Annotated in this window: 113 protein-coding genes (2 of these 113 only partly in view); 81 read left to right on the plus strand and 32 right to left on the minus strand. The window is 70.8% G+C overall.

Annotation, left to right across the window (positions count from 1 at the left end):
* On the minus strand, positions 1 to 640 hold the 5' portion of the coding sequence (locus ACIBG7_RS30775) for a histidine kinase (RefSeq protein ID WP_357919732.1). Its footprint begins 437 nt before the window's first position; the window shows 640 of its 1,077 coding nt (coding positions 1-640); it begins with the start codon at positions 638 to 640; the stop codon falls past the left edge of the window.
* Positions 641 to 775: 135 nt separating this feature from the next.
* On the opposite strand from ACIBG7_RS30775, the gene ACIBG7_RS30780 reads away from it, so the two are divergent.
* The 8 genes from ACIBG7_RS30780 to ACIBG7_RS30815 all read left to right on the plus strand — a co-directional run bounded on the left by ACIBG7_RS30780 (position 776) and on the right by ACIBG7_RS30815 (position 7,059).
* On the plus strand, positions 776 to 1,939 hold the full coding sequence (locus ACIBG7_RS30780) for an acetoin utilization protein AcuC (protein ID WP_357919735.1): 1,164 nt from the start codon (positions 776 to 778) through the stop codon (positions 1,937 to 1,939).
* A gap of 48 nt (positions 1,940 to 1,987) precedes the next feature.
* Entirely contained in the window at positions 1,988 to 2,770 is a 783-nt protein-coding gene (locus ACIBG7_RS30785) for a phosphatase (protein WP_357919738.1), read from the plus strand.
* A gap of 312 nt (positions 2,771 to 3,082) precedes the next feature.
* Entirely contained in the window at positions 3,083 to 3,286 is a 204-nt protein-coding gene (locus tag ACIBG7_RS30790; protein WP_026214222.1) for a helix-turn-helix domain-containing protein, read from the plus strand.
* Between the two features lie 199 nt (positions 3,287 to 3,485).
* On the plus strand, positions 3,486 to 3,584 hold the full coding sequence (locus ACIBG7_RS30795) for a 30S ribosomal protein bS22 (protein WP_018654693.1): 99 nt from the start codon (positions 3,486 to 3,488) through the stop codon (positions 3,582 to 3,584).
* A 22-nt stretch (positions 3,585 to 3,606) separates the two neighbouring features.
* Positions 3,607 to 4,575, plus strand: a complete 969-nt coding sequence (locus ACIBG7_RS30800) for an NAD-dependent epimerase/dehydratase family protein (RefSeq protein WP_357919741.1) — start codon at positions 3,607 to 3,609, stop codon at positions 4,573 to 4,575.
* Positions 4,572 to 5,486, plus strand: coding sequence for a lysophospholipid acyltransferase family protein (locus tag ACIBG7_RS30805; protein WP_357919744.1), 915 nt, complete (start codon positions 4,572 to 4,574; stop codon positions 5,484 to 5,486). Before ACIBG7_RS30800 ends, ACIBG7_RS30805 begins: the two co-directional genes overlap by 4 nt.
* Before the next feature lie 62 nt (positions 5,487 to 5,548).
* On the plus strand, positions 5,549 to 6,127 hold the full coding sequence (locus ACIBG7_RS30810; RefSeq protein WP_357919747.1) for an RNA polymerase sigma factor: 579 nt from the start codon (positions 5,549 to 5,551) through the stop codon (positions 6,125 to 6,127).
* Positions 6,127 to 7,059 (plus strand): LCP family protein, encoded by a 933-nt coding sequence (locus tag ACIBG7_RS30815; RefSeq protein WP_397338471.1) that lies wholly within the window; start codon positions 6,127 to 6,129, stop codon positions 7,057 to 7,059. Before ACIBG7_RS30810 ends, ACIBG7_RS30815 begins: the two co-directional genes overlap by 1 nt.
* A gap of 3 nt (positions 7,060 to 7,062) precedes the next feature.
* Here ACIBG7_RS30815 and ACIBG7_RS30820 read toward each other — a convergent pair whose 3' ends face one another.
* The 3 genes from ACIBG7_RS30820 to ACIBG7_RS30830 all read right to left on the minus strand — a co-directional run bounded on the left by ACIBG7_RS30820 (position 7,063) and on the right by ACIBG7_RS30830 (position 9,288).
* Positions 7,063 to 7,941: an HAD-IB family hydrolase gene (locus ACIBG7_RS30820; RefSeq protein WP_357920380.1), complete on the minus strand. Its 879-nt coding sequence runs from the start codon at positions 7,939 to 7,941 to the stop codon at positions 7,063 to 7,065.
* A gap of 22 nt (positions 7,942 to 7,963) precedes the next feature.
* Positions 7,964 to 8,581: a DUF5667 domain-containing protein gene (locus ACIBG7_RS30825; RefSeq protein WP_397338472.1), complete on the minus strand. Its 618-nt coding sequence runs from the start codon at positions 8,579 to 8,581 to the stop codon at positions 7,964 to 7,966.
* Positions 8,582 to 8,643: 62 nt separating this feature from the next.
* Entirely contained in the window at positions 8,644 to 9,288 is a 645-nt protein-coding gene (locus ACIBG7_RS30830; protein ID WP_357919756.1) for a sigma-70 family RNA polymerase sigma factor, read from the minus strand.
* A 202-nt stretch (positions 9,289 to 9,490) separates the two neighbouring features.
* Here ACIBG7_RS30830 and ACIBG7_RS30835 point away from each other — a divergent pair, with 202 nt between their 5' ends.
* Complete coding sequence (locus tag ACIBG7_RS30835) at positions 9,491 to 10,942, plus strand: antibiotic biosynthesis monooxygenase (protein WP_397338473.1); 1,452 nt, start codon at positions 9,491 to 9,493, stop codon at positions 10,940 to 10,942.
* 22 nt (positions 10,943 to 10,964) lie between these two features.
* Here ACIBG7_RS30835 and ACIBG7_RS30840 read toward each other — a convergent pair whose 3' ends face one another.
* Complete coding sequence (locus tag ACIBG7_RS30840; protein ID WP_357919762.1) at positions 10,965 to 11,198, minus strand: glutaredoxin family protein; 234 nt, start codon at positions 11,196 to 11,198, stop codon at positions 10,965 to 10,967.
* Between the two features lie 80 nt (positions 11,199 to 11,278).
* Between ACIBG7_RS30840 and ACIBG7_RS30845 the strand changes: the two genes are divergently transcribed.
* From ACIBG7_RS30845 to ACIBG7_RS30870, 6 genes are all read left to right on the plus strand, one after another.
* Positions 11,279 to 12,010: a redox-sensing transcriptional repressor Rex gene (locus ACIBG7_RS30845; RefSeq protein WP_397338474.1), complete on the plus strand. Its 732-nt coding sequence runs from the start codon at positions 11,279 to 11,281 to the stop codon at positions 12,008 to 12,010.
* Positions 12,007 to 13,251 (plus strand): glutamyl-tRNA reductase, encoded by a 1,245-nt coding sequence (locus ACIBG7_RS30850; RefSeq protein WP_357919765.1) that lies wholly within the window; start codon positions 12,007 to 12,009, stop codon positions 13,249 to 13,251. The genes ACIBG7_RS30845 and ACIBG7_RS30850 overlap by 4 nt, the downstream gene beginning before the upstream one ends.
* Positions 13,248 to 14,156 carry a hydroxymethylbilane synthase gene (gene hemC, locus ACIBG7_RS30855; RefSeq protein WP_357919768.1) on the plus strand — a complete coding sequence of 303 codons (909 nt, stop codon included), beginning with the start codon at positions 13,248 to 13,250 and terminating at the stop codon, positions 14,154 to 14,156. Before ACIBG7_RS30850 ends, hemC begins: the two co-directional genes overlap by 4 nt.
* Complete coding sequence (locus ACIBG7_RS30860) at positions 14,153 to 15,697, plus strand: bifunctional uroporphyrinogen-III C-methyltransferase/uroporphyrinogen-III synthase (protein WP_357919771.1); 1,545 nt, start codon at positions 14,153 to 14,155, stop codon at positions 15,695 to 15,697. The genes hemC and ACIBG7_RS30860 overlap by 4 nt, the downstream gene beginning before the upstream one ends.
* A gap of 49 nt (positions 15,698 to 15,746) precedes the next feature.
* Positions 15,747 to 16,730: a porphobilinogen synthase gene (gene hemB / locus ACIBG7_RS30865; RefSeq protein WP_397338475.1), complete on the plus strand. Its 984-nt coding sequence runs from the start codon at positions 15,747 to 15,749 to the stop codon at positions 16,728 to 16,730.
* 138 nt (positions 16,731 to 16,868) lie between these two features.
* Positions 16,869 to 17,498, plus strand: coding sequence for a bifunctional DNA primase/polymerase (locus ACIBG7_RS30870; RefSeq protein ID WP_357919777.1), 630 nt, complete (start codon positions 16,869 to 16,871; stop codon positions 17,496 to 17,498).
* Positions 17,499 to 17,519: 21 nt separating this feature from the next.
* On the opposite strand, the gene ACIBG7_RS30875 is transcribed toward ACIBG7_RS30870, so the two are convergent.
* Complete coding sequence (locus ACIBG7_RS30875) at positions 17,520 to 17,945, minus strand: nuclear transport factor 2 family protein (RefSeq protein ID WP_357919779.1); 426 nt, start codon at positions 17,943 to 17,945, stop codon at positions 17,520 to 17,522.
* Between the two features lie 69 nt (positions 17,946 to 18,014).
* Here ACIBG7_RS30875 and hemL point away from each other — a divergent pair, with 69 nt between their 5' ends.
* Complete coding sequence (gene hemL / locus ACIBG7_RS30880; protein ID WP_397338476.1) at positions 18,015 to 19,304, plus strand: glutamate-1-semialdehyde 2,1-aminomutase; 1,290 nt, start codon at positions 18,015 to 18,017, stop codon at positions 19,302 to 19,304.
* A 125-nt stretch (positions 19,305 to 19,429) separates the two neighbouring features.
* On the opposite strand, the gene ACIBG7_RS30885 is transcribed toward hemL, so the two are convergent.
* Positions 19,430 to 20,551 carry a UDP-N-acetyl glucosamine 2-epimerase gene (locus ACIBG7_RS30885; protein ID WP_397338477.1) on the minus strand — a complete coding sequence of 374 codons (1,122 nt, stop codon included), beginning with the start codon at positions 20,549 to 20,551 and terminating at the stop codon, positions 19,430 to 19,432.
* Between the two features lie 346 nt (positions 20,552 to 20,897).
* On the opposite strand from ACIBG7_RS30885, the gene ACIBG7_RS30890 reads away from it, so the two are divergent.
* Positions 20,898 to 23,174: a LuxR C-terminal-related transcriptional regulator gene (locus tag ACIBG7_RS30890; RefSeq protein WP_397338478.1), complete on the plus strand. Its 2,277-nt coding sequence runs from the start codon at positions 20,898 to 20,900 to the stop codon at positions 23,172 to 23,174.
* Between the two features lies 1 nt (position 23,175).
* Here ACIBG7_RS30890 and ACIBG7_RS30895 read toward each other — a convergent pair whose 3' ends face one another.
* Positions 23,176 to 23,661, minus strand: coding sequence for a hypothetical protein (locus ACIBG7_RS30895; RefSeq protein WP_397338479.1), 486 nt, complete (start codon positions 23,659 to 23,661; stop codon positions 23,176 to 23,178).
* Between the two features lie 73 nt (positions 23,662 to 23,734).
* Positions 23,735 to 24,601 carry an EamA family transporter gene (locus tag ACIBG7_RS30900; protein ID WP_397338480.1) on the minus strand — a complete coding sequence of 289 codons (867 nt, stop codon included), beginning with the start codon at positions 24,599 to 24,601 and terminating at the stop codon, positions 23,735 to 23,737.
* A 174-nt stretch (positions 24,602 to 24,775) separates the two neighbouring features.
* On the opposite strand from ACIBG7_RS30900, the gene ACIBG7_RS30905 reads away from it, so the two are divergent.
* Positions 24,776 to 25,678 carry a LysR family transcriptional regulator gene (locus ACIBG7_RS30905; protein WP_397338481.1) on the plus strand — a complete coding sequence of 301 codons (903 nt, stop codon included), beginning with the start codon at positions 24,776 to 24,778 and terminating at the stop codon, positions 25,676 to 25,678.
* 1 nt (position 25,679) lies between these two features.
* Here ACIBG7_RS30905 and ACIBG7_RS30910 read toward each other — a convergent pair whose 3' ends face one another.
* Complete coding sequence (locus ACIBG7_RS30910; protein ID WP_397338482.1) at positions 25,680 to 26,531, minus strand: EamA family transporter; 852 nt, start codon at positions 26,529 to 26,531, stop codon at positions 25,680 to 25,682.
* A gap of 212 nt (positions 26,532 to 26,743) precedes the next feature.
* Here ACIBG7_RS30910 and ACIBG7_RS30915 point away from each other — a divergent pair, with 212 nt between their 5' ends.
* The 5 genes from ACIBG7_RS30915 to ccsB all read left to right on the plus strand — a co-directional run bounded on the left by ACIBG7_RS30915 (position 26,744) and on the right by ccsB (position 31,202).
* Positions 26,744 to 27,373 (plus strand): histidine phosphatase family protein, encoded by a 630-nt coding sequence (locus ACIBG7_RS30915; RefSeq protein WP_397338483.1) that lies wholly within the window; start codon positions 26,744 to 26,746, stop codon positions 27,371 to 27,373.
* A gap of 87 nt (positions 27,374 to 27,460) precedes the next feature.
* On the plus strand, positions 27,461 to 28,027 hold the full coding sequence (locus tag ACIBG7_RS30920) for a TlpA disulfide reductase family protein (RefSeq protein ID WP_357919802.1): 567 nt from the start codon (positions 27,461 to 27,463) through the stop codon (positions 28,025 to 28,027).
* Positions 28,020 to 28,763, plus strand: a complete 744-nt coding sequence (locus ACIBG7_RS30925; protein WP_357919804.1) for a cytochrome c biogenesis protein CcdA — start codon at positions 28,020 to 28,022, stop codon at positions 28,761 to 28,763. The genes ACIBG7_RS30920 and ACIBG7_RS30925 overlap by 8 nt, the downstream gene beginning before the upstream one ends.
* Positions 28,733 to 30,283, plus strand: coding sequence for a cytochrome c biogenesis protein ResB (locus ACIBG7_RS30930; protein WP_357919807.1), 1,551 nt, complete (start codon positions 28,733 to 28,735; stop codon positions 30,281 to 30,283). Before ACIBG7_RS30925 ends, ACIBG7_RS30930 begins: the two co-directional genes overlap by 31 nt.
* Positions 30,273 to 31,202: a c-type cytochrome biogenesis protein CcsB gene (gene ccsB / locus ACIBG7_RS30935; RefSeq protein WP_357919810.1), complete on the plus strand. Its 930-nt coding sequence runs from the start codon at positions 30,273 to 30,275 to the stop codon at positions 31,200 to 31,202. Before ACIBG7_RS30930 ends, ccsB begins: the two co-directional genes overlap by 11 nt.
* Here ccsB and ACIBG7_RS30940 read toward each other — a convergent pair whose 3' ends face one another.
* The gene (locus ACIBG7_RS30940; RefSeq protein ID WP_357919813.1) at positions 31,203 to 31,520 is read right to left on the minus strand and encodes a PLDc N-terminal domain-containing protein; all 318 of its coding nucleotides are present in this window, start codon (positions 31,518 to 31,520) and stop codon (positions 31,203 to 31,205) included.
* 61 nt (positions 31,521 to 31,581) lie between these two features.
* Here ACIBG7_RS30940 and ACIBG7_RS30945 point away from each other — a divergent pair, with 61 nt between their 5' ends.
* Together ACIBG7_RS30945 and ACIBG7_RS30950 are read left to right on the plus strand one after the other, a co-directional pair.
* Positions 31,582 to 32,436, plus strand: a complete 855-nt coding sequence (locus tag ACIBG7_RS30945; protein ID WP_357919815.1) for a hypothetical protein — start codon at positions 31,582 to 31,584, stop codon at positions 32,434 to 32,436.
* Between the two features lie 10 nt (positions 32,437 to 32,446).
* Positions 32,447 to 32,689: a hypothetical protein gene (locus tag ACIBG7_RS30950; RefSeq protein WP_357919818.1), complete on the plus strand. Its 243-nt coding sequence runs from the start codon at positions 32,447 to 32,449 to the stop codon at positions 32,687 to 32,689.
* Between the two features lie 73 nt (positions 32,690 to 32,762).
* Here the strand turns inward: ACIBG7_RS30950 and ACIBG7_RS30955 are convergent, their stop codons facing one another.
* The gene (locus ACIBG7_RS30955) at positions 32,763 to 32,984 is read right to left on the minus strand and encodes a BldC family transcriptional regulator (protein WP_026214226.1); all 222 of its coding nucleotides are present in this window, start codon (positions 32,982 to 32,984) and stop codon (positions 32,763 to 32,765) included.
* Between the two features lie 256 nt (positions 32,985 to 33,240).
* Between ACIBG7_RS30955 and ACIBG7_RS30960 the strand changes: the two genes are divergently transcribed.
* Positions 33,241 to 33,459, plus strand: a complete 219-nt coding sequence (locus ACIBG7_RS30960) for a DUF4229 domain-containing protein (protein ID WP_357919821.1) — start codon at positions 33,241 to 33,243, stop codon at positions 33,457 to 33,459.
* Here the strand turns inward: ACIBG7_RS30960 and ACIBG7_RS30965 are convergent.
* Positions 33,456 to 34,649, minus strand: a complete 1,194-nt coding sequence (locus ACIBG7_RS30965; protein ID WP_397338484.1) for a hypothetical protein — start codon at positions 34,647 to 34,649, stop codon at positions 33,456 to 33,458. The genes ACIBG7_RS30960 and ACIBG7_RS30965 overlap by 4 nt on opposite strands.
* A 128-nt stretch (positions 34,650 to 34,777) precedes the next feature.
* Between ACIBG7_RS30965 and ACIBG7_RS30970 the strand changes: the two genes are divergently transcribed.
* The 17 genes from ACIBG7_RS30970 to ACIBG7_RS31050 all read left to right on the plus strand — a co-directional run bounded on the left by ACIBG7_RS30970 (position 34,778) and on the right by ACIBG7_RS31050 (position 53,042).
* The gene (locus ACIBG7_RS30970; RefSeq protein WP_397338485.1) at positions 34,778 to 35,497 is read left to right on the plus strand and encodes a demethylmenaquinone methyltransferase; all 720 of its coding nucleotides are present in this window, start codon (positions 34,778 to 34,780) and stop codon (positions 35,495 to 35,497) included.
* Between the two features lie 166 nt (positions 35,498 to 35,663).
* Complete coding sequence (locus tag ACIBG7_RS30975) at positions 35,664 to 36,917, plus strand: geranylgeranyl reductase family protein (protein ID WP_397338486.1); 1,254 nt, start codon at positions 35,664 to 35,666, stop codon at positions 36,915 to 36,917.
* Between the two features lie 46 nt (positions 36,918 to 36,963).
* Complete coding sequence (locus ACIBG7_RS30980; protein WP_357919833.1) at positions 36,964 to 37,323, plus strand: NADH-quinone oxidoreductase subunit A; 360 nt, start codon at positions 36,964 to 36,966, stop codon at positions 37,321 to 37,323.
* A 3-nt stretch (positions 37,324 to 37,326) separates the two neighbouring features.
* Positions 37,327 to 37,878, plus strand: coding sequence for an NADH-quinone oxidoreductase subunit B family protein (locus ACIBG7_RS30985; RefSeq protein ID WP_357919836.1), 552 nt, complete (start codon positions 37,327 to 37,329; stop codon positions 37,876 to 37,878).
* Positions 37,879 to 37,931: 53 nt separating this feature from the next.
* On the plus strand, positions 37,932 to 38,537 hold the full coding sequence (locus ACIBG7_RS30990) for an NADH-quinone oxidoreductase subunit C (protein WP_357920385.1): 606 nt from the start codon (positions 37,932 to 37,934) through the stop codon (positions 38,535 to 38,537).
* Entirely contained in the window at positions 38,534 to 39,850 is a 1,317-nt protein-coding gene (locus tag ACIBG7_RS30995) for an NADH-quinone oxidoreductase subunit D (RefSeq protein ID WP_357919839.1), read from the plus strand. The genes ACIBG7_RS30990 and ACIBG7_RS30995 overlap by 4 nt, the downstream gene beginning before the upstream one ends.
* Positions 39,847 to 40,503 (plus strand): NADH-quinone oxidoreductase subunit NuoE, encoded by a 657-nt coding sequence (gene nuoE / locus ACIBG7_RS31000; RefSeq protein ID WP_357919842.1) that lies wholly within the window; start codon positions 39,847 to 39,849, stop codon positions 40,501 to 40,503. The genes ACIBG7_RS30995 and nuoE overlap by 4 nt, the downstream gene beginning before the upstream one ends.
* Positions 40,500 to 41,786: an NADH-quinone oxidoreductase subunit NuoF gene (nuoF, locus tag ACIBG7_RS31005; RefSeq protein WP_357919845.1), complete on the plus strand. Its 1,287-nt coding sequence runs from the start codon at positions 40,500 to 40,502 to the stop codon at positions 41,784 to 41,786. The genes nuoE and nuoF overlap by 4 nt, the downstream gene beginning before the upstream one ends.
* A complete protein-coding gene (locus ACIBG7_RS31010) occupies positions 41,783 to 44,152 on the plus strand; it encodes an NADH-quinone oxidoreductase subunit G (protein ID WP_357919847.1) in 2,370 nt (789 codons plus the stop codon). Before nuoF ends, ACIBG7_RS31010 begins: the two co-directional genes overlap by 4 nt.
* Positions 44,149 to 45,444, plus strand: coding sequence for an NADH-quinone oxidoreductase subunit NuoH (gene nuoH, locus ACIBG7_RS31015; RefSeq protein WP_357919850.1), 1,296 nt, complete (start codon positions 44,149 to 44,151; stop codon positions 45,442 to 45,444). Before ACIBG7_RS31010 ends, nuoH (ACIBG7_RS31015) begins: the two co-directional genes overlap by 4 nt.
* Before the next feature lie 43 nt (positions 45,445 to 45,487).
* Complete coding sequence (gene nuoI / locus ACIBG7_RS31020) at positions 45,488 to 45,946, plus strand: NADH-quinone oxidoreductase subunit NuoI (protein WP_246380418.1); 459 nt, start codon at positions 45,488 to 45,490, stop codon at positions 45,944 to 45,946.
* Complete coding sequence (locus ACIBG7_RS31025) at positions 45,939 to 46,703, plus strand: NADH-quinone oxidoreductase subunit J (RefSeq protein WP_357919853.1); 765 nt, start codon at positions 45,939 to 45,941, stop codon at positions 46,701 to 46,703. The genes nuoI and ACIBG7_RS31025 overlap by 8 nt, the downstream gene beginning before the upstream one ends.
* The gene (gene nuoK / locus ACIBG7_RS31030) at positions 46,700 to 46,996 is read left to right on the plus strand and encodes an NADH-quinone oxidoreductase subunit NuoK (protein WP_357919855.1); all 297 of its coding nucleotides are present in this window, start codon (positions 46,700 to 46,702) and stop codon (positions 46,994 to 46,996) included. The genes ACIBG7_RS31025 and nuoK overlap by 4 nt, the downstream gene beginning before the upstream one ends.
* Positions 46,997 to 47,069: 73 nt before the next feature.
* Positions 47,070 to 48,917, plus strand: a complete 1,848-nt coding sequence (gene nuoL / locus ACIBG7_RS31035; protein WP_357920388.1) for an NADH-quinone oxidoreductase subunit L — start codon at positions 47,070 to 47,072, stop codon at positions 48,915 to 48,917.
* Entirely contained in the window at positions 48,917 to 50,458 is a 1,542-nt protein-coding gene (locus ACIBG7_RS31040) for an NADH-quinone oxidoreductase subunit M (RefSeq protein WP_357919858.1), read from the plus strand. The genes nuoL and ACIBG7_RS31040 overlap by 1 nt, the downstream gene beginning before the upstream one ends.
* A complete protein-coding gene (gene nuoN / locus ACIBG7_RS31045) occupies positions 50,455 to 52,038 on the plus strand; it encodes an NADH-quinone oxidoreductase subunit NuoN (protein WP_357919861.1) in 1,584 nt (527 codons plus the stop codon). The genes ACIBG7_RS31040 and nuoN overlap by 4 nt, the downstream gene beginning before the upstream one ends.
* A gap of 14 nt (positions 52,039 to 52,052) precedes the next feature.
* Positions 52,053 to 53,042, plus strand: a complete 990-nt coding sequence (locus ACIBG7_RS31050; RefSeq protein ID WP_357919864.1) for a polyprenyl synthetase family protein — start codon at positions 52,053 to 52,055, stop codon at positions 53,040 to 53,042.
* Here the strand turns inward: ACIBG7_RS31050 and rarD are convergent.
* The gene (rarD, locus tag ACIBG7_RS31055) at positions 53,018 to 53,968 is read right to left on the minus strand and encodes an EamA family transporter RarD (RefSeq protein ID WP_357919866.1); all 951 of its coding nucleotides are present in this window, start codon (positions 53,966 to 53,968) and stop codon (positions 53,018 to 53,020) included. The two genes, ACIBG7_RS31050 and rarD, sit on opposite strands and share 25 nt — an antisense overlap.
* Positions 53,969 to 54,068: 100 nt before the next feature.
* Between rarD and msrA the strand changes: the two genes are divergently transcribed.
* Together msrA and ACIBG7_RS31065 are read left to right on the plus strand one after the other, a co-directional pair.
* Positions 54,069 to 54,731 carry a peptide-methionine (S)-S-oxide reductase MsrA gene (gene msrA / locus ACIBG7_RS31060; RefSeq protein WP_397338487.1) on the plus strand — a complete coding sequence of 221 codons (663 nt, stop codon included), beginning with the start codon at positions 54,069 to 54,071 and terminating at the stop codon, positions 54,729 to 54,731.
* Positions 54,728 to 55,042: a hypothetical protein gene (locus ACIBG7_RS31065; RefSeq protein WP_397338488.1), complete on the plus strand. Its 315-nt coding sequence runs from the start codon at positions 54,728 to 54,730 to the stop codon at positions 55,040 to 55,042. The genes msrA and ACIBG7_RS31065 overlap by 4 nt, the downstream gene beginning before the upstream one ends.
* A 1,067-nt stretch (positions 55,043 to 56,109) precedes the next feature.
* Here ACIBG7_RS31065 and ACIBG7_RS31070 read toward each other — a convergent pair.
* A complete protein-coding gene (locus tag ACIBG7_RS31070; RefSeq protein WP_397338489.1) occupies positions 56,110 to 56,946 on the minus strand; it encodes a DUF2382 domain-containing protein in 837 nt (278 codons plus the stop codon).
* Between the two features lie 192 nt (positions 56,947 to 57,138).
* On the opposite strand from ACIBG7_RS31070, the gene ACIBG7_RS31075 reads away from it, so the two are divergent.
* The 7 genes from ACIBG7_RS31075 (at position 57,139) to ACIBG7_RS31105 (ending at position 67,345) form a co-directional block, all read left to right on the plus strand.
* On the plus strand, positions 57,139 to 58,548 hold the full coding sequence (locus ACIBG7_RS31075) for a serine hydrolase (protein WP_397338490.1): 1,410 nt from the start codon (positions 57,139 to 57,141) through the stop codon (positions 58,546 to 58,548).
* Positions 58,549 to 58,623: 75 nt separating this feature from the next.
* Entirely contained in the window at positions 58,624 to 60,603 is a 1,980-nt protein-coding gene (locus tag ACIBG7_RS31080; protein ID WP_397338491.1) for a dipeptide ABC transporter ATP-binding protein, read from the plus strand.
* Entirely contained in the window at positions 60,600 to 61,550 is a 951-nt protein-coding gene (locus tag ACIBG7_RS31085; protein ID WP_397338492.1) for an ABC transporter permease, read from the plus strand. Before ACIBG7_RS31080 ends, ACIBG7_RS31085 begins: the two co-directional genes overlap by 4 nt.
* The gene (locus ACIBG7_RS31090; RefSeq protein ID WP_397338493.1) at positions 61,547 to 62,395 is read left to right on the plus strand and encodes an ABC transporter permease; all 849 of its coding nucleotides are present in this window, start codon (positions 61,547 to 61,549) and stop codon (positions 62,393 to 62,395) included. The genes ACIBG7_RS31085 and ACIBG7_RS31090 overlap by 4 nt, the downstream gene beginning before the upstream one ends.
* Positions 62,392 to 64,245 (plus strand): ABC transporter substrate-binding protein, encoded by a 1,854-nt coding sequence (locus tag ACIBG7_RS31095; RefSeq protein ID WP_397338494.1) that lies wholly within the window; start codon positions 62,392 to 62,394, stop codon positions 64,243 to 64,245. The genes ACIBG7_RS31090 and ACIBG7_RS31095 overlap by 4 nt, the downstream gene beginning before the upstream one ends.
* Positions 64,227 to 65,336 (plus strand): erythromycin esterase family protein, encoded by a 1,110-nt coding sequence (locus tag ACIBG7_RS31100; protein ID WP_397338495.1) that lies wholly within the window; start codon positions 64,227 to 64,229, stop codon positions 65,334 to 65,336. The genes ACIBG7_RS31095 and ACIBG7_RS31100 overlap by 19 nt, the downstream gene beginning before the upstream one ends.
* On the plus strand, positions 65,333 to 67,345 hold the full coding sequence (locus ACIBG7_RS31105) for a prolyl oligopeptidase family serine peptidase (protein WP_397338497.1): 2,013 nt from the start codon (positions 65,333 to 65,335) through the stop codon (positions 67,343 to 67,345). The genes ACIBG7_RS31100 and ACIBG7_RS31105 overlap by 4 nt, the downstream gene beginning before the upstream one ends.
* On the opposite strand, the gene ACIBG7_RS31110 is transcribed toward ACIBG7_RS31105, so the two are convergent.
* From ACIBG7_RS31110 to ACIBG7_RS31140, 7 genes are all read right to left on the minus strand, one after another.
* Positions 67,323 to 68,984 carry a helix-turn-helix domain-containing protein gene (locus ACIBG7_RS31110; RefSeq protein ID WP_357919910.1) on the minus strand — a complete coding sequence of 554 codons (1,662 nt, stop codon included), beginning with the start codon at positions 68,982 to 68,984 and terminating at the stop codon, positions 67,323 to 67,325. The genes ACIBG7_RS31105 and ACIBG7_RS31110 overlap by 23 nt on opposite strands.
* A 139-nt stretch (positions 68,985 to 69,123) precedes the next feature.
* Positions 69,124 to 70,233 (minus strand): o-succinylbenzoate synthase, encoded by a 1,110-nt coding sequence (gene menC, locus ACIBG7_RS31115; protein ID WP_397338499.1) that lies wholly within the window; start codon positions 70,231 to 70,233, stop codon positions 69,124 to 69,126.
* Positions 70,230 to 71,138 (minus strand): GNAT family N-acetyltransferase, encoded by a 909-nt coding sequence (locus ACIBG7_RS31120; protein WP_357919916.1) that lies wholly within the window; start codon positions 71,136 to 71,138, stop codon positions 70,230 to 70,232. The genes menC and ACIBG7_RS31120 overlap by 4 nt, the downstream gene beginning before the upstream one ends.
* A 13-nt stretch (positions 71,139 to 71,151) precedes the next feature.
* A complete protein-coding gene (locus ACIBG7_RS31125) occupies positions 71,152 to 72,372 on the minus strand; it encodes a M20/M25/M40 family metallo-hydrolase (RefSeq protein ID WP_397338500.1) in 1,221 nt (406 codons plus the stop codon).
* A 91-nt stretch (positions 72,373 to 72,463) separates the two neighbouring features.
* Positions 72,464 to 72,943, minus strand: coding sequence for a GNAT family N-acetyltransferase (locus ACIBG7_RS31130; RefSeq protein WP_357919922.1), 480 nt, complete (start codon positions 72,941 to 72,943; stop codon positions 72,464 to 72,466).
* 53 nt (positions 72,944 to 72,996) lie between these two features.
* Positions 72,997 to 73,755, minus strand: coding sequence for a maleylpyruvate isomerase family mycothiol-dependent enzyme (locus tag ACIBG7_RS31135; RefSeq protein WP_397338501.1), 759 nt, complete (start codon positions 73,753 to 73,755; stop codon positions 72,997 to 72,999).
* A 142-nt stretch (positions 73,756 to 73,897) separates the two neighbouring features.
* Positions 73,898 to 74,260 (minus strand): signal peptidase I, encoded by a 363-nt coding sequence (locus tag ACIBG7_RS31140; protein WP_357919928.1) that lies wholly within the window; start codon positions 74,258 to 74,260, stop codon positions 73,898 to 73,900.
* A gap of 40 nt (positions 74,261 to 74,300) precedes the next feature.
* Here ACIBG7_RS31140 and ACIBG7_RS31145 point away from each other — a divergent pair, with 40 nt between their 5' ends.
* The 3 genes from ACIBG7_RS31145 to ACIBG7_RS31155 are packed head-to-tail and all read left to right on the plus strand — an operon-like array spanning position 74,301 to position 76,375.
* Complete coding sequence (locus ACIBG7_RS31145) at positions 74,301 to 74,657, plus strand: MmcQ/YjbR family DNA-binding protein (protein WP_357919931.1); 357 nt, start codon at positions 74,301 to 74,303, stop codon at positions 74,655 to 74,657.
* Positions 74,658 to 74,709: 52 nt separating this feature from the next.
* On the plus strand, positions 74,710 to 75,846 hold the full coding sequence (locus ACIBG7_RS31150; RefSeq protein WP_397338502.1) for a phosphotransferase: 1,137 nt from the start codon (positions 74,710 to 74,712) through the stop codon (positions 75,844 to 75,846).
* A 40-nt stretch (positions 75,847 to 75,886) separates the two neighbouring features.
* Positions 75,887 to 76,375 carry a GNAT family protein gene (locus ACIBG7_RS31155; RefSeq protein ID WP_357919936.1) on the plus strand — a complete coding sequence of 163 codons (489 nt, stop codon included), beginning with the start codon at positions 75,887 to 75,889 and terminating at the stop codon, positions 76,373 to 76,375.
* Between the two features lie 11 nt (positions 76,376 to 76,386).
* Here the strand turns inward: ACIBG7_RS31155 and ACIBG7_RS31160 are convergent, their stop codons facing one another.
* Complete coding sequence (locus ACIBG7_RS31160; RefSeq protein WP_357919939.1) at positions 76,387 to 76,677, minus strand: barstar family protein; 291 nt, start codon at positions 76,675 to 76,677, stop codon at positions 76,387 to 76,389.
* Complete coding sequence (locus ACIBG7_RS31165; protein ID WP_357919942.1) at positions 76,674 to 77,042, minus strand: ribonuclease domain-containing protein; 369 nt, start codon at positions 77,040 to 77,042, stop codon at positions 76,674 to 76,676. Before ACIBG7_RS31165 ends, ACIBG7_RS31160 begins: the two co-directional genes overlap by 4 nt.
* Positions 77,043 to 77,150: 108 nt before the next feature.
* Between ACIBG7_RS31165 and ACIBG7_RS31170 the strand changes: the two genes are divergently transcribed.
* The 7 genes from ACIBG7_RS31170 (at position 77,151) to rfbD (ending at position 83,540) form a co-directional block, all read left to right on the plus strand.
* The gene (locus ACIBG7_RS31170) at positions 77,151 to 78,056 is read left to right on the plus strand and encodes an EamA family transporter (protein WP_357919945.1); all 906 of its coding nucleotides are present in this window, start codon (positions 77,151 to 77,153) and stop codon (positions 78,054 to 78,056) included.
* On the plus strand, positions 78,040 to 78,621 hold the full coding sequence (locus ACIBG7_RS31175) for a GntR family transcriptional regulator (protein ID WP_397338503.1): 582 nt from the start codon (positions 78,040 to 78,042) through the stop codon (positions 78,619 to 78,621). Before ACIBG7_RS31170 ends, ACIBG7_RS31175 begins: the two co-directional genes overlap by 17 nt.
* 40 nt (positions 78,622 to 78,661) lie before the next feature.
* A complete protein-coding gene (locus ACIBG7_RS31180) occupies positions 78,662 to 79,006 on the plus strand; it encodes a hypothetical protein (protein WP_357919950.1) in 345 nt (114 codons plus the stop codon).
* A 238-nt stretch (positions 79,007 to 79,244) separates the two neighbouring features.
* Positions 79,245 to 80,699 (plus strand): sugar transferase, encoded by a 1,455-nt coding sequence (locus tag ACIBG7_RS31185; protein WP_357919953.1) that lies wholly within the window; start codon positions 79,245 to 79,247, stop codon positions 80,697 to 80,699.
* A gap of 2 nt (positions 80,700 to 80,701) precedes the next feature.
* Entirely contained in the window at positions 80,702 to 81,769 is a 1,068-nt protein-coding gene (locus ACIBG7_RS31190; RefSeq protein ID WP_357919956.1) for a glucose-1-phosphate thymidylyltransferase, read from the plus strand.
* On the plus strand, positions 81,766 to 82,701 hold the full coding sequence (rfbB, locus tag ACIBG7_RS31195) for a dTDP-glucose 4,6-dehydratase (RefSeq protein WP_397338504.1): 936 nt from the start codon (positions 81,766 to 81,768) through the stop codon (positions 82,699 to 82,701). Before ACIBG7_RS31190 ends, rfbB begins: the two co-directional genes overlap by 4 nt.
* Positions 82,689 to 83,540, plus strand: a complete 852-nt coding sequence (gene rfbD, locus ACIBG7_RS31200; RefSeq protein ID WP_397338505.1) for a dTDP-4-dehydrorhamnose reductase — start codon at positions 82,689 to 82,691, stop codon at positions 83,538 to 83,540. Before rfbB ends, rfbD begins: the two co-directional genes overlap by 13 nt.
* On the opposite strand, the gene ACIBG7_RS31205 is transcribed toward rfbD, so the two are convergent.
* A complete protein-coding gene (locus ACIBG7_RS31205) occupies positions 83,522 to 84,091 on the minus strand; it encodes a dTDP-4-dehydrorhamnose 3,5-epimerase family protein (RefSeq protein ID WP_397338506.1) in 570 nt (189 codons plus the stop codon). The genes rfbD and ACIBG7_RS31205 overlap by 19 nt on opposite strands.
* Before the next feature lie 67 nt (positions 84,092 to 84,158).
* Here ACIBG7_RS31205 and ACIBG7_RS31210 point away from each other — a divergent pair, with 67 nt between their 5' ends.
* Genes ACIBG7_RS31210 through ACIBG7_RS31220 form a run of 3 tightly spaced genes read left to right on the plus strand, consistent with a single transcriptional unit; the run spans position 84,159 to position 86,783 of the window.
* Positions 84,159 to 85,361, plus strand: a complete 1,203-nt coding sequence (locus ACIBG7_RS31210) for a methyltransferase domain-containing protein (RefSeq protein ID WP_397338507.1) — start codon at positions 84,159 to 84,161, stop codon at positions 85,359 to 85,361.
* Positions 85,358 to 86,152, plus strand: coding sequence for a sugar phosphate nucleotidyltransferase (locus ACIBG7_RS31215; RefSeq protein WP_357919971.1), 795 nt, complete (start codon positions 85,358 to 85,360; stop codon positions 86,150 to 86,152). The genes ACIBG7_RS31210 and ACIBG7_RS31215 overlap by 4 nt, the downstream gene beginning before the upstream one ends.
* Entirely contained in the window at positions 86,133 to 86,783 is a 651-nt protein-coding gene (locus ACIBG7_RS31220; RefSeq protein ID WP_397338508.1) for a PIG-L deacetylase family protein, read from the plus strand. The genes ACIBG7_RS31215 and ACIBG7_RS31220 overlap by 20 nt, the downstream gene beginning before the upstream one ends.
* A 2-nt stretch (positions 86,784 to 86,785) precedes the next feature.
* On the opposite strand, the gene ACIBG7_RS31225 is transcribed toward ACIBG7_RS31220, so the two are convergent.
* Positions 86,786 to 87,322: a dTDP-4-dehydrorhamnose 3,5-epimerase family protein gene (locus tag ACIBG7_RS31225; RefSeq protein ID WP_397338509.1), complete on the minus strand. Its 537-nt coding sequence runs from the start codon at positions 87,320 to 87,322 to the stop codon at positions 86,786 to 86,788.
* A 45-nt stretch (positions 87,323 to 87,367) separates the two neighbouring features.
* Here ACIBG7_RS31225 and ACIBG7_RS31230 point away from each other — a divergent pair, with 45 nt between their 5' ends.
* From ACIBG7_RS31230 to ACIBG7_RS31245, 4 genes are read left to right on the plus strand one after another with little or no spacing between them, the layout of a single operon-like run.
* Positions 87,368 to 88,387, plus strand: coding sequence for an NAD-dependent epimerase/dehydratase family protein (locus tag ACIBG7_RS31230; protein ID WP_397338510.1), 1,020 nt, complete (start codon positions 87,368 to 87,370; stop codon positions 88,385 to 88,387).
* Positions 88,384 to 89,649, plus strand: coding sequence for a DUF4910 domain-containing protein (locus ACIBG7_RS31235; protein WP_397338511.1), 1,266 nt, complete (start codon positions 88,384 to 88,386; stop codon positions 89,647 to 89,649). The genes ACIBG7_RS31230 and ACIBG7_RS31235 overlap by 4 nt, the downstream gene beginning before the upstream one ends.
* Positions 89,624 to 90,556 (plus strand): hypothetical protein, encoded by a 933-nt coding sequence (locus ACIBG7_RS31240; RefSeq protein ID WP_397338512.1) that lies wholly within the window; start codon positions 89,624 to 89,626, stop codon positions 90,554 to 90,556. The genes ACIBG7_RS31235 and ACIBG7_RS31240 overlap by 26 nt, the downstream gene beginning before the upstream one ends.
* An 8-nt stretch (positions 90,557 to 90,564) precedes the next feature.
* On the plus strand, positions 90,565 to 92,013 hold the full coding sequence (locus ACIBG7_RS31245) for an oligosaccharide flippase family protein (RefSeq protein WP_357919989.1): 1,449 nt from the start codon (positions 90,565 to 90,567) through the stop codon (positions 92,011 to 92,013).
* 1 nt (position 92,014) lies between these two features.
* On the opposite strand, the gene ACIBG7_RS31250 is transcribed toward ACIBG7_RS31245, so the two are convergent.
* Entirely contained in the window at positions 92,015 to 92,923 is a 909-nt protein-coding gene (locus ACIBG7_RS31250) for a glycosyltransferase (protein WP_357919992.1), read from the minus strand.
* 253 nt (positions 92,924 to 93,176) lie between these two features.
* Between ACIBG7_RS31250 and ACIBG7_RS31255 the strand changes: the two genes are divergently transcribed.
* Genes ACIBG7_RS31255 through ACIBG7_RS31285 form a run of 7 tightly spaced genes read left to right on the plus strand, consistent with a single transcriptional unit; the run spans position 93,177 to position 101,516 of the window.
* The gene (locus tag ACIBG7_RS31255; protein ID WP_357919994.1) at positions 93,177 to 94,046 is read left to right on the plus strand and encodes a hypothetical protein; all 870 of its coding nucleotides are present in this window, start codon (positions 93,177 to 93,179) and stop codon (positions 94,044 to 94,046) included.
* Positions 94,047 to 94,049: 3 nt separating this feature from the next.
* The gene (locus ACIBG7_RS31260; protein WP_357919997.1) at positions 94,050 to 94,760 is read left to right on the plus strand and encodes a hypothetical protein; all 711 of its coding nucleotides are present in this window, start codon (positions 94,050 to 94,052) and stop codon (positions 94,758 to 94,760) included.
* Positions 94,757 to 96,067 carry an O-antigen ligase family protein gene (locus ACIBG7_RS31265; protein ID WP_397338513.1) on the plus strand — a complete coding sequence of 437 codons (1,311 nt, stop codon included), beginning with the start codon at positions 94,757 to 94,759 and terminating at the stop codon, positions 96,065 to 96,067. The genes ACIBG7_RS31260 and ACIBG7_RS31265 overlap by 4 nt, the downstream gene beginning before the upstream one ends.
* Entirely contained in the window at positions 96,064 to 96,831 is a 768-nt protein-coding gene (locus ACIBG7_RS31270; RefSeq protein ID WP_357920003.1) for a WecB/TagA/CpsF family glycosyltransferase, read from the plus strand. Before ACIBG7_RS31265 ends, ACIBG7_RS31270 begins: the two co-directional genes overlap by 4 nt.
* Before the next feature lie 16 nt (positions 96,832 to 96,847).
* A complete protein-coding gene (locus ACIBG7_RS31275; RefSeq protein ID WP_397338514.1) occupies positions 96,848 to 98,890 on the plus strand; it encodes a glycosyltransferase in 2,043 nt (680 codons plus the stop codon).
* Entirely contained in the window at positions 98,887 to 100,191 is a 1,305-nt protein-coding gene (locus ACIBG7_RS31280) for a hypothetical protein (RefSeq protein ID WP_397338515.1), read from the plus strand. Before ACIBG7_RS31275 ends, ACIBG7_RS31280 begins: the two co-directional genes overlap by 4 nt.
* On the plus strand, positions 100,188 to 101,516 hold the full coding sequence (locus tag ACIBG7_RS31285; protein WP_357920011.1) for a hypothetical protein: 1,329 nt from the start codon (positions 100,188 to 100,190) through the stop codon (positions 101,514 to 101,516). Before ACIBG7_RS31280 ends, ACIBG7_RS31285 begins: the two co-directional genes overlap by 4 nt.
* Here ACIBG7_RS31285 and ACIBG7_RS31290 read toward each other — a convergent pair.
* The 5 genes from ACIBG7_RS31290 to ACIBG7_RS31310 form a co-directional block, all read right to left on the minus strand.
* Entirely contained in the window at positions 101,506 to 102,171 is a 666-nt protein-coding gene (locus ACIBG7_RS31290; protein WP_357920014.1) for a hypothetical protein, read from the minus strand. The two genes, ACIBG7_RS31285 and ACIBG7_RS31290, sit on opposite strands and share 11 nt — an antisense overlap.
* 94 nt (positions 102,172 to 102,265) lie before the next feature.
* Positions 102,266 to 103,312 carry a 2-oxoacid:ferredoxin oxidoreductase subunit beta gene (locus tag ACIBG7_RS31295; RefSeq protein WP_357920017.1) on the minus strand — a complete coding sequence of 349 codons (1,047 nt, stop codon included), beginning with the start codon at positions 103,310 to 103,312 and terminating at the stop codon, positions 102,266 to 102,268.
* Positions 103,305 to 105,152, minus strand: coding sequence for a 2-oxoacid:acceptor oxidoreductase subunit alpha (locus ACIBG7_RS31300; RefSeq protein ID WP_357920020.1), 1,848 nt, complete (start codon positions 105,150 to 105,152; stop codon positions 103,305 to 103,307). Before ACIBG7_RS31300 ends, ACIBG7_RS31295 begins: the two co-directional genes overlap by 8 nt.
* A gap of 158 nt (positions 105,153 to 105,310) precedes the next feature.
* Positions 105,311 to 105,406, minus strand: a complete 96-nt coding sequence (locus ACIBG7_RS31305) for a putative leader peptide (protein WP_357920024.1) — start codon at positions 105,404 to 105,406, stop codon at positions 105,311 to 105,313.
* A gap of 9 nt (positions 105,407 to 105,415) precedes the next feature.
* Positions 105,416 to 106,843 carry a polysaccharide deacetylase family protein gene (locus ACIBG7_RS31310; protein ID WP_397338516.1) on the minus strand — a complete coding sequence of 476 codons (1,428 nt, stop codon included), beginning with the start codon at positions 106,841 to 106,843 and terminating at the stop codon, positions 105,416 to 105,418.
* Positions 106,844 to 106,941: 98 nt separating this feature from the next.
* Here ACIBG7_RS31310 and ACIBG7_RS31315 point away from each other — a divergent pair, with 98 nt between their 5' ends.
* From ACIBG7_RS31315 to nuoH (ACIBG7_RS31335), 5 genes are all read left to right on the plus strand, one after another.
* The gene (locus tag ACIBG7_RS31315) at positions 106,942 to 108,279 is read left to right on the plus strand and encodes a glutamate-1-semialdehyde 2,1-aminomutase (RefSeq protein WP_397338517.1); all 1,338 of its coding nucleotides are present in this window, start codon (positions 106,942 to 106,944) and stop codon (positions 108,277 to 108,279) included.
* 16 nt (positions 108,280 to 108,295) lie between these two features.
* Entirely contained in the window at positions 108,296 to 108,667 is a 372-nt protein-coding gene (locus ACIBG7_RS31320; protein ID WP_357920033.1) for an NADH-quinone oxidoreductase subunit A, read from the plus strand.
* Between the two features lie 72 nt (positions 108,668 to 108,739).
* Positions 108,740 to 109,258, plus strand: coding sequence for an NADH-quinone oxidoreductase subunit B (locus tag ACIBG7_RS31325; RefSeq protein ID WP_397338594.1), 519 nt, complete (start codon positions 108,740 to 108,742; stop codon positions 109,256 to 109,258).
* Positions 109,255 to 109,848, plus strand: a complete 594-nt coding sequence (locus ACIBG7_RS31330) for an NADH-quinone oxidoreductase subunit C (protein WP_397338518.1) — start codon at positions 109,255 to 109,257, stop codon at positions 109,846 to 109,848. The genes ACIBG7_RS31325 and ACIBG7_RS31330 overlap by 4 nt, the downstream gene beginning before the upstream one ends.
* A protein-coding gene (gene nuoH / locus ACIBG7_RS31335) for an NADH-quinone oxidoreductase subunit NuoH (RefSeq protein ID WP_357920039.1) crosses the window boundary here: on the plus strand, positions 109,841 to 110,492 show its 5' portion. The gene runs 290 nt beyond the window's last position; only the first 652 of its 942 coding nucleotides appear in the window; its start codon is at positions 109,841 to 109,843; its stop codon lies beyond the right edge, outside the window. Before ACIBG7_RS31330 ends, nuoH (ACIBG7_RS31335) begins: the two co-directional genes overlap by 8 nt.

Raw genomic sequence — 110,492 nt, forward strand, 5'->3', positions numbered from 1 at the left:
GCGAGGTCTGCTCGGCGGCCCGCAGCGCGTCGAGCGCCTCGGGCTGCTCCGCCGGCCACACCGCGCGGGCGCCGCCGACCAGGACGAGCAGGACGCTCAGATGGTGGGCGACCACGTCGTGCAGCTCGCGGGCGATGCGCCGGCGCTCGGCGTGCACCGCCGCCTCGGCCTCCTCGCGCTCGCGGCGCTCGCGCAGCTCGGCCAGGTTGCGGACGAGGAAGCCCGCGCCGAGCGCGAGCAGGTAGATCAGCACGACGGACAGGCCGTTCAGGCCGTGCTCGGCGACCTGCGCGGCGCCGTACGCGGCGGCGAGGGCCGATCCGGTCAGCAGCGCGGTCCGGCCGGCGGCGTAGCGGGCCAGGCTGTACAGCGCGACGACCGCCACGACGATCACCGCGGGGGTGACGGTGAGCGTGCCCGCGACGTCGAGTGCCACGGCAGTCGTCGCCGTGTACACCGGGCGGCTCCGCCGTACCAGCAGGGGGAGGGCGGCCAGCAGGAACAACGCGGCGCCGGGGGCGGTGTCGAGGGGGCCCAGCAGGGCGGCGGACAGCAGGCCGAGCCCGGGGATCAGCACCAGGACCCCGGCCAGCGCGCCGTCCACCACGCGGGCGCGGCCGGCGAATCGCCATAAGCGCACGTTCCGAGCCTAGATCACGGCGTAAGAAACCCGGATGTTTCCCTCAGGTGAACCCCCGGCCACGATGCGCGGGCCCGTGTGAACACCAGGCGTCGCGCCTGCGGTAACGTCGCCAGCAACCGAGGAGGGAGACTCATGTCCGGACCGGCGCGGGTGATCTGGGACGACGCCCTGACGTCCTACGACTTCGGACCGGGGCACCCTCTCGCCCCCATCCGGGTCGAGCTGACCATGGCACTCTCCCGCGAGCTGGGCGTCCTCGACCACGTCGAGGTCGTCGGCTGCGCCCCCGCCACCGACGACGAGCTGGCCCTGGTGCACAAGCGCGGCTACATCGAGGCGGTCAAGCGGGTCTCGGCCACCGGCGCGGCCGACCTGTCGGCGGGCCTCGGCACCTCGGACAACCCCGCCTTCGCCGGCGTGCACGAGGCCTCCGCGCTGATCGCCGGCGCCTCGCTGGCCGCCGCCCGCACGGTCCTCGAGGGTACGGCGGAGCACGCCGTCAACGTCGCCGGCGGCCTCCACCACGCGATGGCCGGCCAGGCCAGCGGCTTCTGCGTCTACAACGACCCGGCCGTGGCGATCGCCTGGCTGCTGGCGCAGGGCGTGGAGAAGGTGGCCTACGTGGACGTCGACGTCCACCACGGCGACGGCGTGCAGGCGCTGTTCTACGACGACCCGCGGGTGCTGACGATCAGCCTGCACGAGTCGCCCCGCACGCTCTTCCCGGGCACCGGGTGGGCCGCCGAGACGGGCGCCGAGGGTTCGGCGGTCAACGTGGCGCTCCCGGCCGGCTGCGGCGACTCCGGCTGGCTGCGGGCCTTCCACGCCGTGGTGCCGCCGCTGCTGCGCGAGTTCCGGCCGGACGTCCTGGTGACCCAGCACGGCTGCGACAGCCACGCCCTCGACCCGCTGGCGCACCTGATGCTCAGCCTCGACGGCCAGCGCACGGCCTACGCGGAGCTGCACCGGCTGGCGCACGAGACGGCCGGCGGGCGCTGGGTGGTCACCGGCGGCGGCGGGTACGAGCTGGTCCAGGTCGTGCCGCGGGCGTGGACGCACCTCATCGCCGAGGCGTCCGGGCACCCGCTCGATCCGCGCACGCCGACCGGGGCCGGGTGGCAGGCGATGGTCCGTGAGCGCACCCGGGAGGCGCCCCCGTTGACCATGACCGACGGCCGTGTCCCGGAATTTCAGGACTTCGCCGATGGTTATGATCCAGCGGATCCCATCGACCGGGCGATCATGGCGACCCGGACCGCCGTCTTCCCCTTCCACGGGCTCGACCCGCAGCCCTAGGCCGCCCAGGTCGTCGAGAGTCGAGAGTCGAAGAAGGAGAGGACACCCGTGCTCAGCCGCGACGAACTCCGCGAGCACCTGATCCGCACCCGGATCGCCGGCGAGGTCGCGACTCCGCGGGAGAACAACCTCGACCACTACGCGTCGCTGGCCAACCGCGACCCGCACTACACCTTCGGCCTGAGCGTCGAGCAGGCGTGGTCCTTCCGCGACATCCTCGCGCTGATGGCCAAGTCGGCCGGCGTGAACGCCGATCCCAAGCACCGGCACGGCCAGGACACCATCGACCCCGACCGGACCATCGACGCGCTCGACGCGATGGCCGACCGCCTGGCCGCCGCGCTGGCCAAGCCGAACCCGAAGCTGCTGTTCGCCACCGGCCACCCGACCGGGCTGCTCGCCGTCCACCTGGAGCTGGCCCGGTTCGCCGCGGCCCGCGGTGCCACGCTGCTGACCCCGGCCGAGGGCTGGAGCTATTGGGGACAGGGTTTCGGTCGCCGGCGGGTCATCCGCTACCTCGGTGACGTGGCCATGCTCGACGACCGCGGCGGTTTCGTGCACACCCACGACCCGGCCCCCATGCAGGCCATGCTGGCCGAGCTCGGGGACGAGCGGCCGGATCTGGTCGTCGCCGACCACGGCTGGGCCGGAGCGGCCGGCGAGGCCGGGCTGGCGACCGTGGGCTTCGCCGACAGCAACGACCCCGCGCTGTTCCTCGGCGAGGCCGAAGGCAAGGTCGAGGTGGTCGTCCCGCTCGACGACAACGTGCTGCCGCGCTATTACGCGCCGTTGGCGGAGCGCCTCGTCACACGTGCCTCACGGGCCAGTTGAGTCGAATTCGGTCCTCCCTATACCGTCTTTTCGCGCCTGCATTTCGAGAGGCTCGTCGCCCCTTTGCCAACTCATGGGCGGGCTCGGGCGACTCTTATGTGTACGAAGTTGGACAGTTCCAACCTTTAGGCGAGGGGCACGGCCCGGCTGCTGGCCAGCATGTTTGCTGGTTCGGCTGACAGGTGGCTCCGATAACTGGGAAAATAGGGGGTTTGCGCACTCGGAGTCCCGACTTACGCTGACGGCAGTACACGTGCGTGAGCAATGGCACCAGTGGGGATAACCCGGAAACACGTGCGGAAGAGGCGTCCGATGGGTGCAGGCGAAAGACCTCTCAGCGAGGTGAAGTTCCTGACCGTGGCAGAAGTGGCCACTGTCATGAGGGTGTCCAAGATGACGGTGTACCGGCTGGTGCACTCGGGCGAACTGCCGGCCATCCGGGTCGGCCGCTCGTTCCGTGTGCCGGAGCAGGCGGTGCACGACTATCTGCGGGAGGCCTACATCGAGGCGGGTTGAGGCGAAAGCCCCGACCCTTCGGGTAGCGCTCGTCCGAGACCGGGCGTGAATACATGATCCAGGTGAGACGCCCGGCCGCTCCGGTGGCCGGGCTTCACCCCCCAGGGGGCGATCTACCACGGATCGCCGGTAGTCTGTGACCCGGTGTGCGCTCCGCGCACCGGTTTCACTTGTAGATAACCATCACCCTGGGGGTCCCATGGGCTCTGTCATCAAGAAGCGCCGCAAGCGGATGGCCAAGAAGAAGCACCGCAAGCTGCTCAAGAAGACGCGCATCCAGCGACGTAACAAGAAGTAGCGGACGTAGCTGTGAGGCGCCGATGACCCGCACCGTGCTCGTCACAGGGGTCTCGCGCCACATCGGCGCCCGGGTGGCGAGCGTGCTCGCCGCCGACCCCGGGATCACTCGTGTCATCGGAGTGGACACCGTGCCGCCCCCCTCGCTCACGCGAGACGGCGGCATGTCCCTGGGGAAGACCGAGTTCGTCCGCGTGGACCTGCGCAGTCCCGACATCGCGCAGGTGATCGCGGCCGCCGACATCGACACGGTCGTGCACATGAGCCTGGTCAGCGCTCCCTCGCGGGAGTCCGGCCGGGCGGCCATGAAAGAGCACAACGTGATCGGCACCATGCAGTTGCTGGGCGCCTGCCAGCGCTCCGAGACCGTGCGCCGCGTGGTGGTCCGCTCCACCACGGCGGTCTACGGCTCCTCGCCACGAGACCCCGCGGTCTTCACCGAGGACTACGAGCCGCATGACGGGCCCTCGCACGGCTACGCCAAGGACGCGGTCGAGGTGGAGGGCTATGTCCGCGGCTTCGCGCGGCGGCGGCCCGACATCTGCGTCTCCACGCTGCGCTTCGCCAACTTCATGGGCCCCGGCGTCGACTCGCCGCTGACCCGCTACTTCGCCCAGCCCGTCGTGCCGACCGTGTTCGGCTTCGACCCCCGGCTGCAGTTCGTCCACGAGGACGACGCGGTCGAGGTCCTTCGGGCCATGGCGAACGACGACCACCCCGGCACGTTCAACGTGGCCGGGGCAGGCGTGCTTCTGCTGTCGCAGTGCCTGCGGCGGGCCGGCCGGGTGCCGCTGCCGCTGCCCTCCCCGGCCTTCAGCCTGATCGGTGACGTCGCCCGGCGGGCGGGCCTGGTCGACTTCTCGCCCGAGCAGCTCCGCCTGATGAGCCACGGCCGCGCGGTGGACAGCCAGCGCGTGGCGGACGAACTGGGCCGGCCGCTGAAGTTCAGCACCGCCGCCGCCTTCGACGACTTCCTGAGGTCCCACCGGTGAGTTCCGACCCCGCCAACGGCCACGACCACGACCACGCCCGGGTGATCCCGATCACCGAGGCGCCCTCCTACGCGAAGGAGGGCGAGCCCGACCCGCTGGCCAAGGCGCTCGCCTTCGTGCGGCGCCGGCTGACGGGGGAGTACGAGGTCGACGAGTTCGGCTACGACCCCGACCTGACCGACAACCTGCTGATGGAGCTGGCCAGGCCGATCTACCGGCACTGGTTCCGGGTCGAGACGCTCGGCCTCGACCGGCTGCCGGACGACAGCGGCGCGCTGGTCGTGGCCAACCACTCCGGCACGCTCCCCATCGACGCGCTGATGATGCAGGTCGCCCTGCACGACGAGGCCGGTCGGCCCTGCCGCCTGCTCGGCGCCGACCTGGTCTACCGGCTCCCGCTGCTCGGCCACCTGTCCCGCAAGTCCGGCCACACCCTGGCCTGCCGCGAGGACGCCGACCGGCTGCTGCGCAAGGGCGAGCTCGTCGGCGTCTTCCCCGAGGGCTTCAAGGGCATCGGCAAGCCCTTCTCCGAGCGCTACAAGCTGCAGCGCTTCGGCCGGGGCGGCTTCGTCGCCTCGGCGATCCGGGCCGGCGTGCCGATCGTGCCCACCGCGATCGTGGGGGCGGAGGAGATCTATCCCAAGATCGGCGACCTCAAGACGCTCGCCCGGCTGCTGGGCCTGCCGTACCTGCCGATCACCCCGCTCTTCCCGTGGCTGGGGCCGCTCGGGCTGGTGCCGCTGCCGTCCAAGTGGATGATCGAGTTCGGCGAGCCGATCCGCACCGACGAGTTCGAGCCGGCGGCGGCCGACGACCCCATGGTGGTCTTCAACCTCACCGACCACGTCCGCGAGGCGATCCAGACGATGCTGAACGAGTTGCGGCTGAAGCGCGGTCACGCCTTCCTGTGAACCCGGCCGGGGCGAAGTGGAGAGAACCCTTCGACCGATTCCCCGACGGAAGACACGGCTCTATGACCGCACCCCCGCTCCCCGGGGTTCTGGACAGCGACGTGGTTCGCGAGTCCCTGGACCGGCCGGAGTCCTTCGCGGCGCTGTTCGACCGCTACTCCGGCATGATCTACCGCTACGTGTCGCGCCGGATCGGGCCGGAGGGCGCCGAGGACCTCGTCGGTGAGACCTTCGCCGTGGCCTTCGCCCGGCGGCACCGCTACGACCAGTCCTACCTCGACGCCCGGCCCTGGCTGTTCGGCATCGCCACCAAGCTCCTGGCCCGCCACCACCGCACCGAGCAGGCCCGCTACCGCGCCCTGCTGCGCAGCCCGGTGGACGGGCCCGCCGCGTTCCCCGCCGACGACGTCGCCGCCGGGGTGAGCGCCCGCGCCGCGCGGGGCGAGCTCGCCCGGGCGCTGGCCGTCCTGCAGAAGAGGGACCGTGACGTGCTGCTCCTGTTCGCCTGGGGCGACCTCGCCTACGAGGAGATCGCCCGGGCCCTCGACATCCCGATCGGCACCGTGCGCTCGCGGCTCAATCGGGCCCGGCGCAAGGTGCGCGCCGCGCTCGGCGACACCAACCCCCTGGAGGAGGCGTGATGGACGACCTGCGGATCCTGCGAGACCTCGGGCAGGAGCTGGAGAGCGAGCCGCCCGCCACGCTGGCCCGCCGGCGCGAGACCATGTACGGCAGGCCGCGACGCCGCCGGACGGGCTGGTTCACCTTCTCGCTGGCCGCGGCGGTTACGGCCCTGGCCATCGCGGTGCCTTCCGTGCTGGTGAACTCGCAGTCCAACACCATCGACGTCCTGACGAGCCCGCGTCCGGCGGCGGCGCCGGGGGCGCTGAACATCCTGGTCGTCGGCAGCGACGGCGAGCGCAGCGGCCTGCTGCTGGTCGTGCAGATCACCGCCGACCGCAAGCGGGCCCAGGTCGTCACCATCCCGGACGACACCACGGTCACGCTGCCCTCCTGCGGGGGCGGGAAGCAGGGCCTGATCACCGCCGCCTACGCCGCGGGCGGCCTGCGCTGCACCCGGGAGACCGTCGAGAAGGCGGTGGACGTGCGCGTCGACCACGCGGTCGAGCTCGGTTTCGCCGGCCTGGCGTCGATGGTCGACGCGGTCGGCGGCATCGAGGTGACCCTCGCGGAGCCGATCGACGACGCCCGAGCCAAACTGCACCTCAAGGCCGGGCGGCAGGTGCTCACCGGGGCTCAGGCGGTCGGTTACCTGCGCCTGCCTTCGGGTGGCGAGGTGACCCGCCAGTTGACCGTCCTGCGCGCGCTCGGTACCAGTGCCCGGCGGCACCTGACGGATGCCGGCAGGCTCGCCGAGTTCCTCCGGGCCGCCGGCTCCTGGGTCAGGACCGACGACGACTTCGACCCGGAGGCCATGCAGGCGCTGGCCCTGGGGCTGGCCGACACCCGGATCGACTACGGCTCCGTGCCGGTCAAGGCCGCACCCGGGGATCCGGACCGGGTGCTCCTGGTCACGGAGGAAGCGCGCGCGCTGTTCCGCCGGCTGGAGTGACGGTCAGCCTCGACGGTAGAGGCGGCGTAGCGCGATGGCCGCCGCGACGCCGCCCGCCACGGCCCCGAGGCCGGCGGCGATCGGCAGCGCGGTGAGCGTGGCCTTGCGGCCGGTGCGGAAGTCCTTGATCACCCAGTCGTGCGCGCGGGCGTGCTCGCGCAGCTCGGAGTCGGGGTTGATGGCCACCGCCCGGCCGACGAGCGACAGCAGCGGCAGGTCGTTGGCCGAGTCGCTGTAGGCGGTGCAGCGGGTGAGGTCGAGGCCCTCGCGCCGGGCGAGCGCCCGGACGGCCTCGGCCTTGGCCGGCCCGTGCAGCAGGTCGCCGACCAGGCGGCCGGTGTAGACGCCGTCCGCGGTCTCGGCGACCGTGCCCAGGGCGCCGGTCAGGCCGAGCCGCTGCGCGATCACCCGGGCCAGCTCGACCGGGGTCGCGGTGACCAGCCAGACCCGCTGGCCGGCGTCGAGGTGCGACTGGGCCAGCGCGCGGGTGCCGGCCCAGATGCGGTCGGCCATCGCCTCGTCGTAGATCTCCTCGCCGAGCCGTACCACGTCCTCGACCTTGCTCCCGGCCACGAAGGCCAGGGCGGTCTCGCGGGCGACCGCGATGTGCTCGGGGTTCTCGCTGCCGCGCAGCCGGAAGGCGGCCTGGCCGAGGGCGAAGCGCACCAGGTCGGAGGTGCTGAACATGCCGCGGGTGGCCAGGCCCCGGGCGAAGTGGTAGATCGACGCGCCGCGCATCATCGTGTTGTCGACGTCGAAGAAGGCGGCCGCCTCGGGGTCAGGTGGAGCGGCCTCGGGCTCGGCCGCGACGGCGGCCGCCGCCGCCACCTCGCCGGCGATCTCCGCTTCCCCCTGATGCCGTCGTCGTCGTAGAAGCCGCATCATGAAGTCAGCTTAAGGGGTCTCATTGCGGGGCAACGAGACCGTCGATGTACTGCAGGTAACCGTTGACCTTGTCCTGGTCGGCCCCGGCGACCCGCTCCAGCATGGGTTCGACCATGTCGCGCTGGTCCTCGGCGAACTCCTTGACCGTCGTCGAGCGGGGCAGCTTGCTGATGCCGGAGCGGGTGCTGGTCGCCATGTCGTCGAGGGTGGCCGCGACGTGCTGCCCGCCGTCGGGGGAGTCGAGCAGCGCGTTGAGCTCCTCGGCGCGGGTCTTGGCGGAGACGAGCTCGCGCTCGGCGCGGTCGACCGGGTCGGCGCTCAGCCGTACCAGCGTGTCCTCCGCGGCCCGCTTGAGCGGGTAGAGGGCGTCGCCGGGCAGCGAGTGGTAGGTCAGCGCGGCCCAGACCATCATCGAGGCGGTCAGCCCGACCGTGGCGAGCTGGGTGAACCACGACAGCCGGCGCACCGGGCGGACCGGCCGGGCGAGCGGCTCGGCGGGGGCGGGACCGGCGGTCATGAGCTGCTCGCGCAGCTTGGCACGGAACGTCGCGTCGGGCCCGCCGCCCAGCGGAGCGTGCTGCAACTCCGCGAGCTGAGCCATGAGGCGCTCTCCCGCTTCGCGCCGCGACTTACGCATGAGACCTTCTTAGAGCGTGATCCACCCGTGTACAGGGCCTAACGAGGGCCCGCGTGGCGAGGTTACGCCGAGTCGGGGGTGAGGTCGTGCTTGAGTGCCCGCGCCAGCGCGCGGACCGCCCGGAACTGCAGCGCTTTGATCGCTCCACTCTTCTTCCCCATGATCAGCGCGGTCTCCGCCAGGGACAGCCCGTGCAGGAACCGCAGCACCACACACTCCTGCTGCTCGGGGTTGAGATCCCGTACGGCACGCAGCAGGCGGTCGTTGACCAGCGCGGTGACCACGGCGTTCTCGGGGATGTGCGCCCCGTCCAGCGGGACGTCGAGCACCTCCCCGGTCGGGATCTCCAGCCGGTAGCGCCCGGACTTGTAATGGTCGGTGACCAGGTTCCGGGCGATGGTCACGAGCCAGGCGCCGAAGTCGCGGCCCTGCCAGGTGAAGTCGGCGATGCGGCGCAGAGCGCGGAGGAAGGTCTCGCTGGTCAGGTCCTCGGCCAGGGCGTGGGAGCCGACGCGGAAGTAGATGTAGCGGTAGACCAGGTCCAGGTAGCGGTCGTAGAGCGTTCCGAAGGCGTCGCTGTCGCCGGTCTTGGCGCGCAGCACCAGCGTGCGGAGGTCGTCCTCGCGCACGGCGAGCTCGCTCGGCCGGGGTGCGGTCGCGGTCATGATCCCGGCGAGCGACCATGACTGGGGGGCAGGCTCTGGCATCCGGTTTCCCTGGGGGTTCGGCGTGCTCGGAACACTCTAAGAGCTACTTCCCGACTTGGGATAGTGCGGATTGCGGCTGCTTTCGTCAATGCCTTACCCCGCGTGGCACAGGTAGTCATCCCTCCCGGATACCGTGTGGCCACACGTTTCCCCTCTTTCGGCTATCCGCCGAGCAGCATTGTCAGGCAGCATTGGAGTCATCATGGAGATCCTCGTTGCCGTCCTTGCGTTCGCCGGAGCGCTTCTCGCCGCGGTCGCCGCGGGAGCCCTGGCCAGTCGCCTCCGGGAGGAGCCGGAGGGGTGGCTGATCGCCTGGACCGTTGCAGCGGCCGGTCTCGCGCTGGCGCTGGGCGGCATCGGCTTCGGGCACCTGGTGGGCTTCGGCACCTGGACCTTCAAGATCTACCAGCTCGGCGGCTCGTTGCTGGCGCCGCTGTGGATGGGCATCGGGCTGGTGCAGCTGCTGGCCGACCGGGTGCCGCCGCGCTTCGCGGCGTGGCTGGGCGGCATCGCGGTGACGGTGGTCGTGGCCGTGGTGATCCTGTTCGACCCGGTCGCCAAGGCCGGCTCCATGGGCAAGTCGCTGCCTCTCGCCGCGACGCACTGGTCGCCGATCTTCGCCGGGTACGCCCTTTTCGGCGTGCACATAATTACCGCGCTGCTCATGGTCGGCGGCATCGTCCTGGCCGTGCTGCGCTGGCGCAGGGGCGACGAGTACGACCTGGACAACCTGCACGCCACCCTGGTGGTCGCGCCTTCCGGGCTGGCCCTGCTGGGCGCCCTGCGCTTCACCGTGCCGGGGGTCTTCACCACCGCGTTGCTGCTCGTCGCCGCGGCGGGCCTGTGGTACTGCGTGCTGCGCCCGCTGGCGCCGTACGAGGACGACGAGGAGGACGCCATCACCGCCGACCGCGACCGCGCGCACCAGAAGTCCTTCGCCGAGCCGCCGCCCCAGCAGCAGGCCCCCGCGCCCGTGCGGCCCCGGCACAGCTCCGGGCTGGGCGAGCTGGTGGCCGAGTACCGCGCCGGCGACTCGGCACCCGAGTTCCGCGGCGGCACCCTGGCGGCCGAGTACCGTCCCGAGCCGGCCTTCGACTCCGGCCCGGCCACCGGGCTGTTCCTGCCGAACGGGGCTGCGCCGCAGCAGCCCCCGGCCCCCGAGTACGGCAGGCACGGCGCCCCCCAGAACTACCCGCAGACCGGCCCGCAGCCGATCCCGCCGGGCTACGGCCGCCCGCAGGAGCCGAGCATGCCCGCGACCGGCATCATGTACCCCGGCGCGGACGTCTTCGGCGCCTCCGCCCCCGCGGCCGGCAACCGCCCCTCGCCCAAGATCTTCGGCCTGCTCACCGTCTTCACCCTGATGGACGGCTACGGCGAGGCCTTCGACCGGCTGGCCGAGGAGGCCGTCGAGGCGGTGCGCCGCAACGAGCCCGACACGCTGCTCTACGTCTGCCACGGGGTGAAGTCCGCGCCGCTCCAGCGCATCGTCTACGAGCTCTACCGCGACGACGTCGCCTACGCCGACCACCAGCGCCAGCCGCACGTCGAGCGGTTCATCGGCGAACGCCAGCCGATGGTGCTGGCCACCAACGTGATCGAGCTCACGGTCAACGCGGCGAAGGTGATGCCGCTCCCGACCGCGCTCTTCTAGGGCTCTTCCAGGGGAGCGGCTTCTAGGCGAGCGCCGCTCGCAGCCGCTCCTCCGAGACGCGCCAGAAGTCGTGCTGCACCCCGTCGACGAGCGTCACGGGGATCAGCTCCCAGTACTTCTCCTGCAGCTCGGGCGAGGAATTGATGTCGACTTCCGTCCACGACACACCGAGCTCGCCGCTCACGCGCGCGATCACTTCGCGCGCGTCGTCGCACAGGTGACAGCCGGGCTTGCCGAGCAAGGTGACGCGATGCATGGGGCCAACACTACCCAGTGACTTTGTGCATCGGTTCACAAAGGGATTAACCTGAAGGATGGTTCGATTTCATTGACGCGATGCCGGGAACCCGGATCGCCCGCACGACCTGGAGCTCCGTGTCCCGTCGCCCGTCCCCAACCCGTGACCGCGGCATTCCCGAGGCGACGGTGGCCAGGCTGCCGCTGTACCTCAGGGCGCTGAACGGCATGGCCGAGCGGGGGATAGCCACGGTCAGTTCCGAAGACCTGGCGACCGCCGCCGGGGTGAACGGCGCGAAGCTGCGCAAGGACCTGTCCCACCTCGGCTCGTACGGCACGCGCGGCGTCGGCTACGAGGTGGAGTACCTCGTCTACCAGATCTCCAGGGAGCTCGGCCTCACCCAGGACTGGGCCGTCGCCATCGTCGGAGTGGGTAACCTGGGCCGCGCGCTGGCCAATTACGGCGGTTTCGTCTCCAGGGGCTTCCGGGTGGCCGCGTTGCTCGACGCGGACCCCGAAGTGGTGGGCGACACCATCGCGGGGTTGAATGTCGTACACATCGACGAACTGGAAACCGTGATCAAACGGCGCGGGGTGTCGATCGTGGTCCTGGCGACACCGGCGGCCGCGGCCCAGGCGGTGTGCGACCGGGTGGTCAACGCGGGCGTCACCAGCATCCTGAACTTCGCCCCCGTCGTGCTTTCCGTGCCGGACACCGTCGAAGTCCGTAAGGTCGACCTATCGATCGAGCTGCAGATCCTTGCGTTCCACGAGCAGCGCAAAGCGGATCGCGAAAGTGGGGGGCCACTGATGGCCGTGGATAGTCAATGAGCGTTCTCGTCGTCGGGCTGAGCCACCGGACCGCTCCGGTGGCCCTGCTGGAGCGCGTCGCGGTCGCCGGGGAGCGGCTGGAGAAGCTGCTGTTCGACGTGCAGCAGGACGTGAGCGTGGCGGAGGCCATGGTCGTCTCCACCTGCAACCGGGTCGAGGTGTACGCGGCGGTCGACCGCTTCCACCCCGCGCTGACCGCGATCACCGATCTGCTCTCGGTGCACAGCGGCGTGGACGACCTGACCAAGAACCTCTACGTGCACTACGAGGACCGCGCGGTCGAGCACCTGTTCTCGGTCGCCTGCGGCCTCGACTCCATGGTCGTGGGCGAGGGCCAGATCCTCGGCCAGGTACGGCAGGCGCTCAAGCTGGCGCAGGAGCACGGCACCGCGGGCGCGGTCCTGAACGAGCTGGTGCAGCAGGCGCTGCGGGTGGGCAAGCGGGCGCACGCCGACACCGAGCTCGACCTGGCCGGAGCCTCCCTGGTCGGCGCGGGCCTGCAGCTCGCCGGGCCGGTGGCGGGCAAGCGGGCCCTGGTCGTGGGCGCCGGCTCGATGAGCGGCCTGGCGGTGGCCACGCTGGCGCGCGCCGGTCTGGGGGAGATCGTCGTCGCCAACCGCACCTTCGAGCGGGCCGCGCGGCTGGCCGAGTCGGTGGGCGGCCGGGCGATCGGCCTGGGCGAGATCGACCTGTCCGAGGTGGATCTGGTCGTCTCGTGCGTCGGCGCGGGCCACCACGTGATCACGCCCGACCTGGTCACCAAGCCGGTCTTCATCCTCGACCTGGCGATGCCGCACGACGTCGACCCGGCCGTGCGCGAGCTGCCCGGCGTCACCCTGGCCGACCTCGAGACGATCAGGGACTCCGGCATCGCCGTACGCGGTGAGGAGGCCGTCGCGGCCGTCCGCGCCCTGGTCGCCGAGGAGCTGGAGGCTTTCCTCCACGCCGAGCGCGCCGCCCGGGTCACCCCGACGGTGGTGGCGCTGCGCAGCAAGGCCGCCGGTGTCGTCGAGGCCGAACTGGGCCGGCTGCTGATGCGCCTGCCCGAGCTCGACGAGCACGCCCGCGAGGAGGTGACGCAGACCGTGCGGCGGGTCGTGGACAAACTCCTTCACGAGCCGACTGTGCGTGTCAAGCGGCTCGCCACCTCCCCGGGGGGCGATCATTATGCGGAGGCTCTGCGCGAGCTGTTCGATTTGGACCCGAAGATGCCCCAAGCCGTCAGGGAGGTGGAGCTGTGAGAGCACTACGACTGGGCACCCGGCGCAGCCTCATGGCGACCACGCAGTCCCAGATGGTCGCCGACGCCTACACCGCAGCCACCGGCCGCCCCGTGGAGCTGGTCGGCATCACCACCTTCGGTGACGTCACCAAGGCCCACCTGGCCCAGCTCGGCGGCACCGGCGTGTTCGTCAGCGCGCTGCGCGACAAGCTGGTCGAGGAGGAGGTCGACTTCGCGGTGCACTCGCTGAAGGACCTGCCGACCAAGCCGGACGAGCGCTTCGTGCTCGCCGCCCTCCCGGCCCGCCACGACCACCGCGACGCGCTGGTCGGCACCGCCAGGCTGGTCGAGCTGCCGGCCGGCGCCAGGGTGGGCACCGGCTCGCCGCGGCGCATCGCCATGTTGCGTGCGCTCCGCCCCGACCTGGAGTACGTGCCGATCCGCGGCAACGCCGACACCCGGATCGGGAAGGTCACCTCGGGTGAGCTCGACGCGGTCGTGCTGGCCAGCGCCGGACTCAACCGCATCGGCCGGGCCGCGGAGATCGCCCAGGTCTTCGAGGTCGAGGAGCTGCTGCCGGCCCCCGGGCAGGGCGCGCTCGCCGTGGAGTGCCTGGCCGAGAAGTCACCTCTCGTCGAGTTCCTCAGCGTGCTCGATGATGGAAGGACACGTTCCGCCGTCACGGCGGAGCGGGTCGTGCTCAACGCGCTCGAAGCGGGGTGCTCGGCGCCGGTCGGCGCCTACGCCCTCGACGACGGGCACACGCTGAACCTGACCGCCGCGGTCGTCTCCCTGGACGGCTCGCAGGCGGTACGCAAGTCCGCCGCCGGTTCCCCTTCGGACGCCGAGCGTCTCGGCCGCCTCCTGGCGGCGGAGATGCTGGCCGAAGGAGCCGACAGATTGATGGGGGAGCATTCCCATTGACCGCCGATAGTCCGACCTCAGCGTTCGTCGCCTTCGTGGGAGCGGGTCCGGGTAATCCCGACCTGCTGACCCTGCGGGGCGCCGAACTGCTGGCCAAGGCCGATGTGGTCGTCCTCGACGAGGACGCCTACGGTCCGCTGCTGCGGCACTGCCGCGAGGGCGTGGAGGTGCTCGAGGGCGATTACCTCGGGCGCGCCCAGGCCGGCCAGCTCGTGGTGCGCCTGTGCGAGGGCGACCCGATGTTGTTCTCCTCGATCGCCGAGGAGGCAGCGGCCTGTGCCGCCGCTGAGGTGGACTTCGAGGTCGTCCCGGGTGTCCCGCCGGCGACCGCCGTCCTCACCTACGCGGGCATCCCGGCGGCGACCGCCGTACCGGAGTTCCGGGTGGTGGACGCCGCGCAGGAGCAGGACTGGGCCTCGCACGCCGCCTGTCCCGGCACGCTGGTCATCTACAACGGCATCGAGCAGGCCGTGCCGATCGCCAAGGCGCTGGTCGCCAACGGCCGGTCCGACGCCACGCCGGTCGCCGTCTCCAGCGGCGGCACGACCACCGAGCAGTACACCGTGGTCACCACGCTCGGCCGGATGCAGCCCGACCTCAAGCACGCCGGCTTCGCCGAGCCCGCGCTGATCGTCGTCGGCGACGCGGTCGGCATGCGCGACCAGCTCTCCTGGTTCGAGACCCGGCCGCTGTTCGGCTGGCGGGTGCTGGTGCCCCGCACCAAGGAGCAGTCCGCGGGCCTGTCGGAGCAGCTCCGCTCCTACGGCGCGGTGCCCGAGGAGGTGCCGACCATCTCGGTCGAGCCGCCCCGCACCCCGCAGCAGATGGACCGCGCGATCAAGGGCCTGGTCACCGGCCGCTACGAGTGGGTGGCCTTCACCAGCTCGAATGCGGTCAAGGCGATCCGCGAGAAGTTCGAGGAGTACGGGCTCGACGCCCGCGCCTTCGCCGGCCTCAAGGTGGCCGCGGTGGGCGAGGCGACCGCGCGGGCGCTGATCGAGTTCGGGGTCAAGCCCGACCTCATGCCGGTCGGCGAGCAGTCGTCGGAGGGCCTGCTGGCCGAGTGGCCGCCCTACGACTCGATGCTCGACCCGATCAACCGGGTGCTGCTGCCGCGCGCCGACATCGCCACCGACACGCTCATCGCCGGGCTGACCGAGCTGGGCTGGGAGTGCGACGACGTCACCGCCTACCGCACCGTCCGGGCCGCCCCGCCGCCCGAGCCGACCCGGGTCGCCATCAAGACCGGCGGCTTCGACGCGGTGCTGTTCACCTCCTCCTCGACCGTGCGCAACCTGGTCGGCATCGCCGGCAAGCCGCACACCACGACGGTGATCGCGGTCATCGGGCCCCAGACGGCCAAGACGGCCGAGGAGTTCGGGCTGCGGGTGGACGTCATGGCGGACAAACCGTCGGCTTCGGCCCTGGCGGCCGCTCTGGCGGAGTACGGTCAGAAGCGGCGTGAGGCCGCCGTCGCCGCGGGTGACGTGCCCAAGCGTCCCTCGCAGATGCGGCGCGGAGCGCGGCGCCGCGCCAAGTAGTCCATCCACCCCCGCTCCCGGCGAGCCCGCCGGGTTCGTAGGAGTTCCCATGACAGCTCAGTTCCCCGCGGCGCGACCGCGGCGGCTCCGCCGTACTCCCGCCATGCGGCGGATGGTCACCGGGGTGCGGCTGCACCCGGCGGAGCTGATCCTCCCGCTGTTCGTCAAGGAGGGCATCAGCGAGCAGCAGCCGGTCGGCTCCATGCCCGGGGTGGTGCAGCACACCCGTGACTCGCTGCTCAAGGCGGTGCACGAGGCGGCCGAGGCGGGGGTCGGCAGCGTCATGCTGTTCGGCGTCCCGGAGGAGAAGGACGCCTACGGCTCGGCGGCCGACGACCCCGAGGGCATCACCCAGGTGGCCCTGCGCGAGGTGACGGCCGAGTTCGGCGACGCGCTGGTGGTGGGCGCCGACACCTGCCTCGACGAGGTGACCGACCACGGCCACTGCGGCGTGCTGGCGCCCGACGGAACCGTGGACAACGACCTGACGCTGGAGCGCTACGCCTCGATGGCGGTGGCGCAGGCGCGGGCCGGCTCCCAGCTCATCTCGCCCAGCGGCATGATGGACGGCCAGGTGCGCGCGATCCGCCGGGCGCTCGACGGCGCCGGATTCGCCGAGGTGCCGATCCTGGCCTACTCCGCCAAGTACGCCTCCGGCTTCTACGGCCCCTTCCGCGACGCGGTGGAGCTGCCGAAGAACTTCGGCGACCGCAAGGCCTACCAGCAGGACCCGGCCGGGCCGGTCGGCGAGTCGCTGCGCGAGGTGGCGCTCGACGTGGCCGAGGGCGCGGACATGGTGATGGTCAAGCCGGCCGGCGCCTACCTCGACGTGCTGCACCAGGTGAAGGCCATGGTCGACGTGCCCGTGGCCGCCTACCAGGTGAGCGGCGAGTACGCGATGATCGAGGCGGCCGCGGCCAACGGCTGGATCGACCGCGAGCGGGCCATCATGGAGTCGCTCATCGCGATCCGCCGCGCGGGGGCCGACCTGATCCTCACCTACTGGGCCACCGAGGTGGCGCGCCGGCTCTAAGTGGGGGTTTCCCGGTGACGCGTGCGCCCCGTGCGTTAGAGTGCGATGACAAGTGCGGGTGTGTCCTGTTGGAGAGCTTCCTGCGTGCGTCTTCGCCCGGAGCCGGACCATCCCAGGTTTTTCGACGGGAGTTGAGGCATGGTCGGCGTACCCATCGCACGGCGCACCAGGAAACGGGCCGCGCATCCCACGCGGATCGACGCTGTGCTCGGGTACGCCGCGCTCGGGTGGGCCAGTGCTCCCGGCGCGCACCCGATGCGTCAGGGCCACCGCGCCTGTTCCTGTGACCGGATCGGCTGTCCCAACCCCGGCCAGCACCCGCTCTCGCCCGCCTGGAACCTGCAGGCCACCACAGACACCGCGCTGCTCACCGCCTGGTGGCAGCGCGAGCCCGAGGCGAATGTGATTCTTCCCACGGGCCGCGTCTTCGACGTCTTCGACGTACCCGCCGCCCTCGGCCTGTCCGCGCTCACGCGCATGGACGCCGCAGCGGTCTTCACGGGCCCGGTCGCCGCCAACGGCGACCGGGTCCTGTTTTATGTGGCCACCCGGGGCAATCCCGAGGACGAGGACGAGTGGTGGTCGTGCAGCCTCGACTGCGTGCCCTCGGAGGTGGCCGAGACGCCGGGGCTGCGCTGGCACTGCCGGGACAGCTTCGTGCTCGCGCCGCCCTCGACGCTGCCGGGCGGCCAGGCCGTCTCGTGGCTGCGCCAGCCGGACGGGCGCCCGCTGCCCGACCCGCTGCGCGTCCTGGACTTCCTGGTCTGACCCCGCCGCTTCCTCTTCCGGCTAGCCCCGCTGTGCGGGCTGCCAGCCGTAGCCCCATCCGGCCTGGACCATCGTCTGGAAGGCCCAGCCCTGCTCGGTGCGGATGAGCAGGTCGGCGTAGTGCATGCGCTGCCGCTGCCCCTCGATCGTCATCTCCGCCTCGGTCTCGACGACCACGAGGTTCTCGCTCAGGAAGCGCGGCGTGCGCTTCGACGTGAGGTCGAGCCCGGCCGTGCCGCCGCCCATCGACTCCTTCATGGCCTCGACGTACTCCTCGCGGCTCCACTGCCTGACCGCCGCGTACCCGCCCGGCACGTCCGTCGCCAGGTTCATCGGGAAGACCGCCAGGTCGGCCAGGCGCTCGATCGCGCCCTCGTCGGCCAGCCGGTCGTAGTCGGCGAACCACGCCTCGATGCTCTTCAGTTCCTCAACACTCGGCTGGTACATAGTGCTCCTCTCGTTGCCGTACAACGTACCGTAGAGTGTACGGCAAAGCAACCGACTACCCTGGAGCGAGTGAGCGGAACCGATAACTCCGAGGCCCTGTTCGCCCGCGCGAAGGCCGTCGTCCCAGGTGGCGTCAACTCTCCGGTGCGCGCCTTCGGCGCCGTGGGCGGCACGCCGCGCTTCATGGCCGCCGGCCAGGGCCCCTACATCACCGACGTCGACGGCAACCGCTACGTCGACCTCGTCTGCTCCTGGGGCCCGATGATCCTGGGCCACCGCCACCCGTCGGTCGTCTCCGCCGTCTCCGGCGCGCTCGACCACGGCTTCTCGTACGGCACCGCCACCCCCGGCGAGGTCGAGCTGGCCGAGGAGATCGTCGTCCGGATGGCGCCGGTGGAGAAGGTCCGCCTGGTCAGCTCCGGCACCGAGGCCACGATGAGCGCCGTGCGCCTGGCCCGCGGCTTCACCGGCCGCTCCAAGGTGGTCAAGTTTGCCGGCTGCTACCACGGCCACGTCGACGCGCTGCTCGCCTCGGCGGGCTCGGGCGTGGTCACCTTCGGCCTGCCCGACACGCCCGGCGTCACCGGCGCCTCGGCGGCCGACACGATCGTCCTGCCGTACAACTCGGTCGAGGCGGTGCGGGAGGCCTTCGCCGCCTTCGAGATCGCCTGCGTGATCACCGAGGCGTGCCCGGCCAACATGGGCGTCGTCCCGCCCGCGCCCGGCTTCAACGCCTTCCTCAAGGAGATCTGCGCGAGCAACGGCGCGCTGCTCATCGTCGATGAGGTGCTGACCGGCTTCCGCGTCTCGCCGGCCGGCTGGTACGGCCTCGACCCGGTCGACGCCGACCTGATGACCTTCGGCAAGGTGATGGGCGGCGGGCTGCCCGCGGCGGCCTTCGGCGGCCGGGCCGACGTCATGGCGCACCTCGCGCCCGAAGGCCCGGTCTACCAGGCCGGCACCCTGTCCGGGAACCCGCTGGCCTGCGCCGCCGGCCTGGCGACGCTGCGTGCCCTCGATGCGGGCGCCTACGCGAAGGTGGACGCGGCGGCGGCCGCGGTCTCGGCGGCCGCTTCCGAGGCGCTGAGCGCCGCGGGGGTGCCGCACCGGCTGCAGAGCGCGGGCAACCTGTTCTCGATCTTCTTCACCGACGCTCCGGTGAGTAACTTCGCCGAGGCCCAGACGCAGAACACCGCGGCCTACCGGGCGTTCTTCCACTCGATGCTCGACTCCGGCGTGTACCTGCCGCCGTCGGCCTACGAGGCGTGGTTCCTGTCGGCCTCGCACGACCAGGAGGTGCTGGAGCGCATCGCGCAGGCGCTCCCGGCGGCGGCGAAGGCGGCTTCGACGCAGGTGTGACACCAGGCAGGCGGGTGGGCCACTGCGGACGTGCGGTCGAGGCCCGGCTGCCGGAAGAGCCGGGGCTCAGCCCGCCGGGGCTCAGCTTGCCGGGGCTCAGTCTGCCGGCTTCAGTCTGCCGGGGCTCAGCCTGGCGGGTGGAAGTCCGCCGGGCGCGGTGCGAGGCCCAGCAGCCAGCCGCAGGCCGCCACCGTGCGCTCGGCGGCCCGGCCGTCCCCGAACACGCACGGGCGCGGCACGCCACCGCCGGGCGGCCGGGCGGCCAGCACGGCGTCCGCGGTCTTGAGGATGAGGTCCTCCTCCGTGCCGACCAGGTGCGCCCACCGGCCGAGCAGTGCCTCGCGCCGCTCGGTCGTCTCCCGCATCACCAGCAGCGGCAGCCGCAGGGAGGCCGCCGCCTCCTCGACCTCGCCCGAATCGGTGATCACCAGCGTGGCCGTGGCCAGCAGGTTCACGAACTCCTGGTACGGCAGCGGCGGCAGGCGTCGCAGGTTGGCCGGTCCGCCGGCGGCCTCCTCGGGACCGAGCGGGGTGGTCGTCACCACGTCGAGGCCGGGCCGCTCGGTGGCCAGCCGGGCGGCGACCCTCGCGATGCGCCGCCTCGGCTCGCCTCGCTCCGGCCGGTGCGCGATGACCAGCGCCAGCGGCCGGTCCGGGCGGCGGCACGGCGTGACGACGTGCATGAGCGCGTCGATCGCGGTGCTGCCGGTCACGATCACGTTCGCGGGGGCGATGCGCTCGGCCAGCAGGCTGTCCCTGGCCGAGCGAGTGGGAGCCAGGTAGAGGGCGGCCGGGTGCAGGCCAGCCGGGTGCGGGCCGACCAGGCGCAGGTCGGCCGGGGGTGCGGCGAGTCGCCGGTCGATCTCCTCGGGGAAGGGCAGCGCGTCGCGGCTGCGCAGACCCGCCTCGACGTGCACGACCCTGATCTTCACCGGCTGCGCGGCCAGCCCACTGGCCAGGGCCGACGTGGTGTCGCCCTGGACCACGACCAGGTCGGGGCGCAAGGCGGCGAAGTGCTCGCCGAGCCCGGTCACCAGGTCCCCGGCCAGGCCGGGCCGGCCGCTGCGCCGTACGTCGGCCAGCCGCCGGTCCACCCGCGCGCCGAACAGGGCCAGGGTCTCCTCGACGGCCTCGCCGCGCCGGCCGGGGCCGATGACGGCGACCTCCGCCCACGGCTGGGCCTGCAGGGCGCGGACCACCACCCCAAGCTTGACCGCCTCGGACCGGGCGCCGACGACGACCGCCACGCGGTGTCCCCGCGCCGGGCCGGGCCTCAGCGGTGCCTCCGGCGAACGGGCGCGCCGGTGGCTGCCGCCTCCAGCCCGTGGTTTCGCGAGCGGCTGAGGACGAAGGCGAGCTTCGAGTGCACGACCAAGGAGGACTCCCGGCATTTCGCAAGAGCAACTGAGGAGTCAATGTAGTGAGGCGTTAATCGGGAGTTGCCGGAAACACTCACTCTCCGGAGTGATTAATCGTTAATGGGTCACTCCCCGAAGGGGCTGGCGGACATCCGCATACCGATAAAGGTGAACAACCTTCGCTAGGTATGCGGATCGTGCTGACAACCAGCGATGCTTTCCCTACGCTCAGTCTGTGGGACCGCTGACGATGAAGAACGTCCCCGCGGAGACGACGAGCTTCGTGGGCCGCGCCGCGGATCTCGACGCGGTGCGCGACCTGCTGGCCAACGCCCGTCTGGTGACGCTGGTCGGTCCCGGCGGGGTGGGCAAGACGCGGCTGGCGGTCCGCGTGGCACGGGCGGTCGAGGCGGCCTTCCCCGACGGCGTCTGCCTGGTCGAGCTCTCCTCCCTCGAAGACCCCGGCCTGCTCGCCACCACCGTGGCCGCCGCGCTCGACCTGCCCGAGCGGCCCTCGGTGCCGGCGATCGAGCTGCTCGCCGGCCACCTGCGCGAGCGGCGCTTCCTGCTCCTGCTGGACACCTGCGAGCACCTGGTCGACGCCTGCGCGGCCCTGGCCGAGGTGCTGCTCTCCAACGCTCCGGGCCTGCACGTGCTGGCCACCAGCCGCCGCCCGCTGGACATCCCCGCCGAGCACACCCGCGCCGTCGCCCCGTTACCGGTGCCCGAGCCGGGCGCGCCCTGGCCGCCCGACCCCGGCGGCGCGCTGAGCCTGTTCGCCGACCGTGCCGCCGCCGCGGCGCTCGGCTTCACGGTGACCGAGGACAACCGGGAGGAGGTCGGTGCGCTCTGCCGCCGCCTCGACGGCATCCCGCTGGCGATCGAGCTGGCGGTGGTCCGGCTGCGGGCCCTGCCGCTGGAGGCCATCCTCGCCCGCCTCGACGACCGCTTCCAGCTCCTGACCGGCGGTAGCAAGACCGTCATCCCCAGGCACCAGACGCTGGAGACGACGATCGGCTGGAGCCACGACCTCTGCTCGCCCGCCGAACGCCTGCTCTGGGCGCGGCTGTCGGTCTTCGCCGGGGAGTTCGACCTCGACGCGGCGGAGAAGATCTGCGCCTTCGGCGAGCTCTCCGCCGAGGCGGTGCTCACCACGCTGATCAGCCTGGTCGATCAGTCGGTGGTGCAGCGGGTGGAGGGCGCGCCCGGGGCCCGGTTCCGGCTGCTCGACACCATCAGGTCCTACGGCGCGGGCCGGCTGGCCGCCTCGGGGGAGAGCGAGATCCTGCGCGCCCGGCACCGCGATCACTACCTGGCCATGACGCGGGCCTTCGACGCCGGTTGGCTCGGTCCCGACCAGCTCTCCTGGCTGGAGTGGGCCCGGCACGAGCGGCCCAACATCCGGGTGGCGCTGGAGTTCTGCCTGAGCGCTCCCGAGCAGGCCCCGCTCGGCCTCGAACTGGCCGGCAAGCTGGCCGGCCTGTGGTTGTGCGGCCTGCTGGCCGAGGGGCGGCACTGGCTGCACCGGGCGCTGGAGCTGGCCGGGGAGCCCACCACCGACCGGGTGCGCGGCCTGTGGCTGATGGTCTGGCTGATGGACGTCGGCGGCGTGCGCGGCGACACCAACCGGCTGCTGCGCGAGGGTGAGGAGCTCGCCGACCGGATCGGCGACGAGAACGGCGCGCTGTGGTGCTCGGTCTTCCGGCTGCACACCCAGTTCTTCGAGGCCACCGTCGCGCCCGACCTGGCCGGCTTCCTCGCCGTACGGCACCGCCTGGCCGAGCTCGGCGACCGGCTGGCGGTCATCTTCACCAGCCTGGTGCTCGGCTGGATGCACACCGCGATGGGCGATCCCGCGCAGGCGGTCGAGGCGTGCGACGAGGCGCTGGCCGCCAACGCCGATCCCGAGGAGTGCTGGGCCCGGAGCTGGGCGCTGTGGGTGAAGTCGATGGCGTTGTGGGCGCAGGGCGAGCACGGACCGAGCGCGCGGTGCCTGCGTGAGGCGGTGCTGCTCAAGCACCGGCTGGGCGACGTCATGGGGTTCGCCCAGTGCCTGGAGGGTCTGGGCTGGGCGGCGGCCGAGCGGCGCGAGCACGACCGGGCGGCCCGGCTGCTGGGCGCGGCCGACACCCTGTGGCAGCGGGTGTCGAACGAGCCGCAGTTCGGGTTGCGGCTGCTGCAGGAGTTCCATGACAAGTCGGTGCAGGTGGTCCAGAACGGCCTGGGGCCGCACGGCTACGCCGCCGCCCGTCAGCGTGGCGGTGCGCTCGACGTCGAGCAGGCGCTGGCCCTGGCGCTGGACGAGCCGGTCGAGCCCGGCGAGGACCGGCGGCACCTGTCGCCGCGCGAGCGGCAGGTCGCCGAGCTGGTCGCCGACGGGCTGACCAACCGCGAGATCGGCGAGCGGCTGGACATCTCCAAGCGCACGGTGGACGCGCACCTCGAACACATCCTGGCCAAGCTCGGCCTGGTCTCGCGGACGCAGATCTCCAAGCTGACCACGCGGCCCTGACTCAGCCGCCGGCCGGCACGCGCTCGCGCTCGCGGGCGCGCACGCTGCGGGCGGCCCACAGCGCGAAGCCGATGTAGAGCACCTGCTCGGGAATCCGCTGCCAGAGCGGGCTGGCCATCGCCGAGTCCGTGAGGGCCGCGTAGACGTTGGCCGGGAGCATCAGCACGAACAGCAGGGCGAGGCAGAGCCCGGCCGGTCGCCGCCAGCGGGTCGTCACCAGCCCGGCCGCTCCCGCCAGTTCGAGCACGCCGGTGAGGTAGATCACCGCGCTCGGGAAGGGCACGACGGGCGGCACCATCGCCACCAGGTCGTCGTGCGTGGGCATCACGGTGACCTCGCCGGGGACGAAGTGCGCGCTGGCCGTCATCACCAGCATCACGGCCAGCGCATGGGCGGCGCTGACGTCCCAGCGGGCGAACCGGCGCACGCCGAGCGCGCCGAGGCCACGGAAGACGAGCAGAGCGACGAGCAGGACCACGGTCGTCATGGAGGGCTCCAATTGGATAGGCACGCTATCTAATGACTAGATAGCGGCACTATCCGACATCTGCTCGGATCTGTCAAGCCAGGACGCGCTCCCGGGGCACGGCACGCGGGCGGGAGCCGGCGTAGAGCACGCCGGAGACGATGAGCGCGGCGGCGACCAGCTCCACGGCGGACAGGTCCTCGCCGGTGAAGAGGGCGGCCGAGCTGAGCCCGAAGACCGGGACGAGCAACGCGTAGGGAGCGACCACCGACGCGTCGTAACGCTGCAACAGCCAGCCCCAGACCCCGAACCCGCCGAGGGTCGAGATGAAGGCGACATAGCCCAGCGACAGCCAGCCCTCGGCCGGGGCCGACAGCGACGGCAGCCCCTCGGCCAGCACCGACAGCAGCAGGAGTGGCGGCGCCGACAGCGCGCTCACCCACACCATGAACCGCAGCGGATCCGGCGGGGCGGCCTTGCGCTGGATGACGTTGCCCAGCCCCCACGCCACCGCGGCGCCGACGCAGAGCAGGAAGGGCCCGACCGGCGCGCCCAGGCCGAAGTCGTAGGCGACGAGCAGAAGGCCGGCGAAGGCCACGGCCAGCCCGGTCACGCGCCGCCTGGTGAGCCGCTCGCGCAGGAACAGCACGGCGAACAGCACGGTGAACAGGGCGGCGGACTGGAGGACGAGGGAGGAAAGGCCGGGCGGCATCCCGGCCTTCATGCCGATCAGCATGAGCCCGAACTGGGCCACGCCGATCGACGCGGCCACTCCCGCCACCCAGCGCCAGGCCACTCCCGGCCGGCCCACGAACAACAACGCGGGGAAGGCGGCCAGGGAGAACCGGAGGGCGGCGTACAACAGGGGCGGGAAGTGGCGGAGACCCACCTGCATGACGACGAAGTTGAAGCCCCACACGGCGGCGAGGCCGACGGCCATCGCCAGGTGGCGCGGCCTCACTTCTTCTTGTAACGGATGCGCTGCTCGCGGGCCTGCTCGGCGAGGGCGCGGAGGTAGGAGGGAGACTCGGTCTGCTGCTTGGTCCGCTTAATCATTCGCATGCATATATTCTCCATCGCTACACATTCGACCACAAGCGAGACTTTCTACGCTAAACCCTTTAGGCTTGCTTACATGTTGGATCTGAACCGGCTCAAGGCGCTGCACGCCGTCCACGTCTACGGTTCGGTGGGCGCGGCGGCCGACGCGCTCATGGTCACCCCCAGCGCGGTCTCCCAGCAGATCGCCAAGCTGGAGCGCGAGACCGGCGCCACGCTGGTCGAGCGCAACGGGCGCGGCGTGCGGCTGACCGACGCCGCCGGCCTGCTGGCCGAGCACGCCGAGCGCATCCTGGCCCTGGTCGAGACGGCCGAGGCCGACTTCGAGGCGCTGCGCGGGGCGGTGGTCGGGCGCATCAACGTCGGCGCCTTCCCGACCGCGGCGCGCGGGCTCCTGCCCAAGGCGCTGTCCCTGCTGAAGGAACGCCACCCCGAGCTCGACGTGCACATGTACGAGCGCGAGCCCGAGCAGACCCTGCGCGAGGTGGCGCGTGGCGAGCTCGACCTGGCGGTGGCCCAGGACTGGCTCAACCGGCCGCTGGCCGTACCGGAGGGGCTGGCCAGGAAGTCGCTGTTCGACGACTTCGCCGACGTGGCGCTGCCCGCCGGGCATCCGATGGCCGAGCGGCGCGAGATCGAGCTGCGCGAGCTGCACGCCGACCGCTGGATCAGCACCGCGCCCGGCACGGTCTGCCACGACTGGCTGGCCTTCACGCTGCGCAGCGCGGAGCTGGAGCCGGAGATCGCCTTCTGGGCCAACGAGTACGCCACCCAGCTCGCGCTGGTCGGCCAGGGGGTCGGCTGCGCGATCGTGCCGCGGCTGGGCCGCGACCACGTGCCGGCCAACGTGCGCATGGTGCCGATCCGGCCCCGGCAGACGCGCCGCATCTACGCGCTGTGGCGGGCCGACGCCGCGCGGCGGCCGGCCATCCGCGCGGCGGTGGAGGCCCTGATCGAGGCCTCCCCGACGATCGGCTGACCTAGCTCAGGGCGATGGCGACGACGCCGCCGAGGATCACCCCGGCGGCCAGCAGCCGGCACCGCAGGTCGCCCTCGGCGAGCAGCCGCCCGCCCAGCACCACCGCGATGAGCACGCTGACCTCGCGCGCCGGGGCGACCACGCTGACCGGCGCCATGGTGAAGGCGAAGAGCACCAGCAGGTAGGAGAGCGGCACCAGCACGGCCGAGCCGAGGATCTTGCCGCGGTGCTCGCGCCAGGCGGGCAGGAGCAGGGCGCGCCGCCCGATCATCGCCGGCGCCATCGCCAGCGTGCGGCCGAGCTCGCCGAAGAAGCTGAGCAGCACCGGCGCGACCGCGAAGGCGCCGACCACCTGGGCGTCCCAGATCGTGTACCCGGCGATGAACAGCCCGGTCAGCAGGCCGTAGAACAGCCCGGGCCGGTCGGCCCGGCCGCCGCCGCTCATCAGGAAGACGCCCACGCCCACCAGCGCGATGCCGAGGCCGCCGAGCAGCCCCGGCCGCTCGTGCAGGAAGAGCACCGCGACCGCGCTGGCCAGCATCGGGCCGGTGCCGCGCGCGACCGGATAGACCACCGACAGGTCGCCCCGGCTGTAGCCGCGCTGCAGGGTCACGAAGTAGGCCAGGTGCAGCAGGCACGAGACGCCGATGACGGCGAGGTCGGGCCAGCCCGGGTAGGTGCCGGTGACGACCATGAAGCCGATCGCGACCGGCGCCCACAGGACGGTGCCGGCCGCGCCGACCATCCAGACGAACACCAGCCCGTCGAGCTTGGCGGCCTGCTTGCTCAGCAGGTTCCAGGAGGCGTGCGCCACGGCGGCGACGAGGACGAGGCCCAGGGCCAGAGGACTCATTGCGGACTCCACACGAGGTAGAGCCTCCAGGTTTTTGTCCCGTAAGCTGTACGGCCCGCCAGGGGCCGCGGCGCCGCTCGGACCTGTCTCCCGGCCGCTCCGGATCGGAGGCCGGGCCCGGAACCCTAGGCGCAATCAACGAAGATTTTACCTTTTGCCGGGTTTTCCGCCGAGACCTGGGTGCCCGATGGGGCGTATAGGCTGGGCGCACCATGGCCCAGACCACCGTCGTGCACCTGCTCCGCCACGGTGAGGTGCACAATCCGCAAGGCGTCCTGTACGGCAGGCTGCCCGGCTACCACCTGTCCGAGCGCGGCCGGCAGATGGCCGAGACGGTCGCCAAGGCGGTCGCCGGCCGCGACATCGTCGCCCTGTACAGCTCCCCGCTCGAACGCGCCCAGGAGACCGCCGCCCCGCTGGCCGCCACCCTCGGCCTCGACGTCGAGCTCGACGAGCGCCTGCTGGAGGCGGCCAACTTCCTCGAGGGCAAGGTGGTCGCCGCCTTCCTGCGCACCCCCGGCAACTACCGCTACTTCTGGAACCTCAGGCGCCCGTCGTGGGGCGAGCCGTACATCGAGGTGGTGGCGCGCATGCGCCAGATGATCATCACGGCGCGCAAGGCGGCCGAGGGCCACGAGGCGGTGCTGGTCAGCCACCAGCTCCCGATCTGGATCAGCCGCCTGGCCGCCGAGGGCCGCCGCCTCTGGCACGACCCGCGGCGGCGGCAGTGCGAGCTGGCCAGCCTGACCAGCTTCACCTTCGAGGGCGACCGGCTGATCAGCGTCGGCTACAGCGAGCCGGCGCGCTCGCTGGTCAAGGGCCCGACCATCCCCGGGGCCTGAGATCGTGGCCCCGGTTGTCCCGGGCGGGCACCCCCGCCGGTAGAGTTGCAAGCTCTACCGCTTGTAGTACAAGGAGATCTTCCTCCCGTGCGCGCGACGTCCCTCACCCTCGCCCTGCTCGCCGTCGTCGCCACGGGCTGCGCCGGGAGCCAGGGCGGCCAGCCGCAGGCGGGCGACACCAGGTTCGTGGCCGGCGACGGCAAGATGCAGACCTTCGCCGCGGCCGACCGCAAGCCCGCCCCCGACATCAAGGGCGAGACGCTCGACGGCGGCCAGGTGGCGTTGTCGCAGTACAAGGGCAAGGTCGTCGTGCTCAACTTCTGGGCCTCCTGGTGCAACCCCTGCCGCGCCGAGGCGCCGATCCTCAAGGACGTGGCGGCCAAGACCAAGGCGAGCGGCGTGGAGTTCCTCGGCGTCGACTTCAAGGACACCAAGACCGAGGCGCTGGCCTTCGAGCGCTCCGAGCAGCCCGGCTACCCGAGCCTGTTCGACCAGCCCGGCAAGGTGGCGCTGGCCTTCCAGGGCACCGTCCCGCCCGCGGCCATCCCCTCGACGCTGATCATCGACAAGCAGGGCCGGGTCGCCGCCCGCGCGCTCGGCGCGATCAAGTACACCGACCTGATGACCACCGTGACCAAGGTGCGCGATGAATGACGTCGTCGCCACCTGGGGGCAGATCGTCGCGTCCGGCTCGCTGCTGCTCGCGATCCCGATCGCCGCGCTGGCCGGCCTCGTCTCCTTCCTGTCCCCGTGCGTGCTGCCACTCGTGCCGGGCTACCTGTCCTACGTGACCGGCATGAGCGCCGACCCGCGGCGCGGCCGGCTGGTCGCCGGCACGCTGCTGTTCGTCGCCGGCTTCGCGCTCGTCTTCGTCGCCCAGGGCCTGCTCTTCGGCGGCCTGGGCTCGATGCTGTACGGCAGCGCGGACGTCATCACCAAGGTGATCGGCGTCCTGACGATCATCATGGGCCTCGCCTTCCTCGGCGTCATCCCCGGGCTGATGCGCGACGTGCGCATCCATCGCGCCCCCGCCGCGGGGCTGGCCGGGGCGCCGCTGCTCGGCATCGTCTTCGGCCTCGGCTGGACCCCCTGCATCGGCCCGATGCTCGCCGTGGTGCTCTCGCTCAGCGTGACCGAGGGCAGCGCGGGCCGCGGCGCGCTGCTGGCCGTGTTCTACGCGCTCGGCCTGGGCGTGCCCTTCGTCGTCGCGGCCTTCGCCTACACCAAGGCGCTCACCACCTTCCAGGCGATCCGCCGGCACTCGCGGCTGATCACCCGGATCGGCGGGGGCATGCTGGTGGTGGTCGGGGTGCTGCTCGTGAGTGGTCTGTGGGGAGAGCTGGTGGCGACCATGCAGTCGTGGATCAGCGGCTTCAAGCCGGTGATCTGATGGCGATCGACGAGATGGCCAAGAGGGAGGCGTCCTCGCCCAAGGGGCTGGGCGTGGTGGGCTGGCTGCGCTGGGGCTGGCGCACGCTGACCTCGATGAAGACCGCGCTGATCCTGCTGTTCCTGTTCGCGCTGGCCTCCATCCCGGGCTCGCTGGTGCCGCAGCGCGGCGTCGAGCCGGAGAAGGTCGCGCAGATCTACCAGAACGACCCCGGCCTGGCCGAGTGGTACGAACGCTTCTCGCTCTTCGACGTCTTCAGCTCGCCCTGGTTCGCCGCGATCTACCTGCTGCTGTTCACCTCGCTGATCGGCTGCATCATCCCGCGCACCCTGACCTTCGCCCGCGAGCTGCGCCGCAAGCCGCCGGCCGCACCGCGCAACCTGGCGCGCCTGCCGTACCACGCGGAGCTGGACGGCGAGCTGACGACGGAGGAGGCCGCACGGCGGCTGCGCAAGCTGCGCTTCCGGGTGCAGACCGGCGACGGCTGGGTGGCGGCCGAGAAGGGCTACCTGCGCGAGGCCGGCAACCTGATGTTCCACGTCTCGCTGCTCGGCCTGCTGGTCGCCGTCGCGCTCGGCTCGCTGTACGGCTACCGCGGCAACGTCCTGGTGGTGGAGGGCGACGGGTTCGCCAACACGGTGGCCACCTACGACCGGTTCATCCCGGGCAGCCAGGTCAACGCCGAGTCGCTGGAGCCCTTCTGGTTCACCCTGAAGGACTTCCAGGCCGTGTACTCGCAGAACGGCCAGGAGCTCGACTACTCCGCCTTCCTGCGGGTCAACGACGCCTTCGACTACGAGCTGAAGGTGAACGAGCCGTTGGAGATCAACGGCACCCAGACCTACCTGCTCGGCCACGGCTACGCCCCGATCATCAAGATCACCGACGGCAAGGGCAACGTGGTCGTCGACCGGCCGGTGCCCTGCCTGATCACCGACAAGGGCACCCTGCTGTCGGAGTGCGTGGTGAAGGCGCCCGACGCGCAGCCCTCGCAGCTCGGCATCGCGCTGCTCTTCCTGCCCACCGACGACGGGCAGGGCGGCTCGCAGTTCCCGGCCGCGGTCGATCCCAAGCTGCGCGTGGTGGCCGCCTTCACCGGCGACCTGGGCGCACGGGCGGGCATCCCGCAGTCGGTGTACCAGATCGCCTCGCCCGAGGTCATGCGCAAGCTCAAGGGCATCGTCATGGGCGCGAAGGCGCCCGCCCCGCTGGCCGTGGGCGGCTCCTACGAGCTGCCGGAGGGCGCGGGGAAGATCGAGTTCACCGGTGTCAAGAAGTGGATGACGCTGCAGATCGCCTACGACCCCGGCCGCCTGCCCGCGTTCGTCGCCTCCGCCCTGGCCGTCCTGGGCATCGTGCTCTCGCTGATGATCCGCCGCCGCCGCGTCTTCGTGCGCGTCGCGGACGGCCGGGCCGTCGCCGGGGGCCTGACCCGCACCGAAGGCTCCGCCGCGGGCTTCGAGGCGGAGTTCGCAGACATCGTCAAGGTCCTATCCGATGGAGACAGGGATGTCCGTTGACCTGATGGCCGAGCTGAGCGACACGCTCATCCTCGCCGCCGTCCTGGCCTACCTAGCCGCGATGATCGGCTTCGCGCTGGAGCTCGCCTACGGCAAGGCCCGCGCCGAGAAGCCCGCCGCCGTCCCCGTGGCCGTCGGCGGCGGCCCGGCCGAGGAGGCGAAGGCGGCCGACGCGGAGCAGACGCCGGGCACGCCCGGCTGGGCCGTGACCGCCGGGCGGCTCGGCGTGCTGCTGGCGTGGCTCGGCTGCCTGGCCAACCTCGCCGCGCTGGTCCTGCGCGGCCTGGCGGTCGGCCGGTGGCCGTGGGGCAACCTCTACGAGTTCGTCGTGGCGATCACCTTCGCCGCGGTGGCCGCGTTCCTGGTGACGCAGCTGCGGTACAACGTGAAGGTCCTCGGCACCTTCGTGATGGTCACCGCCACGCTGGGCCTGGGCGCCTCGGTGAAGTTCTTCTACACCGCGGCCGGCCCGGTGATGCCGGCGCTCAACTCCTACTGGATCGCCATCCACGTCACCGCGGCGATCGTGGCCAGCGGGCTGTTCATCGTGGCGGCGGTGGCCGGCATTCTCTACCTGGTGCGCGGCGACGGCGTCTCCCGCCTGCCGGCCCGGGCCGACCTGGAGCGCATCGCGCACCGGGCGATCGTGCTGGCCTTCCCGATCTGGACCTTCGCCGTCATCGCCGGCGCGCTCTGGGCGGACAAGGCGTGGGGCCGGTACTGGGGCTGGGACCCCAAGGAGGTCTGGGCGTTCATCACCTGGGTCGCCTACGCGGCCTACCTGCACGCCCGGGTGACCGCCGGCTGGCGGGGCAAGTCCGCCACGATCGTGCAGCTGCTCGCCTTCGCCTGCCTGCTGTTCAACCTGATCGGGGTGAACCTCTTCCTCGGCGGCCTGCACTCCTACGCGGGCGTCTGATCAGTCGTCGCCGCGCATCCGGCGCTCGAGGTCCTTCAGGAAGTCGGGGTCGTCGTCCGGCCCCTTCGGGGGCGGGGGCGCCGGCTGCTGCCGTTGCTGAGGCTGCTGGGGGCGCAGCCTGGGCGTCGCCGACTGGGGGCCCAGCGGGCGGCCGAGCAGGAACCAGAAGAGGCTGCCGATGAGCGGCAACAGGACGATGACCAGGACCCAGAGCACCTTGGGCAGGTTCCTGATCTCCTCATCCGGGGTCGTGATCACGTCGAAGAGGGAGTAGATCCAGAGGGCCAGCACCGCGAGGCTGACAAGCACACCTGCCATGTCCGCACTGTAAGCCATTCCGGGCTCGCGTGAGACCCGGCGGGGGTCGTACCGTACTCGGGTGAGGACGCGTGCGGACGACGGTGGACGTCACCGTAGGGGCAGCTGGTGGCGGCGCGGCTCCTACTTCCTCTCCCGGCGCAAGGACGCCCCACGCGACTCCGACCGCTCCATCTGGCTCGACCGGCCGGAGAAGCCGCCGGAACGCCTGCCCGCCGCGGTCGCGGTGGACCGCCCGCAGTACACCTGGCAGGACTTCGAGCTCGTGCGCGAGAGCCCGCGGGCTCAGCCCAACCGGCCGGAGACGCCCGCGCTGGGCGACGGCTTACAACACTGCGGCAAGCTGGAGCGCATCCTGCACCGGCAGTGGGACGCCCGCAAGGGCCCGCCCTCGCCCGACACCGTGCGCGCGGTGGAGAGCCTCGCCCGGCTGCCCGACCGGCTGAAGGAACTGCTCGCCGACCGCATCGACGGCATCTACGTGGGCACGGGCGGCGTCCCCGAGCTCGACGACATGGGGTACCTGCGCGGCGCACCGTTGCCGTCCGGCCGGGCGACCTGGGACATCTGCGCCGGCGCGTACGGCGACCGCAAGATCGTGGTGGGGGACCGGCCGTCGCCGACACCGGACGTGATGATGCACGAAGTCGGGCACGCGATCGACGATGTGGACTCGCCCTATGGCGATTGGGTCTCCGATTCGGCAGAGTTCGTGGCACTCTACGAACGGGCGCGGCCTTTGCTGGCCTCCGCCTTCCACCGGCAGGACGGGGGGCTCGGCCGCAAGGAGTTCTTCGCGGACGCCTTCGCGGCCATCGCCTCCCGCCAGCGTCCGGCGCTCCTCGACATGCTGAGCGGCGACACGAGGCTGGCGCTCGACATCATGCTCTTCTTCAACAGGCGCTACGGGATTTAGGTGATGAGCGATGTACGTCATCCGCCTTGCTGACGGGACCCTGCGCGTGCCGCAGAGCGTCACCAGCGAGGACGGCCGGCTCATCGGCAACGCCTTCGTGGAGCTCAAGCCGGGCGATCCCGACTACGACACGTGGGAGGCGGAGGCGCTGACCGAGGCCGAGGTGGCCGAGCGGCGCGAACGGTGGCTGGCCGAGAACGACGAGCTGGAGCGGGAGTTCCTGGCGTTCAAGGCGCGGCAGGACGACGCCTGACGGCCCGCTTCCGTTCGGGCTTCCGGTCTGGTGACCCTGCGGTTTGTGGCGCAGGATCACCTATGACGGAACGTCATACGCGCGGGGACTCGCCTGCGGGCCTGTCGGCCGTCAGCACGTCCTCGCCACGGAGAAGGGCATGCACTTCCGATTCACGGAAGCGCCGGTGCCCTCCGGGGGTACGGATGCTACTGATGCGGCCTGCCGCGGCCCAGCGCGTCACCGTCTTTGGGTCAACCCGGAAGAGGGCGGCAACCTCACCCGGGGTCAGCAGACGCTCGCTGCTACTCTCCACCAATCTCTCCCCCTCGCATCCCGCTTCCTGCCAGCGGGCGGACAGGTAACCAGTGTGTCGAGCGAAGCCTGATTTATCCGTGGTTTTCGACAAAGATCACGGGTTGTTATCGGCTGACTGCCCGATTGTTATATGATAGAGCCTCTTTGGGGCTCTCGTGGGTGTTTCTTTACGAAAGCACCTGACTGGGAACAGTAGCAGTGCAAGCGCCGGATGCGAAGAGCGGTCACTGCCGGGGGCGAGTAACCTCGAACGCGTGCGTCCAGTTCTGACTTACACCCTCGCCCGGGTCGGCGTGTTCGCCGTGACCGCCGGAGTGCTCTACCTCGTCGGGGCCCGAGGGCTCCTGTGGCTCGCCCTGACCTTGGTGGTGAGCGCCATCGCCAGCTACGTCCTGCTGGCGAAGCAGCGTGACGCGCTGACCCAGAAGGTCAGCGAGCGGCTCAACCGGCCGAAGCCCTCTCAAGAGGTCTAAGGCCTGGGGAACATGCCAATTCGGGCATGGTACTCCCCTCCGAGCCGCGTTGTGTCGCTACCGACAAGTAGTCCTTCCCGATGCGCGAGAAATGCCTTGACGCCGATCCCGCGCTCGCGCCCGGGGTTCCAACTCAGGGCTTTACCGGTGATCGGATGAATGGCGCCGATGCCCTCCCTCGGCACTGCTCCGGGCCCGGCTGAATCGCGTCCGCGCGGATTGTCGAGCCAGCGCTGATGCCCGCCGACATACACCGCCTTCCCGGTGACCTGGACGGCGTAGAGCGAGTCTCCGCCGGTGTGGTTCACCCAGGTCGGCTTGATCCGCGTCCCCCTGGCGTAGGTCTCGAACCGGGCGGTGGTGTCGCAGAGCCGGTTGCGCCCGCTGAGCGCCCCGCCGGTGGTGACCACGGCGAAGTACTTGCCGTCGGGGGACAGGTCGAGTCCGCGGACATAGGAGGGGAACGCCTCCATGCAGGCCGGCTCGTAGGCGGCGCTGTGCCAGTCGGCCACCTTCGCCCTGGTCCGGCCGATGTCGATCACGCCGAGCTGCGGGCGCGGCAGGCCGTCCAGGGTGGTGAAGCTGCCGTCCACGACCAGCCGGTCCTTCGAGACGGCCAGCGCGTGCACCTTCACCCTGGGCGTGCGCGGGTGGCCGGGGGTGACGGTGAAGGCCGGATCGGCCGCCCCGGTCGTCGCGTCCAGCCTCGCCAGCGCGGTGCGCGGATGGGCGAAGTCGCCGCCGACGTACAGCTTCGAGCCGCGCCGGGCCAGCGCCGTCACGTTCCCGCCGGCGACACCCGGCCGGAACCTCGCCGACACCCGCCCGTCGGCCAGGCTCAGCCGGAGCAGCCGGCCGTCGAAGTCGCCGCCCACGTAGACCGTTCCACCGGCGCCCGGAGCCAGCGCCAGCACGGGACCGTCCGGGTCGGGCGCGAAGTCCTCCAGGATGCGGCCGGTGGTCAGGTCGAAGGCGAACAGGTTCGTGCGGGTCAGCGTCTCGGTGCGCCGGGCGTCGCTCACCTCGCTGAACGACCCGCCGACCACGACCGTCGAGCCGACCAGCGCGATCGCGTTGACGATGCCGTCCAGGACGTGCGGGGTGTGGTCCACCGGATCGGCCGAGACCACGCGCGCGTGCGCGACGGGGGAGAGGGCCAGGTAAGCCGCGAAGGCCGTACGGGCAAGCATTCGCCAAGTCCTAGCATACTCAGAGTAAGGGGAAAGCCGCTTTCCGTCACTTTGGCCGGTGTTCCGGCCACGGCGTGCGAGGGCGATCCTGTCGGGCACCGGCGGTCCGGCTCAGTAGGCTGGGCACCATGACGCGCGCCCAGCTCGACAAGAAGCCGCACGAGGTCGCTGCGATGTTCGATCGCACGGCCCGCCGTTACGACCTGGTCAACGACCTACTCTCGCTCGGCCAGGACCGCTTCTGGCGCAAGGCCACCGCGCGCGCGGTCGACGCCGGGCCCGGCGAGGTGGTCCTCGACCTCGGCGCCGGCACGGGCACCTCCACCGTCTCCTTCACCGAGCTCGGCGCCCGCGCCATCGCCTCCGACTTCTCCCTCGGCATGCTCGGCGAGGGCGTGCGGCGGCTCGGCGGCAACGCGCTCAGCGGCCCCGGCGTGCCGTTCGTCGCCGGCGACGCGCTGCGGCTGCCCTTCGCCGACGAGTCGGTGGACGCGGTGACCATCTCCTTCGCGCTGCGCAACGTGCACGACACCGAGCACGCGCTGCGCGAGATGCTCCGCGTCACCAAGCCGGGCGGGCGCCTGGTGATCTGCGAGTTCTCGCACCCGAGGGTCAGGTCGTTCGACGTCGTCTACTCCCAGTACCTCATGCGCCTGCTGCCCCTGGTGGCCAAGGCCGCCGGGTCCAACGACGACTCCTACGACTACCTGGCCGAGTCCATCCGCGACTGGCACGACCAGCCCGCGCTCGCCGCCATCGTGCAGCGGGCCGGGTGGGAGCGCGTCGCGTGGCGCAACCTCTCGCTCGGCATCGTCGCCCTGCACCGCGGCTTCAAACCGCGCGGCTGAGCCGTACGGCAGGCGTCCGGAACGAGGCGGCGCTGCGGACAGAGTGATCACCTACCGGCTACTCTGGGCCCGGCGACCCCCGGCTGACACCTTGTCCGGGAAAGGCGTTAGACTTCCCGCGACAAGTTTGTGAAGACCTTCACAAAGCGCCGAGCAAGGACAGCCAGTGACCGAGCCAGCCGCCTCTCAGGCTGACGCCGACGTCATCGTCGTCGGCGCCGGTCCCGCAGGTTCCGCGACCGCGTATTACCTCGCCCAGCACGGACTCGATGTCCTGTTGCTGGAGAAGACGACCTTCCCCAGGGAGAAGGTGTGCGGCGACGGGCTGACGCCGCGGGCGGTCAAACAGCTCATGAACATGGGTGTCGACATCGACGCTCCGGGCTGGACGCGGCACAAGGGGCTGCGCGTGGTCGGCGGCGGGCACCGGTTCGACCTCGACTGGCCGGAGCTGGACAGCTTCCCCAACTTCGGGCTGGTGCGCACCCGGCAGGACTTCGACGAGATCCTCGCCGCCAACGCGGTCAAGGGCGGCGTGCGCCTGATGGAGGGCGTCAACGTCTCCGGCCCGATCCTCGACGACCGCAGCGGGCACATCGTGGGCGTCACCACCAAGGACGGGCGGAGCTTCCGCAGCCGCGTGGTGGTGGCCGCGGACGGCAACTCGACGCGGCTGGCCCTGGCGATGGGGCTGCACAAGCGCGAGGACCGGCCGATGGGCGTCGCCGTACGGACCTACTACGACTCCCCGCGCCACGACGACGACTACCTCGAGATCTGGCTGGAGCTGTGGGACGGCGACACGCTGCTGCCCGGCTACGGCTGGGTGTTCGGCGTCGGGGACGGCCGGGCCAACGTCGGCCTGGGCCTGCTGAACACGAGCGACGCCTTCAAAGCCATCGACTACCGCGACCTGCTGAAGCGGTGGACGAGGAACATGCCCGCCGAGTGGCAGTTCGACGACGAGCACATGACGGCGCCGATCCGGGGCGCGGCGCTGCCGATGGCCTTCAACCGGCAGCCGCACTACACCCGCGGGCTCCTGCTCGTGGGCGACTCGGGCGGGTCGATCAATCCCTTCAACGGCGAGGGGATCGCGTACGCGATGGAGACGGGCGAGATCGCCGCGGAGGTCATCGCCAAGGCGCTCCGCCAGGACACGGCCGCCCAGCAGGAGCGGGTGCTGCGGACCTACTCGCAGGTGCTCAAGGACGCTTATGGCGGATATTTCACCTTGGGCAGGTTGTTTGTCGAGGCGATTGGGAAGCCGGGTCTGATGAGCTTCGGTGTACGGCACGGCCTGCCACACCCGAGGCTGATGCGCTTCGCGCTGAAACTCCTTGGTAATCTCACCGACCGGCGAGGCGATGCGTCGGACAAGATCATTAATGTACTCTCGAAGGTCGCTCCGCCAGCATGAATCCACACCACACACACAGCTCAGACTGCAATGAGGAGGCGTAGCGATGGACCTTTACGTGCCCATCCTGGTGCTCGCCGTACTCGCCGGGGGGTTCGCGATCTTCTCGGTCGCCATCGCCCCCTTCACCGGTCCCAAGCGCTGGAACCGCGCCAAGCTTGACGCATACGAATGCGGCATCGAGCCGACGCCCCAGCCTGTCGGTGGCGGACGGTTCCCGCTCAAATACATGATCACGGCGATGCTCTTCATCGTCTTCGACATCGAGATCATCTTCCTTTACCCCTGGGCCGTCTCCTTCAAGGCACTCGGGGTGTTCGCGCTGATCGAGATGATCCTCTTCATTGCGACCGTCCTGGTGGCCTACGCCTACGTGTGGCGCCGCAAGGGACTGGACTGGGACTGAGACATGGGACTTGAAGAGAAACTCCCCAGCGGATTCATCCTCACCACCGTCGAGCAGGTGGCGGGCTGGGCGCGCAAGAACTCGGTGTGGCCGGCCACCTTCGGCCTCGCCTGCTGCGCGATCGAGCTGATGGCCACCGGCGCCTCGCACTACGACCTGGCGCGCTTCGGCATGGAGCGGGCGTCGGCTTCGCCGCGCCAGGCCGACCTGATGATCGTCGCCGGTCGCGTGTCGCAGAAGATGGCCCCGGTGCTGCGCCAGATCTACGACCAGATGGCCGAGCCCAAGTGGGTCATCGCCATGGGCGTGTGCGCCTCCTCCGGCGGCATGTTCAACAACTACGCCATCGTGCAGGGCGTGGACCACATCGTCCCGGTCGACGTCTACCTGCCCGGCTGCCCGCCGCGGCCGGAGATGCTGATCGACGCGATCGTGAAGCTGCACGACAAGATCCAGAACATGAAGTTCGGCGCCCACCGGGCCGAGCAGATCGACGAGCTCGAACTGCGCGCGCTGCGCCAGCTTCCGCTGATCGACCAGGGGGCGGTCAAGTGAGCACGGAGGAGAACCTCCCGTCCGTGCCGGAGACTCCGATCGTGCGGCACGGCATGTTCGGCGCGCACGACTCCGGCGACACCTCCGGCTTCGGCGGCCTGGTCGTCCGGCGGGCGCCCGAGCTGTCGACGCCGCGCCCGTACGGCGAGTACTTCGACGAGGTGGTCGACACCCTCGGCTTCGACGAGGCGATCGAGCGCGTGGTCGTCGACCGCGGCGAGCTGACGCTGCACGTCCGGCGCGAGTCGCTGCTGGAGGTCGCGCGCAAGCTGCGCGACGACGCCGCGCTCCGCTTCGAGCTGTGCATGGGCGTCTCGGGTGTGCACTACCCGCACCTGGCCGGCCAGGAGCTGCACGCGGTCTACCACTTCGTGTCGATCACGCACAACCGCCGGGTCCGCCTCGAGGTGAGCTGCCCCGACGCCGACCCGCACATCCCCTCGATCGTCAGCGTCTACCCGACGAACAACTGGCACGAGCGGGAGACCTACGACTTCTTCGGCATCGTCTTCGACGGTCACCCCGCGCTGACCCGGATCATGATGCCGGACGACTGGGACGGTCACCCCCAGCGCAAGGACTACCCGCTGGGCGGCATTCCGGTCGAGTACCGCGGCGCCGAGATCCCCGCGCCGGACCAGAGGAGGTCCTACTCATGACGGCTGAGGCCACCGAGGGCAAGGTCTATTCGGTCAACGGCGGCGACTGGGACGACCTCGTCACCGGCGTCCGCGACTCCGAGGACGAGCGCCTCATCGTCAACATGGGCCCGCAGCACCCGTCCACGCACGGCGTGCTCCGCCTCATCCTGACGCTCGACGGCGAGACGGTGACCGAGGCGCGCAGCGTCATCGGCTACCTGCACACCGGCATCGAGAAGAACATGGAGTTCCGGACGTGGACGCAGGGCGTCACGTTCGTCACCCGCATGGACTACCTCTCGCCGATCTTCAACGAGACGGCGTACTGCCTGGCGGTCGAGAAGCTGCTCGGCATCACCGACCGCATCCCGGAGCGGGCGTCGGCCATCCGCGTGCTGACCATGGAGCTGACCCGCATCAGCTCGCACCTGGTCGCGATGGGCACCTTCGGCATGGAGCTCGGCGCCACCACGCCGTTCCTGTTCGGCTACCGCGACCGCGAGCTGATCATGGACCTGCTGGAGCACATCACCGGTCTGCGGATGAACATGGCCTACATCCGGCCGGGCGGCGTCAGCGTCGACCTGCCGGCGGGCACCGTGGACAAGGTCGGCGAGTTCCTCAAGGAGATGCCCAAGCGCATCCAGGGCGTGCGCAAGCTGCTCGACGAGAACCCGGTCTACACCCGCCGCACCAAGGACGTGGGCTACCTCGACCTGACCGGCTGCATGGCGCTCGGCATCACCGGCCCGATCCTGCGTTCGGCCGGCCTGCCGTGGGACCTGCGCAAGTCTCAGCCGTACTGCGGCTACGAGACCTACGACTTCGACGTCGCCACCCAGACCAGCGCCGACGTGTACGGCCGCTACCTGGTGCGCATGCAGGAGATGGAAGAGTCCCTCAAGATCATCGAGCAGGCGATCGACCGGATCGCCGGCCCGCTCAAGGGCCAGCCGGTGATGATCCAGGACAAGAAGATCGGCTGGCCGGCGCAGCTCGCGCTGGGCCCCGACGGCTACGGCAACTCGCCCGACCACATCGCGCACATCATGGGCCAGTCCATGGAAGCGCTGATCCACCACTTCAAGCTGGTGACCGAGGGCTTCCGCGTCCCGGCCGGGCAGGCTTACGCATCGGTCGAGTCGCCGCGTGGCGAGCTCGGCGCCCACGTGGTGAGCGACGGCGGCACCCGCCCCTACCGCGTGCACTTCCGCGACCCGTCCTTCACCAACCTGCAGTCCTTCCCGGCGATGTCCGAGGGCGGCCAGGTGGCGGACGTGATCTCGGCCGTGGCGTCGATCGACCCCGTTATGGGAGGTGTGGACCGGTGACTTACGCACCGGAAGTCCGTGAGCGTCTCGAGCGAGACGCCAAGGAGATCATCGGGCGTTACCCGAAGACCCGGTCGGCGCTGCTGCCGCTGCTCCACCTGGTGCAGTCGGAGGACGGCTACGTCTCCGACGACGGCCACGAGTTCTGCGCCGAGATGCTCGGCCTGAGCAAGGCCGAGGTGGTCGGCGTCGCGACCTTCTACACGATGTACAAGCGCCGTCCGATGGGCGACTACCACGTCGGCGTCTGCATCAACGCGCTGTGCGCCGTCATGGGCGGCGACCAGATCTGGGACGAGCTGTCGGAGCACGTGGGCGTCGGTCACGACGAGACCACCGCGGACGGCAAGATCTCGCTGGAGCGCCTGGAGTGCAACGCGGCCTGCGACTTCGCGCCGGTCATGATGGTCAACTGGGAGTTCTTCGACAACCAGACCCCCGCCTCGGCCAAGCAGCTCGTCGACGACCTGCGGGACGGCAAGGAGATCGCGCCGACCCGCGGGCCGAACAAGCTCTGCACCTTCAAGCAGACCTCGCGCGTGCTCGCCGGGCTGGAGGACGGCCTGGCCGGTGAGGGCCCCGCCGCCGCGGGCGCCTCGCTGGAGGGTCTGAAGGTCGCCAAGGCCAACGACTGGAAGGCACCGGAAGCGTGACTACCCTGACTCCGGTCCTCACCGCCAACTGGGACCAGGCCAACGCCTTCACCATCGAGGGCTACGGTCCTTACGACGCCGCGAAGAAGGCGCTGGGCATGGACCCCGACGCCGTCATCCAGGCGGTCAAGGACTCCGGCCTGCGCGGCCGCGGCGGTGCGGGCTTCCCCACCGGCATGAAGTGGGGCTTCATCCCGCAGGGCGACGGCAAGCCCCACTACCTCGTCGTCAACGCCGACGAGTCGGAGCCGGGCACCTGCAAGGACATCCCGCTGATGATGGCCAACCCGCACTCGCTGGTCGAGGGCGTCATCATCACCTCCTACGCGATCCGCGCCAACCACGCCTTCATCTACGTGCGCGGCGAGGTCGCGCACGTGATCAGGCGGCTGCACGCGGCCGTGCGCGAGGCGTACGCCAAGGGCTACCTCGGCAAAGACGTCTTCGGCTCCGGTTACGACCTGGAGCTGGTCGTCCACAGCGGTGCGGGGGCGTACATCTGCGGCGAGGAGACCGCGCTGCTCGACTCGCTGGAGGGCTTCCGTGGCCAGCCGCGACTCAAGCCCCCCTTCCCTGCGGTGGCGGGCCTGTACGCCTCGCCTACTGTGGTGAACAACGTCGAGTCGATCGCCAGTGTTCCCTCGATCATCGCCAACGGCGCCGACTGGTTCGCCGGGATGGGCACCGAGAAGTCCAAGGGCTTCGGCATCTTCTCGTTGAGCGGCCACGTCACCCGGCCGGGCCAGTACGAGGCGCCGCTGGGCATCACGCTGCGCGAGCTGCTCGACATGGCCGGCGGGATCCGCGAGGGGCACCAGATCAAGTTCTGGACCCCGGGCGGCTCCTCGACGCCGATCTTCACCGACGAGCACCTCGACGTGCCGCTCGACTTCGAGGCGGTCGGCGCCAAGGGTTCCATGCTCGGCACCCGCGCGCTGCAGATCTTCGACGAGACCACCTGCGTGGTCCGCACCGTGCTGCGCTGGACCGAGTTCTACGCGCATGAGTCCTGCGGCAAGTGCACCCCGTGCCGGGAGGGCACCTTCTGGCTCAAGCAGGTGCTCAAGCGGCTGGAGAAGGGTGAGGGCACCGAGGACGACCTCGTGCTGATCACCGACATCGCCGACAACATCCTGGGCCGCTCCTTCTGCGCTCTGGGCGACGGCGCGACCAGCCCGATCCACTCGTCGGTGAAGTACTTCCGCGACGAGTACCTCAAGCACTTCGAGATCGGCGGCTGCCCGTTCGACCCGAAGAAGTCCACTCTGTGGGGTGACCAGTGACTGACCTCGTGACGCTCACGATCGACGGTTTCGCGGTCAGCGTCCCCAAGGGCACGCTGATCATCCGGGCCGCCGAGCTCCTGGGCATCCAGATCCCGCGCTTCTGCGACCACCCGCTGCTCGACCCGGCGGCCAACTGCCGCCAGTGCCTCGTCGACATCCCCGACGCCGGCAACGGCCGCGGCTTCCCCAAGCCGCAGCCGTCCTGCGCGATCGAGGTCGCCGAGGGCATGGTCGTGCAGACCGCGCTGACCTCGCCGGTCGCCGAGAAGGCGCAGCGGGCGGCGATGGAGCTGCTGCTCATCAACCACCCGCTGGACTGCCCGGTCTGCGACAAGGGCGGCGAGTGCCCCCTGCAGAACCAGGCGATGTCCAACGGCCAGGGCGAGTCGCGCTTCCACGAGCACAAGCGCACCTTCCCCAAGCCGCTCCCGCTGTCGACGCAGGTCCTGCTCGACCGCGAGCGCTGCGTGCAGTGCGCCCGGTGCATCCGCTTCTCCGACGAGATCGCGGGCGACCCGCTCATCGAGTTCTTCGAGCGCGGGGCCAAGGAGCAGGTCCGCACGGCCGACGGCAAGCCGTTCGACTCCTACTTCTCCGGCAACACCATCCAGATCTGCCCGGTGGGCGCGCTGACCAGCGCCGCCTACCGCTTCCGCGCCCGCCCGTTCGACCTGGTCTCCTCGCCGAGCGCCTGCGAGCACTGCGCCTCCGGTTGCGCCCTGCGCACCGACCACCGGCGCGGCCGGGTCACCCGCCGCCTGGCCGGCGACGACCCGGTGGTGAACGAGGAGTGGAACTGCGACAAGGGCCGCTTCGCCTTCACCTACGCGACGCAGCCCGACCGCCTCCGCACCCCGCTCATCCGCGACGAGGAGGGCCAGCTCGTCCCGACCTCGTGGCAGGAGGCGCTCGCGGTGGCCGCCCAGGGCCTGTCCGCCGCGCGCGGCCGGACCGGCGTGCTGACCGGCGGCCGGCTGACCGTCGAGGACTCCTACGCCTACGCCAAGTTCGCCCGCCTGGCGCTCGGCACCAACGACGTGGACTTCCGCGCCCGCGCCCACTCCGCCGAGGAGGCCGCCTTCCTGGCCCACTCGGTGGCCGGCAAGGGCATCGAGCTCTCCTACGCCGACCTGGAGGCCGCCCCGGCGGTCGTGCTGGCCGGCTTCGAGCCCGAGGAGGAGTCGCCGATCGTCTTCCTGCGCCTGCGCAAGGCGTGGCGCAAGAAGGGCCTGCGCGTCACGGCCATCGCGCCGTTCGCCTCGCCCGGCCTGCTCAAGATGGACGGCACGCTGATCCGCACCGCGCCGGGTGGCGAGGCCGACGCCCTGGGCGAGCTGGCCGGCTCCCTGGCCGAGGGCACGATCGTGCTCGCCGGCGAGCGGCTGGCCACCGTCCCGGGCGCGCTCTCCGCGCTGGTACGGCTGGCCGACAGCCCGAACGTCCGCGTCGCCTGGATCCCGCGCCGGGCCGGTGAGCGCGGCGCGCTCGAGGCCGGGGCGCTGCCCGCCCTCCTGCCGATCGGCCGCCCGGTCGACGACGAGGCGGCCCGCGCCGAGGTGGCCCGGGTCTGGGGCGTGTCCGCGCTGCCCGCGCAGCCCGGCCGCGACACCACGGGCATCCTGACCGCCGCCCTGAACGAGGAGCTCGACGCGCTGGTCGTCGCGGGTGTCGACCCGTACGACCTGCCGGACCCGGCCGCCGCGCTCGCGGCGCTGGAGAACACCCCGTTCATCGTCAGCCTGGAGATCCGCGCCAGCGCCGTCACCGACCGCGCCGACGTGGTGCTGCCGGTGGCCGCCGTGCAGGAGAAGAGCGGCACCTTCGTCAACTGGGAGGGCCGCGGCCGCTCCTTCGAGACGGCCATCAAGGTGCCCGGCCTGATGAGCGACCTCCAGGTGATCTCGGCCATCGCCGACCACATGGACATCCACCTGGGCCTGCCCGACGCCGCGGCCGCCCGCCGCGAGCTCGGCTCGCTCGGCGCCTGGAAGGGCGCCCGCGCCGCCGCCCCGAGCCTGTCCGGGTCCGGCCAGGCCGCCCCGGGCGTCGGCCAGGCGGTCCTCGCCTCCTGGCACCAGCTCCTCGACCAGGGCCGGCTGCAGGACGGCGAGCCGTACCTCGCGGGCACCGCCCGCGCGGCCGAGGCGCTGCTGTCGCCGCAGACCGCGGCGGAGATCGGCGTGGCCGACGGTGACAAGGTGGTCGTCAGCGGAACTGTCGGTGGCCTCGGTCAGACTGTGACCCTGCCGGTGCGGATCGCCGATCTGCCCGAGCGCGTCGTCTGGGTGCCGGCCAACTCCGGCGGCTCCTCCGTTCTGGGAGCCGCCGCCGGTGACATCGTCACGATCGGGAGCGCTTCATGATCCGTCTGGCCACTGATCCAACCCTTGCCGACTTCGGCAAGGACCCGCTGTGGATCACCATCATCAAGGCGCTGCTCTTCTTCGTCATCGTGATGCTGGGCATCCTGTTCGGCGTCTGGTACGAGCGCAAGCTCATCTCCCGGATGCAGCACCGCTACGGCCCCAACCGGGCCGGCAAGTTCGGTCTGCTGCAGTCGGTGGCCGACGGCCTCAAGATGGGACTGAAGGAAGACCTCTTCCCGAACACCGTCGACAAGGTCCTCTACCTGCTGGCGCCGGTCATCATGGTGATCCCGGCCTTCCTGGCCTTCTCCATCACCCCGTTCGCCGGCATGGTCAACCTCTTCGGTGTCGAGACGCCGCTGCAGCTGCTCGACCTGCCGGTCGCGGTGCTGTTCATGCTGGCGATGGGCGCCATCTCGGTCTACGGCGTGGTGCTGGCGGGCTGGTCGTCCCGCTCGCCGTACGCGCTGCTGGGCGGTCTGCGGTCGGCGGCGCAGGTGGTCTCCTACGAGATCGCCATGGGCCTGTCGTTCGTGGGCGTGTTCCTCTTCGCGGGCACGCTGTCCACCTCCGAGATCGTGGGTTCGCAGACCGGCATGTGGTACGTCGTGCTGCTGCTGCCCTCGTTCCTGGTCTACGTGGTCTGCATGTTCGGCGAGGCCGCCCGCATCCCGTTCGACCTGCCCGAGGGTGAGGGCGAGCTGGTCGGCGGCTTCCAGACGGAGTACTCCTCCTCGCTGAAGTTCGCGCTGATCATGATGGGCGAGTACCTCCACACCTTCACCGCAGCCGGCATCGCCGTCACGCTCTTCCTGGGCGGCTGGCACTCGCCGTTCGGGTTCCTGCCCGACGACGGCTACTGGGGCTTCCTCTGGTTCTTCATCAAGTTCGTGCTGGCCTTCAGCTTCGTGGTGTGGGTCCGCGCCTCGCTGCCGCGAGTGCGGTACGACCAGCTCATGGCGCTGGGCTGGAAGGTCCTGATCCCGGTCAACCTGGCCTGGCTGCTGCTCGTGGCCGGCATCCAGACCGTCCGCGGCCAGGACATGGGCACCGGCGACTGGTACTGGGCCGTCGGCGTCACCGCGGTGGTCCTGCTCGCCGGCCTGGCCATCTGGGCCCGGTTCGACACGGTCAACCAGCGCCGTAAGGAAGCCAAGAAGGCACAGGTCGAAGCCGAGTACGAGGAGCTCAGGAACGAGCCCGAGGCCGGCGGCTTCCCGGTGCCTCCGCTCGACTTGCCCCACTATCACGGGGTTTCCCGCAAGGAGGTCTCCAGTGGGAGCAACTGATTGGCTGAACCCCGTGAAGGGCTTCGGCGTCACCTTCCACACGATGTTCAAGAAGCCCGTCACGACGAACTACCCGGAGGAGAAGAAGCCGACGGCTCCTCGCTTCCACGGTAGGCACCAGCTCAACCGCTGGCCGGACGGGCTCGAGAAGTGTGTGGGTTGTGAGCTCTGCGCGTGGGCGTGTCCTGCGGACGCGATTTACGTGGAGGGCGCCGACAACACCGAGGAGGAGCGGTTCTCGCCGGGTGAGCGCTACGGGCGCACCTACCAGATCAACTATCTGCGGTGCATCCTGTGCGGCCTGTGCATCGAGGCTTGCCCGACTCGGGCGCTGACCATGACCAACGAGTACGAGCTCGCCGACACCTCGCGTGAGAGCCTGATCTACACCAAGGAGATGCTCCTGGCGGACCTCACGCCGGGTATGGAGCAGCCTCCGCACCCCATGCGGCTCGGCGAGACCGAAGAGGACTACTACCGGCTGGGACGAACCAATGGGTGAGCAAGTCACATTCTGGGTGCTTGCCGTGGTCTCCGTCGGCGCGGCGCTCGGCATGGTGTTCAACCGCAAGGCGGTGTACTCCGCGCTCATGCTGGGCACGGTGATGCTCTGCCTCGCGGCGCTCTACGCCGTGCAGGACGCGCCCTTCCTGGCCGCGGTGCAGATCATCGTCTACACCGGCGCGATCATGATGCTGTTCCTGTTCACGCTGATGCTCGTGGGCGTCGACTCCTCCGACTCGCTGGTCGAGACGATCAAGGGGCAGCGCTTCTGGGCGGCCGTCGCCGGTCTCGGCTTCGGCGTCCTGCTCGTGCTGGCCTTCGGCAACGCCTTCTTCACCAGCCCGGCCGGGCTCGGCGCCATCCACCAGGAGGGCGGCGGCAACATCGGCGCGCTGGCGAGGCTGATCTTCACGCGGCACGTCTTCGCCTTCGAGGTCGTCTCGGCGCTGCTGATCACCGCCGCGCTCGGCGCGATGGTGCTCGCGCACCGCGAGAAGGACCGGCCGCGGCCCTCGCAGAAGGAGCTGGCTCGCGCCCGCTTCCGCCAGGGCGACCCGTCGCCGCTGCCGGGCCCGGGCACCTACGCCCGCAACAACGCCATCGACATGCCGGCCCGCCTGCCCGACGGCACCCTCTCGGAGCTGTCGGTCAACCGCACCATCGCGCGGCACGACGTCGAGGACGGGCACCTGCCCACCGACCCCGAGCTGGCCGAGGCCATCCGGCACGCCGCCGCTGAGGAGGAGGCCAAGTGACCACCGAGTTCCTTGTCCTGTCGGGCATCCTGTTCGTGATCGGCGCCGTCGGCGTGCTGATCCGCCGTAACGCGATCGTGGTGTTCATGTGCGTGGAGCTCATGCTCAACGCCTGCAACCTCGCGTTCGTCACCTTCGCCCGGCAGTGGGGCAACCTCGACGGCCAGATCATCGCCTTCTTCGTGATGGTGGTGGCCGCGGCCGAGGTCGTCATCGGCTTGGCGATCATCGTGACGATCTTCCGGACCCGCAGGTCCGCGTCTGTGGACGACGCGAACCTGCTGAAGTACTAAGAGGTGACTGGTGGAATCTCCTGCTGAGATCCTCAAGTACGCGGGCGGCGGTGTCATCGGCGTCTCGTGGCTGATGATCGCGCTGCCCCTGCTGGGCGCGGCGATCCTGCTGATCGCAGGCCGGCGGACCAACAAGTGGGGACACCTCCTGGGTGTCACCATGTCCCTGGGCGCCTTCGTCGTGGCGGTGCTCGCCTTCGTCGAACTGCTGGGGCTCGCCCCCGAGCAGCGCCGCCAGGCCGTGCACCTGTACGAGTTCATCCCCGGCATGGTGGACATGGGCCTGCTGGTCGACCAGTTGTCGATCAGCTTCGCCCTGCTGATCACGGGTGTCGGATCGCTGATCCACATCTACTCGATCGGCTACATGTCGCACGACCCCGAGCGGCGGCGCTTCTTCGCCTACCTCAACCTGTTCGTCGCGGCGATGCTCCTGCTGGTGCTGGCCGACAACTACGTCGGGCTGTTCATCGGCTGGGAGGGCGTGGGCCTGGCCTCGTACCTGCTGATCGGCTTCTGGTACTTCAAGCCCTCGGCGGCGGTGGCGGCCAAGAAGGCCTTCATCGTCAACCGCGTCGGTGACTTCGGCCTGCTGGTCGGCATGTTCGTCATGTGGACCACCTTCGGCACGCTGGCCTTCGCCGACCTCGGCGCCAAGGTCGGCACCGCCTCCAACGGCACGCTGACCGCGATCGGCCTCCTGCTCCTGCTCGGCGCGTGCGGCAAGTCCGCCCAGCTCCCGCTGCAGTCCTGGTTGCTCGACGCGATGGAGGGCCCGACCCCGGTCTCGGCCCTCATCCACGCGGCGACCATGGTCACCGCCGGCGTCTACCTCGTGGTCCGCTCGGGCGCGTTCTTCTTCCCGCTCGGCTCCACGGCGGCGATGGCCGCGGCGATCGTCGGCTGCGCCACGCTGATCGCCGGTGCGATCATCGGTTGCGCCAAGGACGACATCAAGAAGGGCCTGGCCGGCTCGACGATGTCGCAGATCGGCTACATGATGCTCGGCGCGGGCTTCGGCCCGGTCGGCTACGCCTTCGCGATCGGTCACCTGATCACGCACGGCTTCTTCAAGGCCGACATGTTCCTCGGCGCCGGCTCGGTCATGCACGCCATGAACGACGAAGTCGACATGCGCAAGTACGGCGGGCTCTTCTCCAAGATGAAGATCACCGCGATCACGTTCATCATCGGCTACCTGGCGATCATCGGGTTCCCGCTGCTGTCCGGCTACTTCACCAAGGACGGCATCATCGAGACCGCCATGCACCACAACCAGGTGCTCGGCTGGCTCGCGGTGCTGGGCGCCGGTCTGACCGGCTTCTACATGTCGCGCATGATCTTCATGACCTTCTTCGGCAAGCCCCGCTGGGACAAGGACGCGCACCCGCACGAGTCGCCCGCGGTCATGACCCTCCCGCTGGTCATCCTGTCGATCGGCGCGATCGGCCTCGGCGCCTTCCTGGTGCTGGGTGGCCGCCTCTACACGTGGCTGGCCCCGGCGGTCGGCGGCGCGCGTGACGGCGCGCCGGCCTTCCACCCGATCACCACGCCGGGTCTCGCGACCCTGGCGCTGGTCGCGGTGGGCGTCGTCATCGCCTGGCTCAAGTACGGCAAGGCCGAGGTCCCGGTCGTCGCCCCGCGCGGCAGCTTCCTCACCACCTTCGCCCGGCGTGACCTCTACGGGGACGCGCTCAACGAGTCGCTGTTCATGCGCCCCGGCCAGTGGCTGACCCGCCTGGCGGTGTTCTTCGACAACCGCGGCATCGACGGGCTCGTCAACGGCCTGGCCGCGACGATCGGCGGCACCTCGGGCCGGCTGCGCCGGATCCAGACCGGCTTCGCGCGCAGCTACGCGTTGTCCATCCTGATCGGTGCCGCGCTGCTCAGCGGCGCCCTGCTCCTCGTTGGGAACCTGTGATGTCACTCTGGCTTCCAATCCTCATCGCGGTGCCCGTACTGGGCGCCGTGCTGGTGGCACTGCTCCCCAAGGGCAGCGACACGCTGGCCAAGTGGCTCACGCTCGGCGTCTCCCTGGTCGTGATGGTCCTGACCCTGGTCATGGCCTTCCAGTTCGACACCGGCGCCAAGGCTGAGCGGTTCCAGTTCGTCTTCGAGAAGGACTGGATCCCGAGCTTCGGCGTGCACTTCGGCCTCGGGGTCGACGGCATCGCGCTGGTGCTGATCGCGCTGTCGGTCGTGCTCACGCCGATCGTCATCGCGGCCTCCTGGCACGACGCGGACGCCCCGCACGCCAAGTACTCGGTGAAGACCTACTTCGCCCTGCTGCTGGTGCTCGAGGCGATGATGATCGGGGTCTTCGCGGCCACCGACATCTTCCTGTTCTACGTCTTCTTCGAAGCCATGCTGATCCCGATGTACTTCATGATCGGGTCGTACGGCGGAGCCCAGCGGTCCTACGCGGCCATCAAGTTCCTGCTCTACTCGCTCTTCGGCGGCCTGCTCATGCTGGTCGCGGTCATCGGCCTCTACGTCGCGGCGGGCAAGAACACCTTCCTGTTCCCCGAGCTGATCGGCGCGATCCAGGACCCGACGACGCAGAAGTGGCTGTTCGCCGGCTTCTTCATCGCTTTCGCGATCAAGGCGCCGCTGGTGCCCTTCCACACCTGGCTGCCCGACGCGGCGGCCCAGGCCCCGGCGGGCGCCGCGGTGCTGCTGGTGGGCGTGCTCGACAAGGTGGGCACCTTCGGAATGCTCCGCTTCTGCCTGGAGCTGTTCCCGGAGGCCTCCAAGTGGGCCACCCCGCTGGTCATCGTGCTGTCGGTGGTCGGCATCATCTACGGCGCCATCGTGGCCATCGGCCAGACGGACATGAAACGCCTGATCGCCTACACCTCGATCTCGCACTTCGGCTTCATCGCCATGGGCGTGTTCGCGATGTCGCAGACCGCGCAGTCGGGCGCGACCCTCTACATGGTCAACCACGGCTTCGCGACCGGCATGCTCTTCCTCGCCGCGGGCTTCCTCATCGCCCGCCGCGGCTCGCCGTACATCGCCGACTACGGCGGCGTGCAGAAGGTGGCGCCGCTGCTGGCCGGGGCGTTCTTCATCGCCGGTCTGGCCGGGCTGTCCCTGCCGGGTCTGTCGTCGTTCGTCAGCGAGTTCATGGTCATGATCGGCACCTACTCCAGCTCCGCCTTCGGGAGCGGGGCGCTGGGTGTGGCCGCGGTGATCTCGGCCGTCGCGGTCATCCTCGCCGCCGTCTACATCCTGTGGATGGTGCAGCGGGTCCTGCACGGCCCGGCCACCGAGTCGGTCGCGGGCATGAAGGACCTCAACAAGCGCGAGCTCTGGGTGGTCGCCCCGCTGATGGCCCTGATCATCGGCTTCGGCTTCTTCCCCAAGCCGCTGCTGGACATCATCAACCCGGCGGTCAACCACACCTTGCAGAGCGTCAAGGTCGACAACCCCGCTGTCGCTGAGAAGGGTGCGGGTCAGTGAATACCATTCCGGCGCCAACGATCGAGTACGGCACGCTAGCGCCGCTGCTGCTGGTCTTCGGTGCGGCCGTCCTCGGCGTGCTGGTCGAGGCCTTCGCGCCCCGATACCTGCGCAGGTCGATCCACCTGCCGCTGACCCTGCTGGGGCTGGCGGGCGCGTTCGTCCTGGTCGTCGTGCAGACGGTGACCTCAGGAGTGCCGAAGTCCGCGGTCGCCATGGGCGCGGTCGCGGTGGACGGCCCGTCCCTGTTCATCTGGGGCGTCATCCTCGTCCTGTCCTTCGTGTCCGTGCTGCTGATCAACGACGAGGGTCACTTCGTCGCCTCGGCGGCGGCGGTCCCGGGCAGCCGGGACGAGGAGGAGGCCGAGGCCTCCGGCAACGCGCACACCGAGGTCTACCCGCTGGTGCTCTTCGCCGTCGGCGGCATGATGCTCTTCCCGGCCAGCAACGACCTGCTGGTCATGTTCGTCGCCCTCGAGGTCATGTCGCTGCCGCTGTACCTGCTGTGCGGCCTGGCTCGCCGGCGCCGCCTGCTCTCGCAGGAGGCCGCGCTGAAGTACTTCCTGCTCGGCGCGTTCTCCTCGGCGTTCTTCCTGTACGGCATCGCCATGACCTACGGCTACGCCGGTTCGGTGGAGCTGGCGGGCATCAGCAAGGCGCTGGCCACCGGTGGCGTGCTCGACCCGCTGCTGCTGGCCGGGCTGGCGCTGCTCGGCGTCGGCCTGCTGTTCAAGATCGGCGCCGCGCCCTTCCAGGCGTGGAAGCCCGACGTCTACCAGGGCGCGCCCACCCCGATCACCGCCCTCATGGCCTCCGGCGTGCTCGTCGCCGCCGTGGGCGCCGTGCTGCGGGTCTTCTGGGTGGCGCTGGGCAACATGGACTGGGACTGGCGCCCGGTCATGTGGGGCGTGGCCGCGCTCACCATGCTGGTCGGCGCGATCCTCGCGATCACGCAGACCGACATCAAGCGCATGCTGGCCTACTCCTCGGTCGCCCACGCGGGCTTCCTGCTGGTCGGCGTCCTGGCCACCTACGACGCGGCCGAGGGCAACGAGAAGTCGCTCGGGGCGATCCTGTTCTACCTGCTGGTGTACGGGTTCACCACGGTCGGCGCGTTCGCCGTCGTCACGATGGTGCGCGACGCCGGCGGCGAGGCGGGGCACCTGTCCCGCTGGGCCGGGCTCGGCAAGCGCTCGCCGCTGCTGGCCGGCATCTTCGCCTTCTTCCTGCTCGCCTTCGCGGGCATCCCGCTGACCAGCGGCTTCTTCGGGAAGTACGCGGTGTTCACCGCGGCGCTGGGCAGTGGCGCGGAAGCGGGCGACTCGCTCGGCGCGTGGATGACCGGGATCGTGGTCGTCGGTGTGATCGCCTCGGCGATCGCCGCCTTCTTCTACGTCCGCGTCATCGTGCTGATGTTCTTCAGCGAGCCGGCCGCGGACGGCCCGGCCGTCGTGGCGCCCTCGGTGTCGCTGAAGGTGGTAATTGGTATGGCTTTGGCGGTCACGCTCGTCGTGGGCGTTTTCCCGCAGCCTATTCTGGACATCGCTGGCCAGGCCGCTTCAGGCCTGTTCATTCGGTGAAATTGGGGGATTAGATGGCTGCGCCACCCGTTGTTGACCTTCCGATCGTCGACGAGAGGTTGGCGCAGGATCTGGCCACCGGGATGGCCTCGGTCGAGAAGCTGCTCCGTTCGTCCGTCGAGACGGAGGACGCCTTCGTCACCGAGGCCTCCAAGCACCTCATCGAGGCCGGCGGCAAGCGGTTCCGCACCATGATGGTGCTGCTCGCCGCCCAGTTCGGTGACCCGTCGGCGCCGGGGATCGTGCCCGGCGCCGTGGTCATCGAGCTGACCCACCTCGGTTCGCTCTACCACGACGACGTCATGGACGAGGCGCTCGTGCGCCGGGGCTCGGAGTCGGCGAACTCGCGTTACGGCAACACCGTCGCCATCCTCACCGGCGACTACCTCTTCGCCCAGGCCTCCGACATCCTGGCCGATCTGGGCCCCGAGCTCATCCGCATCCAGGCGCAGACCTTCTCCCGCCTGGTTCAGGGCCAGATCCGCGAGACCATCGGGCCGCGGCCCGGTGAAGACCGCATCGCGCACCACATCCGCGTTCTGGCCGACAAGACCGGCTCCCTGATCGCGGCCTCCGGCCGCTTCGGCGCCCTGCTGTCCGGGGCCTCCTCCGAGATCGAGGACCGCATCAGCCGGGCCTGCGAGGCCATCGGCGTCGCCTGGCAGCTCGGGGACGACCTGCTCGACGTGGCGTCCACGTCGACCGAGTCGGGCAAGACCCCGGGCACCGACCTGCGGGAGGGCATCCAGACCCTGCCGATGCTCTACGCGCTGCGCTCCGGGGAGTCCGCCCGGCTGTCCGAGCTGCTGGCCGGGCCGGTCGCCGAGGAGGACCTCGACGAGGCGCTCGACCTGCTGCGCTCGTCCGAGGGCATGCGGCAGGCCCGTGCCGACCTGCACGCCTGGGTCGACCGGGCTCGGGGCGACCTGGCCACCCTGCCGGACATCCCGGCTCGCGCCGCCTTCCTGGCCCTGTGCGACTACGTGGTGGAACGCTCGGGCTGACCGGCCTCCCGCGTCGCCGCCGCGGCGAGGACGGCCTGGCGGGCCTTCTCGTTGCGGTGGGCCTCCCGCAGGGAGTCGTAGGTGAAGACGGCCAGGGCTGCCCAGACGATGGCGAACCCGATCCAGCGGCTGGGCGGCATGGTCTCCTTGGCGATCAGCACGCCGCACAGGAACTGCAGGACCGGCGCGATGTACTGGAGCAGCCCGATCGTGCTGAGCGGGACCCGGATCGCGGCCGAGGTGAAGCACAGCAGCGGCACCGCGGTGATCAGTCCGGCCCCCGCCAGCAGCAGGGCGTGGCCGGGCGTGGTGTGGCCGAAGGTGGCCGTGCCGTTGGCCTCCAGGTAGACCAGGTAGGCGAGCGCGGGCGCGAGGAGCACGAGGGTCTCCACGGTGAGGCTCTCGGCCGCGCCCACGTTCGCCTTCTTCTTCACCAGGCCGTAGAGGCCGAAGCTGAAGGCCAGGGTGAGCGCGATCCAGGGCAGCCTGCCGTACCCGAGCGCGAGCACCACGACGGCCAGCGTCCCGAACCCGACCGCGACCCACTGCAGGGTGCGCAGGCGTTCCTTGAGTACGGCGACGCCGAACAGCACGCTGACCAGCGGGTTGATGAAGTAGCCGAGGGCGCTCTCGACCACCTGGCCGCTGTTGACGGCGAAGATGTAGGTGCCCCAGTTGAGCGACACGAGCACCGCGGCGAGGGCGAGCAGCCCCATCGTCCTGGGCTGCTTGACCAGGACGCGGAACCACGACCAGTGCCGGCGGATCGCCAGGATCGCTACGACGGCGACCAGGGACCACGCCATGCGGTGGGCCAGGATCTCGACCGGCTCGGACGGCTTCAGCAGGGGCCAGTACAGCGGGAAGAGGCCCCACATGGCGTAGGCGGCCACCCCATAGAGCACACCACGGCGAGAGTCAGGCATGTAGTCAATTTTTGCGCCTTACGTGCTTAAATACAAATAAGTCTTGGTATGCGGACACTTAAGCGCAGCTTCAGTGTGGGGTTGACGTAGGCTGGACGGTATGGGCTGGCTTTTCGGTACGCACAAGACCTCGATGGTCGCTCCTTCCGACGCGCTTCCCGGGCGGGACATCCCCATCCCCGTCCCCGCGCGCCACGCTGTCCTCGACGCTCCGCTGGCACCGCCGTACCCCGACGGGCTGGAGATCGCCGACTTCGGCCTGGGCTGTTTCTGGGGCGCCGAACGCAAGTTCTGGCAGACGCCGGGCGTCGTCACCACCGCGGTGGGCTATCAGGGCGGCTACACCGCCAACCCCACCTACGAAGAGGTCTGCAGCGGCCTCACCGGCCACACCGAGGCCGTCCGCGTCGTCTTCGACCCGGCCAAGGTGTCGTACGAGGAGCTCCTGCGCGTCTTCTGGGAGGCCCACGACCCCACCCAGGGCATGCGCCAGGGCAACGACGTCGGCACCCAGTACCGCTCGGCGATCTACTACCACTCACCCGAGCAGGAGAAGTCCGCTCTGGCCTCCCGTGACGCCTACCAGGCTGTGCTCAAGGGGGCGGGGTATGGGGAGATCACCACGGAGATCGCGCCGGCGGGGCCGTTCTTCTATGCCGAGGAGTATCACCAGCAGTACTTGTACAAGAACCCCGGCGGCTACTGCGGGATCGGGGGGACCGGGGTCGCTTGCCCCGTGGGCGTCGCGCCTGCTGGTGAGTGAACAAGACGGTCTTCGACGAGGTCTGTGTGCTCTGGGCGGAGCACATGGGCGTGCCGTTCCCCGACGACCTGCGCGGCGTGGACATCTACGAGCAGCCGGTCGCGTATCTGGACTTCTGCATGGCAGGCCCTCTGGCCGGCTATGTCGGAAGCCAGAGAGGCGTGTTGGACGCTGATCAGCTTCGAGTTGTGAAGGAGTCCGCTCGTGATTTGCGGGCGCTCCTTCCGCGCCTACGACGTCGCGAAGGCCGAACGTACGTCGCCCGGTTGGTCCGAATCGGCGAGCTGGTCATCAGCGATGCCCCAGGATAGTTCTGGCCGCAAGTAGTTGCGGCGACAATCTTCACTACAAGGTCAAGAGCGTGCCGCCTGCGGCGGCCCGCCGCTCCTCGGGCCGTCGCAGGCCGCGCTGAGGCCTGAGGGCCGGTCGCGGCCAGCACCGCCCACGCGGAGAGATGAGCGTGCATCTTGGCTGTGCGGGCAACATGCGAACGACTATGGGCGTTCATCCGTCGTGTCAATCTGATCACCCAGCATCTGTTCTCTCCAGCTCTCGATGACGGGGCGAGCTGGTGTTGTTCTCCGTCTGGGAGCCAGCCCGCCCGAGGGCGGCGGGACTGCTGACGTGGTGGCAGAGGCGCATGCCTGCGTGGGCGTTCTACAGGACGGCTTTCCTTGTGGACGACCGTCCATCTGTGCCGTTCCGCCGTCTCCCGGTTGAGGCGGTGCTGGTCCTGCACCCCGTGCTCATCCCGCCTGATATTGCGGAAATGCGAGCGTAAGAGACGGGCGGACAATGGACCTATAACCCTTCTCACGTGAGTTGGTGCGGAGAGTCGAGTTCCACGCGCTAGCAGTACTTGTACAAGAACCCCGGCCGGTCGGGCTGACGTCCAGCGACTGACCGGTTTAGGCGCACCTCAGCGAGCTGAGGGTTCGGGCTGGCATTCCTCGGACTCCAGGCTCTTGCGGAGGCCCTCCAGGGTGCGGCTGCAGACGACGTTGGAAAGGCCGTTCTGCTGAGGAAGGGGGATCCGGCGGAGCGCATACCAACCGCCTCCGGCCGCATCCATGATCTCCCAATCTGGGAAGGCGGCCATGATCTCTCGCTGGGTCGGCGGCATAGTGCTTCATTCGTAGTGAAGGCCGAGAGCGGATGCATGGCGTGGACAGAAAGCTGACCGTCATCCAGGGGGCGTGGGCGGATGGGGAGGCCGTCTCCGTGGTAGATCAGGGCGGGTGCGCGGCCCCATCGGTCGTCCTCAATCCGGGCGACGTGTAGGAAGACGGTGGGTTCCTCGGCGGGAGGATCCAACCTATCTCGGACGTGACTGCACGCCCGGGCGGGCCGGGCGTGCAGTTGGGGCCCTCCCGATCGATCAGGAGGAGCGCGGGTCGATGTCGTCGTCCGAGGTGTCGAGGGCGCCGTCGGTCTCCAGGCGCTCCTTGCGCACCTGGCCCGAGACGGTTTCCTGCTCGGTGACGTTCTCCTTCACCAGGCGGACCCGTTCGACGGGGACGGCCTCGGTGTCGACGACGGGGCGTTCGGCGTGCAGGGTCACCTCGCGCTCGGCTTCGGTGAAGTCGACGTCGCCGCGGGCGCCGTCGGCGATGGGCTCACGCTCGACGCGCACCTCTTCGTGGGTGACGGGAACGGTGACCTGCTGCTGCTCGGTGACGACGTACTTGCGCAGGCGGACCCGGCCGGTCTCGTAGCTCTCGGTGCCGACGCGCAGGCGCTCCTCGGACAGGGTCAGGTCGCCGGTGTCGTCGGTGGTGGAGCCCTGCGTCGGGATGGAGGCCGCGGCGGCGGCGGTGCCGCGGCGGGACATGTCCACGCCGTCGCGGCCGCCCTGGCCGGGGATGCCGGTCCGGCCGGTCGTGCTGGTGCCGGTGCCGGAGTTGACGCCGTAGTAGCGGTAGAGCTCGCGCTCCTCCTCTGCGGACAGGTGCTGGCCACCGGCGGCGTCCACGCGCGGCGCGTCCTTGATGCGCGACTTGTCGAAGTCGACCTGCACCCGGTCCTCGACCCGGGTGGCGGCGCTCAGTGGCACGAAGGACTCGTGCATGCCGAACCAGCCGGTCTTGACGGTCATCCACTCCGGGCGCCCGGATTCGTCGTCGAGGTAGAGATTCTGTACCTCGCCGACCCGGTCACCGTTGGCGTCGTAGACCGTCATACCGATCAGGTTGTCGATCTGCGTGTGGCTAATCACGGTTATCCCCCCTTGGTCACCTGCACAGATGCCCGCCGTGGCCGGGAGGTATCGCGAGATACCCAATGCATGACCAAACCTGAACTTCGAGCTACAGACCGGCGGAAAACATGGACCGGGGCTGGTCTACGTCACGAATACCTCGGGTGCGGCTGGTCGGAGCGGACGAACGGGCATGTTCCGCCCAGTTCTATGCTCGACCGGAAAATCCGGGGCTCAGGGGCGCCGGACGACCTGGGAGGGGTGCGGGTGGCGGCGCTGGGCGAGGTTGGCGAGTGGCTGAAGCGGCGGTTGCCGGAGTTGCTGGGCGAGCATGACGTGCCCGGGGCGGTGGTGGCGATCGGCATCGGGGACGAGGTGGTGGAGGCCGCGGCCGGGTTGCTGAGCCGTACCACCGGGGTGGGGGTGACGACGGACTCGATCTTCCAGATCGGGTCGGTCACCAAGGTGCTGACGGCGACGCTGGTGATGCAGTTCGTCGACGAGGGCAAGGTCGAGCTGGACGCCCCGGCGGGCCGGTACGTGCCGGAGTTCGGGCGGGAGGGCACCGTCCGGCAGTTGTTGTGCCACGTCGCGGGGTTCGAGGGGGACATCTTCACCGACACCGGCAAGGGGGACGACTGCCTGGCGAAGTTCGTGGCGTTGCTGGACGAGGTGCCGCAGGTGTTCGGGCCGGGGGAGATGTTCTCCTACAACAACGCGGGGTTCTGCGTGCTCGGGCGGCTGGTGGAGAGCGTGCGGGGCCGGCCGTTCGACGAGTGCCTGCGGGAGCACCTGTTCGGGCCGCTGGGGATGACGCACGCGGCGAACGATCCCTACGAGGCGGTGCTGCATCGGGTGGCGGTGGGGCACATCGCGGGGGAGCCGACGCCGGTGTGGGCGCTGGCGAGGTCGAACGCGCCGGCGGGGTCGATGCTGGCGATGCGGGCGCGGGATCTGCTGGCGTTCGGGCGGATGCATCTGGCGGGTGGCGTCGCGGCTGACGGCGCTCGGGTTCTGAGCCGGGCCGGGGTCGAGGCGATGCGGGAGGTTCAGGTCCGGCAGCCGGATCTCTGGCAGGGGGAGGCCTGGGGGCTGGGCTGGGAGCTGTTCGAGAGCAGCGCCGACAGGGCGGTGTTCGGGCATGACGGGAACACCATCGGGCAGTCGGCGTTCCTGCGGGTGGTGCCTGAGCTGGATCTGGTGCTGGTGGTGCTCACCAATGGCGGCTCACCTAAGCTGATATTTCGGGAAATATTCGGGCGGTTCCATGACCTTCCCGAAGCCCCGGTTCCAGACCCCCAGGCCCGGCCGACCAGACCCGAGCGCTACGCAGGGGTGTATGAGTCGAGCACCGGTCGCACCACCGTCAGCGTGGACGGGGAGGGACGGGTGTGGCTGGACCGCGTCCCGCTGGGCGTGACCGCCGAGCTGGACGAGGTGCCCTACCGCTCCGAGCTGGTCGCCTGGCGTGGTGACTCGCTGATCCCGCTGGAGCCGGAGGGCGGCGCCCACGCGCCGGTCGCCTTCCTGGGCGACGACGGCGAGGGCCGCGCGCTCTACCTGCACACCGGCCGAGCCGACCGGCGATCAGTTCGTCCGCACGGACAAGCGCGGGACTGAAGGTTCGATGGACGCGACGAACACCACCAGACCATCCCATCCCAATATCGTCGGGTGGATTTGGAACGTACTGCCGTGAGCACCGACCGTGTGCTGACGATCCGCGACCTGTCGGTCGAGATCCGCCGCGGGGACCGGGTCGTCCGTCCGGTCTCGGACGTCAACCTGGTCCTGAACCGCGGCGAGACGCTCGGCATCGTCGGTGAGACCGGGTCCGGCAAGTCCATGACCGGCCTGGCGATCATGGGCATGCTGCCTCCGGGCGGCCGGGTGACCGGCGGTTCGATCCACTTCCGCGACCGCGAGCTCGTCGGCCTGCCGGCCGCGCAGTACCGGGGCGTCCGCGGCAACGAGATCGCGATGATCTTCCAGGACTCGATGACCGCCCTGAACCCCACCCGGCGCATCGGCGACCAGGTCGCCGAGCCGGTCCGGCTGCACCGGGGCGAGTCGAGGCGGGCCGCCCGCGCCCGCGCGGAGGAGATGCTCGCCCTGGTCGGGCTGCCGCGCCCGGCCGAGCGCCTGGACGACTACCCGCACCAGCTCTCCGGCGGCATGCGGCAGCGCGTGATGATCGCCATGGCGCTGGTCTGCGAGCCGAGCGTGGTCATCGCCGACGAGCCGACCACGGCCCTGGATGTCACGATCCAAGCCGAGATCCTGGAGCTGCTCGACGACCTCCGGTCTCGGCTGGGCATGTCGATGATCCTGGTCACGCATGACATGGGGGTGATCGCCCGGCATGCGGATCGGGTCGGGGTGATGTACGGCGGGCGGCTGGCCGAGACGGGGCCGACGGCCGCGCTCTTCGACCGCACGCGGCACCGCTACACGCACGCGTTGCTCGCCTCGATCCCGTCGCTCACCCAGGACCGGGGCGAGGAGCTCTTCAGCATCCCCGGAGCGCCGCCGGACCTGACGGTGGCGCAGGCCGGGTGCCCGTTCGCGGCGCGTTGCGAGGCGGCGACCGAGCAGTGCCGGACCGAGCAGCCCCCGCTCACCGTGGCCGAGGACGGGCACGCGCACGCGTGCTGGCACCCCGCCTCGGGGCCCACCGTGCGGGCCCGCTCGTCCTTCCCCGTCCCCGCAGCGAAGACCGAGGACGCCGCGCCGCGGTTGCGGGTGGTCGACCTCGTCCGGGAGTACCCGGCCGGTGGGCGCCGCACGGTCAAGGCGGTGTCCGGGGTCAGCTTCGAGGTGGCGCCCGGCGAGACCTTCGGGCTGGTGGGGGAGTCGGGCTGCGGCAAGTCCTCGCTGGGCCGGATGCTCGTCGCCCTCGACCGGCCGACCTCCGGCCAGGTGGTCTTCGACGGCGAACCCGTCACGCCGGGCACGAAGCGGCTCCGCCGTACCGACCTGCAGATGATGTTCCAGGACTCCAACGCCTCGCTCGACCCGCGGATGCGGATCGGCACGATCCTGCGCGAGCCGCTCGCGATCCAGGGGATCGGCAACCGCGCGCAGCGCACCGAGCGCGCCCACGAGCTGCTGGCGGACGTGGGCCTGCCGGCCGCGGTCCTGGACCGCTACCCCTACGAGCTGTCCGGCGGCCAGCGCCAGCGCGTCGGCCTGGCCCGGGCGCTCGCCCTGAACCCGACGGTGCTGGTCGCCGACGAGCCGGTCAGCGCGCTGGACGTCTCCATCCGCTCGCAGGTCCTCAACCTGATGCGCCGGCTGCAGATCGAGCGCGGCCTGAGCAGCGTGGTGATCTCGCACGACCTCGCCGTCGTCAGGTACCTCGCCGACCGCGTCGGCGTCATGTACCTGGGCAAGCTGGTCGAGACCGGCAGCACCGACGAGGTGTACGGCGCCGCCGCCCACCCCTACACTGCCGGCCTCCTGGCCGCCATCCCCCAAGCCGGTACGGCAGGCGCCGCCAGGGTGCGAGGCGAGCTGCCCAGCCCCATCGACCCGCCCAGCGGCTGCCGCTTCCGCACCCGCTGCGCCCTGGCGACCGAGCTGTGCGCCCAGGTGGAACCCCCGATGAAGCCGCTCGCCGGCACTCACCAGGTCGCCTGCCACCACCCCCTGCGCCGAGAGGACTCGCTCGCATGACCTGGTACGTCCTCCGGCGGCTGGCGATCTCGCTGCTCGTCCTGCTCGGCATCACCGCGGTCGTCTTCCTGCTGCTGCACCTGGTGTCGGAGAGCCCGGGCCGCGTGGTGCTGGGCCAGCGCGCCTCGCCCGAGGCGATCGCCGCCTTCAACCACGAGCACGGCTTCGACCGGCCCGTGGTCGTGCAGTACGTCAGCTACCTGGGCCAGCTCTTCCAGGGCGACCTCGGCCGCTCCTACAAGCTGAACGAGAACGTCGCCACGCTGCTCCAGCAGAACGCCGGCCGCAGCGCGATGCTGTCGCTGGCCGGCCTGGTGGTCGCGCTGGTGATCGCGGTCCCGCTGGGCATCCTGCAGGCGGTCAAGCGCAACAGCGTCGTGGACCGGGTCGCGACCGCGGTGTCGTACGTGCTCTACGCGACGCCGTCGTTCCTGCTCGGGCTGATCCTCATCGCGGTCTTCAGCCAGACGGTGCCGATCTTCCCGGCGGAGGCGTCGCAGTCGCACTCGCCCTGGGTGGTCTTCACCGACCCGCAGGCGATGGCGCTGCCGGTCATCACGCTGGCCATCACCAGCGTCGCGATCTTCGCGCAGTACCAGCGCTCGGCCGCGCTGGACCAGCTCGGCCAGGACTACATCCGGGTCGCGCGCGCCAAGGGCCTGCCGGAACGGCTGATCCTCACCCGCCACCTGCTGCGCAACGCCTGCCTGCCGCTGATCATGCTGGTCGGCACGCTCATCCCGACGCTGCTGGCCGGCAACCTGATCGTCGAGTCCCTGTTCAACTATCCCGGCCTGGGCCTGCTCTTCCTCAACAGCCTGCAGCGCGAGGACTATCCGGTGCTCCTGGCCTACACCCTCATCGGCGGCGTCCTGACCGTGGCCGGCAACTTCCTCGCCGACGTCATGGTCGCGGCCGCCGACCGCCGAATCGAGCTGAACACATGAGGTCCTCCCTGCGGCAGCACCCGCTCGGCGTCGCCGGCGGCCTGCTCCTGGCGCTGATCGTCGCCTTCTGCTTCCTCGGCCCGCTGCTCTACCAGACCAACCAGACCGACGTGGACCTGGTCAACGCGGCCTTGCCGCCGGGCGAGGGCTTCCCGCTCGGCACCGACACCAACGGGTTCGACGTGCTGGGCCGGTTGATGGCCGGCGGCCAGGTCTCGTTGCAGATCGGCCTGATGGCCGCGCTGTTCGCGACCACGATCGGCACCCTCTACGGGGCGATCGCCGGGCTGGCCGGGGGCGTGGTGGACGGGTTCATGATGCGGCTGGTCGACATCATGCTGTCGATCCCGTTCCTGTTCTTCGTGCTCATCCTGTCGGCCCGCTTCCACGCCGACGCGGTGTCGCTGAGCCTGGTCATCGGCGGCTTCTCCTGGCTGGTCTCGGCCCGGCTGGTGCGCGGCGAGGTGCTCACCCTGCGGGTGCGGGAGTTCGTGCTGGCGGCGAAGGTGATGGGCGCCTCCCGGCGCCGGATCATCCTCACCCACCTGATCCCGAACGCGCTCGGCGTGATCATCGTCAACATCACCTTCCAGGTCGCCGACGCCATCCTCGTCGTCGCCGCCCTGGGCTTCCTGGGCTTCGGCCTGACCTTCCCGAGCGCCGACTGGGGCAGCCAGCTCGCCAGCGGCGTCACCTACATCTCCGCCGACTACTGGTGGCTGATCTATCCCGCGGGCGCCTGCATCATCCTCACCGTGCTGGCGCTCAACCTGCTCGCCGACGCCCTCCGGGACGCCATCGGGCGGCCGACCCACTCCACTTCATCCGCAGGGAGCCTGTCATGACCCGAATGCCGCGCCGATCGGTGGCGCTGGCCGCCGCGGTCGCCGTGCTCGCCACCGCGTGCAGCGCCGGCGGGGGTGCGCCCAAGCCGAAGCAGATCGCGACCGGCTACACCGCCACGCCGCAGCAGACCGGGGCGCCCAAGGACGGCGGCACGATCACCGTGGCGCTGACCCCCGGGCTGAGCCCGAACTACATCTACCCCTACCCGCCCGCCGCCGCCAACGGCACGGTGATCGGGCGCGGGCAGATGTGGCGCTCCCTCTACCGGCCGAGCGGCGAGGGCGACCAGGTGGCCGACGCGGAGCTCAGCCTGGCCGAGCCGCCGGCCTTCAGCCCGGACCGCAAGACCGTGACCATCAAGATGAAGGACTACAAGTGGTCCACCGGCACCCCGGTCACCGCCGATGACGTCGTCTTCTCCCTGGCGCTGCTGAAGGCCGCGCTCAAGGAGAGCCCGGCCAACTGGAGCTTCTACACCCCCGGCCAGTTCCCCGACGGCGTCAGCGCCGAGGCCACCGCCCCGGACACGCTCACCCTGAAGCTGGAGACGGCCTACAACCCGTCCTACCTGCTGTCGATGCTCACGCTGCTCTACGTCATGCCTTCGGCCGAGTGGAACATCGCCGAGACCGGCGGCGAGCACCTCGACTTCAAGGACCCGAAGAACGCCAAGGCGATCTACAAGTACCTCACCGAGCAGTCGGCCGAGCAGTCCACCTTCGCCACCAACCCGCTCTGGCAGGTGGTCAACGGCCCGTACAAGCTCAAGAGCTTCGACCCGACGACCGGCTCGTTCTCGCTGGTGCCCAACGAGAACTACAGCGGACCCGGCGACTCGCGCCTGGACCAGGTCGACTTCAAGGCCTTCACCTCCGCGGCGGCGGTGCTCAACCAGTTCAAGGCCGGGACGCTGACCGTCGGCACGCTCGACTCCAGCTACGTCACGCAGATCGACGAGCTCAAGGCCAAGGGCTACAGCGTGTACGGTGCCCCGGCCCCGGCCCGGTTCGACGCGCTGACCATCAACTTCGCCAACACCGTCGACAACTTCGACAAGGTCATCGCCCAGCCGTACGTCCGCCAGGCCCTGCAGCGGCTGATCGACCAGAACGGCTACATCGCCAGCCGCGGCATCTACAACGGCGCGGGCTCGCCCAACTACAGCACCGCCGGCAGCGGCTCGCCGTACCCGCCGGCTTTCGGCGACACCCCGCCCTACCCCTACGACCCCGCCGCCGCCGAGAAGCTGCTGACCGGCAACGGCTGGAAGGTCGTGCCGAACGGCGTCACCACCTGCGAGAACCCCGGGACCGGAGCCGGGCAGTGCGGCGCGGGCATCGAGAAGGGGCAGAAGATCAGCTTCACCCTGGCCTCGGCGAACACCCCCGCCTACGTCGGCGCCCGGGACGTCGCGTTCTCCTCGGCGGCCAAGAAGCTCGGCATCGAGGTCAAGATCGTGACCAAGGCGCTGAACTACATGTACGCCAACTACGGCAACACCTTCGCCCCCGCCACCAAGAACGAGTGGGCGATGCAGGACTTCGGCCCGCTCTACCTGGCCGCGGGCTACCCGAGCAGCAACACCGTATTCAACGCCGACGGCAGCTTCAACCTGGGCAGCTACCGCAACGCCGAGGTGGACAAGCTGATCAACGAGTCGACCTTCGGCGCGGACGAGAAGACGTTGTCGGCCGAGGTGACGCGGCTGGCCGAGGACCTGCCGGTGCTCTTCTTCCCCACCCCGCACACGCTGGTCGTGGTGAAGGACACCCTGTCGGGGCCGCAGTCGTCGTTCAACGCCCTGCTCAGCTACCTCTACAGCCCCGAGCAATGGTACTTCCACAGCTAGCCCGCGACCTGGCCGGCGGCGCCCGCGTGGTGGCCGTCGGCGAGGGCGCGCACAACGTCACCGAGTTCTACGAGCTCCGGCTGGAGCTGCTGCGCACGCTCGTCGAGGAGTACGGCTTCACCGCGTTCGTGATGGAGTCGGGCTTCCCCGAGGGGCTGGCCGTGGACGCCTGGGTGCGCGGCGGGCCCGGCGAGGTCGAGACGGTGGCCCGCGAGGGCATCACCTACCGTTTCGGCGAGTGCGAGCCGATGTGGCGGCACCTGAGCTGGATGCGGCAGGCGCAGGTCGGCTTCTACGGCATGGACCTGCCGGGCTCGTCCACCTCGCCCGGCCCGGCGGTCCGCGCGATCCTCGCCCGGATGCCGGGCGACGAGGAGCTGCTGCGGCTCAGCGACCTGGGCGGGCGCACCGAGGCGGCGGTCCGCTTCGCGGCCCTGCCGCCCGGCGAGCGGGCCGGGCTGCTGGACGCGCTGCGCGAGCTGGCCGGGCGCGCGGCCGCCCACCCGGACGGGATCGTACGGCGGTGCGCCGCCTCGCTGGACGCCTTCGTGGCCGAGGCCGAGTTCGACCCCGAGGCGGCCGGGCCGTACCCGAGGGAGCGGTTCATGGCCGAGACCGTGCGCTGGATCCTGGAGCGCGAGGAGCGCGTCGTGGTGAGCGCGCACAACTCGCACGTCCGGCGCACGCCCTTCCTGGGCCGGCCGACCCTGGGCGGCCTGCTGGCCGAGACGCTCGGCGACGAGCTGGCCGTCGTCGGCATGACCTACGGCTCGGGGCCCGAGGTGCGCTTCACCCAGCGCTCGCCGCGCCCCTTCGACTGCGACGTCTCGCTCGGCGCCCGCACGCCGAGGCCGGACAGCATCGAGGCGCGGCTCGACCGCCTCGGCGCGCCGGTGTCCGCGGTCGACCTGCGCACCGCGCCCGCCGAGCTGTTCGACGGCGTGGCCGGCACCCTCGCCTCGGGCGGGCTCGACCCGGTCGACGACTTCCCCGCGGCCTTCGACGCGCTCGTGCACGTCCGCGAGGCCACCCGCGTTCCCGGAGCGTTCGAGCGGCTCCGGGCGGAACTCGCCGGATCGGAGCCGACGTGACCCTGCTCTACCCGCCCGCCCGCACGGTCGAGGTCTTCGAGGAGGTCGCCGGCGTCCGCGCCGCCGACCCCTACCGGTGGCTGGAGGACGAGAGCCCGGAGGTGCACCGCTGGCAGCGGCGGCAGGCCGAGCTGGCCGTCTCCGTCATCTACGAGGGCCAGGACCCGGAGGCCTTCCGCGACCTGATCCGCGCCTACGACGCCGGTTCGCGGCCGGCGCTGCCGAAGCACGCCGCGAGCCGCTGGTTCCGGGTGGCCGGGGCCTCGGTCGTGGTCGCCGACGAGCCGTTCGGTGATGGCCGCCCGCTCCTGGACACCGGAGGCGCCTACGTCTCCTGGCTGGCGCCCAGCCCGGACGGCCGGGTGCTGGCGCTCGGCCTGTGCACCGACGGCAGCGAGCACAACACCATCCGCCTGGTCGACGTCGCCACCGGCGACCCGCTCCCCGGCGCGCCCGAGCAGGTCCTGCACAGCGCGTGGGCCGGAGGCGTCTCGTGGCTGCCGGACGGCAGCGGCTTCACCTTCTTCGCGCTCACCGGCACGCCGGAGGAGTTCCGGCAGGCGGTCTTCACCCACCGGCTCGGCGGCCCGACCAAGCTGGAGGAGATCCCGGTGCCGGCCGGCTCGCGCGAGTACACGCTGGTCCAGATGACGCCCGGCAGCCGGTGGGCCGTGGCGGCGCACCGCGTGGGCAGCCCGATCCCGGTGGCCGTGCGCGACCTGTCCGAGGCGGGCGCGCCCTGGCGGCCCTTCGTCACCGATTGCGCCGGGACCGTCGCCGGGCACGTGATCGGCGATCACTACGTCGCGGTGACCGACGTGGGCGCGGCCCGCGGGCGGGTGGTCGCGATCCCGCTGGACGCGGCCGACCCCGGCGATCCCGGCCAGTGGATCGAGCTCGTCCCGGAGGGCGAGACGGTGTTGCGCTCGCTCACGCCGGTGGGCGAGCACCTCTACCTGAGCGAGTTCGACCGGACCTTCGCGCGGGTCCGGATCCTCGACCGGGCCGGCGCGGTGGTCGGCGAGGTGCCGTTGCCGGGGCGGGGCGCGCTGGCCGCGCCGTTCTTCGCGCTCACCGGGCTGGCCGTCGGGGCGCCGGTGGCCGACTTCGTCTTCGCCTTCTCCACGCTGACCAGCTCGTGGGGGGTCTACCGGCATCGGCCGGGCGGGGAGCTGGAGACGCTGGCCGCCCCGGCGGTCACGCTCGACGCCGACGTGGTGGAGGGGCAGGCGCTCGCGCCGGACGGGGTCGCTGTGCCGTACCACGTGGTGGGACGGACCGGCGGCGGGCCGGCGCCGGTGCTGATCTCCGCGTACGGCGCGGCCAACGTGCCGCTGCTACCGCAGTACCAGCCCGACCTGGCCGCGTTCGTCGCCGCCGGCGGCGTGCTGGTGCAGGCCTACCTGCGCGGCGGCGGCGAGTTCGGCCGGGACTGGTACCTGGCCGCGCACCGCGAGCGCAAGGGCGTGCGCGACTCCGACCTCGTCGCGGTCGCCGAGCACCTCATCGCCGAAGGGGTGACGACCCCGGCCCGGCTCGCGCTGACCGGAGGCTCCGACGGCGGCCTGATGTGCGGCGTCGCGCTCACCCGGCGGCCGGAGCTGTGGCGGGCCGTGCTGCCCCGGGCGCCCCTGCTGGACCTCATCGGAGGCACCCGCGACCCCTACCTCGACTTCGTGATCCGCAAGGCGTGGGCCGACCCGGACGACCCGGACGAGGTACGCCGCCTGCTGGGGCTCTCGCCGTACCAGCTCGTCCGGCCGGGTGTCTTCCCCGCGGTCTACCTGCAGGCCGGGGCGGCCGACCCGCGGTGCCGGCCGTGGCACGCGCGCAAGTTCGCCGCGCGGCTGCAGGCGGCCCAGCAGGGGGAGGCGCCGATCCTGGTGCACGTCTTCGAGAACGCCGGGCACGGCGCGGCGACCGGGCCCGACGTGGCGGTGGCGCAGGACGCGGAGTGGCTGGCGTTCCTGGCGAAGACCCTCGGGCTCACGCCTCCGGCTCGGACCTGAGGGACATCAGCCGAAGCTGCAGCATCGCCGACAGCCGCGCGTTCGGGTCGCCGAGGTCGAGCCGCCCGACCTCGGCGGCGCGGCGCAGCCGGTACCGGAAGGTGTTGGGGTGCACGTACATCGACGCCGAGGCTACCGCCACGTCGCCGAAGGCGTCGAGCCAGGTGCGCAACGTCTCGATGAGGCTGGTCTGGTGCTCCCGGTCGTAGGCGACGATCCGCGCGACCGCCCCGCTGGGGATGTCGCCGCGCGGGACGAGGTCGCCGAGCTCGATCAGCAGCGCCTCGACGTGCACGTCGTCCAGGCGGGCCACCTGCTGCGGCGCGACACCCGAACGCAGCACGCGCAGGGCCCGCTCGGCGCCCGAGCGGGACCGGGCGAGCGCGGAGCTGTCCCTGGCCAGCCGTCCGACGCCGACCAGCGGCCGGAGCCGCGAGCCGACCCGGGTCAGGAACTCCTCGGCCACCACGACCGCGCGCTCCTCGGCGTCCTGCCGGTTCTGGGCCGGGAGGATGCCGTAGGCGACGTCGCCGATCAGCGCCGCGGCGGCCCGGGGGTGCACGGCCGACAGGTGCATGCCGAAGGCGTCGGCCAGCCGCTTGCGCTCGGTGGCGAGCTGCGCGGGCAGCGGGTTCTCCGCGCCCGAGCCGACCACGGTGAGGGCGAGCACGACCGCGGGCTCGTCCTTCAGCCCCAGCCGGCGCACCGCCTCCAGCGAGCCGGGCCCGCTCTCCAGCGCGGTGCTCAGCAGCTCGGCGCGTAGCCGCCGCTCCATGTCCTCGTCGGCGCGCTGCCACACCATGTGCATCGCGACCAGCTTGGACGCCTCGTAGAGCGCCTCGCTGCGCTCGTCGCTGAGCGGCTCGGGGACGACGACCCAGATCGTGCCGAGGATCTCGTCCCCGGCGCGTACGGCGATGGCCGCCCGGGGCAGCTCGGGCGGCAACGTCGGGTCCACCGGCTCGGGCAGCGGTGCGACGTAGACCGGCCGGTCGCTGCGGTAGATCGCCTGGAAGACGCCGCGCTCCTCCAGGATGCGGGTGTAGTGCTCGGGCACCTGGCGGCCCAGGATCGTCTGGACGCGGGACGGGTCGGCCTCCTCCTGGCGGCTGGAGAAGGCCAGCAGGCGCGAGTTGCGGTCCTCGATGGTGACCGGCGCGTCGAGCAGCGCGGCGATGGCGTTGGCCACCGCGAACAGGTCGCCGGAGCGGATCCGGCCCACGGTGTGCGCGTCCGGGTCGTGCAGGCCGCTGTCGGCGGTCAGCGAGCGCAACATCCCCGACAGGTGCGTCCACGACGCGCCACGCGCGAAGGCCAGGACGGTCACCCCGGCCTCGCGGGCGGCGGCGGCCAGCCGCTCGTCGGGGGCGACCGGGGCGCGGACCACCAGCCCGACGGCGCCGCGCCGGCCGAGCTGGGTCACCACCCGGACCAGCTCGTCGGGGTCGTGCAGGCCGACGCCCAGGACCACCGCGCGGGGCGGCAGCTCCGGCTCGTCGAGCGGGTCGTGGATGACGACGCCGCCGATGTCACCGGCGCGCTCGACATCGCCACACACCACATCGAGGAGCGTGGAGCCGAGTTCCTCCAGGACACGGGCCAGACCGGCACGCGGGAGGCTGGTCACCGGGACAAGCACAGGCCCGAAGCTAGCGCGGCCCGGACCTGTCGTCGTTCGTTGTGCATGACGAAATGATGCTACCCGCTTCGTCCGGCGGGACCAGGTCAGGGAGGGGGCTTCCGGCGGGACCAGGTCAGGGTCGTCCGGCGGGACCTGGTCAGGGGAGGGGCAGCCAGGCGGTGGCCGTGGTGACCTCGTCCAGGACCTCGGCGATGGGGGAGACGCCGAGCCCGGGACCTGTCGGCACCGCGAGATGACCGTCCTCCAGCCGGAACGGCGGGGTCAGGTCGGTCCGGTAGTAGCGGTCGGAGGCCGAGGTGTCGCCGGGCAGGGTGAAACCGGGCAGCGCGGCGAGCGCGACGTTGGCCGCCCGGCCCAGCCCGGTCTCCAGCATGCCGCCGCACCAGACCGGCACGTCGTGCGCCGCGCAGACGTCGTGGATGCGCTTGGCCTCCAGGTACCCGCCCACCCGGCCCGGCTTGATGTTGACCACCTGGCAGGCGCCCATCGCGATCGCGTCGGCGGCGGCGCGGGCCGAGACGATCGACTCGTCCAGGCAGATCGGCGTGCTGAGCTGCCGGGCCAGTTCGGCGTGCCCGAGCAGGTCGTCCTCGGCCAGCGGCTGCTCCAGCAGCAGCAGGCCGAACGGGTCGAGACCGGCCAGGTGCCGGGCGTCGGCGCGGCTGTAGGCGGTGTTGGCGTCGACCTGGAGCGGGATGTCGCCGAAGCGCTCGCGGACCGCGCGGACCGGCTCGATGTCCCAGCCGGGCTCGATCTTCAGCTTGATCCGCCGGTAGCCGTCGCCCAGGTAGCCGCCGACGGTGTCGAGCAGTTCGGGGAGGGTGCCGGTGATCCCCACCGACACCCCGCAGGGCACCCGGTCCCGGACCGCGCCGAGCGCCTGGCCGAAGCTGACGCCCCTGGCCCGCAGTCCGGCGTCCAGCACGGCGGTCTCCAGGGCGGCCTTCGCCATCCGGTGGCCCTTGAACTCCGCCAGCGCCGGGGCCACCTGGTGGGCCTCCAGCCCGCCGGCCACGCCGGCCAGGGCGGGGACCAGGTGGCGGGTCAGCACGTCGGCTGCGGCGTGGGTGTACTCCGCCGAGTACAGCGGCGCGGTGCCCGCGCCGCACTCGCCCCAGCCTTCGGCCTCGTCCGTCACCGCGCGGACCACCAGGGCCTCGCGTACGGTCTCCGTGCCGAACGAGGTGCGGAAGGGGGTGACCAGGGGGACCTGGATGGTGCGGAGCTCTACTCCGGTCAGCTTCACTGCGACATCTCCCTGCCTGCCGGGCTGTGGTCATTTCGATTCGTTGGGTCTCGGTCCACGACGTACCAGCCGGTGCGGTCGAAGCCGCGCACGCGGGCGCCCTCGGCGAGCAGCCCGCCCAGCACCTCCCGCAGCGCCGTACGCCACTCGGCGGCGCAGCCGGGGTCGGTCTCCCGCATGGCCTCGATGTCGGCCGGCACCCCCACGAGCACCGTGCGCTCGTCGGCCCGGGCCACCACCGGCCCGCCGCCGGCCGCCACCCGCAACGCCGCCGCGGCCTGCACCGAGACCGCCTTGGGCCGCCCCGCGCACGCGGCCACCGCCTCCGGGGTCTCCAGCCGCCACCGGATCAGGACCCGGTCGGTGTCGTCGCTCCGGTTGATGTCGTCGTCCATCGGCCCGTAGAAGTTCGGCAGGTACTCCGCCGGCTCGGCGGCCAGCTTGGCGAGGTTGAAGTAGGCGTTGCGCCGGATCAGCGGGTCGTAGGTCCAGCTCACCTCGCCCACCCCGCGCGACATCGCCCACGCCCGCTGGTGCAGCTTCAGCGCGAACCCGACGTTCCGCCCCTGCATCCGGGCCAGCACCCCGGCGATGTGACTGTGCAGCGCCTCCCGAGCGGGCGGGGAGAAGAAGCCGAAGCAGGCGCCAACCAGCTCGCCCCCGTCGAACGCGCCGCTCACGTAGCTGCCCGCCTTGGCCATCGCCACCAGCAGGTCGGCGGTCACCGGCGGGTTGTTCGCGCCGGTGCGCCAGATGTGCTCGTACAGGCGGCGGACGGCCTCCAGCTCGGCGACGCTGTCCAGCGGGCGGATGTCCACGCCCCCGGCGCGCGCGGCTGCCTCGGCCGCGGCGTAGGCCGCCTCGACGGGGCCTGACTCGCGGCGGTCGCGGATGAGATCGGTCACGGCGGTCATGGTTTCAGCCGCTCCAGCCCTGTAGATGGTCGACGCGCACCGCTCCGGCCACCCCGGTTCGTCCATCCGAACAACCCGCCCTGTCCTCTCCCGCCAGCCCGGCCGGTTCGGCTCCGCTGGCTGGCTCGCTGGGCCGTCCCGCGCGCTCTTCCGGCTGTGTGGCCGCCCGGGCGTCGGTCAGCAGGTCGGTGACCAGGGCCGCGAGCAGCCGGGCTCGCCTGGGCAGTTCGGCCACCAGCACGTGCTCGTCCTCCGCGTGCGCTCCGCCGCCGACCGCGCCCAGCCCGTCGAGCGTGGGCGTGCCCACCCCGGCGGTGAAGTTCCCGTCCGAGGCCCCGCCGACGGCGACCTCGGCCAGCGGCCCGACCCCGAGCCGATCGGCCAGCCGGCTCGCCCGCTCGAACAACTCCCGCGACGCCGCCCCGGCCAGCGGCGGCCGATTCGGGCCACCCCGCACCTCGGCCCCCGGCAGCCCGGTCATCGCAGCGTGCACCCGGTCCTGCTCGGCCTGGTCCCACACCCGCGCGTCCACCTCGAACCGCGCCCCGCCCGGCCCGGCCTCCATCCGGGTCGGCGTCACCGTCGTCCCCGCCGCCGCGTCCCCCAGCCCGGCCACCGCCACCACCAGCCGCGCCAGCTCCACCGCCGCACCCGGCGAGTCCGGCACGATCACCTCGTACCGCGACACCCCCTTGCGTGCCGTCTTCAACGCCCCGCCAGGGCCGGCCGCCTCCAGCACCAGCGCCGCCGTACACCCCCGGGCCTCGTCCTCGATCAACCCCCGCGACGTCGCCGACCCCGGCTCCTCGTCCCCGGTGACCAGCACCGTCACCCCGTCGAGACCGCTCAGCCCGGCCAGCGCGTGGAACGCCACGACCAGCCCGGCCTTCATGTCGAAGCACCCCGGCCCGCGCAGGACCCCGTCCCGCACCTCGAACGGCCGCCTGGCCAGCGTCCCCACCGGCCACACCGTGTCGTGGTGTCCCAGGAGCAGCACCCGCGGCTCGCCCCCGAACCGCCACCGCAGATGGGTGCACCCGTCGATCACGATCCGCTCCGGCTCACCCCCGAGCCACCGCGCGCCGACCTCCGCGACCACCTCCGCGCTCCGCGCCACCGCCCCGAGATCCTCGGACGGCGACTCGCAGCCGACCAGCCGCGCCACATCCCTGACCATCGTGTACGGCAGGCCGGCCCGGCCCCCGTGTCCCCCTGGTTCGCGCACCGCCCCAGCATCGCGAACCACCCAGGCCCCGGACCTGTCCTCCCGGCCAACATCCCCACACCCCGTTGGGCCACCCCGATGAACGCCCCGCTCAGCCCGCGTGACGGACCATGTAGACGTCGATCTCGTCCTCCGACTCGACGGTGAAGCCGTGGCGTTCGTACAGGCGGAGGGCGGCGCTGCCCTGCAAGACGTTCAGCCGGACCGGGACGCCCTCGGCGTCCATCCCGAGCAGCAGCGTGCGCAACACGACCGTGCCCAGACCGCGGCCCTGGAGGTCGGGGTCGAGGTAGAAGTGCTCCAGCCAGCACCCGTCCTCCTCCGGCCGGACGGTGACACAACCGGCGAAGGAGTCGTCCACCTCGATGACCGAGGTGTGCTCGGCCGAGAAGGTGTCCCGGAGCCGCTGCCGCACCCGGTGCTCGTCGAACCGGCCCAGCCGTTCGAGGTCGTCGCGGAGCACGATCGCCCGGAGTTCGGCGATCTCCTCCACGTCCTCGTGCCGCGCCGGTCGCAACCGCCACTGCAACACCCGGTTCGCTTGACCGTTTCGTGCCTCATTCTTGTCCACGGCTTGCAGTATCCCAGCGCCTGCCGTACCGGGTGATGTCGTGCCGGACGGGGTTACTGGGTGGCGGCGGTCCGGAGGGCCTGGAACTGCTTGAGCAGGACGGTGTCGCCGGAGGTCTGGACCGCGGCGTCGTCCGTACGGTTCCAGAGCCACAGCAGCAGCGGCTGGGGCTCCCCGGTCACGCGGGCGTCGCTCGGGGTCGCGGGGTCGGCGTCGGCCACCTCGACGCGGCCCTCGACCGCGGTCACCACCCAGCCGCGGCCACCCGCCGTCACGAGCACCGGACGCTCGTCCGGGGCGTGGAGCAGCGAGCCGAACTCGTCCTGCCACACGGTGCTCCCGTAGCCGACGAACAGCTTGAGGATCTCGTCGATGCCGTCGAGCGCGAGGTCGTCGGGGATCGGCGAGAGCGGCCGCCCGGCGACGAGCTCGGCGTCGACGCGGTGGATGACGGTCTCCTGGGCCATGCGGCGGATCCAGAAGCTCACCGTCTGGTCGGGCTCGTGCCAGGTGGCCGCCGGGTCGGTGGGGGCATGCGCGGCGAACTCCTCGCTGAGCCGGGCGTGGGTGCGCTCCAGGGTGCCCAGCGGGTCCGCCTCGTCCAGGACGCCCTCGGGCCACTCCTCGGGGAAGGCCTGGAGGCGGATGCACTCGGCCTTGTGCAGGTAGACCTTGGCCACGTGCTCGGTCAGGTCGTTCGCGGTCCAGTCGGGGCAGGACGGCACGCGCGCCGCCGGGTCGGCGGCGGTGACGGCGGCCCGCAGGCGGTCGTAGTCGTCGTTCAGGCAGGTGAGCAGCCGGGATGAGTCCATATCCCGAGATCCAAGCAGGTGAACACCAGTTCGCGAAACCCACCCACGGCCACCAGGTGGGTGGCGGGGGTCCGTCCGGTAGGGCGGACGGCGGAGCCGGGTGGTTGGTCAGTCTTTCTGTACGGCGCGGCCGGGTGGCTGGTCAGTCTTTCTGTACGGCGTAGCCGGGGATCGAGGGCCAGCGGACCGTGACGAGCACCGAGTCCTCCTCGGCCACCCACGAGTGATCCACCCCCCGCCCCCACACCACGTAGTCCCCCGGCGAGTCCAGCAGCACGCTCCGATCCGTGAACTCCACCCGGAACCGCCCGCTGACCAGCAACAGCAACGCCGTCCTGGTCTCGTTCACCGCCCACTCGCCCCGCTTGTCCCCACGCGCGTGCACCCCCCACTTGACCTCGACATCCGTGCTGTGCCGGGCGTCGCCCTCCGGTTTGAAGTGGCCGAGCAGCCAGCCGCTGTCCGCCGCCCCGTCGAGGTGCGCGTTGCCCACGTAGACCGTCATGCCGTCGATTCTGTCGGAGGCGTCTGGTTTCATCGGCGGCATGGGTGTGAGCGTCGATGAGTTCCTGGAGATCTTGGAGCGGCTGCCTGAGGTCAAGCAGGGCGATGGGGGCGAGTGGGTCTCGCTGAAGGTGCGGGGCAAGGGCTTCGGCTACCTGTGGGAGAAGACGCGCACGGTCGGGTTGAAGGCGACGATCGAGGAGCAGCAGGCTCTGGTCAACGAGCGGCCGCACGTGTTCGAGGAGCAGTTCACCGCCGGGCGGTTCGGGTGGGTCGTGGTGCGGCTCGACGGGATCGAGGCGGACGAGCTGGAGGAGCTGGTGGACGAGGCCTGGTGCCTGACCGCGCCCAAGCAACTCGTGGACGCCCACGAGGCCGCGCGGGCGGCCGGGCGCTGAAGCTGTAGATATTTGAGTGCTTCGTCCCGGTTTGTGGCGTAGGTTCGCCGGAATGAGCGCGGAGTACGGGGAAGTCTTCCAGCGGTTCGGGATCGAGCCGCAGGAGTCGATATACGCCTACTCGCCGGTCTTCCGGGGCGAGGTCGGTGGTCGTCAGGTTGCGGTGAAGCGCACCCACTCCGGTGCGGCCATGGTGCGGTGGCTTCACTCGCTCGCCGCCCGTGGCGTGCCCGTGGTCACCCCGGTGGCCGGGCCTGTGCGGATCGGGGCGTGGGACTGGGTCGCGTACCCGTGGATCGACGGCCGCCTCTACAACGGCACCCCAGCCGACGCCGCAGCGGCCGGTGCGTTGCTCGGCCGCATCCACACCATCCCACCGCACGGGGCCGGGGTCGAGGAGGGGGCCGGAGAAGGGGACGGGGCCGGGGTCGAGGAGGAGGCCGGAGAAGGGGACGGGGCCGGGGTTGAGGAGGAGGCCAGAGAAGGGGACGGGGCCGGGGTTGAGGAGGGGGCCGGAGAAGGGGACGGGGCGGGGGTCGGGAAGGCGGCCGGGGACCGAGACGGGGATCCCGGCGGGAGCGGTCTGCCGGCCTTCTCCTGGCCTGACCATGACCAGGCGTCGATCGACGAGGACGTTATGGGGCTGTCCACCGTCCTGCGAGCACACCGTCCGGACCTTCACGCCGAGGTCATGGGGCGGCTGGAGCCGCTTCTGCGGTCGTTCATGACCACCACCCTCCCCGCGATCCGGGACGCCGACCTGCCGGTGGTGGACGCGTGCCTCGACTTCAAGGCGGTCAACCTCGTCTACCCCCAGGACACCCCCACCGCGCCCAGGGGACCGGTGTTGGTGGATCCGGACAACGGGGAGCGGGTCCCGAGGCTGCTGGATCTCGCCCTGGCGGTGCTGCTGTTCCACAACGACCTGCCAGGGGAGCCGGCCGGGTTGTTCGATGCCGAGCAGTGGCAGGCGTTCCGGGAGGCCTACCTGGCCGAGGTGGAGCTCACCGAGGAGGAGCGACGGCTGTGGCCGACCGCCCTGCAGTACATGCTCCTGGAGTGGGGCGTCTGGACGGTGATCAACGGGGACGAGGCGGGAGACTGGGTGCACCCCCGGCACGCCGAGTTCCTGACCGCCCTGGTGACGGTGGACGTGACGGGCTTCCCGCTAAATGGGGAAATGGCGTGAACTGTTGGGTGTTGGGCTAGACCGCAAGGAAGGGAAGCCAGTGGGGATCGAGCTGCGAGCCTGGCGGGACGAGGACGCGCCGGCGGTGCTGCGGGCGTTCCAGGAGCCTGACATGCGGCGGCAGACGTCACTGCCGATCGTGTCGTTGCAGGACGCCGTCGGGTGGGTGACCGCGATGCGGGAGGTGCAGCACGCGTTCGCGGTGACGCTCGACGGGGCGGTGGTCGGGAACGTGGCGGTGACCAACATCGACCGGCACGACAACGGGTGGGTGTCGTACTGGACGACCGCCGAGGTGCGGGGGAAGGGGGTCGCCACGCAGGCGACCCTGCTGGTGGCGGAGTGGGCGTTCCGTGAGCGGGGGCTCTACCGGCTGGAGCTCGGGCATCGGACCAACAACCCGGCCTCGTGCCGGGTGGCTGTGCGGGCGGGGTTCCGGGCCGAGGGGATCGAGCGGGGGAAGCTCTGCTACGACGGGGTCCGGTATGACGTGGAACGGCACGCGCGCCTGGCCGACGACGTGATCTGAAGCCCGGTCGGCTAGGGCCGGAAGACGATCGACAGACGGGGGCCGCCGAAGGTGCCGGTGGCGACCGCGTCGGTGAGGGCGGAGGCGAGTTTGGAGTAGCCCTCCGGGTCGAGCTGGGCCAGCCGCCCAGGAGCGTTCCAGACCAGGACATAGTCCCCGTCGGGCAGCCATTCGAGGTCGGTCAGGCAGTCGTACAGGCTGTCCAGCGTCCCCCCGAAGTAGTCCGGGAAGGACAACTGCCGCGCGATGGCGGCGATCACCTCGGCGGTGCTGTCGCCGGTGATCAGGTGCTTGGTGCTCATCTCGTCACATCCACCGACACGAAGCTCCGATAGTGGTCCGAGGTGTAGTAGACCTCGGACGAGCGCCCGGTGACGAGGCGGCGGGCGCCGCGGTCGGATCTGCCGGGAGTCGGGACGGTGTACTCGCGGTAGTACCCGCGGGAGCGGGTCGGCAGCAGGCGTTCGCGGTTCTCGAAGGTCACGCCGTCCTTGCGATAGGGGAAGGGTCCGCCCTGCTGAATCAGGCGCCAGGTCTCGGCGGCCTGGGCGGGGAGGGAGGAGAGCGGCTTCACCGGGAGGCCGGTTCGAGGCACGGTCCCGGCCCCGCAGCCGCCGAGGAACACGAAGATCGCTAGAAGGGCTGTCAGGAGTCCCCGGGTTCTCACGACGCCTGCCGTACCCGGGAAGAGTCGGGACGAACCTCCGCATGCCGTACCGGACGATCTCTGCGAGCCACTGGACGAATGTTGTCTGGTTGTCAGACAATCTCACCCATGCGAAACGGTGCGATGGCTGTCGTGGGTGCGGCCGTGTTGTGGGGTACGGCGGGGACGGCCGGGTTGCTGACGTCGGCCGACCCGATCTCGGTCGCCGCGGCACGGCTGGTCATCGGTGGTGTGGCCCTGGCGGTCGTGGCACGGGCGGGACTGCGCAGAGCGGTGTCGCCGGGGCTGGTGCTGGCGGCGCTGGCGGTGGCGGCGTACCAGTTGTGCTTCTTCGCCGCGGTCAGCCGCACCGGCGTGGCGATCGGGACGGTGGTCGCGATCGGCAGCGGCCCGGTGTTCACCGGCCTGCTGAGCTGGGTCCTGCACGGCAAGGCGCCCACCCGCAGGTGGGCGGGCGCGACGGCGGCGGCGATCGCCGGATGTGCGGCCCTGATCGTGGGCGCCGGCCCGGCCGAGGGCGACGCGCGGGCCGCGGGCGGGGAGGTCGCGCTCGGCGTCGGGCTGGCGCTGCTCGGCGGCCTGCTGTACGCCTTCTACGCGGTGACCGCCGCCCGGCACATCGAGGCGGGCCAGAGCTCGAACGCGGTGATGGGCGTGCTGTTCGGCGGCGCGGCGGTGGCGATGGTGCCGGTCCTGCTGTGGACGGGGCCCGGCTGGCTGGCCGAGCCGACGAGCCTGCTGGCCGCGCTCTACCTGGGCCTGGGGACGACGGCGCTGGCCTACTTCCTGTACGGCAGGGGCCTCAGGAGCACCCCGGTGGCCACCGCCGCGACGCTGGCGCTGGCCGAACCGGCGGTGGCGGCGCTGCTCGGCCTGGTCGTGCTGCACGAGACGCTGACGCCGCTGTCCGTGGGCGGACTGTTGCTCCTGGGCGCTAGCCTCGTGGCGGTAGCCGTACCTGAAAGGAAGCAGCCCCTTGCTGAAGCCGGTGTCGGCGGTGGACGCCCTCGTTGACGCACTGCGCAAAAGGGTGCTGTCAGGCGAGATCGAACCGGGCGCGCCCCTGCCCGAGCAGGAGATCTCCGCCCTGTACGGCGTAGCCCGCCCCACGGTCCGCGAGGCGCTCGCCGCGCTGGTCCACGAGGGCATCCTGCGCCGCGAGCGCAACCGCAGCGCGTACGTCCCGGTGATCACGGCCCAGGACCTCGACGACCTCATGCTGGTCCGCCGCCCCCTGGAGGACCTGATGGCGCAGCGGCTGGCCGGCCGCCGGGTCCCCGCGGCGGAGGCCGCGCTGGAGCGTATGGCGAGAAAGGCCGCCGGCCCGTGGTCGGAGCTCGTCGCCGAGCACATGGCCCTGCACGAGGCACTGATCGAGGCGGTCGGCAGCCCGCGCCTCGAACGGCTGTACGCGGTGCTCGCCGCCGAGACGCGGCTGGGCCTGGTCAGGCTGCGTGAGACGTACGAGGACCGCGATCTGCTCGTCGTCGAGCACCACGCGCTGCTCGACGCGATAGCCGCTGGTGACGGCCGTGCCGCCGTGGCCGAGCACCTCAGCCATTCCTGGGGTGCCGCGTAGCCCTTGCGGGATGTGCGTAGTTGTCGCGAGAATCGCGGCCATGCACGGCAACGCGATGCCGGACTCCTACGTGTACGTCACCGAAGAGGGCGTTACGCGACACTACGCTGACGGGAGCGTGGAGGCGCTCGCGTGGGAGGATGTCGTGGAGGTCCGGGTGCGGACCGAGCCCGAGGTGTTGTACATCCTGCTCGATCGGGACGGCGAAGGCTGCGTGGTCCCGCGCAGCGCCACCGATGCCACTTTTCTCGCGCGGTTGCGTTATCTGCCGGATTTTGATCTAGAGCGTCTGCATCTGGCGGCGGAGCGGCCTCTTGATGGGTTTGTGGTCGTTTGGCGGAGTCCTGATCCGCCGTCCGCTTTGCCGGACCTCGAATACGACTAGGGCGTTAAACAGGCAGTAGCACTAGGTTGCCCGGCCGAACGAGGCCGTTGGACCGTTCCCGTCAAGTTGCGGTCGGCGTCCGATTGTGGACATTTGTCGTTATTCCCCAGCCTTGTCTCGATCTTTACGCTAGGGGAGTTGGTCAGCCGCTGAGTTATCTGTGTGATTCGTGGCAACCGATGGGGTTCATGGGACGTCTGTAGATTCACAGTGCCTGAAGCTGCAGGGTGGGGAAGCTATGGGGCTCGGAACGGAAGACGTCGACGTCTTCGTTGTCGGGACGCGAGCTCACCATGTCGCCACCATTTGGACTCGATCCTATTTTCGAGTCTTATTGGGCGGAGATGTGGTGTGCGCGCTGTTAGCCAGCGCCTCCGTTTTGGGGGTCCGGCTATCGTCTGGGGTGTATATCCCCATGGGAGAAATCGCGCTCTGCGCCGGACTCGCGGTTGCCTGGCCGGGGGGCCTGGCGGCGGCGGGCGCGTACCGGCGGAGAGTGCACGGAGAAGGCACCGACGAATTCCGGTCGGTATTCAATGCGGGTATCGGGCTAATGGCTGCGGTCGCGGTAGCCGCGTACGCCACCCAGACCCTCGTGGCGAGAAGCTTCGTGATGGCCACGCTGCCGCTGGCCATTGGGCTGACCCTGCTGTTCAGGCACCGGATGCGCAAGCGCCTGCACCGCCGCCGCATCGCCGGCCAGTACCTGCGGCAGGTGGTCGCGGTCGGGCACCGGGATTCGGTCCTCGACCTGGTGGTCCAGTTCCGCAGGCAACCCCATCACGGCATGCGCATCGTGGGCGCGTGCCTGCCGCCCTCGGCACTCCACGCCGACCTGGACGGCGTCCCGATTCTCGGCACGTTCGGTGACGTGGCCGACGCAGTGGCGCGGGTCCAGGCGGACGCGGTGGCGGTGTTGTCCTGCCCCGAACTGGACGGGACGGCGCTGCGCCGGCTCGCCTGGAGCCTGGAGGCCTCGCGCACCGACCTGTTCGTCGCGCCCGCGCTGCTGGAGGTGGCCGGGCCGCGGATCAGCATCCGGCCGGTCGCCGGGATGCCGCTGCTGCACGTGGAGCACCCCGAGTTCGACGGCGTCAGGCAGCTGATCAAGGGCGTGTTCGACAAGGTGATGGGCGGCGCGGTCCTGATCGGCCTGGCGCTGCCGCTGCTGGTCATGGCGCTGGCGATCCGGCTGACCAGCCAGGGTCCCGCGCTGTTCACCCAGACCCGGGTCGGCAAGGGCGGCCGGGAGTTCAAGGTGTACAAGTTCCGCACCATGGTGATCAACGCCGAGCAGCTCAAGGGCACGCTTCGCGAAGCGAACGACTTCGACCAGGTGCTCTTCAAGATAAGGAACGATCCACGCATCACCCGCGTGGGCGGCCTGCTGCGCCGGTACTCGCTCGACGAGCTCCCGCAGTTGATCAACGTGCTGCGCGGTGAGATGTCGCTCGTCGGTCCACGGCCTCCGCTGCCCGAAGAGGTCGCCAGGTACGGTGCCGACGTCCGCCGGCGCCTGGTCGTCAAGCCGGGGATGACCGGGTTGTGGCAGGTCAGCGGCCGATCCGACCTGTCGTGGGAGGAATCAGTCAGGCTGGACCTTCGTTACGTGGAGAACTGGTCGCTCATCCTCGATCTCCAGATCCTGTGGAAAACCTGCGCCGCGGTCGTGCGCGGAGAAGGGGCGTACTAGCGGTGAAAGCACTTGTGCTCGCCGGAGGGTCGGGCACGCGGCTTCGGCCCATCACCCACACCTCGGCCAAACAACTGGTTCCGGTGGCCAACCAGCCGGTGCTCTTCTACGGCCTGCGGGCGATCGCCGACGCGGGCGTGACGGAGATCGGCCTGGTCGTCGGCGACACCCAGGCCGAGATCGAGGCGGCGGTCGGCGACGGCTCGCGCTTCGGGCTGCAGGTGACCTACCTGCGGCAGGCAGCGCCGCTGGGGCTGGCGCATGCCGTACTGATCGCCAGGGAGTTCCTGGGTGACGACGACTTCGTCATGTACCTCGGCGACAACTTCATCGTCGGCGGCATCACCGGCATCGTGCGGAGCTTCGCCGAGACCCGGGCGGCGGCGCAGATCATGCTGACCACCGTCAGCGACCCGCGCCAGTTCGGCGTCGCCGAACTCGACGAGCACGGCCAGGTGATCGGGCTGGAGGAGAAGCCGGCCCGCCCCAAGAGCGATCTGGCGCTGGTCGGCGTCTACCTGTTCAGCCCCGCCGTGCACGAGGCGGTGGCCGAGCTGAAGCCGTCCTGGCGGGGCGAGCTGGAGATCACCGACGCGATCCAGTGGCTGATCGACAACGGCCATCCGGTCCGCTCGACCACGGTCTCGGGCTACTGGAAGGACACCGGGAACGTCGACGACATGCTGGAGGTCAACCGGCTGGTGCTGGAAACGTTGCCCGGCTCGGTCGAGGGCGAGGTGGACGCGGCCAGCACGCTGATCGGCCGGGTGGTCGTGGAGCCGGGCGCCGTCGTGCGGGGCTCCCGCATCGTGGGCCCGGCCATCGTCGGATCGGGCGCCCGCGTCGTCGACAGCTACGTCGGCCCCTTCACCTCCATCGGCCAGGACTGCGTGATCAGGCAGAGCGAGATCGAGTACTCCATCCTGCTGCCGAGGGCCTCGATCAGCGGCGTCGGCCGCATCGAGGCCTCCCTGATCGGCCACGACGTCGAGGTCACCCCCGCACCCACCACGCCCCGAGCGCACCGCCTGGTGCTGGGCGATCACAGCAAGGTTCAGATCAGCTCATGAAGAAGATCCTGGTCACGGGAGGCGCGGGCTTCATCGGCTCGCACTTCGTCCGCAGCGTGCAGCCGGCGGACGTCACCGTGCTCGACAAGCTCACCTACGCCGGCAACCGCGCCAACCTCGACGGGGTGCCGCACACCTTCGTGCACGGCGACATCTGCGACGCGGAGCTCCTGGCCGAGGTCGTGCCCGGGCACGACCTCGTGGTGAACTTCGCCGCCGAATCGCACGTGGACCGCTCGATCGACGGCGCCGGCGAGTTCGTCCGCACCAACGTGCTCGGCACCCAGGCCCTGATGGCGGCCTGCCTCGACGCGGGCGTGCCCAAGGTCGTCCAGGTCTCCACCGACGAGGTCTACGGCTCGATCGATCTCGGCTCGTGGGACGAGTCGGCGCCCCTCGCGCCGCGCTCGCCGTACGCCGCGGCCAAGGCGGGCGGCGACCTGATCGCCCGCTCGTACGCGATCACCCACGGCCTGCACGTCTCGATCACCAGGTGCGGCAACAACTACGGCCCGCGCCAGTACCCCGAGAAGATCATCCCGCTCTTCCTCACCAACCTCATGCGCAACCGCAAGGTGCCGCTGTACGGCGACGGCGGCAACGTGCGCGACTGGATCCACGTCGAGGACCACTGCGCGGGCATCCGCCTGGTGGCCGAGGTGGGCGAGCCCGGCGAGGTCTACCACATCGCGGGCACCGAGGAACTGTCCAACCTGGAGCTGACCGAACGGCTCCTGGAGGCGTGCGGCAAGGGCTGGGACCTGGTCGAGCAGGTCCGCGACCGTAAGGGCCACGACCGGCGCTACTCCCTCGACGACAGCCGGCTGCGCGCGCTGGGCTACCGGCCGGAGATCGCCTTCGAGCAGGGACTCAAGGAGACGGTCCGCTGGTACGCCGAGCACCGTGACTGGTGGGACCCGTGCGCTGGCTGATCACCGGCGGCCAGGGCCTGCTCGCCACCGACCTGCTGCACCGGGTGGCGCTCACGGGGGAGCCGGTCCTCGCACCCGGCCGGGCCGAACTGGACTTACGCGACCGGCGGGCGGTCCGTGACCTGCTCGCCGGCTACCGCCCCCGAGTCGTGATCAACTGCGCCGCGTGGACCGCGGTCGACGACGCGGAGAGCCGCGAGGCGGAGGCGCTGGAGATCAACGGCCTGGCCGTGCGCACCCTCGCCGAACACTGCGACCGCGTGGGGGCCCGGTTGCTCCAGGTCTCGACCGACTACGTCTTCGACGGCACGCGGCGCGAGCCGTACCCGGAGGATCATCCGCCGGCCCCGCTCAACGTCTACGGCCGGACCAAGCTGGCCGGCGAGCGGGCCGCCCTGGACCTCGGCCACTCGGTGGTCCGCACCGCCTGGCTCTACGGCGCGGGCGGCCCGAACTTCGTCACGACGATGATCCGGCTGGCGGCCGAGCGCGAGACCCTGGACGTGGTCGACGACCAGCGCGGCCAGCCGACCTGGAGCGCCGACCTGGCCGACCTGCTGGTACGGCTGGCCCAGTCGGATCTGCCGCCGGCCGTCTACCACGGCACCAGCGACGGCGAGACGACCTGGCACGGCTTCGCGCAGGAGATCTTCACCCTGCTCGGCGCCGATCCCGACCGGGTCCGGCCGGTGCCGTCGACGGCCTTCCCCCGTCCCGCGCCGCGTCCGGCCAACAGCGTGCTGGCCCACACCAGGGGCCCGCGCATCCGGCACTGGCGCGAGGCGCTGCACGCCGCCTGGCCGGTGCTGACCGGGAGGCGTCAGTGCAGCGTCGTGTAGAACTCCCGGCACTCCTCGAAGGAGGGCAGGAGCCCGCCGGCCCGGGCCTGCTCCAGCGTGGGCGCGGCCGCGTCCTTCTCCGACAGCACCGGGGCCAGCTCCGGCCACTCGATGCCGGCGCTCAGCGGGTGCACCCCGTGCTCGCGTCCCGGGTTGTACGGCTGGGAGCACAGGTACAGCACCGTGGCCTCCTCGCTGAGCGCCATGAACGCGTGCCCGAGCCCTTCGGCGATCAGCACCGCGGCCCGCGTGCGGTCGTCGAGCTCGACCGCCTCCCAGCGGCCGAAGGTGGGCGAGCCCACCCGGACGTCGACCACCACGTCGAGCACCGCGCCGGCCACGCACATCACGTACTTCGCCTGGCTCGGCGGCACGTCGGCGAAGTGGATGCCGCGGATCACGCCCCTGCCGGATACGGAGCAGTTGACCTGCGCGAGCTTGAAGGGGTGAGGCAGGTCGGCGGCGCGGAAGGCTTCGGCGAAGCTGCCGCGTGGATCGGCGTGGACGCGGGGTTCGTACACCCAGGCGCCGTCGATGCTGAGGGGCCGCATGATCCGAAGAGTAGCTGTAACGACCGTCGCTGTTACCCCGAATAATCCCCGTGTTTGGAGCGCCTAGATGAGTGTTTGCCGGTTATGCGGGTCGGCTGAGCTGGCCGAGGTCGTGGACCTCGGGGCGACGCCTCCGTGCGAGCTGTTCCTGACCGCGGAGCAGCTCGACCTGCCGGAGCCGACCTACCCGCTGCACCTGCGGGTCTGCACGTCGTGCTGGCTGGCGCAGATCCCGCCGTTGATCACGCCGGAGGAGACCTTCACCGAGTACGCCTACTTCTCCTCCTTCTCCTCCTCCTGGGTCGAGCACGCCAGGACCTTCGTGGACGGCCTGAAGCTGGGGCAGGACGCCTTCGTGGTGGAGGTCGCCAGCAACGACGGCTACCTGCTGCAGCACGTGGTGGCCCGCGGGGTGCGCTGCCTGGGCATCGAGCCCTCGGCGAACGTGGGCCAGGCGGCGCGGGACAAGGGGGTGCCGACGCTCACCGAGTTCCTCACCCCCGAGCTCGGCGCCCGGGTGCGCGCGGAGAACGGGCCGGCCGACGTCGTGATCGCCAACAACGTCTACGCGCACATCCCCGACGTGCTCGGCTTCACCCGGGGGCTGCGCGCGCTGGTCGCCGAGGACGGGCTGGTCTCCATCGAGGTGCAGCACCTGCTCACGCTCATGGAGCTGAACCAGTACGACACCATCTACCACGAGCACTTCCAGTACTACACCGTCGCCTCCGCGCAGCGGGCGCTGGCCGAGGGCGGGCTGACGCTCGTGGACGTCGAGTTGCTGCCCACTCACGGCGGTTCCATCCGGTTGCTCGCCAAGCCGTACGGCACGCCCTCCGAACGGGTGCTGGACGTGATCGCCCGGGAGAAGGCCGCCGGACTGCTGGAGATCTCCGGCTACGCCGACTTCGCGGCCCGTGTCGCGAAGGTCCGGCGCGACCTGCTGCGCTTCCTCATCGACGCGGCCGACGAGGGCAGGACGGTGGTCGGCTACGGCGCGCCGGGCAAGGGCAACACCCTGCTCAACCACTGCGGCATCCGGCCCGACCTGCTGGCCTACACCGTGGACCGCAACCCCTACAAGCACGGCCGGTTCACCCCCGGCACCCGGATCCCGATCCTGCCGCCCGAGCGCATCGCCGAGGATCGCCCCGACTACGTGCTCGTCCTGCCGTGGAACCTGCGTGAGGAGCTGTCCGAGCAGCTCTCGTACGTGCACGAGTGGGGCGGCCGGCTGGTCTTCCCGATCCCGCGGCTGGAGGTCGTGTGAAAGTCGTCCTGTTCTGCGGGGGACGCGGCTCGCGGATGCGGAGCGGCCCGACCGATCTGCCCAAGCCGATGCAGCTCGTCGGCCCCAGGCCGCTGATCTGGCACGTCATGCGCTACTACGCCTACCACGGGCACAAGGAGTTCATCCTCTGCCTGGGCTACGGGGCCGAGTACATCAAGGACTTCTTCCTCTCCTACCAGGAGACGGTCTCCAACGACTTCCGCCTGACCGGCGGCCGGATCGAGCTGCTGTCGGCGGACATCTCCGACTGGCAGATCACCTTCATCCACACCGGCACCGACTCGCCGATCGGCGAGCGGCTCCGCCGGGTGCGCGAGCATCTCGACGGCGAGGAGATGTTCCTGGCCAACTACGCCGACGTACTCACCGACGCGCCGCTCAACGACATGATCGCGCGCTTCGCCGCCTCGGAGCTGGGCGCGTCGATGATGGTCGTGCCGCCGCCCGGCACGTTCCACTGCGTGGAGCTCGGGGAGAACGGCATGGTCGGCGGGATCACCCCGGTCACCGAGATGCCGCTGTGGATCAACGGCGGCTACTTCGTCCTGCGCCGGGAGGTCTTCGACCACATCCCCCCCGGCGGGGACCTGGTGGCCGACGGGTGCGCGGCCCTGGCCAAGCGGGGCCGGCTGCTGGGCTATCCCTACCGCGGGTTCTGGCGGCCGACCGACACCGTGAAGGAACGCGTGCAACTGGACGAGGAGTACTCGCGAGGGGATCGTCCGTGGGCGCTGTGGGAAGGAGCGCCGGTTGCCGCGGCTGCTTGCTGAGCACTGCAGGGAGATCCTGCTCCTGGGCGCGCACTGTGACGACATCGCGATCGGGGCGGGCGGCGCGCTGCTCGACCTGTGCCGGGCCCGGCCGGGGCTGCGGGTGAGCGCCTTCGTGCTGTCCGGCGCGGGCACCGAACGCGAGACCGAGGAGCGGGCGGCGCTGGCCGCCTTCTGCCCCAAGGCCGAGCTGGAGGTGACCGTGCTCGACGTGCCCGACGGGCGGTTGCCGCAGCACTGGGACCGTGCCAAGGACGCGTTGCACGAGCTGCGGGGCCGCTGCGCGCCGGATCTGATCTTCGCGCCGGCCGCGCACGACGCCCATCAGGACCACCGCGAGCTGGCTCGGCTGACGCCGACCGTCTTCCGCGGCGGGCTCATCCTCGGCTACGAGATCCTCAAGTGGGAGTCCGACCTGGCCCAGCCGACCGCCTTCTGGCCGTTGCCCGAGCAAGTGCTCCAGGAGAAGATCGAGCTGCTGCACCGGCACTACCCCTCCCAGCTGAGCCGGGACTGGTTCGATCGGGAGAGCTTCGCCGGGCTCGCCCGGGTGCGGGGGGTGCAGTGCCGGAGCCGCTACGCCGAGGGCTTCCACGTCGACAAACTGGTGATCGGTGGAGCCGCCCTGTGAGGTCAGAGCCGGAGATCCGCCCACGAGCCCGCGGCCAGGTCGCGGGCGCTGAGGCCGCGTGGCGGGAACGGCCAGGCGATGCCCAGATCGGGGTCGTCGAAGCGGACCGAGAGGTCTTCGGCCGGGTCGTGCTCGCGGTCGATGCGGTAGCAGACGTCGGCCAGCTCCGTCAGCACCTGGAAGCCGTGCAGGAAGCCGCGCGGGACGTAGAGGCAGGCGAGGTTGTGGTCGTCGAGGCGGAAACTCTGGTGCCTGCCGAAGGTGGGCGAGCCGGGCCGGGCGTCCACGACGACGTCGAGGATGGCGCCGCGCGCGCACCGGACCAGCTTGGCCTCGCCCTTGCCGGACCGGCCGTGCAGCCCGCGCAGGATGCCGTGACTCGACCTCGACTGGGAGTCCTGGACGAAGGCCCAAGGGTCGAGACCCGCCTCTTCGGCCACTGCTGCGTCGAATGTCCGGCTGAAGAATCCCCTGTCGTCGCGGTGCGGCGTAGGAACAAACAGCATCAGACCCTCAAACTCGGTCTTTTCTGCACGCATGGGGCCATCTTGGCCTACCGATTCCGCTAACTGAAGGAGAAGCTTGTGCGCGTTCTCTTAACTGGATATCAGGGGTATCTCGGAACGGTTATGGCGCCATTCCTGACTGCCGCCGGTCATGAAGTGGTGGGCCTCGATTCAGGGCTGTTCGCCGACTGCGTTCTGGGCCCCATTCCCGACGACCCCGAGGGTTTCTCCGTAGACCTGCGAGACGCCGGGCCTGAGCACGTCGCCGGCTTCGACGCGGTGATCCATCTGGGCGCCCTGTCGAACGACCCGCTGGGCGCGCTCGCACCCGACCTGACGTACGACATCAACCACCACGCCTCGGTACGGCTGGCCCGGCTGGCCAGGGAGGCCGGCGTGCGCCGCTACCTGTATGCCTCCACCTGCTCGGTCTACGGCGCCTCCGGCGGAGACGACCTCGTGGGGGAGGACGCGCCGCTGCGGCCGGTCACCCCGTACGCCGAGTCCAAGGTCCGGGTCGAGGACGACCTGGCCGAACTCGCCGACGCCGACTTCTCCCCGGTCTACCTGCGCAACGCCACCGCCTTCGGGTTCTCGCCGCGGCTCCGGGCCGACATCGTGCTGAACAACCTGGTCGGCCACGCCGTCCTGACCGGCACGGTGAAGGTGCTCTCCGACGGCACCCCCTGGCGGCCGCTCGTGCACGCCCAGGACATCGCGCGGGCCTTCGTGCTCGCCCTGGAGGCGCCCCGCGAAGCCGTACACAACCGGGCCTTCAACGTGGGCACCGAGCAGAACAACGTGACCGTGGCGGAGATCGCGGCCGAGGTCGTGGAGGCCGTGCCCGGCGCCGACCTGCTGGTCACCGGCGAGACCGGCAGCGACCCGCGCTCCTACCGGGTGGACTTCTCCCGCATCCGTACGGCGATGCCGGAGTTCGAGGCGGCGTGGTCGGTCAAGGCCGGAGCGCGCGAGCTCGCCGACGCCTACCGCGAGCACGGCCTGACCCAGGAGGCCTTCGACGGGCGTTTCACCCGGCTGGCCAGACTCGCCGCCCGCCGCGCCGCGGGCACGATCGACGAGAGTCTCAGACCATGAAAGCGCTGGTCGAGCGGCTCCACCCGATCTGCAGGAGCATGACGGGCGACGGCGTGCGGCGGACGCTGGAGATCATCAACGAGCGCATCCCGCTGCAGGTCCACGAGGTGCCCACCGGAACCCGGGTGCTGGACTGGGTGGTGCCGCAGGAGTGGAACATCGGCGACGCCTACGTCAAGGACGCCGCCGGCCGGCGGGTGATCGACTTCGGGCGTTCACCCCTGCACGTCATGGGCTACAGCGTGCCGGTGTCCGGCACCATGAGCCTGGACGAGCTCCGCCCGCACCTGCACAGCCTGCCCGACCAGCCGGACCTGGTCCCCTACCGCACCGGCTACTTCCGGCAGGACTGGGGCTTCTGCCTCAGCGACAACGAGCTGCGGGCGTTGCCCTCGGGCGACTACGAGGTCCGCATCGACTCGACGCTCACCGACGGCCACCTCACCTACGCCGAGCACGTGGTGCCCGGCACCAGCGACGACGAGGTGCTGATCTTCTGCCACACCTGCCATCCGGCCCTGGCCAACGAGACCCTCTCGGGCATCGCGGTGGCGACCGAACTGGCCCGGCGGCTCGCCCGCCGGGCCATGCCCCGGCTCACCTTCCGTTTCGTCTTCGCGCCCGCCGCGATCGGCTCGATCACCTGGCTGGCCATGAACCGGGAGCGGGTGGCGCGGGTCAAGCACGGCCTCGTCCTGGCGTGCGCGGGCGACCCCGGACGGCTCACCTACAAGCGCAGCCGCAGAGGCGACGCGGTGATCGACCGGGCGCTGGCGCTCGTGCTCGCCTCCAGAGAGCACGAGCTGCGCGACTTCCTCCCGCTCGGCTACGACGAGCGGCAGTTCTGCTCGCCCGGCTTCAACCTGCCGGTCGGGCTCCTGACCAGGACGCCCAACGGGGAGTTCCCCGAGTACCACACCTCCGCCGACAACCCGGATCTGGTGACCGAGGACGCGCTGCGCGACACGCTCGCCGTCCTGGAGGAGACCGCCCAGGTCCTGGAGGAGAACACCACCTATCTCAACCTCGAACCGTACGGCGAGCCCTGGCTGGGGCCTCGGGGCCTGTACGGCGTTCCAGGCGTCGATCACCTGGCGCTGCTGTGGGTGCTGAACCTGTCCGACGGACAGCACAGCCTCCTGGACATCGCCGAGCGGACGGGGATGCCCTTCCCCGCGCTGTCCGCCGCGGCGCGCGCGTTGTCGACCGCTGGACTCCTGAAGGAGGAAGGGAACGATGCTCAAGGTGGGGGACCAGGTTGAGGTGCTGAGCGCCGGGGAGATCCTCGCCACGCTGGACGAGCGTGGCGAGCTCGACGGCCTGCCGTTCATGCCGGAGATGCTGCGGTACTGCGGCCGGCGCATGACGGTCTTCAAGGTGGCGCACAAGCTGTGCGACACGATCGAGTACACCGGCATCCGGCGCATGCGGGACGCCGTCCACCTCGCGGAGTCCAGGTGCGACGGCTCCGCGCACGGCGGCTGCCAGGCCGCCTGCCTGATCTACTGGAAGACCGCCTGGCTCAGGCCCGTGTCCGCCGAAGGCCGGCCGGCCGCCGCCGGCCCGGTCGACGTCACGCTCCTGGAGCGGGCGACCACCAAGGAGCCCGACGAGGACGGCGCGACACGCTACTCCTGCCAGGCCACCGAGATGTTGCGGGCCGCGCCAGAGCGGCTGCCGCTCAAGGACGTGCGCCAGTTCTGGTGGGACTACCGGACGGGCAACACCGGCGCCGCCGACACCCTGCGCGGCTTCGTCACCGCGCTGATCGGCCGGGTCCGGGCCAGGCTCGGCCTCGGCGAAGCCCGCGTGATCAAGGGCAGGGCCGGCACCCGCACGCCCGTTGCCAACCTCGACCTCGAAACGGGAGAGTTGGTGCGCGTCAGATCGATGGACGAGATCGCCGAAACGCTGGACGCGGGGCTGCGGAACCGAGGCATGGCGTTCGCCGACGACCTGACCGAGTTCTGCGGGAAGACCGGCCGGATCAGCGGGCGGATCGACCGGCTGATCGAGGAGAGCAGCGGGCGCATGATCGAGATGAAGACGCCGAGCCTCGTCATCGACGGTTTCGTCTGCCCCGGCCGCAGGAGCTTCAACTGCCCTCGCGGCCACCTCGCCTACTGGCGGGAGATCTGGCTGGAGAGGGTGCCGACCGATGAGGGCTAGGGAGCAGCATGGTGGAGACTGAGGCTTCGGAGCGCGCCGGTTCGGCGGGCAAAGGGTTACGTTGGGGCCTGGTCGCCCGGGTGGCGAGCAGGCTCGCCTCCTTCGGGATGGGGTTGGTGCTGGCCAGGCTGCTGGCCCCGGAGGACTTCGGCGTCTTCGCCGTCGCCCTGGCCGCGCAGCAACTCCTGTGGCACATCAACGACGCGGGCATCGTCTCGGCCATCGTGCAGTGGCGCGGCAAGCTCGAAGAGGTCCTGCCGACGGCGACCACCATGGTGCTCACCTTCAGCGTGCTGGTCTACGCGGTCTTCTGGTTCCTCGCTCCCGCCTTCGCCGGTTTCGCGGGCAACGAGCACGCCGCCACCATGGTCCGGACCATGGCCTTGCTGATCGTGATCGACGGCTTCATCGGCGTACGCAGCGCCGTCCTGCTGCGCCGCTTCCAGCAGGGCAAGGTCGCCATCGCGACCATGGTGGGCGTGGCGGTGCAGGTGCCGGTCGCGATCGGCTTCGCCCTGGCCGGCGCCGGGCCCTTCAGCTTCGCCTTCGGCGCGCTGGCCTCGACCGCGGTCGGCGGCGTGCTCATGATCATCTGGGCCGGTGAGCCGATCAGGTTCGGCCTGCGCCGCGACGTCGCGACGCGCCTGCTCCGCTTCGGCCTGCCGCTGGCGCTCGGGCTCGGCGTGGAGGCGTTGCTGCTGAACGCCGACTCCATCATCGTCGGCAAGCTCTTCGGCGCCACGACGCTCGGCTTCTACCTGCTGGCCATGAACGTCTCCAACTGGGTCCCGGGGCTGATCGGCGAGGCGCTGCGCCATGTCACCCTCCCCGGTTTCGCCCGGGTCGCCGACGAGCGGCCCGACGACCTGTCCGCCAAGGTGCAGCAGATCATCCCGATGCTGCTGATCGTGCTGACCCCGATCGCGGTGCTGGTCGCCGTGCTGGCCCCGGTGCTGGTGCCCTTCCTCTACGGCGACCGGTGGCTGCCCTCCGCCGCCGCGCTCTCCTTCCTGATGGGCCTGATGGCGGTGCGGATGTTCATGAACACCTGCTCCGACGTGCTCACCTCGATCGGCGCGGTGGGCTCGATCGCCCTGGTGAAGGTCGTCTGGGCGGTGGCGCTCATCCCGGCGTTGTGGTTCGGCGCGCAGTGGGGCGGCATCCAGGGCGTCGCCGTCGCCCACGCGGTGGTGGGTCTCCTGGTCACGCTGCCCGTGACCGGGGTGCTCCTGCACCGCCAGGGCATCGAGCTGGCCCCGATCGGCCCGGCCGTCGTGCGCCCGCTGCTCGGCGGGGTGGTGGCCGGTCTGGTCGCGTGGCTGGTGGCCGAGGCCACCGCGGGCGCCTTCTCCTTCGTACGGCTGGCCGCGGCCGGCACGGCCGGACTGGTCGTCTACGTGCTGGTCGGCATCTCCCCGGCCCGGCTCAGGGAGATGCGCGGCCTGGTCGCGAGCTGATTCACCGCTCCCCGCGGGCCAGCAGCACGTGCGCCACGTTCTTCAGCATCGGCACCGCGTTGCGCCGCAGCCAGGGCCGCATCGCCGCGTAGGCGCGGGCCCGCTGGCCGCGGGTGAGCGGCGCGTTGCCGATGGCACGCAGCAGGCACCGGCCCTCCTCCACGTTGGGCAGGAACCAGCGCAGGTTCTCCTCGGGCGCCTCGCGCTTGCGGAAGGCGCGGGAGCGGTTGGCCCGGCTGACGCTGCCCGGGTGGTTGCGGTGCCACAGCAGCGGCTCGTTGACCGCGATCAGCGGGCCGAGCAGGGCCAGGTCGGCGATCAGGACGCGGTCGCAGGCGACGATCGGCGCGAGCGGCAGCGCGCGTTCCAGGACGCTGCGCCGCATCAGGCCGTAGAAGTGCAGGGTCTCGTCGTAGTGGGAGAGCTTGGCGTGCAGCCGCCGGACGGGGTCAGGGTCGTCGGTCGGCGCGGTGTTCAGCCAGATCGACAACGTCTGCCCGTCCTGGTCGACCTCCTCGGCCCCGGAGAAGGCCATGGCGGCCTCGGGGTGCTTGCGCAGCGCGTCGGCGAGCAGGACCAGGCGGTCGGCGCGGTAGCGGTCGTCGGAGGTGACCCAGGCGAAGAACTCGCCGCGCGTCTCGTGGATGATCTGGTTGTGGGTGGCGGTGACGCCGATGTTGCGCTCCCGCCGCAGGTAGCGCACGCGCGGGTCGTTCCTGGCGCGTTCCCGGCAGATCTCCTCCGTGCCGTCGGTGGAGGCATTGTCCGCGATGACCAGCTCGAAGTCGCCCTCCTGGGCGAGGATCGAGTCGAGTGACGAGCTCAGGTAGGGCTCCCCGTTGTAGACGCAGAGCCCCAAGCCGATCTCCGGCTCCGCCAGGCCGGTTAACGAAGGAGTTTCCTGGGTCATTGCCGCCCTCCGGAGGTCACTGGATATCGCTGCACTCGCGTGCAGAATATCCTCAGCCGCCACATTCGCAGGGATTTCGCGCGGGGTGGACGCGTTGGCCGGAGAACCGTAACGTTGTTGGGCAATCGTTCGATAGAGATCAGTACCCGCTTCAAAGGTATATGCACCAATCGGGGGCGAGAGGGTAAGTATGGGCTTCTGGGGCACTGTTTTCGGTCTCTTACGGAGGAAATTAGTAGGTCCGCCCGTTTTCGTGCTGGCCCTGGCCCTGGCAGCGGGAGGCTTCTTCCTGGTACCCGCTCGCTACGCCGCCAGCGCATCCATGATCCTCGTCGCCCCGCCCTCCGGTGGAACGCTCTCGTTCGACCCCACCAAGCCCGTAGGACTGACCAACCCGCTGCTGCAGTACAACGACAGCATGCGGACGGTGTCCAGCATCCTCATCCTCACCCTCAACAGCCCCGCCGTGCAGCGTGAGCTCGGCATCGTCGAGAACGGGCCGGTCAAGCTCACCGTCGACGACGGCCGCTCCAACGCCGACCTGATGGGCATGACCAACTCCGGCCCCTTCGTGCACCTGGCCGCCGAGGCGCCCTCCGGGGCGGTCGTGCAGGACACGATCAGCCGGGCCGAGAAGCGCATCCGCTCCGAACTGCTCAGGCAGCAGAAGGTCCTCGGCGCTCCGCAGGGCACCTACATCGCGATCAACAGCGTGACCGTCCTGCCGCCCAAGCCGGTGTGGACCAACACGATCACTGCCGTCCTCGGCGGTTTCTTGCTCGGCATGGCCGGCGGGCTGGGTGTCGCCTACTTCGTGATCGCACGGCGCCGGCCGGGTACCCCGGAAGCGGCGCTCGTCGCGCCGGCCGAGCCGGTCATCGCTGAGCCGGTCACCGTTCCCGCGCCCAGGATGAGCCCCGCGAAGAAGGACGCGGCGGTGCTCAAGAGCGCCGAGGAGGCTTCCGAGGCCAAGTCCAACGGCAAGGTCCTGGTGCTGACCGAGGAGAAGAAGCCGGACGCGGACGAGAAGCCGGATCGGTCCGGCACGGCCCAGGTGCCCGACGCCGAGCTCACGATGCCGCTGCCCGCCGTACGCCTGGACGAGCCCGAAGAGGGTGAGTGACCAGTGGACTTCTGGGGGGCCGTCGGCGTCGTCGTCCGGCGCTGGTACGTCGCCCTGCCCGCCCTGCTGCTGACCCTCGGCGGGGCCTTCGGCGTCTACCAGGGCATCCCGCCGCAGTACCGCTCGACCGCCGTGCTCTCGTTGACCGTGCCCACCAGCGGCCCCTCCACCCTGGGCGACCCCAGGGACCGGATCATGGAGGTCAACCCGCTGCTCAACTTCGGCACCGGCCTGAACATGACCGCGGAGGTGCTCGTCCAGGTCCTGGGCTCGGAGAACATGATGGCCAAGCTGGGCGCCCCCGCGCACAGTGACACCACCTACGCGGTCAACAACGGCCACCCCAACCCCGAACTGCTCTTCAGCGAGCCGTTCGTGCTCATCGAGGGCACGAGCACCGATCCGGCGACGGCGACCGCGGTGGTCAAGCGGGTCGCCCAGCAGGCGAAGATCGAGCTGGACCGGCGGCAGGTGCAGCTCAAGGCGCCGCCCACCACGTTCATCGTGCTCACCGAGATCCTGGAGCCGACCGAGGCCGTGGCCCTGCGCAACGACAAGCTCCGGTTCGCGGCGGCGGTGCTGCTGCTGGGCCTGCTGGCGGCGCTGGCCGGTTCCTTCATCACCGAGAGCGGGCTGGCCCGGCTGCACCGCCGGAAGGTGGAACGTGCCGCGGATGCGGCGGAAACCCCGGTCAGGGAGCCGGTACTCCGGTGACCGCGACGGCTCTCGCGCCCCTCAGGCCCAGGACCGACGGCGCCACCTTCTCTGCGCTCTTCGTCGTCATCCTGATGGTCGTGCCCGCCCGGCTGATCCTGCGCGGTCTTCCGTTCGCGCTCACCCCGGCCGAGGCGGTCGGCCTGTTCGCCTTCGTGTGGTGGCTCTGCGCGCACCTCACGCTCTCCCTCGGCGCGGCCAAGGGCGGCAACCCGGTCCGCACCGCCATCTACCTCTACGCCGTCGCCTACCTGGCCAGCTACGCCCAGGCGGCCATCTCCTACCTCGAACCGCGCGAGCTGGAGCTGGCCGACCACATCGGGATCATCGCCATCGCGATGATCGGCATCGCGTTGCTGGCCTGCGACGGCGTGCGCGGCACCGAACGCATCGACCTGGTGCTCAAGACCGTCGTCGTCTGCGGCGCGATCATCTCCGTGATCGCGGTGATCCAGTACGTCTTCACCTACGACATCACCGCCGACATCCCCATCCCGGGCACCCGGATCAGGGGCGAGGCCCCCGCGATCATGGAACGCAACGGGCTCAACCGGGTGGCGGCCACCACGAGCCACCCCATCGAGTTCGGGGTCGTCTGCTCCATGATCCTGCCCATCGCGCTGCACTACGCCTTCGCCGCCGGGCAACTGGGCCGGCCGGCGGTCCGCTGGTGGCTCTGCGTGGGGCTGATCGCCGTGGGCCTGGTCTTCTCCGCCTCCCGTTCGCCGGTGCTGGGCCTGGCCGCGGCCGGGCTCATCCTGCTGGGCGGCTGGCCGCACCGGCGGCGGGTGCGGGCGGTGCTCACGCTGCTGCTCTTCCTGGTGGTGGTACGGATCACCGTGCCCGGCCTGCTCGGGGCGATCACCGGGCTCTTCGGCAACATCGGCGGCGACGAGAGCGTCCGCTACCGCACCTCCGACTACGGCATCGCGCTGGAGGCGATCAGCCGGCACCCGTGGCTCGGGCAGGGCCACGGCACCTGGTACCCGCCCTACGACATCGTCTTCGACAACCAGTACCTGCTGACCGCGGTGGAAGGCGGCATCATCGGGGTCCTCACCCTGGTCGGCCTGTTCGTCGCGGCCATCTGGGCCTCGCTCCGCTCGCGCTGGGCGGCCACCGACCCGACGACGCGCGATCTCGGCCTGAGCTTGGCCGCCGCGCTCACCGTCCCGCTGGTCGGCTGCGCCACCTTCGACCTGAACGCCTTCGAGACCACCAGCGGCATCGCCTTCCTCTTCGTCGGCCTGTCAGGGGCGCTGCTGCGCGCCACCACCACCACCACCACGCGCGAGGCTTCGGCATGATCCGGCCGCCGAGCGTCCGCGTGGGCGCCGTCGAGGTGATGGCGATCGGGGAGGCCGAGGTGGCCGACCACGTGGCCGCCGCCCGGCGCGCGGGCCTGGGCGGCTCCATCGTCACCGCCAACGTGGACATCATCCGCAAGGCCACCCGCGACCCCGGCCTGGCGCGGCTGGTCGCCGAGGCCGAGCTGGTGGTCGCCGACGGCATGCCGGTGGTGTGGGCGGCCCGCCTGCAACGGCTGGCCGTGCCCGCGCGCGTCACGGGCTCCTCGCTGGTCTTCACGTTGAGCGAGCGGGCCGCGGCGGAGGGCTGGTCGGTCTACCTGGTGGGCGGCGACCCCGGCGTCGCCGCCGAGGCCGGGCGGGTCCTCGCCGAGCGGTATCCGGGCCTGCGGGTGGCCGGTGACCACTGCCCGCCGTACGGCTTCGAACAGAGCCCCGAAGGGCTGGCCGAGGTCGTGGGCAAGGTCGCCGCGGCCGAACCCGACCTGGTCCTGGTCGGGCTGGGCTTCCCGAAGCAGGAACTGACCATCGCCGCGATCCGGGCCCGGCTGCCCCGCGCGTGGTACCTCGGCTGCGGCGCGGGCATCCCGATGGCCGCCGGGCAGTTCCGCCGCGCGCCCGAGCGGCTCCAGCGGCTGGGCGGGGAGTGGCTCTACCGCCTGTGGCTCGAACCCCGCCGGCTGGCGCGGCGGTACCTGCGGGAGGACACGCCCTTCGCGCTCAGGATGCTGGCCGTCGCCGTCTGGCGGCGCCTGACCTCGTGAGGATGGATGTCGGCTGATGACCCTTGCCGTTGTGATCGTCTCCTACGCGAGTGCCGCGATCATCGAGGACTGCCTGCGTTCGCTGGGACCGGGGCTGGAGGGCGCCGGGCCCACCCGGATCATCGTGGTGGACAACGCCTCGCCCGATGACACCGCGGCCCGCGTGCGGGCCTTCGGGCAGGGCGTCGAGCTGATCGAGACCGGGCGCAACGGCGGCTTCGCCTTCGGGGTGAACGCCGGGATCGAGGCGGCTCGCGGCTGCGACGTCCTGGTGCTCAACGCCGACATCCGGCTCAAGCCCGGCGCCGCCGCCCGGCTGCTGGAGACGCTGCGCCTCCCGGGCACCGGCATCGCCGTACCCCGGCTGCTGGACGAGGCCGGCGGGCTGCAGCTCTCGCTGCGCCGGAGGCCGACCGTGCTCAGGGCCATGGGCGAGGCGATGCTCGGCGGCTTCCGCGCCGGACGGATCGCGCCGCTGGGCGAGCTCGTCGCCGACCCGCGGGACTACCGGCGGGCTCGCCGGGTCGACTGGGCGACCGGCGCGGCCTGGCTGATCTCCGCGGCGTGCATCGAGGCCACCGGACCGCTCGACGAACGGTACTTCCTCTACTCCGAGGAGACCGAGTACATGCTGCGGGCCGGGCGGCACGGCTTCGCCGTCCGCTACGAGCCCGAGGCCGTCGCCGTCCACCTCGGCGGGGACCAGGTCGCCTCCGGGTGGTTGTGGGCGCTGGCCGCCGCCAACCGCGTGCGCCTGCACAGGGAGCTGTACGGCAGGCCGCGCGGCGCCCTGATGCGCCTGGCGGTCACCCTGAACGAGGCCAGCCGCGCGCCGGTCAGAAGCAGGCACCGGGCGGCCCTGCGCGAGCTGCTCACCATGGCCGCCTGGCCGGCCCCGCCCGGCGAGGCGCCCCCGCCCTCCGGCTACGTCTGCTTCTCCGCGCAGGACTGGTGGTACCACAACCGGGCGCACTCCGACTTCCAGCTCATGCGCCACATGGCCGCCCACCGGCGGGTCCTGGTCGTCAACAGCATCGGCATGCGCCTGCCGACCCCGGGCAAGACCAGCAACCCGGTGCGGCGCATCGTGCGCAAGCTCAGGAGCGTGGCCAAGTTCGTCCGCCGCCCCGCGCCCGGGTTCTACGTGATGTCCCCCCTGCCCCTCCCGCTGTACGGCTCGCCGCTGGGCCGGCGCGTCAACGGCCTGCTGGTCCGGCTCCAGGTGGGCGCGGTCTGCCGGGCCCTCGGCCTGCGCAAGCCGGTGATCATGGTCACCCTGCCGACCGCCTGGGACGTGGTCCGGCCGATGAAGCGGCACTCCCTGGTGTTCAACCGCTCCGACCGGCACTCGGCCTTCCCCGAGGGCGGCGAGATCATCGCCGCCATGGAGCAGGAACTGCTGCGCAACGCCGACTCCGTCGTCTACGTCAGCCGCACCCTGATGGCCGAGGACCGGCCTCTGGCGGCCGACCGCGCGCACTTCCTCGACCACGGCGTCGACCTGGACCACTTCCAGCGCGGCCCGATCCCGCCCGAACTGGCGGCGATACCCTCGCCCCGGGTCGGCTTCTTCGGCGCGCTGGACGACTTCGTCGTCGACTTCGACCTGCTCGACCGGCTCGCGAGCGACCTGCCCGAGGTGTCGCTCGTGCTGGTCGGCGACGCCAACGGCCCGATCGAGCGGCTGACCCGGCACCGGAACGTGCACTGGCTCGGCTTCAAGCCCTACGAGCTGATCCCGGCCTACGGGTCCGGCTTCGACGTCGCGATCATGCCCTGGCTCGACAACGACTGGATCAGGCACGCCAACCCGATCAAGCTCAAGGAGTACCTGGCGCTGGGGCTCCCGGTGGTCAGCACGGAGTTCGGCGAGCTGGCGGGCTACATGGACCGCGTCCGGGTGGCCGCCACGCCCGAGCTGTTCGCCAAGGCCGTCCGGGTCTCGCTCGCCGAAGGCGCACCGGTCCCGCCCGCAACGCTGCGCGAATCGGTCATGGCGCACGACTGGTCCGTGCGCGCCGCCGAACTGCGCCGCATCGCCGAGAGGCGGAGCGGGTGAGGGCACTCACCGCTCTGCTGGCCACCGGGCTCGCCCTGGCGGGCTGCGCCGCCCCGGAGACGAAGGGCCGGGCCGCCGCGCTGCCTCCGGCGGCGGTCGAACCCGAGGCGGTGCCCTGGGAAGGCGGGCCGGCCTACTACGCGCGCTTCCCCCAAGCGGCCAAGGCCGGCTGGACCGACCCCCGCTTCTTCCCGGTGGGGTTGTGGTTCGCGGCGGTGCGCTCGCGCGACGACGTGGAGCAAGATCGCGGCGCGGGCATCACGACCTACTTCGAGCTGACCGCCGACAGCGACATCCGGCTGGTCCGCGGCGCCGGGCTGTCGGCCCTGACCAGCCGGCCCTTCCCCGGCCACGGGTCGGAGACGGTGGGCTGGCTGCTGGCCGGCGAGGCCGACATGTGGGGCGGACCGGGCAAGGGCCGGTGGACCGGCGTGACCGGCTTCGACGGCGCGGCGTGCACGCCGAAGAAGAGCCTGTGCGGCTACACCGCGCTGGCGACGCTCAAGAGCCGGCTGCCCCGGGGCGACGGGCGGATGTTCTACGCCACCTACGGCAAGGGCGTCATGTACTGGCAGGCCAACGAACTGGCCGCGGCCTTCGTCAACGACTACACCGACGCCGTCTCCACCAGCCTGTACTGGTACACCGACCCGGCCGCCTGCGACGAGGGCGAACGCTTCATGCACCTGCTGGCCAGCCAGTGCCGGCTGGCCGCCAACTACGGCGGCGTCATCGACCGGCAGCGCCTGCTGGACGCCAGGGACGGGCGGCTGCAGCCGATCTACGCCTTCGTGGAGCTGGGCCGGCCCCGGCCGGGCGACAGCAAGGCGATCACGCCGGCGCAGGTGGCGGGTGCGGTCATGAGCTCCCTCATCCACGGCGCCCGGGGCGTGATCTACCTGGCGCACAGCGCCGAGCCCGCCTGCCGTACCACCAACCTGCTCCGGGAGCGCTGCGGCGCGGCCATGCGCAAGGCGGTCACCGACCTCAACGGCCGGCTGGCCCGGCTCGCCCCGGTCCTGAACAGCCAGTCGCTCACCTACGGCTACTCGGCCGGGCTGGACACGATGCTGAAGCGCCACGAGGGCTTCTATTACCTCTTCGCGATGCCCAAGCGAGGTGGAAACATGGGAGCCCACAGCATGACGGTGCCGGTCGGCCTGAGCCAGGCCGGTGAAGTGGAGGTCCTCTTCGAAGGACGCAGGCTGCCCGTGGACGCCGAAGGCAGGTTCACCGACACCTTCGCCGCCGAGCATAGCTACCACATCTACCGGATCCCGTTGGGAGAGGCACGCCCGTGAGGAAGAGACACGTCCTGGCCCTGATGGTGGCCACCGCCGTGGTCACGGCTGCCGCGGTGTTGTTCGTGGTCAACGCGGGCGCCGCCCCCCGGGGTTCGGCGAACGGCGGCTCGGTCGCCACGCTGAAGCTGCCGCGCGTGCCGTGGGAGGGCGGGCCTGCCTACTACAAGCGGTTCAAGGTGGCCGCCGAGCGCGGCTGGACCGACCCCGGCTTCTTCCCGATCGGCGTCTGGTACGAGTCGGTCCTGTCCGAGCAGGACGTCGCGACCGACAAGGCAGCCGGGCTCAACCTGTACGTGGAGCTCACCGACGACAGCGATCTGAGCCTGATCAGGAAGCACGGCATGTCGGCCATGACCAGCAAGCCGCTCGCCGGCGCGGGCGCCGAGACGGTGGGCTGGATCATCGCCGACGAGGCGGACATGTTCCCCCGGCCCGGCAACGCCAAGTGGGACGGCCGGCTGGCCGGCGACGGCGACCCGTGCATCCCGGCCAAGGGCGAGGGCTGCGGCTTCACCGCGATGAAGACCCTCAAGAGCAAGCTGCCCGCGAACGACGGGCGCATGTACTACGCCAACTACGGCAAGGGCGTCGGCATGTGGTGGTCGGACGAGGACAACGCCACCTTCGTCAACGACTACACCGACGTGGTCTCGACCGACATGTACTGGTACACCGACGCGGGCATCTGCGTGGAGGCCAAGAACATCCTGAAGTTCCCCGAGAGCCACTGCCCGAAGGCCGCCGACTACGGCTGGCTGCTGGACAAGCAGCGGCGGCTCGACGCCACCGACGGCAAGCTCCAGCCGATCTACGCCTTCGTCGAGGTCGGCTGGCCGTTCAGCGAGCAGAACGGCTCAGGCGTGCGCACCATGGAGCCGGAGGAGCTCAAGGGCGCGGTGATGAACTCGATCATCCACGAGGCGCGCGGCATCCTCTACTTCAACCACAGCTTCGGCGGCCCGTGCCAGAGCCAGCACGCGTTGCGCGAACCCTGCTACTCGAAGGTCCGCGAGGCGGCCACGCAGGTCAACAAGCAGATCCAGCAGCTCGCCCCGGTCCTGAACACACAGTCCTACGCCTTCGACTTCGGCACCGGCGTCGAGACGATGCTGAAGGGGCACGACGGCTCGTACTACGTCTTCGCGATGATCGAGCGGGGCGACAAGCCCGGCTCGCGCTCCTTCACCCTGCCGCCCGAGCTGTCCCACGCCGCCGAGGTGGAGGTGCTGTTCGAGAACCGCAAGCTCCCCATCCAGCACGGCCGGTTCACCGACTCGTTCAAGGCGGAGACGTCCTACCACGTCTACAAGGTCACGCCTTAGCCGAGCCGACCGCGATCACCGACTTGACCAGGCCGCCCATCCGCTCGAAGCGGATCTGCGAGGTGGGGAAGTAGTAGCGCATCTCGGTGACGCTCAGCAGCTCCACCTCCATCGCGTCCCGCAGGGCGTGCAGCCGGTCGGCGGGTGCGGTGTGCACCAGCGGCCAGTGACTGATGATCATCCGTCGGGCCGCCACGGGCAGGAACTGGAAGCCGGGGAAGAGCACGTGCGGCTCGATGGGAAAGTAGCGGTAGGGGCACTGCACCCAGTGCCGGGGGGCTAGCGCCCGCACGTTGTCGGCGAAGCGCTCGCGCCGGATGTGGCCGCCGACGTGCTCGATGACGGCGTTGGAGTAGACCAGGTCGTACTCGCCGGCGAGGATCGCCTTGGGGAGCTCGGTCGCGTCCGCCCGGTCGGCCCGCGCCCACGAGGGCAGGTCGGCGGGCGGATCCATCAGGTTGACCAGGTGCAGCCGAGCCGGCCGGACCGGGGCGCGCTCCCAGGCGCCGAAGGTGCCGCCGAGGTCGATCACCGACATCTGCTCGATGCCGGGGAAGGTGGCGGTGAACCGCTCCCAGCGCCGCTGCCTGGCCCGTGCGCCCACGGAGTCGGGCGCGTCCACGAACCTGTTGCGAAGGGCCTGTAAGGTCCCCATTTCCCTCCCCGCATCCGGGGCCGGCCGCCCCTCACCCGAAATGTATCGGTCCATGCTGAGGGTGCGTTACGGGAGCCTTACAGGCCCTTTCTTGCTAGCCGATCCGCCAGGTGTCCCCGCCGTGCAGCAGCGACCCCAGATCGCCAGGCCCCTGCTGCGCCACCGCCTCCTCCAACTGCCCGCTCATCAGCGAGTCGTAGGAGGGCCGGTCGACCTGCCGGAAGATGCCGATCGGGACGTGCTCGAAGGCCGGCTCGTCCAGCCTGCTCAGCGCGAAGGCCAGTGACGGGTCCGGGTGGTGGGCGTCGTGGACCAGGATGTCGGCCGGGGCGGCCTGGTCACGGGCGACGACCTGGAGGCTGCCGTTCGGGCCGCGGACGACCGCCTTGGTGGCGCTCACGATGGGCTGGTCGTGCTCCAGCCGCAAAGTGATGTCATCACGCACCTCGGGGTCCTTCAGCGGCTCGAAGGCGTTGTCGTTGAAGATGTTGCAGTTCTGGTAGATCTCCACGATCGAGGTGCCGCGGTGGGCGGTGGCCTCGCGCAACACCGACTGCAGGTGCTTGCGGTCGGAGTCGAGGGTGCGGGCGACGAAGGTGGCTTCGGCGCCGATGGCCAGGGAGATCGGGTTGAACGGCTTGTCCAACGACCCCATCGGCGTCGACTTGGTGATCTTGCCGACCTCGCTGGTGGGCGAGTACTGGCCCTTGGTCAACCCGTAGATCCGGTTGTTGAACAGCAGGATGTTCAGGTTGACGTTGCGCCGCAGGGCGTGGATCAGGTGGTTGCCGCCGATGGACAGCGCGTCGCCGTCCCCGGTGATCACCCACACGCTCAGGTCGGGCCGGGAGGCCGCCAGCCCGGTCGCGATCGCCGGAGCGCGGCCGTGGATGGAGTGGAAGCCGTAGGTGTTGAGGTAGTACGGGAAACGTGAGGAGCAGCCGATGCCGCTCACGAACACGATGTTCTCCCGCTTGAGCCCCAGCTCCGGCAGGAAGCTCTGCACCGCGGCCAGGATGGCGTAGTCACCGCAGCCGGGGCACCAGCGCACCTCCTGGTCGGACTTGAAGTCCTTCAGGCTCTGCTTGGCCTCGGACTTGGGGATCAGCTCCAGCCCCTTGCCGTTGATCAGTTCAGTCACCGTCGATCACGTCCTGGATCACTCCGGCCAGCTCTTCGGCCTTGAACGGAAGCCCGCGCACCCGGTTGTAGCTGATGATGTCGATCAGGAAGCGGGCGCGCAGCAGCAGGGCGAGCTGGCCGAGGTTGATCTCCGGCAGCAGCACCCGGTCATACGCCTTCAGCACCTGGCCGGTGTTGGCCGGCAGCGGGTTGAGGTGGCGCAGGTGGGCCTGGGCGACCTGGCCGCCGCTCTTCCGGATCCGGCGTACGGCTGCCGCGATCGGGCCGTAGGTCGAGCCCCAGCCGAGCACCAGCACCTTCGCGCCGCGGCCGTCGGGGCCGGTCGGGTCGTCGACCTCGAGGTCGGGCACGTCGATGCCGTCGATCTTGGCCTGCCGCAGCCGGGTCATCAGCTCGTGGTTGCCCGGGTCGTAGGAGATGTTGCCGGTGCCGTCGGCCTTCTCGATGCCGCCGATCCGGTGCTCCAGCCCTGCCGTACCCGGGATGGCCCAGGGGCGGGCCAGCGTCTCCGGATCGCGCTTGAAGGGCAGGAACTCTTCTTCGGTCTTGACCGCGAACGCGGTGGAGATGTCCGGCAGGTCGGAGATCTCCGGCAGCCGCCACGGCTCGGAGCCGTTGGCCAGGTACCCGTCCGACAGCAGGTAGACCGGCGTGCGGTACTTGATCGCGATCCGGGCCGCCTCGACGGCCGCGTCGAAGCAGTCCGAGGGCGAGCGGGGGGCGACGATCGGCACCGGCGACTCGCCGTTGCGGCCGAACATGGCCATCAGCAGGTCGGTCTGCTCGGTCTTGGTCGGCATGCCGGTCGAGGGGCCCGCGCGCTGCACGTCGACCAGGATCAGCGGCAGCTCGGTGGCGACGGCCAGGCCCACGGTCTCGGCCTTGAGCGCGACGCCGGGGCCGCTGGTGGTGGTGACGCCGAGCTGGCCGCCGAAGGAGGCGCCCAGGGCGGCGCCGACGCCGGCGATCTCGTCCTCGGCCTGGAAGGTGCGCACGCCGAAACGCTTGTGCTTGGACAGCTCGTGCAGGATGTCGCTGGCCGGGGTGATCGGGTAGGAGCCCAGAAACAGCGGCAGCTTGGCCTGGACGCTGGCGGCGATCAGGCCGTAGGCCAGCGCCTGGTTGCCGGAGATGTTGCGGTAGACGCCCGGCGCCAGCTTGGCCGGCTTCACCTCATACGAGACCGAGAACGACTCGGTGGTCTCGCCGTAGTTCCAGCCCGCCTGGAAGGCCGCGACGTTCGCCTTGGCGATCTCGGGCTTCTTGGCGAACTTGGTCTCGATGAACTTGACGGTGTGCTCGGTCGGCCGGTGGTAGAGCCAGCTCAGCAGGCCGAGCGCGAACATGTTCTTAGAGCGCTCGGCGTCCTTCTTGGAGATGTCGAAGTCTTCGAGCGCCTTGACGGTCAGCGAGGTGAGCGGGACGGCGTGCACCCGCCATTCCTTGAGGCTGTCGTCTTCGAGGGGGTTGGCGTCGTAGCCGACCTTGGCCAGGTTGCGCTTGGTGAACTCGTCGGTGTTGGCGATGATGTCCGCGCCGCGTGGCAGGTCGCCCAGGTTGGCCTTGAGCGCGGCCGGGTTCATCGCGACCAGCACGTTGGGGGCGTCACCGGGGGTGAGGATGTCGTGGTCGGCGAAGTGGAGCTGGAAGCTCGACACGCCCGGCAGGGTGCCTGCGGGGGCGCGGATCTCGGCCGGGAAGTTGGGGAAGGTCGACAGGTCGTTGCCGAACTCCGCGGTGCCCGCGGTGAAGCGGTCGCCGGTGAGCTGCATGCCGTCGCCGGAGTCGCCCGCGAACCGGATGATCACACGGTCGAGTTGCTGGACCTGCTTGCTCATAGCGCCTCCACCGAGGTGCCCCGCTTGGTGCCCTCGCTACGCTCGGTCACGCCTCAGTCCTCGCTGTTCGTCGCCGGGGCGCGTTCTCTATTTCCATGCTAGATCCTCGGGAGGTCATACGTTTCCCACTGCCCAAAGCGGGTACACGCAGTCGAATTTCAGGAAGCCGCGCGAGAACGGGAAGCGTGACACAGCCCGGATGCGAGCCTGCACAGGTCAACGTGCAGCCGGGCGAAGAGGACGGTTCTGGTCACGGTCGCCAACTATACGTCCCCGTCGCGCGTGGCCCGGTTGAGGGGTCCGGACGTGTACAACTGCCCCGCCTCAAGCGTGGCCTCGCCGTACAACTCCGGAACAGTGACAAGCGTGTAACCCTTCCCCTTGAGCGCTTTGAGGATGGCCGGAACGGCGTCAACGGTCGTCCGGTGGATGTCGTGCAGCAGGATGATCGCCCCGGGCCGCGCCCCGGCGACCGCCCGGCTCGTCACGGTTTTGGAGTCGCGGTCCTTCCAGTCCCTGGTGTCGACGTTCCAGTTGACCAGGACGACGCCGAGGCGCTTGGCCACGTCGCGGACGTCCTTGTTCACCGCACCGTACGGCGGGCGGGCCAGCGTGGGCTCGACGCCGGTCGCCGCGGCCAGGGCGTCCTGGGTGCGGCCCAGCGAGTCGGCCACCCGGCTGCTCGACTGCTTCGACAGGTCGCGATGCGCCCAGCTGTGGTTGGCGACCAGGTGGCCCTCCCTGACCATCCGGCGCAAGATCTCCGGCTGGGCGGCGGCGTTCAGGCCCACGGTGAAGAACGTCGCGCGCGCACCGGCCTCCTCCAGCGAATCCAGCAGCCGCCCGGTGTACGGCCCCGGGCCGTCGTCGAAGGTCAGCGCCACGCACTTGGCGACGCGGCAGTCGACCGCCCGGGCCGCGGGCGCCGGCGTGGTCGGCCGTGGTGTGGCCGTCGCCGCCTCCTGCCCGAGCGCCGCCTCCTGGGCCCGCCGGCCCAGCGCCGACAGCAGCGGCCGGGCCTGATCCTTCGGTACGGCTGCCGCGACCCGGCCCTGCGAGCAGTCGAAGACCTGGCAGTCGTCGAACTCCACCACCAGGTCACCGTCGGCGCTGAAGGCGATCGAGTCGAGCATGTCGTCGGTGAGCGTGGGCGTCACCCCGCGGTCGACCAGCTTGGTCTGGACCGCCTGCCGTACGGCGTCGCGGTCCGCGAGCAGGCCCAGCGAGCCGGTGGCCCGCTCGGTGGCGCGGTCGTACCAGAGGGTGCGTACGGAGTTGCCCCAGTTGGCGCCGGTGAACTCGCCGGTGCGCAGCCGTACGCCGATGACCTGGTCGGAGAAGGCGGCGACCTGCCAGTCGACGTTCAGCTCGGGCCGGGGCGCGGCGCCGGTGTCGCCGGTGGCGGCGCGGAAGTCGCGCTGCTGCCGGCGCGCCTCCTCGGCGAGCGCCTCGTTCAGGGCGGCCGCTCCGGGGAACTCGGGATGGGAGATGTGCACGTACCGGCCACCGGACTCGCCCTCGTTGAGGGTCCGCGTGGTCAGACCCGTGATCGTGGCGGGGTCCACAAAACGGATCTTGGTGGGGTCCGCCGGGACGGTGTCGTCCTGGCTGGGGGAGGCGGTGGCGACGCCGCAACCGGTGAGAACGGCCGCGGCAAGCGCGATTCCTCCGAAGAATCGCCTTTTGTGCATGAATGTCACCTTAAGACGGCTTCTTTGCTATTTACCCCCTCTTGGGAAGATGCTGTTCCGGCCTTTCCAAGGGCAGATCCCCTGCCTACCATGGGCCGATGGATGATCCAGGCTTACCGCTCTCCACCCGGCTGCAGGACCGCCTCCACGACGTCATCCCAGGTGGGGCCCATACTTACGCCCGCGGAGCGGACCAGTATCCAGAGGGTTTCGCGCCCGTCCTCACCCGCGGTCAGGGCGCCCGCGTCTGGGACGTCGACGGCAACAGCTACGTCGAGTACGGCATGGGCCTTCGCTCGGTCACGCTCGGTCACGCCTACCGGCCGGTCCTCGACGCGGTCCGCTCGGTCCTGGACGACGGGCTCAACTTCAGCCGGCCCACCGAGCTCGAACTCCACGCGGCCGAGGAGCTCCTGGACCTGCTGCCCGGCGCCGACATGGTGAAGTTCGCCAAGAACGGCTCCGACGCCACTACCGCCGCCCTGCGCCTGGCCAGGGCGGCCACCGGACGCGACCTCGTGGCCGTCTGCGAGCAGCCGTTCTTCTCCGTCGACGACTGGTTCATCGCCACCGTCGGCATGAACGCCGGCATCCCCGCGCCGATCGCCGAGCTCACCGTGCGCTTCCGCTACAACGACCTCGACTCGCTGCGCTCGCTGTTCGAGGCTCACCCCGGCCGGCTGGCGGCGGTCTTCCTGGAGGCGGCCACCGCGCTGGCCGAGCCGGAGCCGGGCTTCCTCGAAGGCGTGCGCGACCTGTGCACCCAGCACGGAACGGTCCTGGTCTTCGACGAGATCATCACCGGCTTCCGCTGGTCCTTCCCCGGCGCGCAGGAGTTGTACGGCGTGCGGCCCGACCTGTCGTGCTGGGGCAAGGGCATGGGCAACGGCTTCCCCATCTCGGCGCTGGCCGGGCGCCGTGAGCTGATGGAACTCGGCGGGCTCCGCACCGACGCCGCCCGGACCTTCCTGCTGTCCACCACCCACGGCCCGGAAAGCGTGTCCCTCGCCGCCTTCCGCGCGGTGCTGCAGGCCTACCGCGAGCACGACCCGATCGGCGTCATGGAGACGCGGGGACGGCAACTCGCCGACGGGGTGAACGCCGCCGCGGACGGCCTGGGCGTCGGCGAGCACGTCCGGGTGATCGGACGGCCCTCCTGCCTGGTGTTCACCACGACCGGCCCCGACGGGCAGCCCTCCCAGGCCTACCGGGCGCTCTTCCTCCAGGAAATGATCAGAAGAGGCGTGCTCGGCCAGTCCTTCGTGATCTCCGCGGCGCACACTCCTGAGGACGTCGAGCACACGATCGCCGCCGCGCGCGAAGCCCTCGTGGTGTACGGCAAAGCCCTGGAGTCCGGCGTCGAGCCGTTCCTGCGCGGCCGGCCCGTCGCCCCAGCCCTTCGCTCCCACGCCGATCCTCGCCGCCTGCCCTCCTGAGGGCTACCATCGCGTCATGGACGGCTACTACGGCTCCTACCTGCTGGTCGCCGTGCTCATCGGCATCGGGGTGGCGATCGTGGCCGTCGCGCTGCTCGCCAACCGGCTGTTGCGGCCCACCCGGCCGACCGCCGAGAAGCTGACGACCTACGAGTGCGGCGTCGACCCCGTGGGCGAGGGGTGGGCGCAGTCGCAGATCCGGTACTACGTGTTCATCTACCTGTACGTGGTGTTCGCGGTGGACGCGGTCTTCCTGTTCCCGTGGGCGACGGTCTTCGCCGACCCGGGGTTCGGGATGACGACGCTGGTGGAGATGTTCGTCTTCCTGGGGATCATCGCGCTGGGCATCCTGTACGCCTGGCGGAAGAAGGTCCTCACCTGGGCCTGAGCGGCTCGGGCGTGGTGCCTCTACTCAGGGCGGCCCCGGCAGGCGAGAATGGTCGCCATGGCCGATCTTCCGATGCCCACGGTGGGGCCGGTCTCGCGGCTGGCTCCCAAGCCCATGCGATTCATCCTCAACTGGGGCAGGCGTTACTCGCTGTGGGTGTTCAACTTCGGGCTGGCCTGCTGCGCGATCGAGTTCATCGCCACCTCGATGAGCCGGCATGACTTCATCCGCTTCGGCGTGATCCCGTTCGCGAACGGGCCTCGGCAGGCGGACCTGATGATCGTCTCGGGTACGGTCACCGACAAGATGGCCCCGGCCGTGAAGCGGCTCTACGAGCAGATGCCCGACCCGAAGTACGTCATCTCCTTCGGCGCCTGCTCCAACTCGGGCGGGCCGTACTGGGACTCCTACTGCGTCACCAACGGGGTGGACCAGATCATCCCGGTCGACGTCTACGTCCCCGGCTGCCCGCCGCGGCCCGAGGCACTGCTGCACGGGATCATGCAGCTCCAGGAGAAGATCGCCGGGGAGCGGCTGAGCGACCGGTACGTGTGGTCCCGCTCGCACGGGACCCCCGGGGAGGAGGCGTGAGCTTCTACGAGGTCTCCGAGACGTTCGGCGAGCGCACGTTCGACGTCGAGCGCGGGGACTGGATCCGGCTGCTCACCCACTGCCGGGACGAGGGCTACGAGTACTTCGACTGGTTGACCGGCGTGGACGACCCGCCCGAGGGGTTCTTCGTCGTCTCGCACGTCTACAACCCCACCGCGCAGGTCCGGGTGCTGCTGCGCACCTGGGTGCCGCGCGCCGACCCGGTGCTGCCCACCGCGATCGGGGTGTACCGCGGGGCCGACTGGCACGAGCGGGAGACGTTCGAGATGTTCGGGGTGCGTTTCGACGGCCACCCGAACCTCGTGCCGCTGCTGCTGCCGGACGGGTTCGAGGGTTATCCGCTGCGCAAGGAGTTCATCCTGGCCGCGCGGGTGGCCAAGCCTTGGCCGGGGGCCAAGGAGCCGGGGGAGTCGGCGCCGGCGCGGCGCAAGACGTTGCCGCCGGGCGTGCCCGCGGACTGGGACGCCCCCTCGTCGACCTCCCTGCCCGCCTCGTTCGAGGCCCGCGCCTTGTCCGAGGCCGACGCTGCGGCCGAGACCCGCCAGCCACAGGAGCCGCCCGATGGTTGAGATCCTGCTGCACTTCGCCGTCATCCTCCTGCTCTTCCTGCTGCTCCCGCTGATCGTGGGGCAGACCGAGCACAAGGTCATGGCGCACATGCAGTCCCGCCTCGGCCCCATGTACGCCGGCGGCTTCCACGGCTGGGCCCAGCTCATCGCGGACGGGGTGAAGTTCGCCCAGAAGGAGGACGTCATCCCCGCCGGGGCCGACCGGCGCGTCTTCATGATCGCCCCTGGGGTCGCGCTGGTGCCGTACCTCGTGGTCCTGATCGTCCTGCCGCTCGACGCCGGGTTCGTGGGGGTCGACCTCGACCTCGGCCTGTTCTTCGCCCTCGCCGTCATGGGCGTCGGCGTCCTCGGTTCGATCATGGCCGGGTGGGCGTCGGCGAACAAGTTCTCCGTGCTCGGCGGCATGCGCTCGGCGGCCCAGCTCATGTCCTACGAGCTTCCGCTGGTGCTGGCCGCCTCCTCGGTCGCGATGGCCGCCGGCACGCTGTCCATCCCGGGCATCGTCGAGGCCTGGCAGTGGTGGTGGCTGCCCTGGCAGGCCATCGGCGCGGTCGTCTTCTTCACCGCCGGGCTGGCCGAGCTGCGGCGGCCGCCGTTCGACATGCCGATCGCGGAATCCGAGATCATCATGGGGCCGATGACCG

The organism is Nonomuraea sp. NPDC050328, from assembly GCF_044459405.1.
Lineage (GTDB): Bacteria > Actinomycetota > Actinomycetes > Streptosporangiales > Streptosporangiaceae > Nonomuraea.

What these genes read in the sequence shown, in the direction of transcription:
- ACIBG7_RS30780 (WP_357919735.1), top strand. Translation starts at nt 776, where the DNA reads ATGTCCGGACCGGCGCGGGTGATCTGGGACGACGCCCTGACGTCCTAC.
- ACIBG7_RS30790 (WP_026214222.1), top strand. Translation starts at nt 3,083, where the DNA reads ATGGGTGCAGGCGAAAGACCTCTCAGCGAGGTGAAGTTCCTGACCGTG.
- ACIBG7_RS30795 (WP_018654693.1), top strand. Translation starts at nt 3,486, where the DNA reads ATGGGCTCTGTCATCAAGAAGCGCCGCAAGCGGATGGCCAAGAAGAAG.
- ACIBG7_RS30800 (WP_357919741.1), top strand. Translation starts at nt 3,607, where the DNA reads ATGACCCGCACCGTGCTCGTCACAGGGGTCTCGCGCCACATCGGCGCC.
- ACIBG7_RS30810 (WP_357919747.1), top strand. Translation starts at nt 5,549, where the DNA reads ATGACCGCACCCCCGCTCCCCGGGGTTCTGGACAGCGACGTGGTTCGC.
- ACIBG7_RS30815 (WP_397338471.1), top strand. Translation starts at nt 6,127, where the DNA reads ATGGACGACCTGCGGATCCTGCGAGACCTCGGGCAGGAGCTGGAGAGC.
- ACIBG7_RS30820 (WP_357920380.1), bottom strand. Translation starts at nt 7,941, where the DNA reads ATGCGGCTTCTACGACGACGACGGCATCAGGGGGAAGCGGAGATCGCC.
- ACIBG7_RS30825 (WP_397338472.1), bottom strand. Translation starts at nt 8,581, where the DNA reads ATGCGTAAGTCGCGGCGCGAAGCGGGAGAGCGCCTCATGGCTCAGCTC.
- ACIBG7_RS30830 (WP_357919756.1), bottom strand. Translation starts at nt 9,288, where the DNA reads ATGCCAGAGCCTGCCCCCCAGTCATGGTCGCTCGCCGGGATCATGACC.
- ACIBG7_RS30835 (WP_397338473.1), top strand. Translation starts at nt 9,491, where the DNA reads ATGGAGATCCTCGTTGCCGTCCTTGCGTTCGCCGGAGCGCTTCTCGCC.
- ACIBG7_RS30840 (WP_357919762.1), bottom strand. Translation starts at nt 11,198, where the DNA reads ATGCATCGCGTCACCTTGCTCGGCAAGCCCGGCTGTCACCTGTGCGAC.
- ACIBG7_RS30845 (WP_397338474.1), top strand. Translation starts at nt 11,279, where the DNA reads ATGCCGGGAACCCGGATCGCCCGCACGACCTGGAGCTCCGTGTCCCGT.
- ACIBG7_RS30850 (WP_357919765.1), top strand. Translation starts at nt 12,007, where the DNA reads ATGAGCGTTCTCGTCGTCGGGCTGAGCCACCGGACCGCTCCGGTGGCC.
- hemB (WP_397338475.1), top strand. Translation starts at nt 15,747, where the DNA reads ATGACAGCTCAGTTCCCCGCGGCGCGACCGCGGCGGCTCCGCCGTACT.
- ACIBG7_RS30870 (WP_357919777.1), top strand. Translation starts at nt 16,869, where the DNA reads ATGGTCGGCGTACCCATCGCACGGCGCACCAGGAAACGGGCCGCGCAT.
- ACIBG7_RS30875 (WP_357919779.1), bottom strand. Translation starts at nt 17,945, where the DNA reads ATGTACCAGCCGAGTGTTGAGGAACTGAAGAGCATCGAGGCGTGGTTC.
- ACIBG7_RS30895 (WP_397338479.1), bottom strand. Translation starts at nt 23,661, where the DNA reads ATGACGACCGTGGTCCTGCTCGTCGCTCTGCTCGTCTTCCGTGGCCTC.
- ACIBG7_RS30905 (WP_397338481.1), top strand. Translation starts at nt 24,776, where the DNA reads ATGTTGGATCTGAACCGGCTCAAGGCGCTGCACGCCGTCCACGTCTAC.
- ACIBG7_RS30910 (WP_397338482.1), bottom strand. Translation starts at nt 26,531, where the DNA reads ATGAGTCCTCTGGCCCTGGGCCTCGTCCTCGTCGCCGCCGTGGCGCAC.
- ACIBG7_RS30915 (WP_397338483.1), top strand. Translation starts at nt 26,744, where the DNA reads ATGGCCCAGACCACCGTCGTGCACCTGCTCCGCCACGGTGAGGTGCAC.
- ACIBG7_RS30925 (WP_357919804.1), top strand. Translation starts at nt 28,020, where the DNA reads ATGAATGACGTCGTCGCCACCTGGGGGCAGATCGTCGCGTCCGGCTCG.
- ccsB (WP_357919810.1), top strand. Translation starts at nt 30,273, where the DNA reads ATGTCCGTTGACCTGATGGCCGAGCTGAGCGACACGCTCATCCTCGCC.
- ACIBG7_RS30940 (WP_357919813.1), bottom strand. Translation starts at nt 31,520, where the DNA reads ATGGCAGGTGTGCTTGTCAGCCTCGCGGTGCTGGCCCTCTGGATCTAC.
- ACIBG7_RS30950 (WP_357919818.1), top strand. Translation starts at nt 32,447, where the DNA reads ATGTACGTCATCCGCCTTGCTGACGGGACCCTGCGCGTGCCGCAGAGC.
- ACIBG7_RS30965 (WP_397338484.1), bottom strand. Translation starts at nt 34,649, where the DNA reads ATGCTTGCCCGTACGGCCTTCGCGGCTTACCTGGCCCTCTCCCCCGTC.
- ACIBG7_RS30970 (WP_397338485.1), top strand. Translation starts at nt 34,778, where the DNA reads ATGACGCGCGCCCAGCTCGACAAGAAGCCGCACGAGGTCGCTGCGATG.
- ACIBG7_RS30980 (WP_357919833.1), top strand. Translation starts at nt 36,964, where the DNA reads ATGGACCTTTACGTGCCCATCCTGGTGCTCGCCGTACTCGCCGGGGGG.
- ACIBG7_RS30985 (WP_357919836.1), top strand. Translation starts at nt 37,327, where the DNA reads ATGGGACTTGAAGAGAAACTCCCCAGCGGATTCATCCTCACCACCGTC.
- ACIBG7_RS30990 (WP_357920385.1), top strand. Translation starts at nt 37,932, where the DNA reads ATGTTCGGCGCGCACGACTCCGGCGACACCTCCGGCTTCGGCGGCCTG.
- ACIBG7_RS30995 (WP_357919839.1), top strand. Translation starts at nt 38,534, where the DNA reads ATGACGGCTGAGGCCACCGAGGGCAAGGTCTATTCGGTCAACGGCGGC.
- nuoH (WP_357919850.1), top strand. Translation starts at nt 44,149, where the DNA reads ATGATCCGTCTGGCCACTGATCCAACCCTTGCCGACTTCGGCAAGGAC.
- nuoI (WP_246380418.1), top strand. Translation starts at nt 45,488, where the DNA reads ATGTTCAAGAAGCCCGTCACGACGAACTACCCGGAGGAGAAGAAGCCG.
- ACIBG7_RS31025 (WP_357919853.1), top strand. Translation starts at nt 45,939, where the DNA reads ATGGGTGAGCAAGTCACATTCTGGGTGCTTGCCGTGGTCTCCGTCGGC.
- nuoL (WP_357920388.1), top strand. Translation starts at nt 47,070, where the DNA reads ATGATCGCGCTGCCCCTGCTGGGCGCGGCGATCCTGCTGATCGCAGGC.
- ACIBG7_RS31040 (WP_357919858.1), top strand. Translation starts at nt 48,917, where the DNA reads ATGTCACTCTGGCTTCCAATCCTCATCGCGGTGCCCGTACTGGGCGCC.
- ACIBG7_RS31050 (WP_357919864.1), top strand. Translation starts at nt 52,053, where the DNA reads ATGGCTGCGCCACCCGTTGTTGACCTTCCGATCGTCGACGAGAGGTTG.
- rarD (WP_357919866.1), bottom strand. Translation starts at nt 53,968, where the DNA reads ATGCCTGACTCTCGCCGTGGTGTGCTCTATGGGGTGGCCGCCTACGCC.
- msrA (WP_397338487.1), top strand. Translation starts at nt 54,069, where the DNA reads ATGGGCTGGCTTTTCGGTACGCACAAGACCTCGATGGTCGCTCCTTCC.
- ACIBG7_RS31075 (WP_397338490.1), top strand. Translation starts at nt 57,139, where the DNA reads ATGCTCGACCGGAAAATCCGGGGCTCAGGGGCGCCGGACGACCTGGGA.
- ACIBG7_RS31085 (WP_397338492.1), top strand. Translation starts at nt 60,600, where the DNA reads ATGACCTGGTACGTCCTCCGGCGGCTGGCGATCTCGCTGCTCGTCCTG.
- ACIBG7_RS31090 (WP_397338493.1), top strand. Translation starts at nt 61,547, where the DNA reads ATGAGGTCCTCCCTGCGGCAGCACCCGCTCGGCGTCGCCGGCGGCCTG.
- ACIBG7_RS31095 (WP_397338494.1), top strand. Translation starts at nt 62,392, where the DNA reads ATGACCCGAATGCCGCGCCGATCGGTGGCGCTGGCCGCCGCGGTCGCC.
- ACIBG7_RS31100 (WP_397338495.1), top strand. Translation starts at nt 64,227, where the DNA reads ATGGTACTTCCACAGCTAGCCCGCGACCTGGCCGGCGGCGCCCGCGTG.
- ACIBG7_RS31135 (WP_397338501.1), bottom strand. Translation starts at nt 73,755, where the DNA reads ATGGACTCATCCCGGCTGCTCACCTGCCTGAACGACGACTACGACCGC.
- ACIBG7_RS31140 (WP_357919928.1), bottom strand. Translation starts at nt 74,260, where the DNA reads ATGACGGTCTACGTGGGCAACGCGCACCTCGACGGGGCGGCGGACAGC.
- ACIBG7_RS31145 (WP_357919931.1), top strand. Translation starts at nt 74,301, where the DNA reads ATGGGTGTGAGCGTCGATGAGTTCCTGGAGATCTTGGAGCGGCTGCCT.
- ACIBG7_RS31150 (WP_397338502.1), top strand. Translation starts at nt 74,710, where the DNA reads ATGAGCGCGGAGTACGGGGAAGTCTTCCAGCGGTTCGGGATCGAGCCG.
- ACIBG7_RS31160 (WP_357919939.1), bottom strand. Translation starts at nt 76,677, where the DNA reads ATGAGCACCAAGCACCTGATCACCGGCGACAGCACCGCCGAGGTGATC.
- ACIBG7_RS31170 (WP_357919945.1), top strand. Translation starts at nt 77,151, where the DNA reads ATGCGAAACGGTGCGATGGCTGTCGTGGGTGCGGCCGTGTTGTGGGGT.
- ACIBG7_RS31180 (WP_357919950.1), top strand. Translation starts at nt 78,662, where the DNA reads ATGCACGGCAACGCGATGCCGGACTCCTACGTGTACGTCACCGAAGAG.
- ACIBG7_RS31185 (WP_357919953.1), top strand. Translation starts at nt 79,245, where the DNA reads ATGGGGCTCGGAACGGAAGACGTCGACGTCTTCGTTGTCGGGACGCGA.
- rfbB (WP_397338504.1), top strand. Translation starts at nt 81,766, where the DNA reads ATGAAGAAGATCCTGGTCACGGGAGGCGCGGGCTTCATCGGCTCGCAC.
- ACIBG7_RS31205 (WP_397338506.1), bottom strand. Translation starts at nt 84,091, where the DNA reads ATGCGGCCCCTCAGCATCGACGGCGCCTGGGTGTACGAACCCCGCGTC.
- ACIBG7_RS31210 (WP_397338507.1), top strand. Translation starts at nt 84,159, where the DNA reads ATGAGTGTTTGCCGGTTATGCGGGTCGGCTGAGCTGGCCGAGGTCGTG.
- ACIBG7_RS31225 (WP_397338509.1), bottom strand. Translation starts at nt 87,322, where the DNA reads ATGCGTGCAGAAAAGACCGAGTTTGAGGGTCTGATGCTGTTTGTTCCT.
- ACIBG7_RS31235 (WP_397338511.1), top strand. Translation starts at nt 88,384, where the DNA reads ATGAAAGCGCTGGTCGAGCGGCTCCACCCGATCTGCAGGAGCATGACG.
- ACIBG7_RS31240 (WP_397338512.1), top strand. Translation starts at nt 89,624, where the DNA reads ATGCTCAAGGTGGGGGACCAGGTTGAGGTGCTGAGCGCCGGGGAGATC.
- ACIBG7_RS31245 (WP_357919989.1), top strand. Translation starts at nt 90,565, where the DNA reads ATGGTGGAGACTGAGGCTTCGGAGCGCGCCGGTTCGGCGGGCAAAGGG.
- ACIBG7_RS31250 (WP_357919992.1), bottom strand. Translation starts at nt 92,923, where the DNA reads ATGACCCAGGAAACTCCTTCGTTAACCGGCCTGGCGGAGCCGGAGATC.
- ACIBG7_RS31270 (WP_357920003.1), top strand. Translation starts at nt 96,064, where the DNA reads ATGATCCGGCCGCCGAGCGTCCGCGTGGGCGCCGTCGAGGTGATGGCG.
- ACIBG7_RS31275 (WP_397338514.1), top strand. Translation starts at nt 96,848, where the DNA reads ATGACCCTTGCCGTTGTGATCGTCTCCTACGCGAGTGCCGCGATCATC.
- ACIBG7_RS31290 (WP_357920014.1), bottom strand. Translation starts at nt 102,171, where the DNA reads ATGGGGACCTTACAGGCCCTTCGCAACAGGTTCGTGGACGCGCCCGAC.
- ACIBG7_RS31300 (WP_357920020.1), bottom strand. Translation starts at nt 105,152, where the DNA reads ATGAGCAAGCAGGTCCAGCAACTCGACCGTGTGATCATCCGGTTCGCG.
- ACIBG7_RS31310 (WP_397338516.1), bottom strand. Translation starts at nt 106,843, where the DNA reads ATGCACAAAAGGCGATTCTTCGGAGGAATCGCGCTTGCCGCGGCCGTT.
- ACIBG7_RS31315 (WP_397338517.1), top strand. Translation starts at nt 106,942, where the DNA reads ATGGATGATCCAGGCTTACCGCTCTCCACCCGGCTGCAGGACCGCCTC.
- ACIBG7_RS31320 (WP_357920033.1), top strand. Translation starts at nt 108,296, where the DNA reads ATGGACGGCTACTACGGCTCCTACCTGCTGGTCGCCGTGCTCATCGGC.
- ACIBG7_RS31325 (WP_397338594.1), top strand. Translation starts at nt 108,740, where the DNA reads ATGCCCACGGTGGGGCCGGTCTCGCGGCTGGCTCCCAAGCCCATGCGA.